The sequence below is a fragment of the Streptomyces sp. NPDC036813 genome (genome assembly GCF_055609245.1).
The window spans coordinates 563,096-678,438 of record NZ_JBVJPV010000002.1; the positions used below are offsets into that span (position 1 = coordinate 563,096).

Annotated in this window: 96 protein-coding genes, 10 pseudogenes and 1 riboswitch (1 of these 107 cut by a window edge); of the genes and pseudogenes, 53 read left to right on the forward strand and 53 right to left on the reverse strand. The window is 69.6% G+C overall.

Going from position 1 to position 115,343, the window contains the following annotated elements; genetic code table 11:
• The 6 genes from ACZ67Q_RS06610 to ACZ67Q_RS06635 all read left to right on the forward strand — a co-directional run.
• Positions 1-3,861, forward strand: the 3' portion of a protein-coding gene (locus ACZ67Q_RS06610; protein WP_471177750.1) for a DNRLRE domain-containing protein. It extends 2,325 nt beyond the left edge of the window; the window shows 3,861 of its 6,186 coding nt (coding positions 2,326-6,186); the start codon falls outside the window, past its left edge; it ends in the stop codon at positions 3,859-3,861.
• A 29-nt stretch (positions 3,862-3,890) separates the two neighbouring features.
• Entirely contained in the window at positions 3,891-4,346 is a 456-nt protein-coding gene (locus tag ACZ67Q_RS06615; RefSeq protein ID WP_471177247.1) for a hypothetical protein, read from the forward strand.
• Between the two features lie 275 nt (positions 4,347-4,621).
• Positions 4,622-6,433 (forward strand): serine/threonine-protein kinase, encoded by a 1,812-nt coding sequence (locus tag ACZ67Q_RS06620; RefSeq protein ID WP_471177250.1) that lies wholly within the window; start codon positions 4,622-4,624, stop codon positions 6,431-6,433.
• 308 nt (positions 6,434-6,741) lie between these two features.
• Positions 6,742-8,133, forward strand: a complete 1,392-nt coding sequence (locus ACZ67Q_RS06625; protein ID WP_471177252.1) for a lectin — start codon at positions 6,742-6,744, stop codon at positions 8,131-8,133.
• Between the two features lie 104 nt (positions 8,134-8,237).
• On the forward strand, positions 8,238-10,394 hold the full coding sequence (locus ACZ67Q_RS06630; protein ID WP_471177254.1) for an RICIN domain-containing protein: 2,157 nt from the start codon (positions 8,238-8,240) through the stop codon (positions 10,392-10,394).
• Between the two features lie 25 nt (positions 10,395-10,419).
• A complete protein-coding gene (locus tag ACZ67Q_RS06635) occupies positions 10,420-11,712 on the forward strand; it encodes a ThuA domain-containing protein (RefSeq protein WP_471177257.1) in 1,293 nt (430 codons plus the stop codon).
• Positions 11,713-11,863: 151 nt separating this feature from the next.
• On the opposite strand, the gene ACZ67Q_RS06640 is transcribed toward ACZ67Q_RS06635, so the two are convergent.
• Positions 11,864-13,291 (reverse strand): asparagine synthase-related protein, encoded by a 1,428-nt coding sequence (locus ACZ67Q_RS06640; protein WP_471177259.1) that lies wholly within the window; start codon positions 13,289-13,291, stop codon positions 11,864-11,866.
• 2 nt (positions 13,292-13,293) lie between these two features.
• Positions 13,294-14,073, reverse strand: a complete 780-nt coding sequence (locus ACZ67Q_RS06645) for an enoyl-CoA hydratase/isomerase family protein (protein WP_471177261.1) — start codon at positions 14,071-14,073, stop codon at positions 13,294-13,296.
• A gap of 261 nt (positions 14,074-14,334) precedes the next feature.
• Between ACZ67Q_RS06645 and argJ the strand changes: the two genes are divergently transcribed.
• The 3 genes from argJ to ACZ67Q_RS06660 all read left to right on the forward strand — a co-directional run bounded on the left by argJ (position 14,335) and on the right by ACZ67Q_RS06660 (position 18,017).
• On the forward strand, positions 14,335-15,498 hold the full coding sequence (argJ, locus tag ACZ67Q_RS06650) for a bifunctional glutamate N-acetyltransferase/amino-acid acetyltransferase ArgJ (protein ID WP_471177264.1): 1,164 nt from the start codon (positions 14,335-14,337) through the stop codon (positions 15,496-15,498).
• Positions 15,499-15,593: 95 nt separating this feature from the next.
• Positions 15,594-16,940 carry a 4-aminobutyrate--2-oxoglutarate transaminase gene (gene gabT / locus ACZ67Q_RS06655; protein WP_471177266.1) on the forward strand — a complete coding sequence of 449 codons (1,347 nt, stop codon included), beginning with the start codon at positions 15,594-15,596 and terminating at the stop codon, positions 16,938-16,940.
• Between the two features lie 78 nt (positions 16,941-17,018).
• Positions 17,019-18,017 (forward strand): aldo/keto reductase, encoded by a 999-nt coding sequence (locus ACZ67Q_RS06660; protein ID WP_471177269.1) that lies wholly within the window; start codon positions 17,019-17,021, stop codon positions 18,015-18,017.
• Positions 18,018-18,079: 62 nt separating this feature from the next.
• Here ACZ67Q_RS06660 and ACZ67Q_RS06665 read toward each other — a convergent pair whose 3' ends face one another.
• The 12 genes from ACZ67Q_RS06665 to ACZ67Q_RS06720 all read right to left on the reverse strand — a co-directional run bounded on the left by ACZ67Q_RS06665 (position 18,080) and on the right by ACZ67Q_RS06720 (position 34,362).
• Positions 18,080-20,209 (reverse strand): xanthine dehydrogenase family protein molybdopterin-binding subunit, encoded by a 2,130-nt coding sequence (locus ACZ67Q_RS06665; RefSeq protein ID WP_471177271.1) that lies wholly within the window; start codon positions 20,207-20,209, stop codon positions 18,080-18,082.
• Positions 20,206-21,201, reverse strand: coding sequence for an FAD binding domain-containing protein (locus tag ACZ67Q_RS06670; protein WP_471177273.1), 996 nt, complete (start codon positions 21,199-21,201; stop codon positions 20,206-20,208). The genes ACZ67Q_RS06665 and ACZ67Q_RS06670 overlap by 4 nt, the downstream gene beginning before the upstream one ends.
• A complete protein-coding gene (locus ACZ67Q_RS06675) occupies positions 21,198-21,803 on the reverse strand; it encodes a (2Fe-2S)-binding protein (protein ID WP_471177276.1) in 606 nt (201 codons plus the stop codon). Before ACZ67Q_RS06675 ends, ACZ67Q_RS06670 begins: the two co-directional genes overlap by 4 nt.
• A 33-nt stretch (positions 21,804-21,836) precedes the next feature.
• Positions 21,837-22,169, reverse strand: coding sequence for a rhodanese-like domain-containing protein (locus ACZ67Q_RS06680; RefSeq protein ID WP_471177279.1), 333 nt, complete (start codon positions 22,167-22,169; stop codon positions 21,837-21,839).
• Positions 22,166-22,678 carry a peroxiredoxin-like family protein gene (locus tag ACZ67Q_RS06685; protein WP_471177282.1) on the reverse strand — a complete coding sequence of 171 codons (513 nt, stop codon included), beginning with the start codon at positions 22,676-22,678 and terminating at the stop codon, positions 22,166-22,168. The genes ACZ67Q_RS06680 and ACZ67Q_RS06685 overlap by 4 nt, the downstream gene beginning before the upstream one ends.
• Before the next feature lie 72 nt (positions 22,679-22,750).
• The gene (locus ACZ67Q_RS06690) at positions 22,751-23,008 is read right to left on the reverse strand and encodes an acyl carrier protein (RefSeq protein ID WP_471177284.1); all 258 of its coding nucleotides are present in this window, start codon (positions 23,006-23,008) and stop codon (positions 22,751-22,753) included.
• Positions 22,995-26,819 carry a non-ribosomal peptide synthetase gene (locus ACZ67Q_RS06695; RefSeq protein WP_471177287.1) on the reverse strand — a complete coding sequence of 1,275 codons (3,825 nt, stop codon included), beginning with the start codon at positions 26,817-26,819 and terminating at the stop codon, positions 22,995-22,997. The genes ACZ67Q_RS06690 and ACZ67Q_RS06695 overlap by 14 nt, the downstream gene beginning before the upstream one ends.
• A 16-nt stretch (positions 26,820-26,835) precedes the next feature.
• Positions 26,836-27,963, reverse strand: a complete 1,128-nt coding sequence (locus ACZ67Q_RS06700) for an alanine racemase (protein WP_471177753.1) — start codon at positions 27,961-27,963, stop codon at positions 26,836-26,838.
• A 37-nt stretch (positions 27,964-28,000) separates the two neighbouring features.
• Positions 28,001-31,066 (reverse strand): AMP-binding protein, encoded by a 3,066-nt coding sequence (locus ACZ67Q_RS06705; RefSeq protein WP_471177290.1) that lies wholly within the window; start codon positions 31,064-31,066, stop codon positions 28,001-28,003.
• Between the two features lie 8 nt (positions 31,067-31,074).
• A complete protein-coding gene (locus tag ACZ67Q_RS06710) occupies positions 31,075-31,704 on the reverse strand; it encodes an FMN-binding negative transcriptional regulator (RefSeq protein WP_471177293.1) in 630 nt (209 codons plus the stop codon).
• A 1-nt stretch (position 31,705) separates the two neighbouring features.
• Positions 31,706-32,851 carry a hypothetical protein gene (locus tag ACZ67Q_RS06715; protein ID WP_471177295.1) on the reverse strand — a complete coding sequence of 382 codons (1,146 nt, stop codon included), beginning with the start codon at positions 32,849-32,851 and terminating at the stop codon, positions 31,706-31,708.
• Complete coding sequence (locus ACZ67Q_RS06720) at positions 32,848-34,362, reverse strand: class I adenylate-forming enzyme family protein (protein ID WP_471177298.1); 1,515 nt, start codon at positions 34,360-34,362, stop codon at positions 32,848-32,850. The genes ACZ67Q_RS06715 and ACZ67Q_RS06720 overlap by 4 nt, the downstream gene beginning before the upstream one ends.
• 990 nt (positions 34,363-35,352) lie before the next feature.
• Between ACZ67Q_RS06720 and ACZ67Q_RS06725 the strand changes: the two genes are divergently transcribed.
• The 6 genes from ACZ67Q_RS06725 to ACZ67Q_RS06750 all read left to right on the forward strand — a co-directional run bounded on the left by ACZ67Q_RS06725 (position 35,353) and on the right by ACZ67Q_RS06750 (position 42,932).
• On the forward strand, positions 35,353-37,074 hold the full coding sequence (locus tag ACZ67Q_RS06725; RefSeq protein ID WP_471177300.1) for a thiamine pyrophosphate-binding protein: 1,722 nt from the start codon (positions 35,353-35,355) through the stop codon (positions 37,072-37,074).
• Complete coding sequence (locus ACZ67Q_RS06730; protein WP_471177302.1) at positions 37,074-38,606, forward strand: asparagine synthase-related protein; 1,533 nt, start codon at positions 37,074-37,076, stop codon at positions 38,604-38,606. The genes ACZ67Q_RS06725 and ACZ67Q_RS06730 overlap by 1 nt, the downstream gene beginning before the upstream one ends.
• Before the next feature lie 57 nt (positions 38,607-38,663).
• On the forward strand, positions 38,664-39,641 hold the full coding sequence (gene speB / locus ACZ67Q_RS06735) for an agmatinase (RefSeq protein ID WP_471177305.1): 978 nt from the start codon (positions 38,664-38,666) through the stop codon (positions 39,639-39,641).
• Positions 39,638-40,618 (forward strand): clavaminate synthase Cs1, encoded by a 981-nt coding sequence (gene cs1, locus ACZ67Q_RS06740; RefSeq protein WP_471177307.1) that lies wholly within the window; start codon positions 39,638-39,640, stop codon positions 40,616-40,618. The genes speB and cs1 overlap by 4 nt, the downstream gene beginning before the upstream one ends.
• A gap of 92 nt (positions 40,619-40,710) precedes the next feature.
• Entirely contained in the window at positions 40,711-41,535 is an 825-nt protein-coding gene (locus ACZ67Q_RS06745) for a TauD/TfdA dioxygenase family protein (protein WP_471177310.1), read from the forward strand.
• Positions 41,536-41,654: 119 nt separating this feature from the next.
• Positions 41,655-42,932, forward strand: coding sequence for an ATP-grasp domain-containing protein (locus ACZ67Q_RS06750; protein ID WP_471177313.1), 1,278 nt, complete (start codon positions 41,655-41,657; stop codon positions 42,930-42,932).
• 36 nt (positions 42,933-42,968) lie between these two features.
• On the opposite strand, the gene ACZ67Q_RS06755 is transcribed toward ACZ67Q_RS06750, so the two are convergent.
• Entirely contained in the window at positions 42,969-43,985 is a 1,017-nt protein-coding gene (locus ACZ67Q_RS06755) for a helix-turn-helix transcriptional regulator (protein ID WP_471177315.1), read from the reverse strand.
• Positions 43,986-44,767: 782 nt separating this feature from the next.
• On the opposite strand from ACZ67Q_RS06755, the gene argH reads away from it, so the two are divergent.
• The 8 genes from argH to ACZ67Q_RS06795 all read left to right on the forward strand — a co-directional run bounded on the left by argH (position 44,768) and on the right by ACZ67Q_RS06795 (position 52,943).
• A complete protein-coding gene (gene argH, locus ACZ67Q_RS06760) occupies positions 44,768-46,309 on the forward strand; it encodes an argininosuccinate lyase (protein WP_471177318.1) in 1,542 nt (513 codons plus the stop codon).
• A gap of 45 nt (positions 46,310-46,354) precedes the next feature.
• Entirely contained in the window at positions 46,355-47,527 is a 1,173-nt protein-coding gene (locus ACZ67Q_RS06765) for an argininosuccinate synthase (RefSeq protein WP_471177321.1), read from the forward strand.
• Positions 47,528-47,550: 23 nt separating this feature from the next.
• Positions 47,551-48,498 carry a methionyl-tRNA formyltransferase gene (locus tag ACZ67Q_RS06770; RefSeq protein ID WP_471177324.1) on the forward strand — a complete coding sequence of 316 codons (948 nt, stop codon included), beginning with the start codon at positions 47,551-47,553 and terminating at the stop codon, positions 48,496-48,498.
• Positions 48,499-48,571: 73 nt separating this feature from the next.
• A complete protein-coding gene (locus ACZ67Q_RS06775) occupies positions 48,572-49,420 on the forward strand; it encodes an EamA family transporter (RefSeq protein WP_471177326.1) in 849 nt (282 codons plus the stop codon).
• A gap of 48 nt (positions 49,421-49,468) precedes the next feature.
• Positions 49,469-49,828 carry a hypothetical protein gene (locus ACZ67Q_RS06780; RefSeq protein ID WP_471177328.1) on the forward strand — a complete coding sequence of 120 codons (360 nt, stop codon included), beginning with the start codon at positions 49,469-49,471 and terminating at the stop codon, positions 49,826-49,828.
• Positions 49,815-50,579 carry an enoyl-CoA hydratase/isomerase family protein gene (locus ACZ67Q_RS06785; RefSeq protein WP_471177331.1) on the forward strand — a complete coding sequence of 255 codons (765 nt, stop codon included), beginning with the start codon at positions 49,815-49,817 and terminating at the stop codon, positions 50,577-50,579. Before ACZ67Q_RS06780 ends, ACZ67Q_RS06785 begins: the two co-directional genes overlap by 14 nt.
• 16 nt (positions 50,580-50,595) lie before the next feature.
• Positions 50,596-51,726 carry a GNAT family N-acetyltransferase gene (locus tag ACZ67Q_RS06790; protein WP_471177334.1) on the forward strand — a complete coding sequence of 377 codons (1,131 nt, stop codon included), beginning with the start codon at positions 50,596-50,598 and terminating at the stop codon, positions 51,724-51,726.
• Entirely contained in the window at positions 51,723-52,943 is a 1,221-nt protein-coding gene (locus tag ACZ67Q_RS06795; protein WP_471177337.1) for an MFS transporter, read from the forward strand. The genes ACZ67Q_RS06790 and ACZ67Q_RS06795 overlap by 4 nt, the downstream gene beginning before the upstream one ends.
• A 114-nt stretch (positions 52,944-53,057) precedes the next feature.
• On the opposite strand, the gene ACZ67Q_RS06800 is transcribed toward ACZ67Q_RS06795, so the two are convergent.
• Complete coding sequence (locus ACZ67Q_RS06800; RefSeq protein ID WP_471177339.1) at positions 53,058-53,234, reverse strand: hypothetical protein; 177 nt, start codon at positions 53,232-53,234, stop codon at positions 53,058-53,060.
• The gene (locus ACZ67Q_RS06805) at positions 53,224-53,697 is read right to left on the reverse strand and encodes a hypothetical protein (protein WP_471177342.1); all 474 of its coding nucleotides are present in this window, start codon (positions 53,695-53,697) and stop codon (positions 53,224-53,226) included. Before ACZ67Q_RS06805 ends, ACZ67Q_RS06800 begins: the two co-directional genes overlap by 11 nt.
• A gap of 98 nt (positions 53,698-53,795) precedes the next feature.
• Here ACZ67Q_RS06805 and ACZ67Q_RS06810 point away from each other — a divergent pair, with 98 nt between their 5' ends.
• The 3 genes from ACZ67Q_RS06810 (at position 53,796) to ACZ67Q_RS06820 (ending at position 55,593) form a co-directional block, all read left to right on the forward strand.
• The gene (locus tag ACZ67Q_RS06810) at positions 53,796-54,311 is read left to right on the forward strand and encodes an SUKH-3 domain-containing protein (RefSeq protein ID WP_471177344.1); all 516 of its coding nucleotides are present in this window, start codon (positions 53,796-53,798) and stop codon (positions 54,309-54,311) included.
• A 349-nt stretch (positions 54,312-54,660) separates the two neighbouring features.
• Complete coding sequence (locus tag ACZ67Q_RS06815) at positions 54,661-54,870, forward strand: hypothetical protein (RefSeq protein ID WP_471177347.1); 210 nt, start codon at positions 54,661-54,663, stop codon at positions 54,868-54,870.
• A gap of 456 nt (positions 54,871-55,326) precedes the next feature.
• Positions 55,327-55,593, forward strand: a complete 267-nt coding sequence (locus tag ACZ67Q_RS06820) for a hypothetical protein (RefSeq protein ID WP_471177349.1) — start codon at positions 55,327-55,329, stop codon at positions 55,591-55,593.
• A 95-nt stretch (positions 55,594-55,688) separates the two neighbouring features.
• Here ACZ67Q_RS06820 and ACZ67Q_RS06825 read toward each other — a convergent pair whose 3' ends face one another.
• The 3 genes from ACZ67Q_RS06825 to ACZ67Q_RS06835 all read right to left on the reverse strand — a co-directional run bounded on the left by ACZ67Q_RS06825 (position 55,689) and on the right by ACZ67Q_RS06835 (position 58,079).
• Positions 55,689-56,894, reverse strand: a complete 1,206-nt coding sequence (locus ACZ67Q_RS06825; protein WP_471177352.1) for an alpha/beta hydrolase family protein — start codon at positions 56,892-56,894, stop codon at positions 55,689-55,691.
• Between the two features lie 103 nt (positions 56,895-56,997).
• Positions 56,998-57,336, reverse strand: a complete 339-nt coding sequence (locus ACZ67Q_RS06830; RefSeq protein WP_471177355.1) for a winged helix-turn-helix domain-containing protein — start codon at positions 57,334-57,336, stop codon at positions 56,998-57,000.
• Positions 57,333-58,079 carry a hypothetical protein gene (locus ACZ67Q_RS06835; protein ID WP_471177356.1) on the reverse strand — a complete coding sequence of 249 codons (747 nt, stop codon included), beginning with the start codon at positions 58,077-58,079 and terminating at the stop codon, positions 57,333-57,335. The genes ACZ67Q_RS06830 and ACZ67Q_RS06835 overlap by 4 nt, the downstream gene beginning before the upstream one ends.
• Before the next feature lie 56 nt (positions 58,080-58,135).
• Between ACZ67Q_RS06835 and ACZ67Q_RS06840 the strand changes: the two are divergent.
• Positions 58,136-58,297: pseudogene (locus ACZ67Q_RS06840) on the forward strand (hypothetical protein); the annotation flags it as partial.
• Between the two features lie 242 nt (positions 58,298-58,539).
• Here ACZ67Q_RS06840 and ACZ67Q_RS06845 read toward each other — a convergent pair.
• The 3 genes from ACZ67Q_RS06845 to ACZ67Q_RS06855 are packed head-to-tail and all read right to left on the reverse strand — an operon-like array spanning position 58,540 to position 62,545.
• Positions 58,540-59,118, reverse strand: coding sequence for a DUF6262 family protein (locus ACZ67Q_RS06845; protein ID WP_471177359.1), 579 nt, complete (start codon positions 59,116-59,118; stop codon positions 58,540-58,542).
• Positions 59,115-61,601 carry a tyrosine-type recombinase/integrase gene (locus ACZ67Q_RS06850; RefSeq protein ID WP_471177362.1) on the reverse strand — a complete coding sequence of 829 codons (2,487 nt, stop codon included), beginning with the start codon at positions 61,599-61,601 and terminating at the stop codon, positions 59,115-59,117. Before ACZ67Q_RS06850 ends, ACZ67Q_RS06845 begins: the two co-directional genes overlap by 4 nt.
• Positions 61,598-62,545, reverse strand: a complete 948-nt coding sequence (locus ACZ67Q_RS06855; RefSeq protein ID WP_471177365.1) for a tyrosine-type recombinase/integrase — start codon at positions 62,543-62,545, stop codon at positions 61,598-61,600. Before ACZ67Q_RS06855 ends, ACZ67Q_RS06850 begins: the two co-directional genes overlap by 4 nt.
• A gap of 947 nt (positions 62,546-63,492) precedes the next feature.
• Between ACZ67Q_RS06855 and ACZ67Q_RS06860 the strand changes: the two genes are divergently transcribed.
• The gene (locus ACZ67Q_RS06860; RefSeq protein WP_471177367.1) at positions 63,493-64,698 is read left to right on the forward strand and encodes a cytochrome P450 family protein; all 1,206 of its coding nucleotides are present in this window, start codon (positions 63,493-63,495) and stop codon (positions 64,696-64,698) included.
• 251 nt (positions 64,699-64,949) lie between these two features.
• Here the strand turns inward: ACZ67Q_RS06860 and ACZ67Q_RS06865 are convergent, their stop codons facing one another.
• A complete protein-coding gene (locus tag ACZ67Q_RS06865; RefSeq protein ID WP_471177369.1) occupies positions 64,950-65,924 on the reverse strand; it encodes a GlxA family transcriptional regulator in 975 nt (324 codons plus the stop codon).
• Between the two features lie 188 nt (positions 65,925-66,112).
• Between ACZ67Q_RS06865 and ACZ67Q_RS06870 the strand changes: the two genes are divergently transcribed.
• The 5 genes from ACZ67Q_RS06870 (at position 66,113) to ACZ67Q_RS06890 (ending at position 69,252) form a co-directional block, all read left to right on the forward strand.
• The gene (locus ACZ67Q_RS06870; protein WP_471177372.1) at positions 66,113-66,796 is read left to right on the forward strand and encodes a DJ-1/PfpI family protein; all 684 of its coding nucleotides are present in this window, start codon (positions 66,113-66,115) and stop codon (positions 66,794-66,796) included.
• Positions 66,793-67,269 (forward strand): DUF2269 family protein, encoded by a 477-nt coding sequence (locus ACZ67Q_RS06875; protein ID WP_471177375.1) that lies wholly within the window; start codon positions 66,793-66,795, stop codon positions 67,267-67,269. The genes ACZ67Q_RS06870 and ACZ67Q_RS06875 overlap by 4 nt, the downstream gene beginning before the upstream one ends.
• A gap of 3 nt (positions 67,270-67,272) precedes the next feature.
• Positions 67,273-67,590: a hypothetical protein gene (locus ACZ67Q_RS06880; protein ID WP_471177378.1), complete on the forward strand. Its 318-nt coding sequence runs from the start codon at positions 67,273-67,275 to the stop codon at positions 67,588-67,590.
• A complete protein-coding gene (locus tag ACZ67Q_RS06885; protein WP_471177381.1) occupies positions 67,587-68,210 on the forward strand; it encodes a DUF3159 domain-containing protein in 624 nt (207 codons plus the stop codon). Before ACZ67Q_RS06880 ends, ACZ67Q_RS06885 begins: the two co-directional genes overlap by 4 nt.
• Positions 68,211-68,544: 334 nt before the next feature.
• Positions 68,545-69,252, forward strand: a complete 708-nt coding sequence (locus tag ACZ67Q_RS06890; RefSeq protein WP_471177755.1) for a DUF1963 domain-containing protein — start codon at positions 68,545-68,547, stop codon at positions 69,250-69,252.
• Positions 69,253-69,772: 520 nt separating this feature from the next.
• Here the strand turns inward: ACZ67Q_RS06890 and ACZ67Q_RS06895 are convergent.
• Positions 69,773-70,711: an alpha/beta fold hydrolase gene (locus ACZ67Q_RS06895; RefSeq protein WP_471177384.1), complete on the reverse strand. Its 939-nt coding sequence runs from the start codon at positions 70,709-70,711 to the stop codon at positions 69,773-69,775.
• Between the two features lie 211 nt (positions 70,712-70,922).
• On the opposite strand from ACZ67Q_RS06895, the gene ACZ67Q_RS06900 reads away from it, so the two are divergent.
• On the forward strand, positions 70,923-71,516 hold the full coding sequence (locus tag ACZ67Q_RS06900) for a TetR/AcrR family transcriptional regulator (protein ID WP_471177387.1): 594 nt from the start codon (positions 70,923-70,925) through the stop codon (positions 71,514-71,516).
• A 495-nt stretch (positions 71,517-72,011) separates the two neighbouring features.
• Here the strand turns inward: ACZ67Q_RS06900 and ACZ67Q_RS06905 are convergent, their stop codons facing one another.
• Together ACZ67Q_RS06905 and ACZ67Q_RS06910 are read right to left on the reverse strand one after the other, a co-directional pair.
• Entirely contained in the window at positions 72,012-73,292 is a 1,281-nt protein-coding gene (locus tag ACZ67Q_RS06905) for a geranylgeranyl reductase family protein (RefSeq protein ID WP_471177389.1), read from the reverse strand.
• A gap of 403 nt (positions 73,293-73,695) precedes the next feature.
• Positions 73,696-74,649 carry an alpha/beta hydrolase gene (locus ACZ67Q_RS06910; protein ID WP_471177391.1) on the reverse strand — a complete coding sequence of 318 codons (954 nt, stop codon included), beginning with the start codon at positions 74,647-74,649 and terminating at the stop codon, positions 73,696-73,698.
• A gap of 39 nt (positions 74,650-74,688) precedes the next feature.
• Between ACZ67Q_RS06910 and ACZ67Q_RS06915 the strand changes: the two genes are divergently transcribed.
• Entirely contained in the window at positions 74,689-75,165 is a 477-nt protein-coding gene (locus ACZ67Q_RS06915) for a MarR family winged helix-turn-helix transcriptional regulator (RefSeq protein ID WP_471177394.1), read from the forward strand.
• Between the two features lie 156 nt (positions 75,166-75,321).
• Here the strand turns inward: ACZ67Q_RS06915 and ACZ67Q_RS06920 are convergent, their stop codons facing one another.
• Entirely contained in the window at positions 75,322-76,128 is an 807-nt protein-coding gene (locus ACZ67Q_RS06920; RefSeq protein WP_471177396.1) for an SDR family NAD(P)-dependent oxidoreductase, read from the reverse strand.
• A gap of 63 nt (positions 76,129-76,191) precedes the next feature.
• On the opposite strand from ACZ67Q_RS06920, the gene ACZ67Q_RS06925 reads away from it, so the two are divergent.
• On the forward strand, positions 76,192-76,977 hold the full coding sequence (locus tag ACZ67Q_RS06925) for a helix-turn-helix domain-containing protein (RefSeq protein ID WP_471177399.1): 786 nt from the start codon (positions 76,192-76,194) through the stop codon (positions 76,975-76,977).
• A gap of 188 nt (positions 76,978-77,165) precedes the next feature.
• Here the strand turns inward: ACZ67Q_RS06925 and ACZ67Q_RS06930 are convergent.
• The 6 genes and pseudogenes from ACZ67Q_RS06930 to ACZ67Q_RS06955 all read right to left on the reverse strand — a co-directional run.
• Positions 77,166-78,115, reverse strand: a pseudogene (locus ACZ67Q_RS06930) (FAD-dependent oxidoreductase); the annotation flags it as partial.
• A 24-nt stretch (positions 78,116-78,139) separates the two neighbouring features.
• The gene (locus ACZ67Q_RS06935; protein WP_471177402.1) at positions 78,140-78,349 is read right to left on the reverse strand and encodes a hypothetical protein; all 210 of its coding nucleotides are present in this window, start codon (positions 78,347-78,349) and stop codon (positions 78,140-78,142) included.
• A 242-nt stretch (positions 78,350-78,591) separates the two neighbouring features.
• Positions 78,592-80,985, reverse strand: a complete 2,394-nt coding sequence (locus ACZ67Q_RS06940) for an RICIN domain-containing protein (protein WP_471177405.1) — start codon at positions 80,983-80,985, stop codon at positions 78,592-78,594.
• A gap of 529 nt (positions 80,986-81,514) precedes the next feature.
• Positions 81,515-82,414: a hypothetical protein gene (locus ACZ67Q_RS06945; protein ID WP_471177408.1), complete on the reverse strand. Its 900-nt coding sequence runs from the start codon at positions 82,412-82,414 to the stop codon at positions 81,515-81,517.
• A complete protein-coding gene (locus tag ACZ67Q_RS06950) occupies positions 82,411-83,424 on the reverse strand; it encodes an SPFH domain-containing protein (RefSeq protein WP_471177411.1) in 1,014 nt (337 codons plus the stop codon). The genes ACZ67Q_RS06945 and ACZ67Q_RS06950 overlap by 4 nt, the downstream gene beginning before the upstream one ends.
• Before the next feature lie 423 nt (positions 83,425-83,847).
• Positions 83,848-84,441, reverse strand: a complete 594-nt coding sequence (locus tag ACZ67Q_RS06955) for an MBL fold metallo-hydrolase (RefSeq protein ID WP_471177414.1) — start codon at positions 84,439-84,441, stop codon at positions 83,848-83,850.
• 91 nt (positions 84,442-84,532) lie between these two features.
• Between ACZ67Q_RS06955 and ACZ67Q_RS06960 the strand changes: the two genes are divergently transcribed.
• From ACZ67Q_RS06960 to ACZ67Q_RS06970, 3 genes are all read left to right on the forward strand, one after another.
• Entirely contained in the window at positions 84,533-85,489 is a 957-nt protein-coding gene (locus ACZ67Q_RS06960; RefSeq protein WP_471177417.1) for a GlxA family transcriptional regulator, read from the forward strand.
• A gap of 311 nt (positions 85,490-85,800) precedes the next feature.
• The gene (locus ACZ67Q_RS06965) at positions 85,801-86,586 is read left to right on the forward strand and encodes a hypothetical protein (protein WP_471177420.1); all 786 of its coding nucleotides are present in this window, start codon (positions 85,801-85,803) and stop codon (positions 86,584-86,586) included.
• Between the two features lie 73 nt (positions 86,587-86,659).
• Positions 86,660-87,109 (forward strand): hypothetical protein, encoded by a 450-nt coding sequence (locus ACZ67Q_RS06970; protein ID WP_471177423.1) that lies wholly within the window; start codon positions 86,660-86,662, stop codon positions 87,107-87,109.
• A 158-nt stretch (positions 87,110-87,267) separates the two neighbouring features.
• On the opposite strand, the gene ACZ67Q_RS06975 is transcribed toward ACZ67Q_RS06970, so the two are convergent.
• The 5 genes and pseudogenes from ACZ67Q_RS06975 to ACZ67Q_RS06995 form a co-directional block, all read right to left on the reverse strand.
• Positions 87,268-87,462: a hypothetical protein gene (locus ACZ67Q_RS06975; protein ID WP_471177426.1), complete on the reverse strand. Its 195-nt coding sequence runs from the start codon at positions 87,460-87,462 to the stop codon at positions 87,268-87,270.
• A gap of 302 nt (positions 87,463-87,764) precedes the next feature.
• A complete protein-coding gene (locus tag ACZ67Q_RS06980) occupies positions 87,765-88,247 on the reverse strand; it encodes a hypothetical protein (protein ID WP_471177769.1) in 483 nt (160 codons plus the stop codon).
• Positions 88,248-88,259: 12 nt separating this feature from the next.
• Positions 88,260-88,436 (reverse strand): annotated as a pseudogene (locus ACZ67Q_RS06985) (TetR family transcriptional regulator); the annotation flags it as partial.
• A gap of 178 nt (positions 88,437-88,614) precedes the next feature.
• Complete coding sequence (locus ACZ67Q_RS06990; RefSeq protein ID WP_471177771.1) at positions 88,615-88,764, reverse strand: hypothetical protein; 150 nt, start codon at positions 88,762-88,764, stop codon at positions 88,615-88,617.
• 21 nt (positions 88,765-88,785) lie between these two features.
• A pseudogene (locus ACZ67Q_RS06995) lies at positions 88,786-88,870 on the reverse strand (IS5/IS1182 family transposase); the annotation flags it as partial.
• Between the two features lie 385 nt (positions 88,871-89,255).
• Between ACZ67Q_RS06995 and ACZ67Q_RS07000 the strand changes: the two are divergent.
• Positions 89,256-89,675, forward strand: coding sequence for a TipAS antibiotic-recognition domain-containing protein (locus tag ACZ67Q_RS07000; protein ID WP_471177428.1), 420 nt, complete (start codon positions 89,256-89,258; stop codon positions 89,673-89,675).
• Between the two features lie 190 nt (positions 89,676-89,865).
• Positions 89,866-90,090 (forward strand): annotated as a pseudogene (locus ACZ67Q_RS07005) (sigma factor-like helix-turn-helix DNA-binding protein); the annotation flags it as partial.
• A 247-nt stretch (positions 90,091-90,337) separates the two neighbouring features.
• Here the strand turns inward: ACZ67Q_RS07005 and metE are convergent.
• The 6 genes from metE to ACZ67Q_RS07035 form a co-directional block, all read right to left on the reverse strand.
• Complete coding sequence (metE, locus tag ACZ67Q_RS07010; protein WP_471177430.1) at positions 90,338-92,656, reverse strand: 5-methyltetrahydropteroyltriglutamate--homocysteine S-methyltransferase; 2,319 nt, start codon at positions 92,654-92,656, stop codon at positions 90,338-90,340.
• Positions 92,657-92,809: 153 nt separating this feature from the next.
• Positions 92,810-93,038, reverse strand: a riboswitch (cobalamin riboswitch).
• Positions 93,037-93,387, reverse strand: coding sequence for a hypothetical protein (locus ACZ67Q_RS07015; RefSeq protein WP_471177433.1), 351 nt, complete (start codon positions 93,385-93,387; stop codon positions 93,037-93,039). Its footprint overlaps the riboswitch before it by 2 nt.
• Positions 93,388-93,405: 18 nt before the next feature.
• Positions 93,406-95,343, reverse strand: coding sequence for a hypothetical protein (locus ACZ67Q_RS07020; RefSeq protein ID WP_471177436.1), 1,938 nt, complete (start codon positions 95,341-95,343; stop codon positions 93,406-93,408).
• A 78-nt stretch (positions 95,344-95,421) separates the two neighbouring features.
• A complete protein-coding gene (locus tag ACZ67Q_RS07025; RefSeq protein WP_471177438.1) occupies positions 95,422-95,673 on the reverse strand; it encodes a hypothetical protein in 252 nt (83 codons plus the stop codon).
• A gap of 36 nt (positions 95,674-95,709) precedes the next feature.
• Entirely contained in the window at positions 95,710-96,045 is a 336-nt protein-coding gene (locus ACZ67Q_RS07030; protein ID WP_471177441.1) for an SCP2 sterol-binding domain-containing protein, read from the reverse strand.
• 406 nt (positions 96,046-96,451) lie between these two features.
• Positions 96,452-96,781 carry a deoxyxylulose-5-phosphate synthase gene (locus tag ACZ67Q_RS07035; protein WP_471177443.1) on the reverse strand — a complete coding sequence of 110 codons (330 nt, stop codon included), beginning with the start codon at positions 96,779-96,781 and terminating at the stop codon, positions 96,452-96,454.
• A 183-nt stretch (positions 96,782-96,964) separates the two neighbouring features.
• On the opposite strand from ACZ67Q_RS07035, the pseudogene ACZ67Q_RS07040 reads away from it, so the two are divergent.
• A pseudogene (locus tag ACZ67Q_RS07040) lies at positions 96,965-97,333 on the forward strand (dienelactone hydrolase family protein); the annotation flags it as partial.
• Here ACZ67Q_RS07040 and ACZ67Q_RS07045 read toward each other — a convergent pair.
• Positions 97,326-97,432 (reverse strand): annotated as a pseudogene (locus ACZ67Q_RS07045) (dienelactone hydrolase family protein); the annotation flags it as partial. The pseudogenes ACZ67Q_RS07040 and ACZ67Q_RS07045 sit on opposite strands and share 8 nt — an antisense overlap.
• 1,123 nt (positions 97,433-98,555) lie before the next feature.
• Here ACZ67Q_RS07045 and ACZ67Q_RS07050 point away from each other — a divergent pair.
• Positions 98,556-100,181 (forward strand): multicopper oxidase family protein, encoded by a 1,626-nt coding sequence (locus tag ACZ67Q_RS07050; RefSeq protein ID WP_471177445.1) that lies wholly within the window; start codon positions 98,556-98,558, stop codon positions 100,179-100,181.
• A gap of 81 nt (positions 100,182-100,262) precedes the next feature.
• Positions 100,263-100,499: pseudogene (locus ACZ67Q_RS07055) on the forward strand (transposase); the annotation flags it as partial.
• A gap of 559 nt (positions 100,500-101,058) precedes the next feature.
• On the opposite strand, the gene ACZ67Q_RS07060 reads toward ACZ67Q_RS07055, so the two are convergent.
• Together ACZ67Q_RS07060 and ACZ67Q_RS07065 are read right to left on the reverse strand one after the other, a co-directional pair.
• A complete protein-coding gene (locus tag ACZ67Q_RS07060) occupies positions 101,059-101,886 on the reverse strand; it encodes an MBL fold metallo-hydrolase (RefSeq protein ID WP_471177448.1) in 828 nt (275 codons plus the stop codon).
• A 497-nt stretch (positions 101,887-102,383) separates the two neighbouring features.
• Positions 102,384-102,716 (reverse strand): annotated as a pseudogene (locus tag ACZ67Q_RS07065) (dihydrolipoyl dehydrogenase); the annotation flags it as partial.
• A 637-nt stretch (positions 102,717-103,353) separates the two neighbouring features.
• On the opposite strand from ACZ67Q_RS07065, the gene ACZ67Q_RS07070 reads away from it, so the two are divergent.
• The 4 genes from ACZ67Q_RS07070 (at position 103,354) to ACZ67Q_RS07085 (ending at position 106,732) form a co-directional block, all read left to right on the forward strand.
• The gene (locus ACZ67Q_RS07070; protein WP_471177451.1) at positions 103,354-103,758 is read left to right on the forward strand and encodes a hypothetical protein; all 405 of its coding nucleotides are present in this window, start codon (positions 103,354-103,356) and stop codon (positions 103,756-103,758) included.
• Positions 103,759-103,765: 7 nt separating this feature from the next.
• Positions 103,766-103,897 carry a hypothetical protein gene (locus ACZ67Q_RS07075; RefSeq protein WP_471177454.1) on the forward strand — a complete coding sequence of 44 codons (132 nt, stop codon included), beginning with the start codon at positions 103,766-103,768 and terminating at the stop codon, positions 103,895-103,897.
• A gap of 111 nt (positions 103,898-104,008) precedes the next feature.
• Positions 104,009-106,456 carry a WD40/YVTN/BNR-like repeat-containing protein gene (locus ACZ67Q_RS07080; protein ID WP_471177456.1) on the forward strand — a complete coding sequence of 816 codons (2,448 nt, stop codon included), beginning with the start codon at positions 104,009-104,011 and terminating at the stop codon, positions 106,454-106,456.
• Between the two features lie 30 nt (positions 106,457-106,486).
• Positions 106,487-106,732: an ABC transporter permease gene (locus ACZ67Q_RS07085; RefSeq protein ID WP_471177459.1), complete on the forward strand. Its 246-nt coding sequence runs from the start codon at positions 106,487-106,489 to the stop codon at positions 106,730-106,732.
• A 279-nt stretch (positions 106,733-107,011) separates the two neighbouring features.
• Here ACZ67Q_RS07085 and ACZ67Q_RS07090 read toward each other — a convergent pair whose 3' ends face one another.
• Both ACZ67Q_RS07090 and ACZ67Q_RS07095 read right to left on the reverse strand, forming a co-directional pair.
• The gene (locus tag ACZ67Q_RS07090; RefSeq protein WP_471177461.1) at positions 107,012-107,443 is read right to left on the reverse strand and encodes a VOC family protein; all 432 of its coding nucleotides are present in this window, start codon (positions 107,441-107,443) and stop codon (positions 107,012-107,014) included.
• Positions 107,444-107,652: 209 nt separating this feature from the next.
• Positions 107,653-107,922: pseudogene (locus tag ACZ67Q_RS07095) on the reverse strand (transposase); the annotation flags it as partial.
• A 161-nt stretch (positions 107,923-108,083) separates the two neighbouring features.
• Here ACZ67Q_RS07095 and ACZ67Q_RS07100 point away from each other — a divergent pair.
• The 5 genes from ACZ67Q_RS07100 to ACZ67Q_RS07120 all read left to right on the forward strand — a co-directional run bounded on the left by ACZ67Q_RS07100 (position 108,084) and on the right by ACZ67Q_RS07120 (position 111,636).
• Positions 108,084-108,938: a hypothetical protein gene (locus ACZ67Q_RS07100; RefSeq protein WP_471177464.1), complete on the forward strand. Its 855-nt coding sequence runs from the start codon at positions 108,084-108,086 to the stop codon at positions 108,936-108,938.
• Between the two features lie 624 nt (positions 108,939-109,562).
• Positions 109,563-110,159: a cadmium resistance transporter gene (locus ACZ67Q_RS07105; protein ID WP_471177466.1), complete on the forward strand. Its 597-nt coding sequence runs from the start codon at positions 109,563-109,565 to the stop codon at positions 110,157-110,159.
• A gap of 287 nt (positions 110,160-110,446) precedes the next feature.
• On the forward strand, positions 110,447-110,569 hold the full coding sequence (locus ACZ67Q_RS07110) for a hypothetical protein (RefSeq protein ID WP_471177468.1): 123 nt from the start codon (positions 110,447-110,449) through the stop codon (positions 110,567-110,569).
• Between the two features lie 99 nt (positions 110,570-110,668).
• Positions 110,669-111,442, forward strand: a complete 774-nt coding sequence (locus ACZ67Q_RS07115) for a DUF427 domain-containing protein (protein WP_471177471.1) — start codon at positions 110,669-110,671, stop codon at positions 111,440-111,442.
• Positions 111,439-111,636 carry a protein kinase domain-containing protein gene (locus ACZ67Q_RS07120; RefSeq protein ID WP_471177474.1) on the forward strand — a complete coding sequence of 66 codons (198 nt, stop codon included), beginning with the start codon at positions 111,439-111,441 and terminating at the stop codon, positions 111,634-111,636. Before ACZ67Q_RS07115 ends, ACZ67Q_RS07120 begins: the two co-directional genes overlap by 4 nt.
• A 150-nt stretch (positions 111,637-111,786) precedes the next feature.
• Here the strand turns inward: ACZ67Q_RS07120 and ACZ67Q_RS07125 are convergent, their stop codons facing one another.
• From ACZ67Q_RS07125 to ACZ67Q_RS07135, 3 genes are all read right to left on the reverse strand, one after another.
• Complete coding sequence (locus ACZ67Q_RS07125; protein WP_471177477.1) at positions 111,787-112,128, reverse strand: hypothetical protein; 342 nt, start codon at positions 112,126-112,128, stop codon at positions 111,787-111,789.
• A gap of 233 nt (positions 112,129-112,361) precedes the next feature.
• Entirely contained in the window at positions 112,362-113,309 is a 948-nt protein-coding gene (locus ACZ67Q_RS07130) for a peptidoglycan-binding protein (RefSeq protein ID WP_471177479.1), read from the reverse strand.
• A gap of 220 nt (positions 113,310-113,529) precedes the next feature.
• Positions 113,530-113,730: a hypothetical protein gene (locus ACZ67Q_RS07135; protein ID WP_471177757.1), complete on the reverse strand. Its 201-nt coding sequence runs from the start codon at positions 113,728-113,730 to the stop codon at positions 113,530-113,532.
• Positions 113,731-115,343: the final 1,613 nt, after the last annotated feature.

Genomic DNA, 115,343 nt, shown 5'->3' on the forward strand with positions numbered 1-115,343 from the left:
TTCACCGGGCCCAGCAGCGCGGCCACCTCCTCCGACCCGATCACCGTCGTGGTCGACCGCACCGCCGACGGCGCGGCGTCCGAGGACGTCGGTCCCGGCTCGGTGAACATGCTCACCGGTGACTACACCCTCTCCGACACCGACGCGTCGTTCTTCGGCATGGCAGTGACCCGCACCGCATCCTCCCGCACCCCGCAGGCCGGGGCCGTACAGGAGGGGCAGGCGGCGATCTTCGGCAAGGAGTGGCTGTCCGGCACCACGGCCGAGGACGTCGACTCCGACTACACGCAGGTCGTGAAGACCTCGGCGACTTCCCTGAACGTGGTCACCGTGGACGGTGACACGATCAAGTTCACCGCCAACGCGGCGAAGACGGGCTGGGTGCCCGAGCCCGGCTCGGAGGACCTCACACTCAAGGGTTCCTTCGCCTCCGGCGATTTCACCCTGTCCGACACCGACGGCACGGTGACCACCTTCTCCAAGGTGAACTCCTCGGCGACCACGTGGACGGTGACCAGTTCCCTGGCCGACGGCCTGGCCAACTCCACCACCAAGGTGGTCAGCGAGGCGGTCACGGTCGGCGGCAAGACCCTGGCCCGTCCCAAGCGGATCATCGCCGCGACCACCGCCACCACGATCGCCGCATGTGAGGCCGACCCGTCGGTCAAGGGCTGCCGGGTGCTGGAGTTCGTCTACCCGACGACCACCACCGCCACCGCGACGGCGTTCGGTGATGTGGCGGGCCAGGTCTCGCAGATCAAGCTGTGGTCGACCGCTCCCGGTGCCTCCGCCGCCACCGCCGTCGCCGTGGCCCAGTACGCCTACGACGACGCCGGCCGGCTGCGCGAACAGTGGGACCCGCGCATCAGCCCCGCGCTGAAGAGCGCCTACGCGTACGACAGTGCCGGACGCGTCACCACGCTGACCCCTGCCGGTCAGCTGCCGTGGACCTTCACCTACGGTCAGGCGGGCTCCAACCCGGCGGCCGGTGCCGGCATGCTGCTCACGGCGTCCCGTCCCACGCTCGCCCCGGGCAGCGCGAGCCAGACCAACGGCACCGCCACCACCACCGTCGTCTACGGTGTTCCGCTGACCGGCGCCGCGGCCCCGGAGAACCTCGGCGCGAGCGCGGTGGCCGGCTGGGGGCAGAAGGACCTGCCCACCGACGCCACCGCCGTCTTCCCCACCGACCAGGTACCCGCCTCCAGCAACGGTACGGACCTCGCCGCCGGCTCCTACAGCCGTGCCGGCATCCACTACCTGAACGCCTCCGGCCAGGAAGTCGACGAGGCGACCCCCGGCCACCACATCTCGGTGACCGAGCACGACCGGTTCGGCAACACGGTCCGCACCCTGACCGCCGGCAACCGTGAACTCGCCCTGGGCGCCACCCCGGCGCAGCAGGACCAGCTCACCGATCTGGGCATCAACGCGCTGTCCTCCGCGGAGCGCGCCCAGTTGCTCTCCAGTACCTCCGTGTACAGCGCGGACGGCACCCGCCAACTGGAGACCTACGCACCCCTGCGTCAGGTCACCCTGGCGTCCGCTCTCACCAACGGCACCACGACCGTGGCCGCGACCGGCAGCCAGCTGATGGCCCGCCAGCGCACGGTCAAGGAGTACGACACCGGCCGGCCGACCGACGGCACCGCCACCGTCAGGAACCAGGTCACCAAGCAGATCACCGACGCCCAGGTGCGCTCCTGGCCGGACCTCTCGGCCGACGCGCGGGTGACCACCACCGTCTACGACTGGGTCAAGGGCCTGCCCACCTCCACCACCCAGGACCCGGGCGGCCTGGCGATCACCACCACCACCGGCTACGACGACCAGGGCCGGGTGATCAAGAGCAGCCAGCCCGCCTCCGGCGGGACGGACGCCGGCACGACGGTCACCACCTACTACACCGGTGACGGAACCGGCGCCTGTGGCGGGCGACCGGAGTGGGCGGACGCGGTCTGCCAGACCGGTCCGGCCGCGGCCATCACCGGCGGCGGCTCCAACCCGGCCACGCTGCCCACCAAGACCACCCAGTACGACCGGTGGGGCAACCCCACCACCGTCACGGAAACGTCGGGCAGCACCACCCGCACCACCACCACGGCCTACGACAACGCGGGCCGGCCGACCACCGTCACCATCACCGGGGGCCTCGGAGCGGCCGTCCCCGCGGTGACCACCAGCTACGACAGCGCGACCGGCCAGGTGGTCAAGCAGACCTCCACCGCCGGCGGCACCATCACCAAGGCGTACGACCAGCTCGGCCGCCTCATCTCCTACGCGGACGCGGACGGCGGGGTCACCAGCACGCAGTACGACGCGCTGGACCGGCCCGTCAAGGTCACCGACAGCGTGCCGTCGACCACCACCTACACCTACGACACCACCGTCGACCCGCGCGGTCTGACCACGTCGATGACCGACTCGGTCGCCGGTACCTTCACCGCCCGCTACGACGCCGACGGCGATCTGAACAAGCAGACGCTGCCCGGTGGTTACACCATGGCCGAGGAGCAGGATCCGGCCGGAACCGCCACCAGCCGCACCTACACCCGTGACAGCGACGGCACCGTCCTGCTGTCCGACAGCATCACCACCACCGCACAGGGGCAGTGGGCGACCCACGCCGGCACCCCCGGTGTCGCCGCGTCCCAGTCCTACGCCTACGACAAGGCCGGACGTCTGACCCAGGTGCAGGACAGCACCCCGGACGCGGTCTGCACCACCCGTACCTACTCCTTCGACAAGAACACCAACCGCACGAACCTTGCCACCGCCGTCGCCGGTGTGGGCCTGGACTGCACCACCAGTGGAGCGACCACCACCAGCTACAGCTACGACAGCGCCGACCGGCTGGTGAACAGCGGCTACACCTACGACGCCTTCGGCCGCACGACCGCCCTGCCCGGCTCGACCATCGGGTACTACACCAACGATCTCGTCCAGCAGCAGACCGCCGGCAACCAGCGCCAGACCTGGACTCTGGACTCGGCCCTGCGCCGCCGCGGGTTCACCACCGAGAGCAACACCTCCGGCACCTGGACCCAGACCGCTTCCAGGCTCAGCCACTACGATTCCGACAGCGACAACCCCCGCTGGATCGTCGAGGACACCGCCACCGGAGCGCTGACCCGCAGCGTCGACGGCCTTGACGGCAACCTCGCCGCCACCACGACAAAAACGGGCGACAGCGTCCTCAGCCTCACCGACCTGCACGGCGACAGCGCCCTGCAACTGCCCGCCGACACCAGCGTCGCGCCGACGGTCCTCGACTACGACGAGTACGGAAACCCGCGCACCGGCCAGCCCGCAACGCGCTACGGCTGGCTCGGCGGCAAGCAGCGCTCCAGCGAGACACTCACCGGCCTCACCCTCATGGGCGTGCGTCTCTACAACCCCACCACCGGACGCTTCCTGTCGACCGACCCGGTTCCCGGAGGCAGCGCCAACGCCTACGAGTACTGCGGCGCTGACCCGGTCAACCAGTTCGACCTCGACGGCAGGTGGTGGCGCCCGTGGCGTTCCCACCGGCTGCGACGCTGGTCGGCCAACGCCCTGGGCTGGGGTCTTTCCCACGTCGGTAGCAGATACCTCGGATACCACTGCTCCTACCGCTATGGTCTGCGTGTGTGCAGCGGCGGCGTGGGCCTTCACGCACGAGGAGGGACAACGATCGGGAACACCTACTTCACGTACAACAAGACTGACTACTGGCGAATCCGCCACGAGAAGATCCACGTGAGGCAGTGGCGTCGCTACGGGCTCGGATTCGTCATTCGCTACATACGCGCCGGCAGCAACCCTTGTCGGAACCGCTTCGAGCGACAAGCCAACCTTGTCTGGGGTGGATACCCTTGCTGATGCGGCGCTCGACACCTCTCACACTCGCTGTGATCGGTCTCATCAGCGCCGGCTGCGGCCTTGCGCCGTCCGACCCCGAAACTCCTGTGTTCGGTGCACGGATCGATGGGGAGACGATCACCGTCAAGATCCCGCTGTGCCCTGCCGAAGAGGTTCGGCGCGTCGAGGTCTATGACCCCGAGAATGATCAGGCGGCGACTCCGCAGATCCTGTGGTGGGCGTCCGAGCCGACAACCATGTCCGCTCGGAAAGGAACCGTTCACCTTTGGTCGGGCGAGGGGTTTCGAAGGCACTCTGCGCAACCGCAAAAGGTACCTCGCAGCCTCGACATCGCCTTCAAGTCACGCTCCGAGTCGTTCAGCGGCGACGTTGTGAATCTGGACGAGCTGAAAAAAACGGACCTCAAGGCTGACCAGTTCTGGACGAGCGCCGGTCCGCAGACGATTGCTCAGATAGACGCACAACGCGACTGCCCCTCGGGCTGACCAGCCTGAGCGCCGGGGCGGAGCACCCATTCCGCCCCGGCCCCTCGATCACTGGTTGCCCCAGCCCCCTCCAGTTCATGAACCGGAGGGGGCTGGAAGGCCGTGAGAGGGAGCTGACGGCCCACCCGCGGCGGTATCGGCGAGCTCCGCTCCCACGGTGGTGGCACCGGGAGGTGATGCCCCTGGCCGAGCACCGCTCCCAGGTCGCAGGGTGCTCTGGTCACCGTGTGGGCCGGACCGGACAGCTGTCAGCGCGTTCTCGTATGCTCCGGGCCATGAGCGAGCCAGAGCCCGGCAGACGGGTGATCGACGGCAGATTCGAGCTGCACGCACGGCTCGGCAGTGGCGGCATGGGCACGGTGTGGCGGGCACGCGACCTCGTGCTCGATCGGGCGGTCGCCCTGAAGGAGGTGCGCCCATCCGATCCACGGCTGGCCGAGCACGACCCGAAGGCCGCGACGCTGCTGCGCGCCCGCGTGCTGCGCGAGGCCCGCGCTCTCGCGCGTGTTCAGCACCCCAACGTCGTGATCATCCATCATGTCGTGGACGGCGGCGAGCACACCTACCCGTGGCTGGTCATGGAGCTGGTCACCGGAGGCTCGCTCGCCGACCGGCTCGCCCACGGACCGATGGAGCCCCGCGAGGCCGCCCGGCTGGGCTGTGAGGTCTTGGCGGCGCTGCGCGCCGCGCACGCTGCGGGCATCGAGCACCGGGACGTGAAGCCCGCGAACGTCCTGCTGCGGCCCGACGGGCGCCCTGTGCTGACCGACTTCGGCATCGCCGCCATCCGGGATTCGACCACGCTGACTGCCACCGGGTCGGTCATCGGCACGCCCGACTACATGGCCCCGGAGCGGGTCTCCGGTGGCGAGGGCGGTGCGGAAGCTGACATCTGGTCGCTCGCGATGATGCTGTACGTCGCCGTCGAAGGCCACCATCCGCTTCGCAGGGCGACCACGCTGGCGACGCTGGCCGCCGTGCTGACCGAGGAGTTGCCCCCGCCCCGACGAGCGGCTGCACTCGGCCCTCTGCTCACCGCGGTACTTGTGAAGGACCCGGCCAGCCGGCCGGACGCGGACGTCATCGCCGCGATGCTCGCCGAGGCGGCGGACGCCGGCACTCAGCACCCGCGACCTCCCAGGGCAGCGCACGTCAGCGCCCCGACCGTGCCCGCCGACTCCACTGCCGATCATGGCGCCACCTCCTGTCACCTCGGGCCGCCGAACACACCGATGACGCCGGCCACCGGGCCGGTGCCGCCGAACGACGCGGTGCCGTATCCCGCTCCGGCCACACCCGTGCCTGCGTATCCGGCACCGCCGAGTCCGTACCCGGCGTACCCGGCGGGGCCGTTCGCGGGAACGACCGCGGTGGCGGCACCCGGCGGCCACGGCGAGCGTGCGCGGCGGCGGGTGCGCCGCCTCGCCCTCGGGTCCTCGATCGCTGTCACGGCGCTGGTCGGAGTGCTGGTGTGGACGTTCCTCCCCGACGCGGGCGGCCAGGCGAACGCCGGAGGTACGACGTCATCGGGCCAGGGCACGAGCGGCACGCCCGCGCCTGCCGCGAACACCTCCGGGGGTTCCGGCCGGGCCGGGGGAGCGAAGGGCGCCGCGCCTGACACGGCCGCGGGCAGCCTGCTCACCCCGAGCGGCATCCGCAGCGCTCTGGCCGCGATGAAGGCCAGGACAGGCACGGACCAGATGTGCAGTCTCGTCGTCTATCCCGGGTACATCTCCGCGAACGTGATGGCCGGCGGCAGCAAGACCCGGTACGACTCCTGGACGTACCGGCCGGGGGAGGGCGCGCAGAAAGGCATCACCAGCGGTTCGGTCACCTCCATGGAGAGCCCGTTCAGCGTCGACGCCTTCAACTGGGACGCCGTCCCCGCCCTCTTCCGGCAGGCGGACAAGGAACTGAACGTCAAGGACGCCACCTCCCGCTACCTCGTGGTGCGAGGAGCCGACCCGACGTTCGGTGACCCGATGGGTATGTCCGCATACCTCTCGAACAAGTACAGCGAGACCGGCTACCTGACGGCCGACAACAGAGGCAAGGTGACGAAGGTCATGCCTCACGACGGGGGGTGATGCCGCGCCGCTGGGCGGTCGAGGCGTCCGGCTGCTGCCGATGAGCTGCGGCAGCACCCTTCGCAACACGCCTTGAATTAAGTACTGTTGAAGCCCCCGGAGGCCCACCGGGGGCTTTGCTGTGTTCAAGTCCTCGCGGGCGCAGAACCGTTGACGGTCATCTTGGTTTCATCTCTTGACGGCTTTGGCGTAGACCTTTAGGTTCCCGTTCGCCACAGCTTCATGAATGCACCCAGTGTTCATATCCATGAACAAATGAACACTCGTAACCCCCCTCGACGGCCTCCCATGAAGGGCTGTGAACCCCCATGTCCCCCCTGCCCAGACCTGTCCTCGCCCGTCAGAACGCTCTGCGGGCCGTGCTCGTCACCGCGCTGCTCACGGGATCGGCGAGCGCGCTCGCCGCGACCCCCGCCGCCGCGGCCACCGGCGCCATCACCGGGCTCGGCGGCAAGTGCCTCGACGTGGCGGGAGCCAAATCCGCCAACGGCACGGCCGTCCAGCTCTACGACTGCAACGGCACCGCCGCCCAGCAGTGGACCCTCGCCACCGACGGCACGATCCGCGCCCTCGGCAAGTGCCTCGACGTCACCGGCAATTCGAGCACCGACGGAGCCAGACTCCAGATATGGGACTGCGCCGGCAGTGCCAACCAGAAGTGGACCGTCACCGCCGCCCGTGACCTCGTCGGCCAGCAGTCCGGCAAGTGCGCCGACGTCACCGGCAACGCCTCCGTGAACGGCACCCCGATCCAGATCTGGAGCTGCGCGGGCGCCGCCAACCAGAAATGGACCGCGCCGGCCGGCGGCGGCACGCCCCCCGCCGCGCCGATGGCCGTAGCCCCCTACCTCTACCACGGCTGGGGCAGCCCGCCCGACCCGGTCACCATCATGAACGCCACCGGCGTCAAGTGGTTCACCCTCGCCTTCGTCCTCAGCAACGGCACCTGCACCCCACAGTGGGACGGCGGCCGTCCGCTCACCGGCGGCGTCGACCAGCAGACCGTCAACATCATCCGGGCGAACGGCGGCGACGTCATCCCCTCGTTCGGCGGCTACAGCGGCAACAAACTGGAGAGCTCCTGCACCAGCGCCGCCGCGCTCGCCGGCGCGTACCAGAAGGTCATCGACGCCTACGGGCTCAAGGCCATCGACATCGACCTGGAGGCCGACGCGTACAGCAACGGGACCGTGCAACAGCGCACGGTCGACGCGCTCAAGACGGTCAAGGCCGACAACCCGGGCCTCAAGGTGTACGTCACCATCGGCACCGGCCAGTCCGGGCCCGACACCAGTCTGATCGACCGGGCCGCGAACTCCGGCCTCACGGTGGACAGCTGGACGATCATGCCGTTCGACTTCGGCGGCGCGGGCCAGAACATGGGGACGCTGACGATCAAGGCGGCCGAGGGCCTCAAGAACGCCCTCAAGAGCGCCTACGGCTACAGCGACGACCAGGCGTACCGGGGCATGGGCATCTCGTCCATGAACGGGATCACCGACGTCAACGAGACCGTCACCACAGCCGACTTCCAGACCATCCTGGGCTACGCGCAGCAGCACCACCTCGCGCGCCTGACGTTCTGGTCGGCCAACCGCGACCGGCCCTGCTCCGGCGCCTACCCGAACGACGACACCTGCTCGGGTGTGTCCCAGGGCGCCTGGCAGTTCACCGGCATCTTCGCCAAGTACACCGGCTGACGGCCCTGACGGCCCACCCCCCACAGGAGACCACCGTGTTCAGATCCCCACCCGGATCCGCGCTCAGACACCGGATACCGAGAGCCCTCACCGCGGTCGCGCTCATGGCGACGACCGCGACAGGCGTCGGGTTCGCCGGGCAGACGCGGGCGAGCGCGCAGCCCGCCACGGCCGCCGCGATCCCGACCGGCTACACGACCGTGATCAACAAGGGCAGCGGCAAGTGCGTCGACGCCCGTGCGGCCGCGAGCGCCAACGGCACCGCCGTCCAGCAGTACGGCTGCAACGGCAGCACCGCCCAGAAGTGGCAGCTGGTGGCCACCAGCGGCGGCTACTACCGCATCAACAGCAACCTCGATGCCACAAAGGCGTGGGACGTCACCGACGTCTCCACCGCCGACTCCGCGCCCGTCCAGCTGTGGTCGTACTCCAGCGGCGCAAACCAGCAGTGGCTCCCCGTCGCCGAGGCCGACGGCTCGTACCACTTCGTCAACCGCAACAGCGGCAAGTGCCTGGACGTGCCCGCCGCCTCCACCGCGGACAGCGTGCAGCTCGCGCAGTACACCTGCAACGGCACCGCCGCACAGTCCTTCACGCTCGGCGGCGGCACGACGAACCCGCCCGGAACCCCGGACTTCGGCCCCAACGTCACGGTCTTCGACCCGTCGATGTCCGCATCCAGCATCCAGTACAAGCTGGATGCGGTCTTCGCACAGCAGCAGACCAACCAGTTCGGCTCGGCCCGCCATGCCCTGCTGTTCAAGCCCGGAACCTACAGCGCCGACGCCAACGTCGGCTTCTACACCCAGGTCGCCGGCCTCGGCCTCTCTCCGGACGACGTCACCATCAACGGCGCGGTGCACGCCGAGGCCGACTGGTTCCAGGGCAACGCCACGCAGAACTTCTGGCGCGCGGCCGAGAACCTGTCGGTCAACCCGACCGGCGGCACCGACCGCTGGGCTGTCTCGCAGGCCGCCCCGTACCGGCGCATGCACGTGCGCGGCAACCTCGCGCTCGACGACGGCGGCTGGTCCAGCGGCGGCTTCATCTCCGACACCAAGGTCGACGGGCAGATCCGCTCCGGCTCACAGCAGCAGTTCCTCACCCGCAACTCCCAGATGGGCAGCTGGTCGGGCGCGAACTGGAACATGGTCTTCGTCGGCGACCAGGGCGCACCCGCCCAGTCCTTCCCCACGTACACCAATGTCGCGAGCACCCCGACGATCCGCGAGAAGCCGTTCCTCTACGTGGACGGCGCGGGTGCCTACAAGGTGTTCGTGCCGGCGCTGCGGACCGAGGCCACCGGCACCACGTGGAGCGGAAGGACGCCGGCGGGCACGTCACTCCCGCTCGACCAGTTCTTCATCGTCAAGCCCGGCGCCACCGCCGCCGACATGAACGCGGCCCTCGCGTCCGGCAAGAACCTCCTGGTCACCCCGGGCGTCTACCACCTCGACCAGACGCTGAACATCACGCGTCCCGACACGGTCGTCCTCGGCATGGGCCTCGCCACCCTCGTACCGGACGGCGGGATCACCGCCATCGGCACCGGCGACGTCGACGGCATCCAGCTGGCCGGCCTGCTCATCGACGCGGGCACCACCAACTCCCGGACGCTGGTGCGGATCGGCCCGAACGGAGCGTCCACGAACCACGCGGCCGACCCGATCCAGCTCTCGGACTTCTTCGTCCGGATCGGCGGCGCCACCATCGGCAAGGCCACCAACTCCCTGGTCGTCAACAGCGCGAACACGATCATCGACCACACCTGGATCTGGCGTGCCGACCACGGCAACGGCGGCACCGTCGGCTGGACCACCAACACCGCCGACACCGGCCTCGTCGTCAACGGTGCCGACGTGACCGCCTACGGCCTCTTCGTCGAGCACTTCCAAAAGACGCAGGTGCTGTGGAACGGCAACGGCGGCCGAACGTACTTCTTCCAGAACGAGATGCCCTACGACCCGCCCGACCAGCTCGCCTGGATGAACGGCAGCAACAAGGGCTACCCCGCCTACAAGGTCGCCGACTCCGTCGCCAGCCACGAGGCGTGGGGACTCGGCAGCTACTGCTACTTCAGCACCAACCCGGCAGTCGTCGCCGATCGTGCCTTCGAGGTGCCGAACACCTCCGCGGTCAGGTTCCACGACATGGTCACCGTCTCACTGGGCGGCACCGGCACCATCAGCCACGTCATCAACAACGCGGCAGGACCCTCCAACTCCAGCAGCAACGTCGCCTACCTCACCGACTACCCGTAGCCCGAGCGAAGGGACCGACCGGCAGATGCATCCGACGCACGCCAACAGATCCGGATCCGCCCGCGCCACCCTGCGGATCCTCCTCCTGCTCGCGGCCTTCATCGGGGTCGCGGCACCGCCCGCCGCACACGCCGGCACCGCGGCGACTCCCTTCACCGTGCTCGGCCTCTACAGCGGCACATGGGACGCGGCACACATCGACTTCGAGAAGGAGGCCAACGACTGGCTGCCCAAGCAAGCGGCCGCGAACGGCTTCACCTACACCGCCAGCAACGACTGGAACCTCCTCGCCAACGGTGGCGTCAACGCCTACCAGGTCGTCCTGTTCCTCGACGACCTGCCGCAGACCGCCGCCCAGCGCGCCGGATTCGAGCAGTACATGCGCGGCGGCGGCGCCTGGCTGGGCTTCCACGTCTCCGCCTTCACCACGGACGCCGCGAGCTGGTCCTGGTACCACAACCAGTTCCTGGGCAGCGGCAACTTCAGGTCCAACACCTGGGGCCCGACGTCCGCGACCCTCAAGGTCGAGGACCGAACGCACCCCTCCACCGTGAACCTGCCCGCCACGTTCACGTCGTCGGTCAGCGAGTGGTACAGCTGGTCCAACGACCTGCGGCAGAACCCTGACATCAAGATCCTCGCCTCGGTCGACCCCAGCAGCTTCCCGCTGGGCACCGACCCCGGCCAGTCCTGGTACAGCGGCTACTACCCGATCCTGTGGACCAACACGAAGTACAAGATGCTGTACGCGAACTTCGGCCACAACGCGATGAACTACGACACGAACACCCGCACGTCGTCGACGTTCGCCAGCGCGACGCAGAACCGTTTCCTGCTGGACGGGCTCAAATGGCTCGGTGGCGCAGGCGCCACCACCCCACCGGACGACACACTCTCCGAGACGTCCTGGTACTCCCTGAAGAACGTCGGCAACGGCACCTGCGTCGACGCCCGCGCCGCCGCCACCGGAACAGCGATCCAGCAGTACACCTGCAACGGCACTCAGGCCCAACAGTTCCGGCTCGCCGCGACCGACAGCGGACACCGACGCATCGGCGTGCGCCCCGATCCGCAACAGGTCATCGACGTGACCGACGCATCGAGCGCCGACAACGCGCGGCTGCAGCTGTGGGCGTACGGAGGCGGCCAGAACCAGCAGTGGCTCCCCGTGAAGGAAGCCGCCGGACGCTACCACTTCACGGCCCGCCACAGCGGCAAGTGCCTGACTGCGGCGACCGCCGCCACGAACAGTGCGCAACTCACCCAGCGCACCTGCGACGGCTCGGCCGCACAGAGCTTCACGGTGACCGCCGCCTGACCCGCGGCCGTCAAGCCTTCATGTGCGGGGTGCCTGATCAGGCGCCCCGCACATGAAGGCTTGACGGCTGTCGGCCAGCCGTCCCGTAACCGATGGAGCACACGCGTCGGGCCTGAGGCCGCCCGGACGGAGCTCTCACCCACGTCCGCAGTCAGCGGGCGGCGCGGGCCCGGCGGACGGCTCGTTCGAAGAGGGACCATGGATCGGTGGGTTCCAGGTGTCCCGCCGCAGCCATGTCCAGGAGCTCGGCGAAGCAGGCCCGGTACAGGGCCTCGCGATCCTCCGTGCCCGTCTCCTTCGCGAGGTAGCGCATGACCCCCTGCTGAAGGCCGCCTCCGTGGTGCACGGCGATCTTCTTGCGCCAGGCGATCCCCTCGGGGACGCGCGTCCCCATCGCGGTGCGCAGATGGTATTTCTCGCGCCCGTCCCGGACCTTGCACTCGGGTGCGGTCTCCAGGGCGACGCGCATCACGGGCCAGGACCAGAAGGGGTGGTGGGTGGCGGTCCCGTACGCCAACGGCATGCGGTTGGAGAGTTCATTGCTGCGCCGCGTGCGGTCGACGGCCGTGAGGACCTGGTCGATGAGGTCGTCACGGTGGTCGAAGGGGCGGTAGAGGCCGGCGTTGATCAGGTCGCTCCCGTAACCGGTCAGCAGTACCCGGTGCCGGGGCACGGCACCGAGACGCTGGACCGCCGTCGCCGTCAGGGCGACCTCCACGACCTCCGGATCGGCGACTCCCAGCCATCTGATGGCCTCCGGGACGGAGGCGATGATCTGCTCCTCCGTCAGGTGCACGGGATTGAGGTCGATCCCCAGTTCCGTGCAGAGCTCGGCCGCGTCGGCGAGCTCGTCACCCCAGGGGGTTCCCACGCTGTAGGGGGTGACGGACACACCGGCGGTGGCCGCCAGGTATGTCACGGTGCCGGAGTCGATGCCGCCGGACAGCAGGGTCGCGTAGCCGGTGCCCTGGGCGGTGGCCGCGTCGATGCGCGCGATCTCCGAGGACAGGGCCTGGAGTTGCGCCTCTCCGGCGCTCAGCGGGTCGTCGCGGTGCGGAGCCCGGAAGGAGGCCAGCGGATCCCGCACGTCGCGTACGTCCGTCAGCCAGTCGCCGGTGCCGCGGCGGGTCCGGCGGACGGTCCCGTAGCCGAGCCTGCTGACGCCGCGAACGAGCGTGCCGTGTTCGGTGGCGGGGGAGCCGCCGGCGGGTTCGACGGGCAGCCCGAGTGCGGGCAGCACGAGCGGGGCGAGCAGGAGATCCGTGAAGTAGGCGAACCGGCCGCGCAGGCGGTTGACCGCGTAGTAGACCGGGTCCTCGTTGAGTGCCGAGACCGTGACGGTGACGGCGTCCGGGTCGATCCGGACCATGGAGGACTTCGCCGGGTCCACAGGCGCGTCCTCCGGGACCGCCGTCAGGGTGCGTACGTCGAGGGTCACGGGGGGATCGGCCGGGAGGGCGACGCCCTCCGGGCCCCGGAAGTATACGTGCAGGTCACCGAGGTCGGCGTGCTGAGCCAACCGGTCCAGTGCCGGCAGGGGCGTGTTGGCGACGACGCACCATTTGCTGACGGGAGCCATGGTCAGCCCTTCCCGATGATGCGGCGCATTCGCTGCTGGGCCTCACCGGCCGAGAAGGCGGTGCGGTGGGAGCGCTTGCCCTCTTCGCGTACCCGGCGCAGCCCCTCGACGTACGGGCCGTTGACGCGGGAGCGGGTCGACTGGACGGCCGCCCGGGTGTACGAAGCGATGCGCCGGGCGTGCTCGAGCGCACAGTCCAACAGGTCCCCGGGGGCCGTCACTTCCTGCAGCAGCCGGTCTGCGAGCGCGCGCTCGGCCGGCCATTCGGCGCAGGTGTAGAGCATTTCCTGCATGACGCTGCGCCCCACCACCGTCTCGAGCATGTAGCCGCCGAAGTTGCAGGCGATGCCCACGCGGAACTCCGGCATCACGAGCTTCGCCGCGGTGCTGCCGATGCGCAGATCGCAGCAGAGAGCGATCTGCAGGCCCACGCCGATGGCGTAGCCGTCGATGGCGGCGACGACGGGCTTCGATATCCCGGCGATGGTGCTGTAGAGGTCCGTGATGTCGTCGATCCAGGCGTCGACCTCGTCGCCGCCGGAGAACTCGGAGACCTCGTTGAAGTCCCCGCCGGCGCCGAACGACCTGCCCGGTCCGCCGTACAGGACGACACAGCCGACCTCGTCGTCGCCGTCGAGGTCGGACATCAGGCGGGTCAACTCGCGCATGCGGGCCCTGCTGAACGGGTTCTGCTCGTGCGCCTGTGAGAACTCCACCAGTGCGACTCCGCCTGGCAGGACCTCACAATCCATGCTCGCTGTCGCAGCGTTGGTCACCGACATGCGCTCTCCCCGTTACGTCACATGGTCGTCCTTGATCATTGGCTTGTCCACCGTACGGCATATCTATGCAGCTGTTGGAGTGACTTGGATCACATGATCGGAACAGGTGGGAGTCCAACATGCGGACAACAACGGGAAATTGAGGAGCCATTCACTTCGTCGTTGCTGCGGCTGAGTGTGGATGTGTACGGTGAACAGCAACTTCATTCAATGTCCGGAGACGTTGTGCCGACGCGGGATCTCTGGGCCGCTCAAGGAGGTGTGCCAACCATGAAGCCTGTGACGCCGCGAGGTTTCCGCAGCGCGACCATGAACATGGGGCTCAAGGACGTCGACGATGACTTCGCGGTCGTCGTCTCCGAGGTGCCGGCCCGCTCGGCCGCGGTGTTCACGCGATCGAGGTTCGCCGGCCCCAGTGTCCTGCTCAGCCGTGAGGCGGCCCCCGCGCAGCGCAGCCGCGGCATGGTCGTGCTCTCCCGCAACGCCAACGTGGCGACCGGCCGGGCCGGTGCGGCACACGCCGAGGAGGTGCGCCGCCGGGTCGCCGAGATCGCGGGTGTCGCCCCGGAGGAGCTGGTCATCGGTTCGACCGGGGTCATCGGCCGCCCGTATCCGATGGAGAGCATCCGGGCCGGCCTGGACTCGCTGGTCTGGCCGTTCCCGGAGGCCGACTACGCCGCCGCGGCCAAGGCGATCATGACGACGGACACCCGGCCCAAGTACCTCAGCGTGCGGTGCGGTGACGCCGTGCTCACCGGGATCGCCAAGGGGGTGGGCATGATCGAACCGAACATGGCCACCCTGCTCACGTTCTTCTTCACCGACGCGGACATTCCCGCCGGCGAACTCGACGCCCTCTTCCGGCGCGTGATGGACAAGACGTTCAACGCGCTGAGCATCGACACCGACACCTCGACGAGCGACACCGCGGCGATCTTCGCCAACGGCCTGGCCGGACCGGTGGACCTGGAGGCCTTCGAGCAGGCGCTGTACGAGGTCGCCCTGCATCTCGTCCGTGACATCGCCTCGGACGGCGAAGGCGCGACCAAGCTCATCGAGGTCCAGGTCACCGGTGCCCGTGACGACGCGCAGGCCAAGCGGGTGGGCAAGGCCGTCGTCAACTCGCCGCTGGTCAAGGCGGCGGTCCACGGCAGCGACCCGAACTGGGGCCGGATCGCGATGGCCATCGGCAAGCTCGACGAGGAGACCGACATTGAGCCGCCCCGCGTCCGTATCCAGTTCAACGACCTGCTGATGCACCCCGAAGAACCCGATGACGCGCTCCTCGAACAGGCCGCCCAGTACCTCAAGGGCGACGAGGTGATCATCAAGATCGACCTGGGGATCGCCGACGGGGCGTTCACCGTCTACGGATGTGACCTCACCGAGGGATACGTGAGGATCAACGCCGACTACACCTCGTGAGCGCCGGTTCCTGACCCGCGCGTCAACGGTCCGCTGAGACAGTCCGCACATGTGGATCGTTTCTTGTTCATTCGCCCTTTGACGAAAGAGGACCTGTGACCGCATCCAGCTCGGTGACGCCTGCCCAGGGACGGGAGCTCGCCACCGAAATCCCCGGTCCGCGCTCCCAGGAGATCCACGCGCGACGGCAGAAGGCCGTCGCGCGAGGGGTCGGCAGCGCACTCCCGGTCTATGTGGAAGCGGCAGGGGCGGGGCTCCTGCGTGACATCGACGGAAACACCTACATCGATCTGTGCTCCGGCCTCGGCGTGACCGGAGTGGGCAATGCCGCGCCCGACGTGGTGGCGGCCGTACAGGAGCAGGTGGCGCGGTTCACCCACACCTGTTTCCTCGCCACGCCCTACGAGGGATACGTCGCGGTGTGCGAGCAGCTCGCCGAACTCACACCGGGCGCGCACGAGAAGCGGTCGGCCCTCTTCAGCACTGGCGCCGAGGCCGTGGAGAACGCCGTCAAGGTCGCCAGGGCGGCGACCGGCCGTGCCGCGATCGTCGTGCTCGACCACGCCTATCACGGCCGTACCAACCTGACGATGGGCCTGAGCGCGCGGAACATGCCGTACAAGCAGGGGTTCGGTCCCTTCACCCCGGAGATCTACCGGATCCCCGCCTCCTACCCGTTCCGGGATCCGGAAGGGCTCAGCGGCGAGCAGGCGGCACGTGACGCGCTGGAGGTGCTGGAGCGGCAGGTCGGCGGCGAGAACGTGGCAGCCGTCGTGGTCGAACCGATCCAGGGCGAGGGCGGGTTCATCGTGCCCGCGGCGGGCTACCTTCCGGAGATCGCCCGATGGTGCGCGCGGCACGGCGCGCTGCTGGTGGCCGACGAGATCCAGAGTGGCTTCTGCCGCACCGGCGCCTGGTTCGCCTCCGAGCACGAGGGAGTCGTCCCCGACATCGTCGTGAGCGCCAAGGGGATAGCCGGCGGGCTGCCCCTGGCGGCGGTGACGGGGCGCGCCGAGGTGATGGACGCGGTTCAGCTCGGCGGCTTCGGCGGCACCTACGGCGGCAACCCCGTGGCATGCGCCGCGGCACTCGCCGCGATCGACGTCATGCGCCGGCAGGACCTCGCCGCGGCGGCGCGCAGGATCGAGAAGATCCTCATGTCGCGACTGAACGAGCTGGCCACCCGGTACGACGCGATAGGGGAGGTACGCGGCCGGGGGGCGATGATCGGCGTCGAACTGGTGCGTCCCGGATCCAAGGAGCCCGCCCCCGAGCTGGCTCAGCGCGTCGTCGAGGCGTGTCACGCGAAGGGCGTGTTCCTGCTGACGGTCGGTACGTACGGCAACGTCCTGCGGTTCCTGCCTTCCCTGGTCATCGCCGAGGAACTGCTCGGCGACGCCCTCGACGTCCTGGAGCAGAGCTTCGCGCAGCTCGGGAACTGACCTCGGCGCCCCACCGCGCAGCGCCGAGTCGGGCGCGCGGTGGGGCGCCCGCGACTTCCGTATGAAGGGGGAGTTCGGATGACTTCCGCACCACTGCCCACGAGGCGGCTCGGCACGCTGCTCGTTCCCGCCCAGGGGCTGGGCTGCCTCGGCGTGACCTCGTTCTACGGCCGCGCCGACCGCGACGAGGCCGTGGCGACCGTCAGGGAAGCCATGGACCGCGGGGTCACCCTGCTGGACACGGCCGCCATCCACGGCATGGGGGAGGGGGAGCGACTGGTCGGCGGTGCCGTCGCCGGCCGTCGGGACGAGGTACTGATCTGCACGAAGGTCGGCCTGGACCGGGCACCCGACGGGACGTTCCTGGGTGTCCGCAGCGACCGCCGGTTCATCCGCGAGAGCTGTGAGGCATCCCTGAAACGCCTGGGCGTCGACCACATCGACATCCTCTTCAAGCACTGGGTACGCCCCGACGAGGACATCGAGGAGGCGATGGGCGCGCTGGCGGAACTCGTCGCCGAGGGCAAGGTGCGCCACATCGGGCTCTCCGAGGTCTCCGCCGGCACCATCCGCCGCGCCCACGCCGTGCACCCGGTCACGGCACTGCAGAGCGAGTGGTCGCTGTGGACCCGGGACATCGAAGGCACGGTCGTGTCGACCTGCCGGGAACTCGGCATCGGCATCATCGCCAACTGCCCCCTCGGGCGGGGCTTCCTGGCCGATCAGGTGAGGTCGGTCGCCGATCTCACCCACGACCAGGACTTCCGTCACCACCTCCCGCGCTTCACCGAGCCCAACCTGCGCAAGAACCTGCAGCTCCTGGACACCGTGCGCGAGGTCGCCCGCCGGCGCGAGATCACGGTCGGGCAGCTCGCGCTCGCATGGCTGCATCACCAGGGCGACGACGTGGTGCCCATTCCGGGCACCAGCCGCCGCGACCACCTGCGCGAGAACATCGAGGCGGCCTTCCTCGACCTGTCGGCCGAGGAGCTGGCGGCGATCACCGAAGCGACGTCCCGTTTCGGTGTGCACGGCGAGCGATACGCGCCCGCGCTCATGGCCCTCGTCGGCAACTGAGCGACATCGCACGAGCCGGGGATCACCCGAACCGCCGTCGGGTGATCCCCCCCCCCCCGTGCTCAGCCGGCCACGCCCGGTCCGAGGCCGCCCGCCAGGACACGGTCGTTGCGCATCGGCAGGGCCCGCTGCCGCACCCCCGTCGCGTGCCAGACGGCGTTGGCGATCGCCGCCGCGGTCCCGACGATGCCGATCTCTCCCAGCCCCTTGATACCGGTCGGGTCGAGCGGGTCCGGGTCGTCCACCCAGTCCGCCTCGATGAGCGGCACGTCCGCGTTCGTGGCGAGGTGATAGCCGGCGAGGTCGGCGTTGACGGGGCCGCCGGAAGCCTGGTCCCGGAACGCCTCCTCGTGCAGTGCCATCGACAGCCCCCAGGTCATGCCGCCGATGAGCTGGCTGCGCGCGGTCAGCGGGTTGACCACCCGGCCGACCGCGAAGATCCCGAGCAGTCGGCGCACCCGCACCTCGCCGGTGGTGACGTCGACGGCCACCTCGGCGAACTGCGCGCCGAACGAGTGGCGTTCGAGCTGGGCCGCGGCACCGAGCGCCTTCTCGGTGTCCGACCGTACGGTGATCCCTTCCGGCGGAATGCCCCCGCCCAGGACGAGCCGGGCCCGCAGGTCGCTCGCCGCGGCGTCGATGGCGATGGCCCAGGAACGCGTCCCCATCGAGCCACCGGCGATCATCGCAGGGCCGAAGTCGCTGTCCGCGATCTCCACGCGGACACGTCCGAACTCCACGCCCAGGGCATCGGCGGTGAGCTGGGTCAGGACGGTCCGTGCCCCCGTCCCGATGTCGGCCGCGGACATCCGCAGGGTGAACGTTCCGTCCGCCTCGGCGGTCAGGGCGGCCGTCGAGGGAGCGGCATCCGCCGGGAACGTGGAGGCGGCCACCCCGGTCCCGAGCCGCCAGCGACCGTCCCGGCGCACACCGGGACGCGGATCCCGGCCGGCCCAGCCGAACCGCCTGGCCCCCTCCTCGAAGCAGGCGATCAGGTTGCGACCGCTGAAGGGCAGCCGGGAGACCGGGCCGGCCTCGGGTTCGTTGCGGACGCGCAGGGCGATGGGATCCAGGCCGCACTTCTCGGCCAGTTCGTCCATCGCGGACTCCAGTGCGAAGGAACCCGGGGCCTCCCCCGGAGCGCGCATCCACCGCGGGGTGGGCACGTCGAGCCGAACGGCGCGGTGGACGGCGCGGTGCGCGTCGGCGTCGTACAGGACACGCGCGATCGCGGCGCTCTGCTCGATGAACTCGTGCACATGCGACGTGAGGCAGGTCGCCTGGTGGTCCAGGGCCCGCAGACGTCCCTCCGCGTGAGCGCCGAGCCGGACCCGCTGGACCGTCGGGCTGCGGTAGCCGACGAGTGAGAACATCTGCCGGCGGGTCAGTACGACCCTGACCGGGCGCCGGACGGCGTTCGCCGCCATCACGGCGAGGACCACCGGCGGGCGGATCGTGCCCTTGGACCCGAAGCCCCCGCCCACGTGTTCCGACCGTACCCGTACGGACGCGGGATCGAGTGAGAACAGCTGAGCCAGGTCCTGTGCGATGTTGTACGCGCCCTGGGTGGAGTCGATGACGTCGAGGCGTCCGCCGGACCAGCGTGCCAGGGCCGCGTGCGGCTCCATCGCGTTGTGGTGCTCCTCCGGAGTGGTGTACACCGAGTCGACCACGACCGAGGACGCGGCGAGTTCGGCTTCGACGTCGCCTCGCTCCGTGCGCGCCACCAGGAACGGGGAGTCCTGCGGCGTGTACGTTCCGGGATGGTCCGCGTGGAACGCGATGTCGTGCGGCTCCTCCTCGTACCGGACGACCAGAGCCTCAGCGGCTTCCCGGGCCTGTTCCGGGGTTTCGGCGACGACCAGGGCCACAGGCCAGCCCACGTGCGGCACACGGTCGTTCTGCAGAATGTGGATGGGCGGCTCGGGTCCGAACGCGCCGACGAGGTGGGGCAGTCGGGGCGCGTTGGAGTGGTGCAGGACGGCGAGCACGCCGGGCATCGCCAGGACGGGAGCCGTCTCGATGTCCACGACCCGGCCACGCGCGATGCCGGCCTGCACGATCCAGCCGTGGGCGAGGTCGTCGGTGGGGAAGTCGGCGGCGTAACGAGCCGTTCCCGTGACCTTGGCGTGGCCCTCCACCCGGGTGTGCGCGAGGCCGACCGTGCCGGCGGGTCCGCTTGCCGTGGTCATCGCGTGGCCTCCTCGCTGAGTTCGCTCAACACGGCGACGACGAGGTTGCGCATCAGCGGCACCTTGTATCCGTTGTCCCGCAGGGGCTGTGCGGCGCCCAGCTCGGCATCGGCGGCGGCGCCGAACGCCTCCGCCGTCGCCGGGCCGCCGGTCAGCACACGCTCCGCCTCGAGGGCCCGCCAGGGGCGGGCGGCGACCGCGCCGAAGGCCAGACGGACATCGCGCACGATGCCGTCCTGGACCGCCAGGGCGGCGGCCAGCGAGCCGATCGCGAAGGCGAACGAGGCCCGCCCGCGCACCTTCCGGTAACGGGAGGCGGCGGCGACCGGGGCGGGCGGCAGGACGACCGTGGTGACGAGGGCGCCCGGCGGAAGCACGGTCTCCCGGTGCGGGGTGTGGCCGACTGGCGGATAGAACTCCGTCAGGGGCACCTCGCCGCTCCCTTCGGGCGTCTCGTATCTCACCACGGCCTCGAACGCGGTGAGAGCCACCGCCATGTCCGAGGGGTGCGTGGCCACGCAGTGCGCGGAGCCGCCGAGGATCGCGTGGTTGAGGTGTTCACCCGCGATCGCGGCGCAACCGCTCCCGGGACTGCGCTTGTTGCACGGCTTGCCGAGGTCGGTGAAGTAGCCGCAACGGGTGCGCTGGAGCAGGTTCCCGCCGACCGTGGCCATGTTGCGCAGCTGCCCCGACGCGCCGGCGAGCACCGCCTGCGCCAATGCCGGGTAGCGGCGCCGCACTTCGGGATGGGCGGCGAGATCGCTGTTGGTGACGGTCGCGCCCACGTGGAGGCCGCCGTCGTCGGTGACCTCGATCCGGTCGAGGGGCAGCCCTCGCACGTCGATCAGCAGTCCGGGCCGCTCGACACCGCTCTTCATCAGGTCGACGAGATTGGTGCCGCCACCGAGAAACCGTGCCTCGGCGGGGTCGGCGCTCAGCAGGGCGAGGGCCTCGGACACCTCGCTCGGGCGTCGGTAGCCGAACTCCTTCACGCGGTCCACCCCGTACCGGCCGTACGGGCGGCGTCCGAAGCGTTGCCACGATGCTCTTCCGGAGGGGTGCGGGCGGTCGCCTCGGCCGCTTGTGCGACCGCCCTCACGATCGACACGTACGCCCCGCAGCGGCACAGATTGCCGCTCATGCGCTCCCGGATCTCGTCATCGCTCAGGGGCGCAGGTCCGGCCTCGGGCCGGACATCCGGTGTCACGGCGCTCGGCCAGCCCGCGGCGTGCTCCTCGATCATCGCGACCGCCGAACAGATCTGTCCCGGAGTGCAGTAGCCGCACTGGTACCCGTCGAGATCGACGAACGCCTGCTGCACCGGATGCAGCCTCCCACCGTCCGGCATTCCTTCGATGGTGGTGACCGCACATCCCTCCGCGGCGACCGCGAGCTGCAGGCACGAGGTGATGCGGCGACCGTCGAGCAGCACGGTGCAGGCACCGCACTGCCCTTGATCGCAGCCCTTCTTGGTGCCGGTCAGGTCGAGGTGCTCGCGCAACGCGTCGAGCAGGGTGGTGCGATGGTCGACGGTCACTTCATGTTTGCGGCCATTGACGTTCAGTACGACGCTGCTGTACGTCGAGGGGGTCATGATCAGGCTTTCTCCGTGGGGGTGTGCGGGCGTTCAGTACACCGGCAGGCTGGGGTCGATCTGGTTCGCCCAGGCGACGACGCCGCCCTCCAGGTGCACGGCGTCCGCGAAACCGGCCGCCTTCACCGCGGCCAGTACGTCGAGCGTGCGGACGCCGGTCCTGCAGTAGAAGACGGGTCTGCGGTCAGGACGCAGGCTGGACAGCGCGGTCCCGTCCAGCCATTCGCCCATGGGGACCAGACGCGCGCCGGAGATCCTGACGATCTCCCACTCGGCGGGTTCGCGGATGTCGATGAGGTCGATCGGTTCCTGCCGCTCGAGCATGTCCCGCAGCTCGGGAGGGGTGATCGCCCAGCCGGCGCTCACACCTCGCCCCGGGCCGGGTAGTCGTTCTCGTTGATCCAGCGCACCGTCTCGACGACCTCGTCCAGGTGCGGCCGCAGAAACGGCATGGTGTTCAGCACCGCGGTGTGCAGGGTGCCGTCCGGGCGGATCAGGAACAGGCCCGGCTCACTGAACTCGTTCGGCTGGCCTTCCTTGATCGCCTTGGAGACGAACAGCCCCCATTCCCGCATCGATTCCAGGCTCAGCCCGTAGCCGATCGGCACGCGGCTGATGCTCCACTCGTCGACGGCCCGGTGGGCCCGCTCCGCGTCGTCGCCGCTGACCGCGACGACGGAGGTCACACCGACTTCGGCGAACTTGTCGACGAGGGAGTCGAGCTGTCCCACATGGGCACGGCACAGGGGGCAGTGAACACCCCGGTAGAAGACCACCAGCGTGAACGTTTCGGGACGCTGCTCGGACAGTACCCAGCGGCCGCCACCGACGAGCGGGACGTCGAGAGCCGGGACCGGCTGGCGAGGCTTGATCATGTCGGGTTCCTTCGCTCAAGAGGCAATGAAAAGGGGTGGTTACGGAAAAGGGGGTGGTTACGGTCCGCGTACCTACGAGGAGGGGGACCGCAGCCCGGTGGCCCGGGTGATCTCGGCCTCCACCCGTGCGACGGTCAGCGGCCCGCGGAACAGCCGCTCCAGGTCGATGTCGGTGTCGAACACGTCCTCCAGCGCGGACAGGATCTGGATCAGGGCCGCCGAATTGACCCCGAGACCGATCAGGTCGGCGTCCTGCCCGGACTCCGGCACGGCGTACCCGCGTTCCTCCAGCTCCCGCAGGATCGCGGCGCGCACCTCAGTGCTGGTCATCGTCCTTCACCTCCTCGATTGCCGTGCCGACCCGGCGTGCGTTGTTCCCCTCGAACACGTCGAAGTGTCCGCCGGTCAGCGTGTGTGTCGACTGCACCTGCGCGACCCGGCTCCAGGCGCCGGGGTCCTGTTCGGCCGGCCGGTCCTCGGCACGGAACTCGACCAGCGGGATGCTCGAACGTCGCGGCGTCCAGTCGCGCAGCAGCGTCAGGTTCTGCCGGTACACATCGAACCGGCGGCCGAACGTCGGGTCCGCGGCCATGTGCTCCGCGTCGAGCACCACGCCACTGGTCTCCTCGACGTCCCTGACGAACCCGTCGAGCGACGGCTCGGCGACCTGGTCGCCGCCGCGCGAGACGGTGGAGACGGGGGTGTCCACGACCACGACACGGGCCACGGGCAGGCCGCAGATCCTGGCGGCCTCGAAGGCCAGAGCGCCACCGAAGGACCATCCTGCGAACACCAGCGGGACATCACCGGACAGGACCTCGCCGGGCAGTCGGTCGAGACATCGGCGGGCGAGCCCGCCGAGGCCCGAACCGCTGCCGCGGCCCTCGGCCACCGGTTCGTCGAACCCGATGACGTGCACGTCCACGTCGCCTTCCAGGTCCCGGACCAGCCCCGAGTAACAGGACACACCGCCGCCGACCGGTGGGAACAGAATCAGCCGCAGCCGTGGTGCGGCCGCGGACCGGGGTCGGAACGTCCAGATCCCACCGCCCTGGGCGGTGCGTGCCCGCCCGCAGAGCGACGCCAGTCCGGACACCGTCGGGTCCGCCATGAACTCCCCGAACGACACGTCATGGCCCAACCGGCTGCGCAGCAGCGACAGCAGCCGGATCGCGTCGTAGGAGCCGCCTCCGGACTCGAAGAAGGTGCGCTCACCCGGAGCCTCGCCCAGAACCTCCTGCCAGCACAGCGCCACCTCGTGAGCGTGCAGCCCCAGCCGCCGCGGGGCCTGGCCCTCCGGTTCCGCCGGGTCGCCGACCGGCAGCGTCTCCAGTCGCCGGCGGTCCACCTTTCCGTTGCTGGTCAGCGGAATCTCGTCCAGCTCGACCAGCGCGTCCGGAACCATGTACTGGGGCAGCGCATCCCTGAGCACGGCATAGGCGTCCTGCCGCCAGGTGCCCGACGCGTCCGCTGCGATCGTGACATGGGCGACGACACGCTTGCGGCGACCCTGTCCGCGCACGGACGCGGCGCAGCGGCGGATGTCGTCCAGGCCCTCCAGGAGGTTCTCGATCTCTCCCAGCTCCACCCGGTGCCCGTTGAGCTTGACCTGGGTGTCCGTGCGGCCCAGGAACTCCACCACACCGTTCGGGTGCCGGCGGCCGCGGTCACCGGTCCGGTAGAGCCGTCCGAAAACCGGGTCGTCGACGAACGCGGCCTCCGTCTTGACCGGGTCGTTCGCGTAACAGTCGGCCAGTCCCGCACCGGCGATGTGGATCTCGCCGATGTGCCAGTCGGGGCACAGCTCGCGCCCGGCGTCGAGGACGAGGATCTCCTGCCCGGGCAGCGCCGTGCCGTACGGGATGGAGCGGCCCGCGCAGTCCGCCTCGCTGACGGGGTGCCGGATGGACCAGATCGAGCACTCGGTGGCCCCGCCCAGGCTGATGACGTTCGCGGAGGGCGCCAGGCGCTTCAGGGCGCCCGGCAGCGTCAGCGGGATCCAGTCACCGCTCAGTAGGAAGCTCCGCACCGACGGGACCGCCGCGCCCTCCTCCGTCAGCAGGGCCGCCAGCGCGGGCGCGGAGTTCCAGATCGTCACACCGTGGTGGTCGATGAGCCGCGCCCACGCCGCGGGGTTCTTCGCGGTCTCCTCCGACAGCATCACGACCGAGCCGCCGCGCAGCAGCGGTCCGAAGATGTCGTAGACGGAGAGGTCGAAGCCGATCGAGGAGACCGACAGCACGCTGTCCGTGTTCCGCAGGCCGAGTTCGTCGTTCACCGCGTCGAGCGTGTTGAGCACGGCCGCGTGCGAGATCACCACACCCTTCGGCTCACCGGTGGAGCCGGACGTGAAGATGATGTACGCGGTGGGGCTCGGGTCGGCGCTCGCACGGCGGGCGGGCGGGCACGGTGCGCAGGGCGTGGCCGGCAGCGCCAGGGCCCGCACCCCCCGTCGCGTCCAGCGGTCCTCACAGCCCTGCCCGCCGTCGGTGAGGGCGAACCGGACCTCGCCGCGTCGCGCGATGCTGTCCAGACGTCCGTCCGGTGTCCCGTGGCCCAGGGGTATGTACACGCAGCCGGCGAGGAGGCTGCCGAGCACGGCGACGACCTGTCCTCGTCCCCGCGGCAGATGGACCGCCACCCGGTCCCCGGACCGTGCGCCGGCCTCCAGCAACAGGTCCGCGACCGCGTACGCGTGGTCGGCCAGCTCCCGGTAGGACAGGGTTCCGTACGCGTCGTGCACCGCCGGGGCGTCGGGGGTGTCGGCCACGCAGCGCAGTACCCGGTCCTGGAGGGTTTCGCCGACCCTCGCGCGCCGCTCGGCCGGCGCAGACGGGCCGGGGGCCGGCCGGGCGGCCGTACGCGTCCAGTTCTCCGCGGAGTCGGCCAGCTCCCTGACGAATGCCGCGTGCTGGTCGACGAAGTCCTCGGCGAACCCGGGATCGAAGGCGTCCGTCCGCCAGTCGAAGCCCAGCCGGACCGTGCCGTCGGCGTCGAGGACGACCTGGTGGTCGATCAGCACCTGCGGCACGCGCAGCTGGACCTCCTCCCACCGTCGCCGGAACCCGAGGTCGGCCTCCGTCAGGCTGTCGACGTCCAGTGCGGTGAAGGCGAAGGGATGGGGAAGCCGGCGCGGATCGCCACCCGGGTCACCGAGCCTCGCGATCTCCGCTCCGCTCAATGACGCGTGCATGGCCTGCGCGAGATACCGGCTCTGCACGGACCGGGCCACCTCGGCGAAGCTCTGCCCGGCGGTACCCGGGACCTCCAGCGGCATCGTGTTGCCGTGATTGCCGAGGCTGTCGTACGCCGAGGGCTGCGCGCGCCGCGAGTACAGCACGGTGAGCGTGTGGGTGGCCCCGCCGCCGATCCTGCCGAGCGTGACACCGTACGCCGCGAGGTACACCATCGCCGGTGTGAGGCCGTGATCGCGGGCCGTCTTGGCGATGCGCTCCCCGGCCGCGGCGTCGACGGTGACCATACGGTGCGTCACATCGGGGCACGCCTGCCTCCAGTCGGGCCGCAGCGGCAGCTCCGCCGGATCCGGCAGCGCCGCGGCCCGCTCACGCCAGAAGCGCCGGTCGCGCGCCGAACGGTCACGGCCACGGGCCGGCTGCCGGACGTCGCCCGGGGTCGCGGTCCCGTCGTGGCCGGCTCCCTCGCCCCGGCCCGCGACCAGGTCGGCGAGGAACAGGTTCAGCGACGCGGCGTCCATGAGCCACAGGGCGTAGACGAGGTGCAGCCGCGCCTGGCGCGGCGAGCGCACGACGACGACTTGGAGCTGCGGCCAGCTGCCGAACTGGAAGGAGCCGGCCGTGAAGGAACGGCGCACGGCGTCGTTGGCGGCTTCGAAGTCGCCGTCGTCGACGTGCCGGACGTCGACGACGACGTTCGTCGCCGCGTCCTCGGGCAGTGTCGTCAGCGACAGGTCGGCAGCGACCCCGACGCGCAGGACGTCGTGGGTGCGGACCAGCCGTCGGAGCCGGTCCCCGATGCCGGGAACACGCCCGGTGTTCAGGTCGCACGCGAGGTAGTAGCGCGCGGGGCCACGCAGTTCCAGGCCGTCCTGGCCGCCGACGAGGTAGGCGCGCTGGATCGGGCTCAGTGAATCGGAAGGCGAACAGCCTGCGGGTTCGTCCAATGCAGTACCTCGCATGTCAGAAGATGATCTCTCTGGCCTTGTCGCGGCTCAGGAAGCCGGCGGGACTGAAGGTCGGGCCATAGGCGCCCACGCCCAGGAACATCAACGTGTCGCCCGTCTCCAACACCGGTAGCGGCACGTTCTCGGCGAGCAGGTCCAGCTGTGAGCAGAGAGGACCCGTCACATGCGCGGGGCTCATGGTGCCGGGGTCCTTCGCGTCCACGGCCCGGACGAGCGGCTCCCCTCGGCCCGCGCCGGCGACGAGACGGCTGGCGATCATCACGTGGTTCAGTCCGGCGTCGACGAGGACGTACCGCCGCCCGTCGACGTTCTTCGTGTCCAGCACGGTGGTGAGCAGGATCCCGGCGGGGCCGACGATGGAGCGGCCGTACTCGCACACGACGGTCGGCGGGCCCTGCTCGACGGCCGGTGTCGTGGCCGGGCCCGCGGCCTGGAGTCCTTCCCAGTCCACCTCGGGGTCCGCCGTGCACCAGGGCATGGCGATGCCTCCGCCGACGGACACGAAGTCGAGCTTCAGGCCGAAGCGTTCCGCGAGCGTACGGGCCCGCTCCAGCGCCGCGTTCCTGGCCGCCAGGATGACCTCGGCTGCGGAGTACTGCGAGCCCCAGAACAGATGGAGCCCGCTGACCGACAGCGACGACGTCCGAAGAGTGCCGAAGACCTCGGTGAGGTCCTCGCCCGCCACACCGAACTGGTTCGGTGCCGCCGCCCCGGATGTCCGCCCGGGATAGGGCGTGTTCACCCGCACGACCGCTCGGCCTTCCACGCCGAGCTCGCGGGCGACATCCGCGAACAGACGAGCCTGTCCCGGGGACTCGACCGTCACGGCGACCCCGGCCGCCAGCGCGGCCGCAGCCTCCGGGCGCGTCTTGGCCGGGCCGGTGAACAGTACCTTCTCCGGTGGCACGCCGGTGTTCAGCGCGGTCTCCAGCTCGCTCAGCGAGCAGACGTCGAAGCCGTCCACCAGCGTCGCCAGGGCGTTGACCACGCCCGGGTGGGGATTGGCCTTCAGCGAGTAGTAGATGTCCGCGCCCGGAACCGAGGCCTGCCGCACGCGCCGAACGGCATCGCGCAGGGCAGCCCGACTGTACGCGTACACCGGTGTCCCCCCGGCACGATGCATGAGGAGACGGGCCTCGCGAGCGGTGACCGTGGCGATTTCAGTCCGCACTCAGTGTCCCTTCCGCCTCGCGCAGCGCGGCGAGGACTTCCCTGTGGACCTTGTCGATCAGGTCGGTGGCGTCCTTGGCGATGCCGGCCCGGTAGTAGTACGACAACACCAGCTCCGCCGCCGACATCTGCAGCTCGCCCTGCAACTGGTAGCGCAGCGTTCGCCCCAGCGGCCTGGCCTGCCATTGGCCCAGGTCGCGGGCGCGCAGGCCGCGCTTCCTCGGGTGCTGGTTGAACAGCACGGTCGACAGGGGGAAACGGTCGGAGCCGGTGAGCCCGAGCTCCTCGACGCGCTGGTCGAACTCCCATGCGCTCGCCGCGGTGCCGGCGTCCAACTGCCGCGCGAATTCCTGGGCGTTGTCGCGCAGTGAGGGCGAGCCGGTGCCGCGGACGACGAGCTGGCTGGTGAACATTCCGGCGGTCGCGGTGGGCACTCCGGAACGCACCTGCACCGGAACCACGATCGAGAGCGGCTTCAGCTCGAACGCTCTGGAGGCGGCCAGGTCGAACGCGGCCAGCACGATCGAGAAGACCGAGACGCCCGTGGCCGCCGCGAGGCGGTGGGCGGCCCGCGAGCCCACCACGCCGAACGGCCGCGACAGCAGCTGCCCGGACCGTGCTTCCTCGCCGGTCGTCTCCGGCAGCTCGATCTGTTCGGCGCCGTTCAGGAGCGCGCGCCAGTATGCGGCGTCGGGTGTGGGCCCGGGCGAACGCCGCGTCGTCCGGCAGTAGGCGCGGAAACCCCCGCCGTCCTCGGTCGATGTCTCCAGCGGCCGCCCCGACAGCGTCGAGCGCAGTTCGTCGGCGAGCAGGTCCATGCTCATACCGTCCAGGAACAGGTGGTGGCCTACCAGCAGGACCGATGTGCCGCTGGTGCCGGGGACCATGACCGCCCGCATCGGGGGAGCGGCTGTGGGGTCGATCAGCCGAGACACAGCCTCGACCCGCGCCTCCTGGACGAGCGCCCGGTGCCGGACGTCGTCGGCCCCCGCCCCTGAGCTCTCGTGCACGGTGACCGGACAGCACACCTCGGCGGCCTCGGCGTAGAGCTGGTGGGACCAGTCCGCGCTCAGCGAGAGCCGCAGCGCGTCGTGCCGCGCGACCAGCACATCGACCGCCGCTCGCAGCTCTTCCGGGGTGACCGTCCGGTCGAGCCGTACCTCACGGGAGAGGTTGCACCAGTCGGCGTTCCCGTCCGTCATGCAGATCGCCATGTAGGCCACCTGACGGGTCGACAGCGGAACGTTGCGGGTGCCGTCGGCGGGTTCCCGCCGGGCTCCGTGGCCCACGGTTGCGGGCGGCGCCGGCGTGGCACCCGTGCGCTCGATCAGCCGCGCCAGCGAGGCCGCGTCGCGGTGGCAGAAGCAGTCCCTGACCGACAGGCTCAGGCCGAAGCGCCGGTTGACCTCCAGGGCGAACCCCATCATGTCCAGGGAGGAGACACCGGCGTCGACGAACGGCGTCGAGGCCGTCACCGTCCCGTCGAGCCCCAGCAGCCCGAGCAGGACGTCGGTGACGGAGGCGTCCTGGGCCGTCGGCACGGGGCCGTCGGCCGGCGTGTCGTCGATGGACGCGCCCAGAGCGAGCCGGTCGACCTTTCCGCTGCGCAGCAGCGGCAGTTCCCGGCGCAGGTGGACCACGGGCACGGGCAGACCGAGGCGCTTGGCCACCTCGCGGACGCGATGGCGCAGCGATTGACGCTCCTGCCGCGCCTGCTCCGCACCGGCGACGAAGGCGTGCGGTCCGTGCCGGTCGATCACCACGCACTGGGTCACGTCGGCCAGATCCTCGACCTGGTCCACGAACCGGTGGTAGGAGACGCGCTTGCCGGACACCTTGAGGTCGTTCCCACTGCGGCCGACGATGACCAACTCACCGTGTTCCGTGCGGAATCCGATGTCGCCGGTCCGCAGCACGGGCGGCATGGGGTCGACGTGGAAAGTCCCCGGAGCGGTGTCGGGTTGCTGGGCGAGGATGCCCCGGGCCGGTGCCGCGGAGGAGATGAGCACCTCACCGCGTCCCTCCGCGTCGGGCCGGTCGATCGTCACCGACACCGTCGGCCGGGGCAGCCCGACGGGCACTCCGGGCGCCTCGTCGGCGTCGGCCGCCCGCACGTCACGCTTGTAGAGCTGTGCCAGCGTGCCCTCGGTCATCCCGTACAGGTTCACGAACTCGGCGCGCGGGGCGATCCTCCGCCACTGCTCGACCAGCCGCGCCGGGAGCACCTCGCCCGCGAAGAACGCCAGCCGCAGATCGTCCAGGCTCGCCTGCCGGGCGTGCAGCACGTCCGCCACACGGCGGGCGAGGGACGGGACCAGAAAGACCGTCGTCGGCCTGCTCCGCAGGAGATGCCCGCCGAGCGCCTCCAGATCGAGCTGGGCGTCGACCTCGGGCAGACACAGCGTGCCGCCGGCGGTCAGCACGCCCAGCAGCTCACGCAGGGACGGGTCGAAGTTGGCGCGTGTCACGGCCGCGCAGACGTCCGTGGCGCCGAACCGGAACTCCTCGGTGAACCAGGACAAGAAGGCGTGCAGTCCGCTGCGGCTGCCCACGATCGCCTTCGGAGCACCCGTTGATCCCGACGTGGGGATGAGATAGCCGGCGTCGGGGTCCGTGTACCGCCAACTGGTTTTCGGGCCCGGCCCGGGCGCGGTGGTCAGGACGGTGCTGCCGGTCGCGGCGTCCAGGACCAGCTCGTGCGGCGTGCCGACGCCCTGCCAGTGCGCCACCGGAGAGACATCGCTGGTGACGATGACCGAGGGCCTCGCGATGCCCTCGACCCACGCGTACTGGTCGGCCGTCAAACCGGCGTCGACGGGCACGGGCACGGCACCGCTGCGCAGGCAGGCCAGCAGCCCCACGACGTAGGCCGGCGACAGCGGGCCGTGGACGAGGACGTTCGTCCGCGCCGCGCCGAGGGCCAGCAGGGTGCGCGCCACCTCGTCGACGGCCGCCGTGAGTTCGGCGTACGACCGCTCGTGGCCGCACCATTCGATGGCTGTGCGCTCGGACGGGGTGAGGTCCGTCAACCGCGCGAGCAGGTCCCCTTCTTCCATGGCGGCGGTCATTCGGCGTGCGCGGTCGGGGGATCCAGCACCAGCCCGGCCAGCTCCCGACGAGCGGTGTCGGCCCCGGCGCCCAGCGCCTCCGCCAGGCTCTCCGTCTCACCCTTGCGCTGGTTCAGCCGGAAGCACGACTTGAACGTGAGGTCGCGCAGCCGGAAGCCGACGATGTTCTTGAGGTAGCCCTCGGTCAGCTTCTCGGGTATCTCACCGAGCGACCAGGTCGAGCCGTCGACGGTCCGCTTCTGCAGCCGGTCGATCAGTTGCTCGACATCCGCGCGGGTCCGTGCCGCGTCGCTGAGTTCGAGCCGCCCCGAGACCTCCACGGCGCAGTACAGCCAGGTGGGGATGCGGCTGCGGGTGCCGAACCACTCGGCGGGCACATAGGTGTCCGGACCGAGCACCGTGATCGTGGCGGGGGGCTGTTCCGCGAACGCCTCCGCCATGTCGTTGGCGCGGGCGACATGTCCCGCGACGAACAGTTCGCCGTCCTGCGCTGTGCGCAGATCGATGGGCAGCGGAGAGGTGTGGACGGTGCCGTCGTGGTACGTCGCGAGGACGCCGAAGGACTTGGCCCGCAGGAAGTCGCACATGATCGGCAGCGAAACGCTGAACTGGTCTTTCGTGTACATCTCAGACGTACTTCCTCGTCTTCGGGTCCAGCAGTTCCAGACCGATGCCCTCACGCGCACCGCGCTGCGGCGGGTGGAACGCGATGGCGTTCAGGGCACCGGCGAGCAGCGTGTAAAAGCCCGTACGGGCGAACGTGGCGCCGCCGGCGGCCCGCAGCAGCCGGCCGCCGATGTCGCCCAGGTCGTCCTCGACCAGGTCGCGCGCCCGGACCGCCAGGTTGAGCTGCTCACCCACAGGTCTGCCGTCGTCGACGGCACGCGCCGCGTCCAGCACCTCGGCCTCCAGCCGGCGGATCCGCTCCACCGCGGCGGTCCACCGTCCGGAGCCGGCCCGTCGGTTCGTGGCGGTCGCTTCGGCCAGGCAGCAGGCGATGCCCAGGTACGAGGCGCTGATCAGCAGCTGGAACCAGAGGTAGCAGTCGGCGGCGAAGCGGCGGCCGACTTCCCCGCGGAGCGGGAAGATCCTGTCGTGCGGCACACGCACGTCGGACAGGCGCACGGCATGGCTCTCGGCGGAGAGGAACACCGGACTCTGCCAGAAGGCCTCGCGCTCCACCCCCGCGGCGTCGGCCGGTACGAAGGCCTGCGCATATCCCTCCGGGGTTCCGTCCGGCGCTCGCAGTTCCACCATCAGCGACAGCGTGTCCATGCTTCTGGACAGGCTGCAGGGCCGCTTCAGCCCGGTGACGAGGTAATCCTCCCCGTCGCGTGTCGCCCAGCTGCCCAGTGTGCGCAGATCACGGCCGGGGGTGGACTCCGCGCCGCCCGACGCGATCAGCTTGGCGCCGGCGGCTATGTCCTCGAGGATCGCCCGGGCGTGCGCGTCCCCGGACTCCGCGACGCGGCCGAGTGCGGCGATCTTGTAGTGATGCATGGTCGTCGCGATGGCGGCCGAGGGTGCCATCGAGCCGAGTGCGAGCTGGAAGCGTACGGCCGCCGATGCCGACGCCCCTGTGCCTCCGCATCGCACAGGGACGAGCATGCTTGTGGCGCCGCTGTCCTTCAGGGCGGCGAACGCGGTGCCCGCATCCTGTTCGTACTCCTCGGGCGAGCTGGCCCCGAGCGCCGCGTGCAGGCCGCCGGCCACGGAGTCGAGCCTGGTCGCGGTGTCGGCGACGGGCACGTCCTCGATCACGCTACCGGTCACTGTGACTTCCCCTTGTCGGTGTGCATGAGCCGCTTGACGGCGGCGTAGTCGATCTTTCCGAGCGGAGTTCGCGGGAGTGCCGACGTGATCTCGTACCGCTGCGGCAGCTGGTACGACAGCAGCCGTTCGGCGAGATGCCGCCGGACGGCGCCCAGCTCGAAGTCCTGGTCGGTGACGATCAGTGCGGCGATCCGCTCGGTGGTCTCGGGGTCGGGAATGCCGACCACCGCGCCCTCCCGCACCCCGGGGCACTCGCGGAGCGCGGCCTCGACCTCGAGGGGACCGACCTTGTTCCCGGCGACGTTGATGAAGTTCGACTGCCGGCCGCGCACGAACCAGCCGTCCGGCTCCACTTGTACGAAGTCGCGTGTTCTCAGCCATCCGTCCTCGAACATCTCGGCGGTGGCCCCGGGATCGCGGTAGTAGCCACGGGCCAGGGCCGGACCCCGGACGTAGAGCTCGTACAGGGTCTCGTTCCCCGGGCCGGTCGGTACGGGTTCCAGTCGGAACTCCACGCCGGCGATGGGCTTTCCGATGGAGCCGTCGCCGGCATAGGCCTTGTCGAAGCAGATGACACCGATCTCCGAGAGGCCGTACACCTGCCGCAGGGGAGTCCCGTACCGCTCCAGGAACTGCCGTTGTGTGCTCACCGCGAGGGGAGCGCTGCCTGATATGACCGTCCGCAGCGTGCTCAGCGACGCCGCCGGCACCCCGCGTGCCCCGGTCAGCATCTGGTACATGACCGGCAGCCCGCTCATCAGCGTGACACCGTGCTGCTCGATGGTCCGTGCCAGCCCTCGGGCCGTGAGGTGCCGGCCCCGGGCGAACACCACCGTCGCTCCGGTCAGCAGCGTCGGCAGAGTCAGGACATCTATGCCGTGGCAGTGCGCCAGCGGCAGCGCGCACAGCACCACGTCGGCGGGGGACAAGTCCAGTTCGGCACTCCAGAACCGCACCCGCGCCATGATGGCCGCCTGACTCATGACGATGCCCTTGGGCTCACCCGTCGAACCGGAGGTGCAGTGCACGACGAAGTCGTCGTCCGCGTAGCCGGTGTCCGCTTCCGGGCGCTGCTGCCGGGCGGCGTCACCGGTCGGACGCAGCTCGAAGGCACCCGGCACGGGTCCGGACTGCCGGTCGACGGCCAGCCAGGCCAGGTCGTACTTCACCGCGCTGCGCTCCAACTCCCCTGCGGAGAGTGCGCTGTCCAGCAGGACCGTGACGATGCCGAGCTTCGCGGCGGCGAGGTAGACCGAGACGAAGGTGAAGGGATCGTCGGCCGCGAGCCCCAGCACCTCACCGTCGCCGAGCCGCGCTGTCAGCTGCTCGGCCGCGGCGTCGACGGCCTCGAGCAGCGTGGCGTACGACGATGCGGCTCCGTCGTAACCGATCACCGCCGGTGCGCTCGGTGCGGCGAGGGCGACGGTGCGGAATCCGGCGTACAGGCCGGCCGGACAGTCCGCATCCTCCGACTCGTTCGGATGTGTGCTCGTGAGAGCCCGCTTCGGCACGGCGAACTTCTTCCATGGTCGGGGCACGCCGATGCGCGCATGCTGAGGTCTGAGGAAGTGGTGAGCTGCCGGAGTCCGGAGAACGCGAAGCGGCAGCAGGGGACGGCCACGGCTGCCGGGCCGGCGTCATCGTGGCGAAAGCGCGCGGGCGCCGTCGGAGCCCGGCCTAGTGGCTGGTCCACCCCCGGTGAGGAACCAGCCGCGCGGTTTCGGACGAAGCGCCACCCCCGTGAAGCATCATGCGATCGAAGGTATAGGTAAGCAGGGTGATCGGCAAGGACAATCTGTCAACGGTCCTTTTCGGCCAGGAAGTCCAGCATGCGGACAGGTTCTTGCGTCGGCTCGACCGCCCCGCTCATGATCCTGAAGTGCATAGTTATGCCTTATCGGGCCGTAACTCGATGCTCACTGCCGCAACGGGGAGACTGCATGTCCAAGAGCGCCGCAGACCACGGCGATCCACCGTCCACCACCCTCCACATCCACCGGCCGGCGGCACGTCCGCACTGCTGAGGCCGCGGGACGTTCGTCCTTCCTCGTATCGACCCCCCGCAGTGCCGTTTCCGGCGGAGCCGCAATCGCCGGATGATGTGCTCTTTGCACAGGGCCCACTTCCTGTCGGCCCTGTCCGACCCACCCTGTATCGACCGCTTGTTGCGGTCCTCCTCGACGGTCTCGGACCGGTGTGAGAAGCCCAGGGTCCACCCTTCACCCGTCGCACCCCCGTGCGCCCCACTGCGCACGCTGACCTGTCCGTTTCCCCGTGACCGATGCCGGCCGGGCACCGTGTCGGCTTGACGGCCACGTCTCACAGATCGTCTCGGCTCCGCAGCAATCCCTGGAGCACGGGCGTTCCGTTCCCCTTGCGGCAACAGCGCGCTTTTCCACGCTGTACCACGTCGGTGCCGGCGGTCTCTCCTTCCTGTCCGGAAGAGAGCAGCTCACCGCCCTTCGACCAGCCCAGACAACGCAGAAGAGAATGGGAGTGCCATGTCCCGCGTATCTACCGGACCGAGCAACGAGCCGACCACCGCGCACGCGCTGCTGAAGCGCCTGCGCGAACACGGAGTTGACAAGGTGTTCGGCGTGGTGGGCCGCGAAGCCGCCTCCATCCTGTTCGACGAGGCGGAGGGGGTGGAATTCATCCTGACGCGGCACGAGTTCACGGCCGGCGTCGCCGCCGACGTGCTCGCCCGCATCACCGGCCGCCCCCAGGCCTGCTGGGCGACTCTCGGACCGGGCATGACGAACCTGTCCACCGGCATAGCCACGTCGATGCTCGACCGCTCTCCGGTCATCGCCCTGGCGGCCCAGTCCGAGTCGCACGACATCTTCCCCAACGACACCCACCAGTGCCTGGACTCCGTGTCCATCATCAAGCCGATGGCGAAGTACGCCGTCGAGCTCCAGCGCCCCCGGGACATCACGGACCTGGTCGACTCGGCGGTCTCCGCCGCCATGACCGAACCGGTCGGTCCGTCCTTCATCTCCCTGCCGGTCGACCTCCTCGGCTCTTCGGACGGTATCGACCTGGAGCAGCCCGTACCGCCCGCGTCGACCCCGTCCAAGCCCGTCGGCGCCGTGGCCGAGGGCTGGCAGCAGCGGGCGGACGAGGCGGCCCAGCTGCTGCGTTCGGCCGAGCACCCGGTGCTGGTCGTGGGCGCCGCCGCGATCAGGTCCGGTGCCGTTCATGCCATCCGCATGCTCGCGGAGCGGCTCAACATCCCCGTCATCACGACGTACATCGCCAAGGGTGTGCTGCCGCAGGACCACGAACTCAACTACGGTGCCGTCACCGGGTACATGGACGGCATCCTGGACTTCCCGGCCCTGCAGACCCTGTTCGCCCCGGCGGACGTCATCCTCACCCTCGGCTACGACTACGCCGAGGACCTGCGGCCCTCCATGTGGCAGCACGGCATCGAGAAGAAGACCGTCCGTGTGTCCCCGACGGCCAACCCGGTCCCGCGGGTCTACCGTCCCACCGTCGACGTCGTCACCGACGTGCTGGCCTTCGTCGAGTACCTCGACGCGGCGACCTCCGACGCCCCGGCGAAGGACCGCCACGACGTCACCCAGCTGCGGCAGCGCGTCGCCGAGTTCCTCTCGGACCCGAAGAGCTACGACGACGGCATGCGAGTCCACCAGGTCATCGACTCCATGAACACCGTCATGGCCGAAACGGCCCGCCCCGGCGAGGGCACGATCGTCTCCGACATCGGCTTCTTCCGCCACTACGGCGTGCTGTTCGCCCGTGCCGACCAGCCCTTCGGCTTCCTGACCTCGGCCGGCTGCTCCAGTTTCGGCTACGGCATCCCCGCGGCGATCGGGGCGCAGATGGCCCGTCCGGACCAGCCGACCTTCCTCATCGCCGGCGACGGCGGGTTCCACTCCAACAGCTCCGACCTGGAGACCATCGCCCGCCTCGGCCTGCCGATCGTCACCGTGGTCGTCAACAACGACACCAACGGCCTGATCGAGCTTTACCAGAACATGGGGCACCACCGCAGCCACGACCCGGCGGTGAAGTTCACCGGTGTGGACTTCGTCGCTCTCGCCGAGGCCAACGGGGTCGAGGCCGTCAAGGCGAGCTCGCGCGAGGAACTGCTCTCCGCCCTCCGCAAGGGCGTCGAGCTGGGACGCCCGTACCTCATCGAGGTCCCGATCAACTACGACTTCCAGCCCGGCGGCTTCGGAGCTCTCAGCATCTGATGACGACCTTCGGCATTCTCCCGCCGGCCTTCGGTTTCCTGGCCGCCGCCCGTCGCGGCGGCGGCCGGGAGCCCAGGGGCGCAGTCGCGACCCGTGGCCTCGGCGCGGACTTCAGTCAGAACCTGTCGGCCCAGGAGTTCTCGGCGAGCGTGATCCACGGCGCGGACGTGGACCCGGCACGTGCCTGGGCGTGCGACGGCGACGTCGCCATCGTGGTGGCGGGGGAGTTCTACAACCGGGAGGACCTGTACTCGGTACTCCCCGCTGACGCCGTACACGAGGACGACGCCCGGCTGCTCCTGGCCCTCTTCGAACGCTACGGCCTGCATGCGTTCCGCCTCGTCAACGGACGGTTCGCAGCGGTGGTAGCGGCCGGCCCCCGCCTCTATGCGGCCACGGACCACGCCGGTTCCGTGCCCCTGTACATCCGTCCCGCACCCGGCGACATCCGCGTCGCCACCGAGGCCAAGGCCCTGGTCTCCGTGCAGGCCCCGCAGGGCACGCCCCTGTCCGGTGCACGCCGTGTGCCGGGTCTGCGCGGTGTCCACCAGGTGCCGGCCGGAGCGGTGCTGGAGCTGACCGTGGCCACGGGCGGGGGTGAGGTCCACCGGACCTGGGCACCCCCTCTTGCCCGGAGGATCCTGCCCGAGGACGAAGCCGTCCAGGCGGTGCGGGCGGCGCTGGAGCGGGCCGTCCGGCGCCGGCTCCCGGTGTCCGGCGAGCCCCTCGTCGTCCTCTCCGGCGGAATCGACTCCTCCTCGGTGGCCGCCCTCGCCTCCCTCGCCGGACCGATCGACTCGGTGTCCATGGGCACCGATCTCTCGGACGAGTTCCCGGAGGCCAGGCTGGTGGCCGAACACCTGGCCGCCCGCCACGCGGAACAGAGCATTCCGATGGACGAGCTACTGGGGCAGCTCCCGCACGCCGTCTGGGCCGCGGAGACGACCGACGCGGAGGTCATCGAATATCTCCTGCCCCTCACCTCCCTGTACCGCAGGCTGGACGGCCCGGCGAGACGGATCCTCACCGGATACGGCGCCGACATCCCCCTGGCCGGCATGCACCGCGAGGACCGGCTGCCCAACCTGGACAGCGCCGTGGCGTACGACATGGCCACCTTCGACGGGCTCAACGAAATGTCACCCGTGCTCGCCGCGATCAGCGGGCACTGGACCAGCCACCCCTACTGGGACCGGGACGTCCTCGACCTCCTCGTCGCGCTCGAAGCCGGGCTGAAACGCCGGTACGGACGGGACAAATGGATCCTCAGAGCGGCCATGACGGACCTGCTGCCGGAAGAGACCCTGTTCCGGCCCAAGCTCGGCGTGCACGAGGGCTCCGGCGTGTCCACCGCCTTCTCCCGCCTGCTCGCGGACCACGGCGTGCCCGAGAACGGCATCCCGGCGGTCAAGACCCTCGTCGTCCGTGAGCTGTTCGACCGGACCGTGGCGGCGGGCGAGCACCCGGACGGCGTCCCGGTCGAGGACGTCGTGGCCACCGTCCTGCACCGGCAGCGACAAGGCGCGGCATGAGGAGCTCAGGCAGCCCTGACCCACGTCACCACCGAGCCCAGGAAGGGGCCTGAACCAGTGGAACGCATCGACTCGCACATATCACCGCGCTACGCGCAGGTTCCCACGTTCATGCGGCTCCCCCTCGACACCCGCCCGGAGAACAAGGACGTCGTCGTCATCGGCGCACCGTACGACGGGGGCGCGAGCTACCGTCCCGGGGCCCGCTTCGGGCCGCGCGCCATCCGCAACGAATCGGGACTGATCCACGGCGTCGGCATCGACCGGGGACCGGGGACCTTCGACCTCATCTCCTGCGTCGACGGCGGCGACATCGACCTGACCCCGTTCAACATGCAGATCGCGATGGAGACCGCGCAGAACCACCTCGCGTACCTCCTCGAGAAGAACGGCGCGTTCCTCATGCTCGGCGGGGACCACTCGCTCACCCTGGCCGGCCTGCGCGCCGTCGCCGGGCGGCACGGGCCGGTGGCGGTGGTCCACCTGGACGCGCACTCCGACACCAACCCCGCCTTCTACGGGGGCGAATACCACCACGGCACGCCCTTCCGGCACGGCATCGAGGAAAAGCTCATCGATGCCGAGGCGATGGTGCAGATCGGCATCCGGGGCCACAACCCGCGGCCGGACTCGCTGGACTACCCGCGCAGCCACGGCGTGCGCATCGTCACCGCCGACGAGTTCGCCGAACTGGGCGTGCGGGGCACCGCCGGCCTCATCAGGGACCGGATCGGGCGGCGTCCGGTCTACGTCTCGGTGGACATCGACGTCGTCGACCCCGCCTTCGCGCCCGGCACCGGGACACCCGCACCGGGCGGCCTGAGCTCCCGTGAGGTCCTCGCGCTCCTGAGGTGCGTCGGGGATCTCATGCCCGTGGGCTTCGACGTCATGGAGGTCTCACCGCTCTACGACCACTCCGGTATCACCTCCGTGCTCGCCACGGAGATCGGTGCGGAACTCCTCTACCAGTACGCGCGCGCCCACCACACTGCCAACAGCCCGACGAACCAGGAGAATCAGGAGACCACTCCATGACGTCACCCGTGCTCGACTGCAGCCCGTACCGGGACCGGCTCCTCGAACTTGCGGCCGAACTCCCGCGCGTTCCGAGACAGGATCTGTACGCGTTCCTCGACGCCGCGAAGCAGCTCACATCCCGGCTGCCGGAGGAACTCGTCACGGCCTTGGACGAGTTCGACGCCGACGGCAACCAGCACGGCTACCTCCTGCTGCGGGGCCTGCCGGTGGAGCCCGACGACGCGCTGCCCCCGACGCCGACGTCCACCCCCGCACCGGTCGACCGTCCCCTGCTCACCATGGAGGCGATGCTCGCCCTGGTCGGTCGTGAGCTGGGGCTGCACACCGGGTACGCGGAGCTGCGCGCCGGCAGTGTCTACCACGACATCTATCCGTCGCCGGGTGCGCACCACCTGTCGTCGGAAACCTCGGAGACACTGCTCGAGTTCCACACCGAGATGGCCTACCACGTACTGCAGCCGAACTACGTGCTGCTCGCCTGCTCCCGCGCGGACCACGAGCGCAAGGCGGCCACCCTGGTGGCCTCCGTGCGCAACGCGCTCCCGCTGCTCGACGACGCGTCGAGGGAGAGCCTGTACGGGGTCAAGCTGCCGTGCTGCGTCGACGTCGCCTTCCGTGGGGGCGTCGCGGATCCGGGCGCGATAGCCAACGTCGCGGCGCTGTACGGCGACCGTGACGATCCCCTGCTCGGCTACGACCGTGAGCTGCACGCACCGGACCGGCCGGAGGACCAGAAGGCGTTCGCCGCTCTGTCCAAGGCACTGGACGAGGTGACGGAAGCGGTCTACCTCACCCCCGGTGACCTGCTGATCGTGGACAACTTCCGCACCACGCACGCGCGTACTCCGTTCAGCCCGCGCTGGGACGGCAAGGACCGCTGGCTGCACCGGGTCTACATCCGCACCGACCGCAACGGACAGCTGTCGGGTGGCGAACGCGCCGGTGACGTCGTCGAGTTCAGCCCGCGCCGCTAGGGTGGCCCGGCCGGGTGGCCCCATCGGAGCAACCGGTGGGGCCCTCGGGGCGGGCCGTGACCGGAACCAGAGCAGAGAGAAACGGGAAACACATGTCTGCAGATGTCGTATATCCACAGCTCACCCCCTCCGGCATGGGCGCCGTCCTCCCGACCGAGCTCGGTACGTCCGTCGAGGACCTGGCGCGGCTGACCAAGCAGGCCGCACTGCACAGCGGTTGTGCGCTGGTTCGCGGCCTGACCCTGGACGAGGACGCGTTCAAATTGCTGGTGCGTTCGCTCGGCGACACCGTCGACCACAAATTCGGCGAGGGACAGTCCGATCTGCTCAAGCTCAACGCCTCCCGCGAGGAAGGAAAGGTCGTCACCGGACGCGGCCCGCTGCCCATCCACACGGACGGACTTCTGGTGGGCGAAAGGGTCGACCTGATCATTCTCTATGCGGCCGAGTTCTCCGACGTTCCCGGCTCCGGTGAGACCTATGTGAGCGACCAGCTGACCGCCTGGGCGGAAATGCCCGAGCATCTGCGGCGGGTGCTGGACGAATACGAGATCGAGTACCTGGTCAAGGAGCGCGGATACTTTCCCACGGTCCCGGAGGACTGGTACACGATTCCGGCGACGAGGGACTACGGCCGCGTCAAGTCCCTGAACATCGCGACCGCCTTTCCCGAGAATGTCACCAACCGTTCATGGGAAGTCCGCGTAAAGGGCATGGACCGTGAGAAGTCCGACCGGTTCTTCGACGAACTGGACGCGTTCTTGCGCTCGGAGCGGTACGCATATACGCACCGTTGGGAAGTGGGCGACCTCCTGATCATCGACAACCAGCGGACGCTGCACGGCCGTACCGCCATCAGCGCCGGCGGCACCCGGGTGCTGTTCCGGGGCCAGCTGACGCTGTCCGACGCCGCCTGACGCACCGCTGGCCGGGTGCGGACCTGGTACCGAGTGGCCAGCCGAGAAGCGTGCGTAAGGCCGGGGCCGGCGGCGAGACTGCGTAGGGACTACGGACGCGTGAGAAGAGGTGTGGGCGCATGGGACGTCAAGGTGATGTCACGGCAGGGGTACTCGCGATCGTGGAGAGCGGACTCCATCACTTCGGCGCCGTGCCCTTCGAAGCCGCCCGTGCGCTCGGCCTGGAGGTCGTGTTCCTGACCAGGACCATGAGCCTGTACGAGCAGGCTCCCGCGGTCGTCGCCGCCGTGCGGAACTGCCGTGCGACGGTGGTGACGGACACCTCCGACGCGGACCGGGTCGTGACCGAGCTGCGCCGTCTGCGGGAGACGCTGGACCTGCGCGGTGTGTACTCGTCGACGGACTACAGCGTGCCGGCGGCCGCCCAGGCGGCCCGCGCGCTGGGGCTGCCCGGGCTCGACCCCGAGGCGGCCCTGAACGCCCGCAACAAGCGGCGCACCCGGGAGCTGTGTGCCAAGGCGGGCGTTCCCGTCCCCCGGTGGACCGCAGCCCTGACCGAGGAGCAGGCTCTCGACGCCGCGGAGGAGTTCGGCTGGCCCTGTGTGGTGAAGCCGATGACCGAGGCCGGCAGTCTCGGCGTGCGGCTGTGCCGTGACGAGGCCGACCTGCTGGCGGCCTATCGCGCCATCGCGACGGTGCCGACGGACTACCGTGGCCAGCCGCGTGAGCCCGGCGCCCTGGTGGAGGAGTATCTCGTCGGACCGGAGGTGAGCGTGGAATCGCTCACCTGGGGCGGTGAGACGGTTCTGCTCGGCGTGACGGACAAGATGCTGGGGCCGCACCCGTACTTCGTCGAGCTGGGCGAGACCTTCCCCTCGCAGCTGCCGCCGACGCTGACCCAGGAGTGCGCCGAGGTGGCACTGGCCGCACTAGCGGCGGTGGGTCACGACTTCGGCGCGGCCCATGTCGAGGTCAAGATCACCGAGGACGGCCCCCGGCTCATCGAGGTCAACGCCCGTATGGGCGGCGCCCAGATCACGCGGCTGATACGGGAGAGCACCGGGCTGGACATGCCGCGCGAGGTGATCCGGATGCACACCGGTGCCGTGCCCGACCTGTCGTTCCGCACCACCGGGGCGGCGGTCTCGCGTTATGTGACGACGACCATGGCCGGACGGGTCAGGGCGGTCCACGGGCTCGACCTGGTCCGGCGGATCCCCGGAGTCGTCGACGCCGCCGTCGACGTGGGTGCCGGTGACACCGTGCGGGTGCCCACGGACAACGTCGACGTCGTGGGACACGTCGTCGTACGTGCCCGGACGTCCGGCGAGGCCGTTCGCATGGCCGATGCGGCGCTGGGTCAGATCACTCTGGACGTCGACGCGACGGCCGGCTGAGGACGAGGCCGGCCACGGGGGCCGGACCGGCCTCCGTCACATGTCCAGCCAGCCGCGGGCTGCGGCCTGGGCACCTGCCTGAAAGCGGGAGTCGGCGTTCAACTTGCGCATGACATCGGTCATCATGCGCCGCAGCGTCCGCGAGGAGATGCCGAGCGACCGGGCGATCGCGTCGTCCTTGAGTCCCTGGCCGAGCATGCGGAGCAGGGACAGTTCACGGCTGTCCAGGTCCTCGTCCGCGTCCTCCACGTCCTGACCGCTGGTCAGCGGAGCGGACGCGCCATGGATCCAGCAGAACTCGAAGACCGACCGGAAGAGCTCGATCAGGCTGCGGTCACGGATCTCCAGCGCCGTCATGTCGCCGGAGCCGGCCCCCGCGTCCGTGTCGGCGGCGCCCGCCGGAGCGTAAGCGACGACACGATCGACCACGATCAACCGGAAGGGCAGCACCGACGCCAGCCTCACCTCGGCACCCGCCTCCTGGAGCTCCTCCAGATGAGCGCGGCCGTGCGGGACCTTGAGCATCGCGCTGAGGTGGATCGACCGCATCGTGACACCGCGATCGAGAACCTCACGGTTGCGTTTCATGCTGTCCTTGAGCATGGCCGGCGGCAGCGGCGAACCCGGATGCATGCTCAGCACCTCTCGCCGGGCCCGGGTGGCGATCCCCTCGAGCGCGGCCGAGATCTCCCGGCCACCGACCAGCTTGGACGTGTGGGGAAGCCCTCCCCCCGTGGCCTGGAGCCGCATCAACGACTCACTGAGCACCGAGAGGGTCGCGCCCGTCCTCTCCAGTTCCCCGAGGCGCGCCTGGGCCGCCTCCTCCTGCAGGGAGACCATCCGGGCGAGGATCGCGTCGGGCGCGAGCGTCAGTACCTCGGCCTGCCCCTCCAGCTCCCGCACCAGCCCGACGTCCCGGAGCTGTTCGAGGGCGCTCGCCAGTTCGCCCGGGGACATGCCGAGCATCTCTCTCGCCTCGGTCAGGGCGACGGACGGATCAGTGATGAGCAGCCGCAGCAGACGGTGGGACTGGTCGGTCAGCGGGCGGTACACGATTCGACTCCCCAGTGTCGATGATCATGCAAGCTATCGCATATTCAATCAGCGGTTCGCACTGGGGGGTAGGTGAGCGGGCACAGCGGAGCGGGCCGTCGCTCGCGGCGACGGCCCGCTCCGTGGGGCGACGAGGTGGTCGGCTCAGCCCCAGGCGAGGTCGTCCTGAGTGACGACTCCGAGCGCACCGGCCCGCGTCTCGCCGGCCGGCTGTCCGGTGGTGCCGATCAGCACCGCGAGCGCGGCGGCGACTCCGGCCACCATCACCGCGAGACAAGTCCTCCTGGCTCCAGTGCTCCATGCGTGCATGGTGTTCCCCTCGTTTATTCACTACCTATGTGTGCGGCTCCCGGTCGGATCCGATACTGACGTCACGCCGGCGTTCAGAAAAGGCGAATCGGCGTCCAGGAGGGGACATGGCACATGGCGGCCATGTGAAGCACGATGCCGAATTGCCGAGCAGCGGCCTTGTCCGGCGAAGGAATTGGATAAGCCTCGCGCATTCAGGGTCACTTGTACATGCCCAGCCGGTGTTCGCGAGAAATCTCAAATGCTGGACGCGGTGTCATGGTGCGTCAGGCAAAAGCCACTTCACAGTCTTCCCTGTCCGGCGCCGGACACGTCATGTCGCGGCCATCGAGGGCGGTGGACACCCCTGGGCCGAGCCCTTGATGATCGGAACAGCCGTCGGCAGAGAGGCCGCGCCTCCGAAGGCCTCCGCATCACACCCCCAAAACGCGGCCTGCAACGGCCGGAACATCCCGTACACAAAGGAACCAACAGTGACTGACAAGTTGTGGGGCGGTCGGTTCGACGAGGACATCACCACCGATGTGCTCGACTACACGCTCACCACGGACGTCGACGTGCGCCTCGTCTTCGCGGACCTGTGGCAGGACATCGCGCACGTGCTGATGCTCGGCCACCGGGGCATCATCCCGGCCGACAACGCCCGGGCGATCCTCGGTTCGCTGCTCAAGCTGTGGGAACGGCACGAGCGCGGCGAGCTGACCCTGCGCCCCGAGCTCGAGGACGTCCACTTCAACATCGAGCAGATGGTCATCGAGGACCTCGGCCGCGAGGTCGGCGGTCACATGCACACCGCCCGGTCCCGCAACGACCAGGTCTCCACGGACGCCCGCATGTATCTGCGCCGCGTCCAGCTGGACGCCGTCGCCGCGAACCTCGCGCTCGTCGACGAGCTGCTCTCCTTCCCGGAGGACGACCTGCTGGCGATCCTGCCGGGCTACACCCACAGCCAGGCCGCCCAGCCGGTGTCCGTAGGCTTCTGGAAGAGCGCGCACGCCAGCATGCTGCTGCGCGACGTGCGCCGGCTCCGCGGCGCCTTCGACCGCACGGACGAGTCGGCGCTGGGCGCCTGCGCACTGGCCGGCACCTCCTTCCCGCTCGACCGCGAACTCACCGCCCGGCTGCTCGGGTTCAGCGGCGTGCTGAGCCACGCACTGGACGCCACCAGCGCCCGCGACTACCTCATCGAGAGCGCGGCCGCCTTCGCGATCGGCGGCAACAACCTGTCCCGCATGGCTGAGGAGGTCGTGCTGTGGAGCGGGCACGAGTACAGCCTCGTCGAGGTCTCGGACGCGTACGCCACGGGCAGCTCGATCATGCCGCAGAAGAAGAACCCGGTCGTCGCGGAGCTGACCCGCGGCCGGGCCGGCCGCACCACGGGCACCCTGGTCCAGCTCCTCACCATGGCCAAGGGCGTGACCCTCGGCTACAGCTGTGATCTCCAGGACGACAAGCCCTACCTGTGGAACGCCATCGACACCTATCTGTCCACGCTGCGCATCGTCGCCGGCCAGACCAAGGGGCTGCGGTTCAACACCCAGCGCGGCGAGGACCTGTGCTGGGACAACTTCTCCACGGCGACCGAGCTGGCCAACTACCTGGTCTCCGACCACGGCCTGCCGTTCCGGGAGGCACACCACGTCACGGGCTCGCTCGTCGGCGCGCTGCTCAAGCGCGGTGCGACGCTGCGCGACACCGCGGCGAGCGCCCAGATCCTCACCGAACTCGGCCACCCCGTCGAGGAGTCGGTGCTCGCCCGCATCTTCGCCCCGCGCACCGCGGTCGCCAGCTACACCAGCCCCGGTGGCACCTCTCCGCAGAGCGTCGAGGCCGTCCGCGCCGAGCTGCGGCAGGCGGTCGAACGCCACGCGGCGTGGCTCGAGTCCACCCGGCAGAAGCTCGACACCGCGCACGCGGCCACCCTCCGCGCGGCTCGCGAAATCGCCGACGGGGCCGACTTCGGCAAGGTGCTCGACACCGTCTCAGCCGACCTGCCCGCCCTGGAGCAGCGCTGACCCCGGCGGGGTCGCCCGTTCCCGACACCACATCCCGGAGAACTCATGAAGATCGTGCTTGCCTATTCCGGGGGTCTCGACACCTCCGTGGCACTGCACTGGCTCAAGGAACGCTACAACGCCGAGGTCATCGCGTTCTGCGCGGACATCGGGCAGCTCGAGTCCCTGGACGCCGTCAAGGAGCGCGCGCTGCGTACCGGCGCGTCGAAGGTCTACATGGAGCCGCTCGCCGACCGGTTCCTGAAGGACTTCGCGCTGCCCGCCCTGCAGGCCCACGCCCGCTATGAGAACAAGTACCTGGTGGCCGCCCCGTTGTCGCGGCCGCTGATCGCGCAGCGCATGGTCGAGATCGCGCACGCCGAAGGCGCGGACGCCGTGGCGCACGGTGCCACCGGCAAGGGAAACGACCAGGTGCGGTTCTTCACCAGCGTCACCGCGCTGGACCCGAAGCTGCAGGTGCTCGCGCCGGTCATCGACTGGGAGCTGACGACCCGTGAGTCCGAACTCGCCTACGCGCGTGAGCACGGCATCGAGGTGTCGGTCAGCAAGGAGAACCCGTACAGCATCGACACCAACATCTGGGGCACCAGCATCGAGTGCGGTGAGCTGGACGACATCAACCAGCCCCCGCCGGCACACGCCTGGCAGCTCACCGCCGACCCCAAGTCCGCCCCGGAGCGGGCGGAACAGGTGACCATCGGCTTCGACAGCGGTGTACCGGTCTCGCTCGACGGCGAGAAGCTCGAACTGACCGATCTGGTGAGCCGGCTCACCGCCACCGCCGCACGGCACGGCGTGGGACGCGTCGACATCGTCGAGAGCCGCATCGTGGGCTTCAAGACCCGCGGCATCTACGAGGCTCCCGCCGCGACCGTGCTGATGCTGGCCCACGAGGAACTCGAGGCGATCGTCCTCGACCGTGAGACGCTCCACCACAAGCAGGCCCTGGCCCTGCGCTACGCAGAACTCGCCTACTACGGCTACTGGTTCTCCGACCTGCGCCGTGGCCTCGACGGCTTCGTCTCGAGCGTGCAGCAGCAGGTCACCGGCGAGATCACCGTGGAGCTGTACAAGGGGTCGTGCACCGTCGTCAGCCGCCGCTCCCCGAACTCCCGATACAGCGGTGCCCTGGCCACCTACGAGGCCGGAGACACCTTCAACCACAAGGCGGGCGCGGGCTTCGCCTACGTATGGTCCCTGCCGCTCACGCGGCCGTGACCCGGAAGGAAGAGGCGGAACACATGCGCATCGTCTTCATGGGCTACCAGACCTGGGGACACCGGGTCCTGGAGGCACTGCTGCAGTCGGAACACGACGTGCCGCTCGTCATCACCCACCCGACGAGCAATCACGCCTACGAGACCATCTGGAACGACTCGGTCGTTCAGCTCGCGGAGCAGCACGGCATACCCGTACTCGAACGCAAGTACGCCAATGACGACGAGGTGGCCGAGCGGCTGCGGGAAGCCGCACCCGACCTCCTCGTCTCCTCGGACTGGCGTACCTGGGTCGCCCCGCACATCTACGCCCTGGCCACCCACGGCGCGATCAACGTCCACGACGCGCTGCTGCCTCGCTACGGCGGCTTCGCACCCCTCAACTGGGCGCTGGTCAACGGCGAGTCCGAGGTCGGTGTCACGGTCCACTTCATGAACGAGGACTTCGACCTCGGTGACATCGTGGTGCAAAAGCGCGTCCCGGTCGAGGACAAGGACACCGTCACCGACCTGTTCCACAAGACCGTGGAGCTGTTCGCCCCCGCGACCCTGGAAGCCATCGAGCTGATCGGCTCCGGGCGCACCGACTGGACGAAGCAGGACCCCGCGCAGGCGACCTTCTTCCACAAGCGCTCGGTGGAGGACAGTAGGATCGACTGGACCTGGCCCGCCCAGGACATCGTGAACCTGGTCCGGGCGCAGGTCGACCCGTATCCCAACGCGTTCGCCCACTTCAAGGGGCAGCGCATCCGCATCCTGTCCGCCTCGGTCTCCCAGTCCCGGCTCGGGGGCACCGTCGGCCGGGTGTTCCGCCCGGAGGGAGAGGGTGTGGCGGTGGTCTGCGGCCCCGATGCACGCAGGGGTACGGAGCGGGGGCTGGTCATCGAGCGGGTCCGCACCGACGACGGTGAGGAACACCGGGGGATCGACTTCTTCCGCACCATGGGTGGTTACGTGACGAGTCACCCGTAGCGGCGCCGTCGGCCCGCACAGGGGCGGTTTCGGTGGCGGACCGTCCGTGCCATTTTTCGACAAGGAGTTCCCGGTGAATCTGTTCCTGGCCCTCGCTTCGGCGATGGTCCTCGGCTCCGCCGACTTCGTCGGTGGCCTGGCGACCAAGCACGCCCGTGCCGTCGTGGTCGTCTGCTGGTCGAATACCGCCGGTCTGCTGACCGCGCTCGTGTTCGCCGGCGTCCTGTCCCACGGTGGCACAGGATGGTCGGAGGTCGTCTGGGGCGGAATCGCCGGGCTCTGCGGAAGCCTCGGCGCCATCCTGCTGTATCACGCTCTGGCCAACGGCGTGATGAGCCTGGTGGCGCCGACCACCGCGGCCGCCGCGGCCGCGTTGCCCGTGGTCGCCGGGGTGATGATGGGGGACCGGCTCACCGCGCTCGCCGTGGTCGGTGTCCTGTGCGCCCTCGCCTCTGTGCTCCTGGTGTCGCTGACCGGCGGCGACGACGCCGGCTCCGAACGCCGGGGCAAGATGCTCCGCAGCGTGGGGCTCGCGCTGCTGGCCGGTGCCGGCTTCGGCCTGTTCTTCGTGTTCCTGGCCCGCACGCCGAGCGACACCAGTCTGTGGCCGCTGGTGTGGGCTCGCTGCGCCTCCCTGACGCTGCTCCTCGGAGTGGGTCTGGTGCGCCGCACGCCCCTTCGGCTGCCGGTCCGCACGGCGCGCCTCGCGCTGCTCTCCGGGGTGCTCGACATGGGGTCGAGCGTTCTGTTTCTCATCGCCGTCAAGAACGGCAGTCTCGCCATCGTCGGACTACTGGCCTCTCTGTATCCCATCAGCACCGTCCTGCTGGCGCGGTTCGTCCTCAAGGAACGCATCCGCTCGGTGCAGCACATCGGCGTCGCGCTGGCCGTGGCCAGCGTGCTGCTGCTCGCCTGGAACTGACCGGTTCAGCAGAGCACAGCCCCACCTCACGACTTCCGTGGAGTTCGCATGCCCGCCACTGATCCCATAGCACCGCCGACCACCGCGTCGTACGCGGCGGCCGTCGTAAGCCCGCCGGTGGCCGACGGCGGCACCGTTCCGCTGGACGCAGTCGCCCGGCAGTGCGCACAGGCCCTCTCCGGACCGGTCAAGTACGAGCTCAAGGGTGTGACGTTCGCCCTGCCGTCCCTGCGGTCCCTGCCCATCGATCTGTGGGACCGGGTCCGCGCGGGCACCGACCCGATGGCCTCCCTGCGGGCCGTCGTGGGCGAGCAGAAGATGCGCGAGATGGCCGCTGCCGGGTTCACCCTCAGCGACCTCGACGTGATCCTCGAGGACTGGAAGCGACGCGACGGTGTCCGGCACTGAAACCTTCAGATGCGAACGGCACGGCGCAGTCGCGGTCGTGGTCTTCGCCGGCCTCCACCACGCGAACGCGCTGAGCCGGGAGCGCATGCGTGCGCTGACGATCCTGCTGAGGGAGCTCGACGCCGACGCCTCCGTCCTGGCGGTGGTGCTGCGCGCCGAGGAGGGGATGTCCTTCACGGTGGGCTGTGACTTCAACGAGACACGTCACTTCACCGACGGGACCGAAGTCGACGACTGGACCGACGACATCGCGGAGGTGTGCGCCGCGGGTCTCGCCGTGACCAAGCCGACCGTGGCGGCTCTCGACGGTCATGCCATCGGTGTCGGACTGCTGATCGCACTGACCTGCGACTACCGCATCGGCTCCGAGAGCTGCTCGCTGCGCATGCCGCACTTCCGGGTCGGGATCGCCGGCATCCTCGGCGGATACGTCCTGGAGCGCACCGCCGGCCGGCACGTGATGCAGCAGATGCTGATGACGGGTGAGTCGTGGTCGCCCGAGGCCGCGCTGGCCGACGGACTGCTGCACGAGGTGGTGCCGGACAAGGACCTCGCCGCCACGGCCCTGAAGCGGGCCGAGGACTTCGCCACCTACAGCGGTCCCGCCTTCCGCAGCACCAAGCACTTTCTGAACGAGGACCACATCCAGGGTCTCCGCAAGGCGCAGCGCGAGGCCAGGATGTCGAACCGGGCCGGTTTCGCCACGGGCCTGCCGCAGCGGCGGATGCGCACGATCCTCGGGCGGGACTGAACCGGGAGAACTCACGATGCTCACGCACAGCACGACCCACCGGCTGCCGGACTCGGTCCAGGCGGTGGAGCGGGCCGCCGACCTGCCCCGCGCGGGGTGGGACGCGCTCGCGGGCCCCGCCGACATCTTCCTCACCTGCCGCTGGCTCGACGTGGTGGAGGCGACGGCGGGCGTCCCCATGGCCTATCTGTGGATCGAACGGGACGGCGAGCCGGTCGCCTGCCTGGCCACGGCCCTGGCCACGTCCGCGGTGCCGTGGGCCCTGGGCCGGCCCGATGCCGTCCTGCGCAACAGCGTCGAGTCGGGCCTGCCGGGTGCGGCCGGGTTCCTGGCAGACCTCTCGGGCGATCCCACGACGGAGCTCATGCCCACCCTGCTCGCCGGCGGCCGGCATGTCGGACACACACGGATCCTCCAGGGCCCTCGGACCACCAGAGACGACCTGGTCCGGCTTGTCGTCGCCGCCGAAACCCTGGCACGGCGATCCGGTGCGGCCAGCGTGTGCTTCCTCTACCTGGACGCGGTGCAGGAGGACGACCGCCGACTGGCGGACGTCCTGGCCGAGCGCGGCTACCACAACTACACCTCGGGGCGCCACAGCCGCCTGCGGGTGCCGCAGGACGGATACGACGGCTATCTGGCCGCCCTGCCGCGCAAGCGCCGTGTCTCCGTGGCGGCGGAACGACGCCGGATACGGCAGTCCGGCATCGACGTGTCCGTGGAGTCCCTCGACGACGTGGACCTCGCGCGCTGCGCCGAGCTGGAGGCGGAGCTCCTCGGCAAGTACGGCATCACCTGGACGCCGGACCAGTCACTGCCCCAACTGCGGCAAGTCCGCGACTGCTTCGGGGACGACGCCTTCGCGGTCGTGGCCCGCGCCGAGGGGACCCTGCGCGGCTTCGGACTCCTCCTGCGCCGGGACGACCACTGGTACGCGCGCCAGACCGGATACGACTACGCGTACCAGCGCCGCACCGGGCTCCCGCTCTATTTCGAGCTCCTGTACTACCGGCTCGTCGAAGAGGCCGCGGCGGCGGGCGTCTCGACCATCCACTACGGCCTCGGCAGCACGGAGACCAAAAGATCCCGCGGGTGCACGGCGACCGACCAGCACTGCCACCTGTTGCGACTGGACCGGACCGCATGACCTCGGCCCACGCGAAGAACGCGGACACGCCCGACCGGGTCCTGCCACGAGGGCCCGGTGCGGTCAGATTCGGCACGGCCGGATTCGTCAACGCCGTGGGCACGGGCTTCTTCTACCCCTTCTCCCTTCTCTTCTTCACCGAGCTGTCCGGCCAGTCCCTCCCCACGGTCGGCCTGGTGCTGACGGTGACGACACTCGTGGCGCTGCCGGGGCTCTTCGCCGTCGGCCGGCTCGTGGATCGTCTCGGACCACGGCCGGTGCTGATCGGCGCAGCCGTCGTACGCGCCGTGTGCTTCATCGGATTCGTCTGTGTGCCGGGCCTGTTTCCGCTGGCTGCGTTCAGCGTGCTCCTGGCTCTGGGAAACCGCGCGGAACAGGCCGCCGGCCCCCTGCTCGCGGTGCGGCTCGCACCGGAGGGGCAGCGCAGCCGATGGCTTGCCCTGTCCAGGGTGACGTTCAACGCCGGGATGGGGACGGGTGCCCTCCTCGCGGGGCTGTTCGTCGCGGACACCGGCTCGGGCTTCGTCCTGCTCGGCGCACTGAACGCCGCCAGTTTCATGGTGACCGCCGTGCTGTACCTCGGCATACCCGCCGGGGCACCCGCAGCCCCGGCACCGGCCCGGCGTCAGACAGAGGACCGTCGCGCCCGCCCGTGGCAGGACGTCACCTATCTGCGCGTCGCGGGCGCCAACGCCCTGCTGTGGACCGCCGCGCTGGCGGTGGAGAGCGCACTGCCGGTGTTCGCCCTGGAGGAGCTCGCGCTGCCGTCCTGGACGGTGGGTGTGCTGTTCGCCGTCAACACGGCGCTGCTCACCGCCCTGCAGCTGCCCATGAGCCGGATCCTCGACAGGTTCCGCCCCGGACCGGTCCTGGCCCTCGGGGGCCTGGCCTACGTCGCGCTCTACGCGTCGGCGCTGCTCGCCGCCTCGGCACCCTCCTGGATCCGACTCGGCGTCCTGATCGCGGGGATGGTGGTGTACACGCTCGGGGAAATGGCGGTCTCGCAGGCGGCCCTGGTCATGCTGACGGGTCTCCCGCCGGAGCGGAACCAGGGTTCCTACCTGGCGTTCAACCAACTGCTCGTCGGAGTCGCCACGGCTTTCGCCCCTCTGCTGGCGACGGGCCTGCTGAGCACGGTGCCCACGGCCCTGTGGTGGGCGCTGACCGGGCTGAGCGTGCTCGCGGCCGTCCTGCCGCTGAGAACGCCCCGTCCGTGACGGCAGACGCTCAGCCGGCAGTTCACTCGCCGACGACCGGGCATCGATCACTTCCCCACCCAGGAACAGAGCAACGACCACCTGCCGAACCGTCACGAGAAGACCGCTGCCGCACTAGTCCATGAAGGCGATTTGTCGGCCGGCGCGGCGCCGTACGAAACCGCGTCGGCCGGCCAGCAAGGTGATGCCCGTCCAGCCGGCAACGCCCAGCACGAGGGTGACCAGTTCGTTGCTCGCGTCAATGTCGGAAGCCGCCTCGAGGGGAACGACGCCCTCTGGGTCACTGACCACCGTGACACGGTCGCCGACCTTCCAGTCCGGGGTCGTTGCCGTCGTAGTTCAGCGTCTCCTTCAGCTTGCCCGACCGGCCGATGAGGGTGAAGCGGTGGGCCGTACCGCCCCCATCGGCGGCGCTGTCGGCAGCGATGAGAACGCTTTGGCGGACGCCTCGGTGGTCGAGCGCGGCTTCGGGAGCGTATTGCACGGAACCGACCAGGACGAAGAGAGCCGGCAGGAAGGAGAGCAAGCCCAGCCACCATGCCTGGTGCAGGAAGCACAGCAGGATCGCGAACGTGAAGCACCCCACCAAGCCCGTGATGATCGGAATCACATCCGTGCCCAACGCCAGGTAGGAGATCCCGGCGTTGGCTGCTGCGATGAGCCAGCCGACCACCATCACCGCCAGGGTGAACAGCAGATACGCGCTGCGTTCCACTGCCGTGCCCTGCGGCTTCCGCAACGTCACTTCAGTCATATGGGCAGCATGGAGATCAGGGTTGAGCGCCACGGCATCGGACTTCGGGCGCTCCTGTCCTAGGCTGAGACCAGCGTAGTCGAGGAGCCGGGTCCAGGATGAGCAGCTGGTCGCCAGAGGTGGATGAGGTGTTGGCGGCGTCGGGATGGGTGCCTGGACGGAAGGTGGCTACCGGTCGCTGGCGATCCATGTTCGAAGCAGTCGGCCTTGCCATGCACGGCCCTGCGGAAGCCTTCCTGCAAGAGTTCGGCGGTCTGACCGTGAGCATCAGCGGGCCGGGGATCACCTGCGCCCGCACGCCGTTTGAGCTGGACCCGGAGCTGGCCCGGGGCGAGGGCGACCGGTTCTTGGAGTGGGGCAAGTCCATCGGACGTCGTCTCTTCCCTCTCGGCGAGCTTGATCACGGCCGGTTCTTCCTGGCCATCGACGAGGTTGGCGAGATCTATCTCGTCGAAACCTGGGTTGCCGGCTTCGGACCGATGCCCCAGGCCCTCGAAAGCTTGGTGCTCGGCATGGCTCCGCGCCGGGTTGATGAGGCACCGACCACCCGCGGGGCCGGCCCTTCCGGCCCGGGTGAGGTGTCAGAGCAGCCGCAGCAAGCGCGCTGTGACTGAGGGTCACCCCGAAGACCCGTGCCATCCGGCACCAGCCCGGCCTGCGAGAGCGAGAGCGATCGCGGCGAGAGTCGAACGCAACCGCTCGGTCCACCTGCTGTGCCTACGGGGCAGCCCCGGCATCTTGCTCGGCAGACGTCCGCCGTGCGAACGAAGCCGCGTGACAGAAGAATCGGCGGACCCGTAGTGCTGGAAACACCGCGTGTGATTCGGCCAGCTCCGATGGCTTTGTGCCATTCGTACGCAACCCGTCTCCAACATCGCGGGGGCGCCGCTACACAAGAAGAATGGAGCGGCGCGCTGCCGTTCCGGCGTAGTGGTGGCCGGTCGGTGGGGGAGGTCTGGACGGTTGCTGACCATCAACGTGGCAGTGCTGCTCGCGGTCATCGTCATCTGGCGACTGCGGCGGCGTACGGAGGCTCGCAGCCGCTTCGACGAGAAGCTGACCGTCGCCATCGTCCTGGCGCTCGGGGTCCTGATCGCACCTACCCCGGCGGGCCAGGGAATCCTGAACATCCTCGGGCAGCTCGCCGACGGCGTCACGCAGGCCAGCCGGTGACCCCCCGTGCGCGCAAGAGGCGGCCGACGACCAGGCGCCCGCCGGTGCGACGGCGCACCCGCCGGCCGGGCAGGCGGCGGCAGCGCGCCGACGACCGGCTGATCGGCCTCCTGGTGGCTGCTGTCTTGGGTGTCGCTCTGGTGGTGACCGTCGTCAACTGGCTGCTGGCGCACTGGTGGATCCTGGCTGTTGTCGGCGTGCTCGCGGTGTTGGCCGGCGGCGGCCGGCTGTACGCTTCTGGGGTTCTGGGCTGTGCGTTAGTGATTGGTTCACGTTGGTGCAGCTCAGCGCCGTTGATCGGGAGTCTAGCCACTTCGACAGGTGTGGTGCTGTGGCCTGAAGGGGCTGTTGGGCGGCCATCTCGTTGACGAGGCTGTAGTGGAGCCCGGGGGCACTGCGCGACCATGCGCCGGGTACTGTCGCCCGGCATTCACATTCGAGACGGAGCCGGTGCGGGTGTCGGGCACGGCAATGCGCGAAACCCTGGACCGCGCCCGGGAAGTGCGGGCACTCGGGGCCGGCCGGGTGGAGACGGGCGGGGTGCCGTCGGCGCGGATGGCGGCGCTGGCCCGGTACGGGCTGGGCTCGAAGGCTCCCACCTTGCGGGACCTGGAGGAGACCCGGAAGACCGCGACGATGCTGGCCACGGTCCGGCACCAGGAGGTCGGCCGCAGGCCGCTACGCGAACCCTCGACTGGCGGGGAGGACGACGACGAGCGGTAGGAGCGCCGATCGCGCGATGGAAGGGCTGCGCGGATAGCCGGTCTTGCGAAGGCCGTGCCCGGATGGTGACGGCATTCCTGGCGGTCCGACGCATCTCACGGGATGAACTTCACCTCTGGGAAGGCCGCGCTTGGGCCGTCGAGCAGATGTCCCCGGCGGTGTCGCAGGTGTAGGTCGAAGAACGCGAGCGGGTAGGCCTGCTGGATCCGGACCGCCCGAGCCGGATCGAGGGTGCCGATCATGTCCTGGATCTGCTGGTGGGTCATGCCGAGTACCTTGCCCGCTTGCGGGATCAGTGTCGCGTCGTCGCCGTACGTATTGTGGATGGCCCCGTCAGCCTGGATGTTCAGCCGCCAACCACGAAGGTGTGTCCAGAACTCGGCGACGTCCGGCATGGCGGCCCGGGTAAACGAGGCGGTCATCATCATGAACGGCCGGTCCAGGTCGGTCGTGATGGTCGGCTGCATCGGACCGTCGATACTGAGCCCGGCACCAACGCGCTGGTCGGCGAGCATGGTGAGCACGGTGGCGGTGCCACCCTTCGACCAGCCAAACGCGCCGATGCACCTCGGGTCGAGGGCGCCGAGCAGGCCCTGGGGCAGTGGCCTGCCGTCGACGTCGGGGTTGTGCCCGCCGGCGAGGTCCTCGACGACGTCGAGCACGAACCGGAGGTCCGTGGCGAAGTCCCGGGGCCCCAGGAACGGCGGGACTTCTGCCGGGACGGTGAGTCGGTCGTCGGGGAACTCGCTGAACGCGTCGTACGTGTGGTCGACGGTGACCACGGCGTAGCCGTGGCTGGCGAGTTCCTGGACCATGATGGTGTGGTCGCCGTGATGGCTGCCCGCGCCGTGCGAGTACACGAGGACGGGCAGGCGATGGCCCGTTTGGTGCACGGGTGCGCCGAGGTGTGCGGCGGTGAGTGGGCCGAGGGCGGGATCGAGGGGGAAGCCGACGTCCGCCAGAAACGCCCGCAGCGCACCCTGGGTCAACCAGGGAGCACGCGGCAGGTCCTTCGTCTTGCAAGCGGGGTACCAGACGCTGGCCATCAACTCGCGGTGATTCCCCGGGCCGGTCACAGGGTCCGGACGCGAGGTGTCGACGAGGTGGAGCGGCACCGTGCCCACCGGGTGCGGCCCGGTGGGCCTGGGTAGCGTGAGCTGCGACAGAACGGGGGCGGTCGAAGCCGCCCACGCCTGGCGCGCTGCGCTGATCGGCACGGCGGCCCCGACCCCCGTCACCAGTGCGGCTGCGAGCAAGCGACGGCGCGTCACGTACGCCGTGGTGACAGGTGTGATGGTCACGTGTCCTCCCTGGAATTCTTGGACGGTGTTCGGTGTGTTGTCCGGGTCCGCCGGACGTCGGCGGGAGCCGCTCACGGCTCACCACGGTTCGCCAGGGTCCGGATCAGGACTCCGGGGTTGAGATGCCGTGCTCGATCTGGTGAATGAGGCGCTTGAGCTGGGCGACCTCGTCTCGCAGGGCGCGGTCGCCCGCGGGGGTGAGGGAGAGCCAGGTGCGGGCGCGTTTGCCCTCGTAGCCCTTCTCGATATCGACCAGTCCGGCCTTCTCCAGGACGGTGAGGTGCTGGCTGAGGTTTCCGGCGGTGAGGCCGAGTGCCGTGCGCAGAAAGCCGAATTCGACTCGGCGCGCCTGGTGGGCGACGGTGAGGATGCCGAGGCGGACGCGCTGGTGGACCACGTCGTCCAGACCGGTGACGGGGTGCTGTTCGGGCTGATCGGTCATGACGCGTTGCGCCTGCGGGGCAGCTCGGCCAGGCCAAAGCCGAGGGCGCCGAGCAGGAGGAGCACGCCGGGGACGGCGTAGCGGGGCAGGAAGAACCAAGGCGAGGTGAAGGGGATCCCCGACCAACCGGTGGACAGCGGCACCAATTCGATGGCCAGATACACCACGGTGAGCAGCAGCAGGACGCGGCTGCGTTCCACCCAGGACAGCACCAGCAGCGGCAGCCCAACGGCCGTGGCGTTCCCCACGAGTCGCTCGAGGAACCTCGTCATCTCGGAGCTTGGGTCGAGGTGCAGGCCCCAGAAGTCGAGTGGTTCACCGGGCCGCGGGATCCCGTGGCGGGTGCTCCAGAAGGAGGTGGCGGCCACCACACCGAGCAGGGCGATGCCAATGAGGATGTAGGGCCGGACCGGGGTGCCGACGCCGCGGTTGCGGGAGCGGCGGATGTAGAAGAACGCCGTCGCCGCATAGGCGAGGGCAATCCCGATGGGCCAGTAGAGCGGCGACCCCTGCTTGACGACGGTGCAGCCCAAGCCTGCGGCGGGGGCGGTCGCAGGGCAGGGAACGGTCAGGACCCGGAACGTGAAGCGGCTGACCAGGATTCCCCCCACCATGAGCACGCCGAGCAGCAGGAGAGGAAACCAGGTGCCGCGCTGAGCGGCTCGGACCTTGCGGGTCAATTGACCGAGACCGGCGAGGACTTCGTGAGGCGTGCCTTGCGAGGGCATCGAAGCGTCTGTCACCCAGTCAGCTTTGCATCACAAACTAGTTATGGCAAGAAACCCGTGTGCAAGATCGGATGCGGGAAGCTGGTGGTCCAAGGTCGACCCCGCTGGCTTGCGTTGATGCCCAGGAGGTATCAAGTCCTCGTCCCAACACCTCGCTGCACGAGCGCCTGGACACCACCACCCCCGGCGGCCGGCTCATCTTCCACGTCTTCGCCGCGCTCGCCGAGTTCATCCGCGAGCTGATCGTTTCCGGCACACGCGAGGGCTTGGACACCGCACGCGCCCGCGGCCGGGTCAGCGGTCGGCCCACCGTGGCCACCCCCAAGATCATCCACGCCGTCCGCGACATGCTGCCCAACCCCGAGAACTCGATCACCTCCGATCGCCAAGCTCCTCGGGGTCAGCCCCGGCGCCCTCTACAACCACATCCCGGACCTGCAGGAGCTCCGCGCCTCCGGCCGCGTTCCGAACCAGCTCACTGGCAGCTGACCGCTCCTGCTACTGGCCGTTCTGATCCTCCCCGAAGGCCTGTTCCCTCCGGAGTGTGGTTCAGAGCCCGGGTCAGTTCACGGTTGGCGGCGCGCGCTGCGTCCAGCTCTTCGGTTCGTTCGTCTAACTGTCCTTGAAGGTCGGCGAGTTGCTGTTCCAGTTCGGTGATACGGCGCTGGAGCTGGTCGAGGTCGGCCGGGGCACCGAGGCCGGATTCGGTCCAGACGGTTGTGCCCAGCTCCTCGGACAGACGCTTCTCCAACTGCCGGACGCGCGCCGTCAGCCGGGTGTTGCGTTCAAGGGCGTTGGCGAGGTCGGCCTGGAGCGAGGCTCTGCTCACGGCCGCTGTTTTGCCTGCCTCGGCAGGGGTGGTTGCCGCTGCGTGGACGCGTTCGAGCAGGTCGCGGTGGCGATAGAGGAAGGTGCGGTCGACACGGGCGGTGCGGGCGAGCCCGGACACGGTGATGTCCTGACCGCTGCGCAGGGCCGCATCCAGGGCCTGGAGGACGCGTTCGCGGCGGCGGGCGGAGTCGGCTCGTTTCCCCTCGATCATCGGGCTGGTCACGCGGTGGGCCTTTCAGGACGCAGGTCGGGCAGGGGTTGTCGGACTCTGGGCAGGCCGAGAGAGACGACCTGGCGGGTGCGGCGGACGACCTGGACGGCTTGCTGGATCTGTGCGCGGTCCTCGGCGGTGAGCTCATCCAGGTCGGCGCGGACGCGGCTGATGAGGCGACGGACGCGGGTGATCTCCTCGTCGGACGGCATGGCCTCGCCCTTGGCCCAGTCATCCGCGCTGAAGGCGGCCAGGCGTTCGCGGCTGCGCAGCAGGTCGGCGAGGTAGGACTCCAGGTCGGGCAGGTAGGAGACGTCGGTGCGGAAGTGGCCGCAGCCCACGCAGCGGAAACGGACGGGGCAGTCGTGGCCGCCGGCGGCGACGTTGGACGGCTCGGTGCACAATCCGTAGGGAACGGCGACCTCGCCGACCGCGCGGCGCGCGTGCTCGGAGTCCAGGACGAGCTGGGCCTGGCGCCAGATCCGGCGGCCGTGCCGGTCGAACTGCATGGCCGTGACCCGCTCGACGGCCTCCCGCCGTCGTTGGTGGCTCACCCGGTAATAGCCCTGTGTCGTGCTGAGCTGACGGAGGTCCATCAGCTCTTTGAGCACGTAGGGTGCGACGCCCGCGTCGGCGTGCCGCTGGGCGTAGCTGTGCCGGTAGGCGTAGAGGAAGACGCGCGCCTTGTCGAAAGGGATCTGTTGGTTTGTGCGCCGCCCGTCGGTTTCCACGACGACGTTGAAGTAGAGGTCGGGCAGTCCGTTAACCCAGGTGCGGTGCCTTTGGGCGAGCAGGTCCTCGCAGATCGTCTTGATGCCGTGGGGATTGCTGATCTGCGTGGGCAGCAGCGCCAAGTCCTTATCACCCGGCAGCAGGAGAGCGCGCGTCGGCGCTTTCCGAACACTCCCACGAAATGCGGCGGTCGCCGCGCCGATGGGCAGGCGCCGGCGAAGGCGGTGGGACTTGTAGTTGTCGTAGATGAGGACCGGTTGGCCGTCATCATCGGCATCGAGGCAGTCCCATCGCAGATAGCTGATCTCCTGCGGTCGGCGTCCCGTGTCGATGATCAGTTCCACTGCGATCCTGATGTGCGGGGGCGCGATGGCACCCAGCGCGTCAAGCTGGGAGCAGAGTTGCCGCATGACCTCCTGCGGGAGGTTGTTGCCGGCCTCGGAATCCTCTGCCTCATCGGGGATATCCTCCTCTCTGAGGATCACGTCACCGGGCAGCCCGTCCAGGGGTTGGCCGGGGCCGGTGAGCCCCAGGGAACGCATGCGGCGCAGGACCTGGCGGAATCTGGTGATCAGCTTGTAGCGGCCGTCCGGGGACAGGGCGCCCTCCTGCTGCAGGAACGCCTGCCGGTGGAGGAAGGCGACGATGTCCGACCGGCCCAGGCGCCGGTAGTTCATCCCGTGATCGTCGCGCTGCAGCCGCAGGCTCTCCGAGAACTTCGCCAGGCTCTTGATACCGCGCTGGACCGTGATGTGTGCGCGCTTGCCGCGGCGCTGTGGCAGTTCTTCAACCGCCCATGCCTTCGCCGCTTCACGCAGCCAGGGCTGGCTGATATCAGCGAACCGGAGGTGCCCCACCATCCCGAAGACCATCAAGTCCCATACGTCCTTTAGGTGTTCGGTCTCCGGCGTCGCGCCGAGCCGGTCGACACTGGTCGTGAAGGCGGCCACCAGCTGGCACTGCAGCCGGGTCAAGCTCACGAGGTCGATCTCGGTGATCGATCGCACCTGTTGGCGACGGCCCGTGTCACACAGGGGCCTGAGCGAGTGGTCCTTGGTCTTGGCTCCGGATCGCGTCCTCTCCTGCAGACCGAAGATGATCTCTGCGACCAGCAGCTCGGGCAGGCCGCGAAGGTTGATCTCGCCGGTGATCGTGATGGGGCTCGTAGTCCTGCGCCAGGTCTCCTCATCGGCCACGCGTCCGCTGCGCGTCTCGACGCTGAGCCGGTTGCGGTGGGCCATGCAGTACAGGGTGCGTTCGTAATCCTTCTCCCGGTCGCACGCCAGCACCTGACAGATCCCGAACGACGGCAGAGCGACCACGTCCGGCCGTCGTACGAAGTCCTCGATGGGCAGCCCACTGACTCGCTGCTGATGCAGATGCGCGTAGCAAAACGGTTCCTTGGCGCTCTTGGAGGGCCGCGGACAATCACGCACGCAGCAGGCATCCTTGCCGACGTAGCGCCAAGTCCGTCTCGCCGTGGCCAAGAACTCCTCGACCGGCACCCCGGCGGCTTGCCAGCGGAAGTCACAGGTGTCGCACAGACCGTGAGACACCGCGAACTTGAACGACGTCTTGCGGCAGCCCTCCACCCGGCAGGCCACACCACCGAGCTGGACATGATCCTTCGGGAAGATCAGCCGGCCCACGGCCGGATCCCACTGCATCAGCTGCAGGAACGACGGCTCGATGGCCTCCCGCACCCGCCGCAACCGCAGGCTGCGGCCCTCCTCGACCTGAAGCGGCACCACCCGGAGGCTCATCGCGCGCTGTCGTCGCCGAAGGCCAGCCGAGGTGAGGGGACACGCTCGACGGCGTTACGTAGACGCTCCCGTTCCGGGTGAAGGTAGGGCCGCGACGACTCCGGATGCTTCTGCCCCAGCAGGGCCTGCACCTCATCCAGCGTGCCGCCCGAGTCCACGACGTTGCTGGCCATCGCATGCCGACACATCCGCGGCGTCACCCGGCGCACGAGACCGGCCCGCATGGACAGCGACTCGCACAGCTCCCCGATCGCCTCCGCACTCACCGGCGCACCCAACGGCGGACGGAACAGGTTGACCAGCAGGAAGTCGCCGCCACCCGCTCCCAGCAGGCGATGGCGTTCAACCGCATAGAGGTCGAAGGCGCGCACCACGAGGAAGTCCACCGGCATCGCCCACGACTTCTTCGACTTCGACCAGGCGTTGTTCTCGTTCTGCCTCCGCACCACATGGACGTGAGCGCCCTCGATGTCGCACCCCAGCGACCGCGAGTCCGCCATCAGGTGCAGGTCACTGCGGTGCAGTCCCGCCGTCTGCCCCGGCCGCAGTCCCACCCGGGCGAGCAGCAGCAGCGTCAACCGGTCCCGTGCTGAACGGCATGACCGGAACATCGCGACGACCTCCTCGTCGCTGGCCCGGTCCACTTCGCTCTCCGGCTCCTGCAGCCGATGACGGGCACGCAGCTGGTAACGCAGCCCGTCGCTCTCACCCCTGGCCTCCACCGGCAGGTCACGGTCGTCGCCGAGCTCATACACCTGCTCCAGCACCCAAGCCGGCGCCTCCTTGTTGACCACGGCATGGACCAGGAACATCCGAATCGCCGTAAGCACCTTGTTGATCCGGCCGTCGCCCCGCTCCGGCCGGCCCCCTGGGCCCGGAACGACCGTACGCCGCTGGCCGCCGTTCCCCGGCGTCCAGCGCAGCCACAGCACGAACAGCCCCATGTCGCGGGCGGCAGTCCGCCAGTCGCGACCGGTCCTGTCACACCAGCGCAAGAACAACGACAGGCCCTCCGCGTATGCCTTCGTCGTCGTCTCCGCCCGCCCCCGCGCCAGCCGAGTCTCTCTCAGGAAGCGATCGGGAGCCTCAACCACCCGTACCGCGCCATCCACCACAGTCCAGTACCGAACACCTGAGGGCATCCGGATAGGAAAAGCACGCACTTGTACCTCTGCTCAACGAGTCGACCGCAACGATCCATCGCAGAGCCACACCCCCTGAGAACCGCCGCCGCACCCCCAACGAGGGCACGGCGTACGACGTCACGACACGATCAGAGAACCCCCAGAGAACGCGGACCTGCCCGAGGGCCTGGTCCTCGACGGCGAGCTGGTCGTGTGGGCGGGCGACCGGATGTCCTTCGAGGCGTTGCAGCGGCGCGCGGCCGCCGACCACCACAGCACACCCCGCCTCGCGGAGGAACTGCCCGCCCACCTGATCGTCTTCGCCGCCCTCCCGCCACCGGGCCTGAGCGCCGTACGCGGCGCTGGCCGCCGTGGCATTTCCCGAGAGCCGGGGCCACTGCCACAACGCGGCAGCGGTTCTTGTCCACCGCATCGACAGGGGGAAGCAGGTGATCCGGCGTGCCGACGGGGTGCACGTTCACAGCCGGATCAGTGCTCCTGCCGCCGTCGCCGCGCACCTCCCGGCCCCAGACTCTGACCGCGTCCGCCAACTACTCGTTCGGCATCCACCCCAAGACAACCGAGCCCTGGGCCGTGCTCGTCGGTGGGAACTGGTCCCCATACGTGTCATCGCTGGCGCGACCGGGCCGGAGGCCAGCTCGGGCATTGCCCTAGAAGACCGAAACGAGGACCAGTCCCCGTTTCATGGTACGGTCGCACCTGGCCTATAAACGGGGAATAGTCCCCACTTCTGTCGGGAGCCGTCAATGCGCACGCATCACCCCACCGTCCGACTCGCCGACCTGACCGACGACTTCACCGCCGACCCCTACCCCGCCTTCACCGCGCTGCGCTCCCGCGGGTCTGTCCACCACGTGCGTTTCCCCACCGGGGACGAGTCATGGCTGGTGATCGGGCACGAGGAAGTACGCGCCGCGTTCGCGGACCCCAGGCTGCGCAACGACGTGCGGCACTCTGCCGACTTCGAGGACGACGGGCTGTACGCCGTGGGCCGTAACATGCTCCAGGTCGATCCGCCCGATCACACCCGCCTGCGGACACTGGTGGCCCGCGAGTTCACCGCCCGCCGCGTTCAGGCGCTGCGGCCCCGCATCGAGGAGGCGGCCGGTGCGCTGCTGGACGCCGTGGCCGCCGACGGCCGTACCGACCTTGTGGCCGCATACGCCTATCCGTTGCCGCTCACCATCATCTGCGAGCTGCTCGGCGTGCCGGACGGGGACCGGGATGCCTTCCGGGCGTGGTCCACGAGGGTCGTCGCCCTCGACGATGCGGAGCAGTCCGCCCGCGCCAGCCAGGAGATGGCCGCGTACCTCGCGGAGCTGGCGGAGGAGAAACGGCGGCTTCGGGACGGGGCGGAGAGCGACCTGCTGCACGCACTGGTGCGCACCCACGACGGGGACAGCACCGACCGGCTCACCCCGGAAGAGCTGCTCGGCATGGCCTTCTTGCTGCTCGTCGCAGGGCACGAGACCACCGTCAACCTCATCGCCAACGCCGTCCACCTGCTGCTCGGCCATCCCGGGCAGCTCGACGCGCTCCGCGCCAACCCTGAGTTGCTGCAGGGAGCCGTGGAGGAGACGCTCCGCTTCGAGTCGCCGGCACCGGCGGGCACCTACCGCTACACCGCCGAACCGATCACCCTCGGCGGCGCCCGGATACCGGCGGGCGCGCGTGTCGTGCTCTCCATCGCCGCCGCGAACCGCGACCCCTCGCGCTTCCCCGCCCCCGAACGTTTCGACATCCGCCGCGATCCGGCCCCGACCCGCGCCCACCTCGCCTTCGGGCACGGCCTGCACCACTGCCTGGGCGCCCCGCTGGCCCGCCTGGAGGCGACCGTGGCCCTGCGTATTCTGCTGGACCGCTTTCCCCGCCTGGCCTTCGACGGTGACGGCACACCGCAGTGGCGCACCAGTCTCATGCGCAGCCTGCGAGAGCTGCCGGTGCGCTGGTAGACGTGGGCTCCGCCGCCGAGCCCGAACGCCGAGCTCTACATCGGGTGCCTCTTTCGACGCCGGTGGGAAGGCGTGAAGTTGGCGCGGGGCAAGGCGACGGAAGCCGGGCCATGGACTACTCGTAGACTTTGGCTGCTTGCAGTGCCCGGGCGATGAAGGTCCAGTCGCCGTGTGCTGGAAGCTCTTTGCCGACGAGCTGGAACAGGCGCGGGAGCACGGCGCACAGTGTGGGCATCTCGACGCTGCGCACGTCAGTCGGGAGCGGTAGGGGTTCGATCCGAGTCGGCGGCTTTCCACGTTGCCCGGTAGGTCTGCGGGGTCGTGCCGGTGACGCGCTTGAACCGTTCACGGAAGGCGGTGGCGGATCCGAAACCGGCCTGGACGGCGATGCGTTCGACGGAATGATCGCTGTTCTCGAGTAGGTACTGGGCGTGCCGGACGCGTGCGCGCAGCAGCCATTGCAGCGGGGTCGTGCCGGTCTGTTCACGGAAGCGGCGGCTGAAGGTGCGGGTACTCATGGCGCAGCGGGCAGCCATGGCCTCCAGGGTGAGGTCCTCGCCGAGGTGGTCCTGGATCCAGGCCAGAGTCGGTTCCAGAAGTGAGCCGCGAGGCAGCGCCGGGGGTTGCTGGACGATGTACTGGGCCTGGCCGCCCTCGCGTTCCAAGGGGGTGACGGCCAGTCGGGCCGCGTCCGCCGCGACGGCCGAGCCCAGATCGCTGCGCACCAGATGCAGGCACAGGTCCATGCCGGCGGAGGCCCCGGCAGAGGTGAGCAGTTGACCGTTGTCCACGTAGAGGACGTCCGGGCGCACTTCGATTGCCGGGTACTGCCGGGCGAGTTGATCAGCGGCGATCCAGTGGGTGGTGGCGGCCAGGCCGTCCAGCAGGCCGGTGGCGGCCAAGGTGAAGGCGCCGCCACAGATCGAGGCGATGCGTGCGCCGTGGGCGGCGGCGTCGCGCAGAGCCTGAAGAGCCTCCACCGGGGGCGGGCCCGCACCTTCCTCCCGGCCGGGCACGATGATCGTGTCCGCGTCGGCGAGGCCGTCCAGCCCCCAGGGCGCACGGATGGTGAACGTCTCGGTAGGCACCTCCGGTCGGGTACCGCAGACGCGCACCCGGTAGGGGCGACGCCCGTCCGGCAGGCGCACGCGTCCGAACACCTCCACCGGGATGGCCATGTCGAAGGCCACCGTCCGATCCAGCGCAAGAATCGCAACCGTGTGCATCCGCGCAGACTACGCCCACTTCCAGCCGCACCACATCGCCCTGGCCAGACGGTTGTGTGTCGTGAAAGCACTGGTCAGCGAAGTGGCGAGAACTCGTTGATTTGTGTCATTCAAGCCCATGGGCGGGGCCTGTTGTGCCGCCTAGCGTGAGCGCGGCAGTCAAGGATCCAGGGAAATGAGAGTCGCCGATGCTGGCCCAGTTCGTCCTCTTCGATGGTTTCGACCCGTTGGATGTCATCGCCCCGTTCGAAGTCTTCAGCGCCGCCCGAACCTTCACCGATCGGGTGACCGTCGAACTGGTCTCCGCTGAAGGAAGCAGGCAGGTGCCGAGCGGAATCCCCGGCGTCGCGCTGCCGGCCGCCGCTTCTCTGGCCCCGGACCGCGCGGACCTGGTCGTCGTTCCGGGCGCGGCCGGCAGGCTCCCCGGGCCGGGCGCGGACGGCTCCGCAGAGGAACAGATTCCCGCGATCCTCGGCCGTGCGCTGACCACCGAACTCCCGAAGTTGCTGGCCGCCGCACTGGCCACAGAGGGCACCACGGTGGCCACGGTCTGCGGCGGGTCACTGGTGCTGTCGATGGCCGGACTCGTGCACGGCCGCCACGCCACCACCCATCATCAGGGTCTGGACCTGCTCGGCGCGGGCGGCGTGCACGTCGCCCCGGGCCGGGTCGTCGACGACGGCGACCTGGTCACCGCCGGCGGCGTCACCTCCGGCCTCGACCTGGGCCTGTATCTGCTGGACCGGGAGATCGGGCCGAAGGTCGCGCTCGCGGTGGAGCAGCTGTTCGCCTATGAGCGCCGCGGCGTCGTCTGGCGCGACCAGGGGCCCGCGCCGGTGTCCGCCGCCGGCGGCGCGGGGCACCCGCGATGACCAAGCTCCTGCTCATCCTGCACGTGCTCGCGGCGATCGTCGCCGTCGGCCCGGTGACCGTGGCGGGCAGCATGTTTCCCGCCGCGGCCCGCCGTGCCGCCGGCTCGCCCGACCGGAACGAGGCGGTCGCCACGGTACGGGTGCTGCACCGCATCTGCCGCGTCTACGCCGCAGTCGGTCTGGCCGTTCCCGCCCTCGGCTTCGCCACCGCGAGCCAGATGCATGTGCTGGACAGTCCCTGGCTGGTCACGTCGATCGCGCTGACCGGTGCAGCCGCACTGGTGCTGGCGCTGCTGGTTCTTCCGGCCCAGGAACGCCTCCTCGCCGGCCTGGCCGAATCCGCGCCTGGGACGGGGGTCGTCGAGCGTGCCCAGACCGCACGCCTGGCCATGCTGACCGGCGCCTTCAACCTGCTCTGGGCGACGGTGACCGTCCTGATGATCCTCCGCCCAGGCTCCACCACGGGAGTGTGACCCATGACCGCCGACTCCGCAGCCGCGCCACGGCTCGCACGCAAGCCGCTGCGCGCTACAGCAACCATCGAACTGGTCAGCCTCACCGTGTTGTTGCTCAACATCGCCACCGGGGACGCCCAGCAGATCGCGGCGCTGTTCGGTCCTGTACACGGAATCGCATGGCTCTTCGGCGTACTGGCCGCCTGGCGCGACTCGCAGCGCAGCACCGGCGCCGCGCTGCGCGCCGTCATTCCCGGCATCGGAGGTCTGCTCGCACTCCGCGCCCTGGAGCGCACCGGTGCACAGCCCGCTCCGGACGCGGTCGCGGGGGCACGATGAGAGCCCGCCTGCCCACGCTCGCGGCCACGGCCGCGCCCACTCTGGCGTTCGTGACCGCCTACGGTGCCGACGGGCTGCGCACCGCTCTTGTGGCGGCCACAGCGGCCGGGGCGCTCGTTTTCGGCTGTGGTCTGTGGATCCGTCGGTATCTCCGGCCCGCGGCGGTAGGCGCGCTGCTGGCGGTGACCTGCGCGGCCGTGGCGGTCGGTACCGGGCAGGCGCGCGGCTTCTTCCCGCTGCCCATGCTGCTGCCCGCAGCGTCAGCGGCGGCCTGCCTGCTGTCGGTGCTGGCAGGCCGTCCGCTGGCCGGCCTGGTGGCCAACCGGGTCGCGGGCGGCCCACGACACTGGCGTTCGCACCAGCCCCTGCACCGCTTCTATCGTTGGATGACGGTGCTCATCGGCCTGGTGTGCGTGGCGAGCCTGGCGGCGCAGGCCGCACTCTACAGTCGTGCGCAGATCGCCTGGCTCGGCGGCCTTCACGTCGTCATGGGAGTGCTGTGGCCCGGGATCACCGCCCTCACGCTGGCTCTGTCGCGGGTGGCCGTCGCCCGCCACCGCGAGTCGGCCCCGAGTGCAGACCCGGCTTCCAGGCAATCGAACGCGGTCCGGGCGCAGTAGGCAACGTGGACCCTTCTGCACGAAGAGGTGCTCTCGGAAGCCACCAGATACCACTTCACTGGAACGGGAGGCGGGCGAGCAGGCGTTTTCTCCACAGCCCTGCACTGAGACCGGGAGAACATCCCGGCGTGGCAACGATGGTCCAGTAACGCAAATGTCCGTGCACTCAGGCGAGTTCGGCTCTGCCGCTGCCCGCTCACGAGCCGGTTAGGGTGGTCCGGTGATCGACGAGACCGTGGACAGACTGAGCCGCTTTCGAGTCGAGGCGGCATCCCGGGGCCTGCCGCCGGTGGAGGTGGAGGAATGGATACGTGTCACCTTGCCGGCGGTGTACATGACGGAAGGCGGTGACGGGCCCCTCGTAGCTCGGGTCGGCGGTGACCCCATGCTGCCGCACGGCGTGCCGAAACCGTCCGATCCCTTCGTGGCCTCCGTCGACCTCGCGGCCCTCCCGCCAGGCGCGACCAACCTCCCGCTGCCCGCCGACGGCCACCTGCTCTTCTTCTCCGGCACCGATGTGCACGGCGTCGAGGGGCAGGCGCCCGACGCGGTGCTGTACGTACCAGCCGGGACCCCGACGACCCCGAGCCCCCTCGAACACAGCTGGCGCGAACCGTACCGGCCGCGCGAACTCCGGACGGCCTGGTACCAGTTGAGTGCGCAGATGCCGGAGAGCTTCGCCGTCGACAGATGGGGCGACTTCCCCGAGGAAGAGCAGTTCGACCTCGCCGATGAACTCGGCGACGCCTGGGCGGACGTGGGTGGCTACCGCCCTTCCTGGACCTTGCAGATCGGCGGCCATCCGGTCTCGCCCCAGAACGACCCCGTCCACTACGCCCGTGATCCCGGGGAGGCCGGCTCCTTCGGGCAAGGCGGTGCGGGTCACGGAGAGGGCGCCGACGATTGGGTTCTCCTGGCCACCTGGAGGTGCGGCGACGACGTAACGGAACTGGACTCCGGCACGGCCCACTGGGTGATCCGCCACCGGGACCTGGCGACCCGGCGCTTCGACCGGGTCCACCGCTACGTCGAAATGGCCTGACCGTGTGGGGCGGGGACGACGGTTACCCCAGGGCTCATCAGCCGCCCGCCCGCCATCTGGTCCGTGCCGCCAACGTGACGATCGGTCGCCCGGAACGCGTGCCGCTCCTGCCCCGGCGTTCACCTGGCCCGCGGAAGGGGCACGGCGGTAAAACCCGTGAAGCGGTGCAGTTGGTCGCGGGCGGTCTCGGTCTCCTTCGCAGGGCCCGGCGACTACCGGCTGCGCATCCGTTCCCGCGGCCGTGACACCGCAGTCGAGCTCGCCTCCGACGAGACCCACGGAGTGGTATCTGATGCGGGCCTGGCCGGCAGCCGCACAGGACGCAAAATCCTGCGAGCCACCGACGACTACGGCGCCACCGTGCGTACCGTCAACTGCCCGGCTTCGTCGGGGCCGTCTCACGAACTCGTCACTGATGACCTGCTGCTCCACTCAACCAGATTCTTCAACCGCAATTCGCCTCGTGAGGCAGTCAGATTTCGTGGGCCTTGGGCACCACGGTCGGTAGGTTCGACGGGTGTCAGTCGTCGTCGGCGATGAAGTCTGTTATCGCGGCAGTGATGGCTTCGGGCTGCTCGTCGGGGATGAAGTGTCCAGCTTCGGGCACGACGATCCCGGTGGTGTTGTCGGCCCACGGGCTGATGGAGGCGGCCATGTCCGGAACGGAGCCGTGGCTGCTGGAGATTCCGAGGATGGGCACGGTCAGGTGCCGCCACATGAGCGCCTCGCGGTTCTTGCGCGCTGACTCCGCGGCGTCTCGGTAGTACGCGAGGGAAGCGCGCAGGCCGCCGTCGACGGCGACGGCCGCCGCGTAGTGGTCGAGCTCGGCGTCGTCGAACGTGTCGGGAGACAGGGCCTTCATCTTCAGGAACCAGCCGACGTACTCACGTTCGCGGCCGGCAAGCAGCGTCTCGGGCAGGTCGGGCACGATGTGGAACGCGAAATGCCAGGTTTTCCACGCTCGATCCGGGTCGGTGGGAATCGCCTCCGGGAGAGTGATACCGGGAATCCCGGCGTCGAGCAGAGCGACCCCGCGCAGGTGGCTCTCGAAGTTCAGGGCGAGGGAGAAAGCGACCCAGGCGCCGATGTCGTGGGCGACCAGAAAGTAAGTCGACACTCCGAGAGCCTTCACGGCGGTGTGGACGTGCCCGGCGACCGCGTGCGTGTCGTAGCTGCGCTCCGGACGCTCGGAGTGGCCCTGACCCGGCAGGTCGATCGCGATGACGTGGAACCGGTGGGCGAGGCCCGGCATCACCTTTCGCCAGGCCCACCAGGTTTGCGGGAATCCGGCGAGCAGGACGACGGCCGGGCCGCTCGGCCGTCCGCCTTCGACGGCATGGAGGCGGACGCCGTCCGCGTCGACCCAGCGGTGAGTGAATCCGGCCAGATGCTGCAGGGGCAGGTCGCGGATGGGGTTGCTTTCGGAGACATGCGGAGAGCCGGTTGCCTGGTCGGTCACGGGGATCCTCCGTCGGTGTCAGGTGTGCGGTTGGGCCGGTGTAGCTGACGGCGGTGGCTGGGACCACGCGGTGTGCTCGCCCGGTCGCGAAGTGCGCGGTATGCCTGGCCATCACCACGCTCGAAGGTTACACATCTTGAACTGATCGGTTCAAGATAGACTGGTGCGCAACACAGTCCGCACCATCGACGCATCGGCAAGGAAGTGCCGCGTGGCAGGCAAGAAGCAGTTCGACATGGACACGGCGCTCGACGCCGCGATGATCCAGTTCTGGCGCGACGGCTACGCCGACACCTCATTGGACGATTTGTCTCGGGCAACCGGCCTGAACCGCAGTTCCATCTACGCCTCCCTCGGCGACAAGGACACGCTCTTCCTGCGCTGCCTGGATCGCTACGCCGCGCGCTATGGCGAGAAGTACGACACCGCCCTGTCGTGTGCAGCTTCGGAACCCGTTGGCGCTCTTCGCGCGTTCTTCGACGTCACCCTCGAGCGCATCGCCGACCCCGAACTGCCTGATGGATGCCTGATTGCCCAGTCAGCCATGGCTGTCCCAGTGCTGAGTCCGAGCGTCGCAGCGCACGCCAAGCAGGCGCTCGGCTTCCAACGTCTGCGCCTGCGCACCGCGCTGAAGGCCGGCCGACTGACCGACCAGGACGCCGAAGCCTTCGCTCTGCACGCGGCGGCTGTGAACCAGTCGCTCGCCGTCATGAGCAGGGCCGGGGCGAGCCGGGCGCAGTTGCTGACCATCGTGGGCGTGACCGTGGACGCCCTGTCGCAGGCGTTGCGCGCGAAACAGATCTGATACGGCCAGTCGGGCCGGCAGCCTGGTACGCACCGTTCTTTCATGAGGTCGAGGGAGCGGCCCGCGCCTTTCCGGACTCGCTCCGGCGGAGCATCTTCTGGAGGTCTTTGACTGCCGTGCGGCACTCGCAGAGTTCTCCGTCGTCCTCGCTGAGCATGACCGCGGCGTGCCTGTCGTTGCTGACCAGTGGACGGTCGGTCAACCGGCCGGGCTGTGCTCGGTCGCTCGGTCTCCGGTACCGGGGGCAGCCAGTGCAGCGTTGCGCGACGGCCGCGAAGCGGCTGACCAAGGCGACGGCTCGCAAGCTCATCACGGCCCGGATCACACCACGATCAGTCCTGTCCGCTCCCGTCGTCGTCCCCGTCCGGTGCGCCCGCATGGTGCAGCGGACGCAGGGCGTCGACGGCCAAGACGCCGGCGGTGAAGCCGTAGCGGCCGAGGAGGTTCAGGTTGCGGTAGGAATGCCGATGACCGCCGTGTGTCCTGACGGCATGCTCACGCCGGTGGTGTCAGGCGTTGCACCGCGGTGATCACACGGTCGAGTGCGTCCTTGCTGTGCGGGTCGGAGAGGTTGGTCCATAGCTTGAACATGAGGTTGCGCACAGCCGGGAGACGCATGCTGTTGGTGGCGACGGCCTTCATGATCGCGGGGCGGTTGAGAGCCTGCACGATGAGGCGTCCGAGTGTGAAGTAGCTGCCGTAGCAACTGCGGACGAGGTGAGGGTAGGACTGGAGAATCTGCTCGCGCTGGACGGCGGTGGGCTGGGTGAGGGCGAGGGTGATGGTTTCAGCGCTGAGACGACCGGATTCCATGGCGTAGTCGATGCCCTCACCGCTGAGCGGGTTGATCATCCCACCGGCATCGCCGGTCAACAGCACGCCCCGCGTGTACTGCGGGTGCCGGTTGAAACCGGCCGGCAGGGGAGCTCCCCGGACCGGACTGGTGGCGTGGGCCTCGTCGAAGTTCCACGCCGGAGGCAGACGCTGCGTCCACTCCTCGAGCATGCGACGGTGGTCCACGTCCGGTTTGTGCCCCACGTGAAAGGTGCCGAGACCGACGTTGAAGGTGCTGCCGCCGACGGGGAAGATCCACGCGTAACCGAACGGCATGTACGTGCGCCCGTTCCGGTTGCGAGTCTTCAGGTCGAGCCAGATCTCGAGGTGATCGTCGTTGCGGCGGGCAGCGGTGTAGTAGCGGCGCACGGCCACTCCCATGGGCCGGTCGATGCGTTGGTGCAGGCCGAGTGCGACGGCCAGGCGGCTGGAAGCCCCGTCTGCGGCGACGACCACCGGTGCCCGGTAAGTACGCCTGCTGCCGCCATGCTGGGCGATCACGCCGCCGACGCGACCGGTCGCAGCGTCGAAGACAGGTTCCGTGACCCTGGTCGCCTCCAGGAGGCGGGCCCCGGCCGCCACGGCGTGGCGGGCCAGGAGCTGGTCAAAGTCCTCACGGGTCCTGACGAGTCCAAAGGCGGGGAAGGAGGACACCGTGGGCCAGGACATCTCCACCGTGGCTCCGACTCCATGCACGCGCAGGCCCGCGGTGCGCACCCAGCCGTCACCGTCGATGCCGACCCCCATCGCGGTCAGCTCTTTCACAGCGCGGGGTGTCAGTCCGTCTCCGCAGATCTTGTCCCGGGGGAACGTTGCCTTCTCCAGCAGCAGGACGCTGTGTCCCGCCGCGGCCAGGTAGTAGGCGGCGGTCGATCCGGCGGGGCCGGCACCGACGACGATCACGTCGGCGTACTCATGAGCGGCAGCGGACGGCACGGGCATCTCCTTCTGTCCCGGCAGAACTGCCGGAGTGGCGGGGCCGCCGTGTGCAACCCGGCCACGAGGTTTTGGTCACGCCGTCCTCATCGTGGCCGCGCTGGAGACAGGCTGCACGTCCTGGACGGCAGTGTGGGACGCGGTCCACCTTGAGCCGGGCGCGGACGTCGCCTCGGTGACCGGAGTTCCTCATCCGCGTGGCCGCTTCCTCCAGTCCTGGGGCCGCCGGCACCACCGCCCCGGACACCACTGACCGCGCACCCGCGTGAACGAGGCCGTGGCCACCCGCTACGACAAACGCGCCCACCACTACGAAGCCATGGTCACCCTGGCCTGCTTACTGCTCCGGCTGCCCTGACTTTGCCGACACGACCTGGAGGTCGCGGCCCGGGTGAGGCCGGGGCTGGCCCTAGTCTGCTGACGTGTGCGCTGCGCTCGCGGCGCGGATGCGCTGGCCGAGGAAGAGTGCTGCGCGGTCCAGTGCCTCGTCCGCCTCGTCCAGGACGCCGGCGAACGACTGGAACACGTGCGGCACGTCGGCGGTGACATCCAGGATGATGTCCACTCCGGCTGCCCTCGCACGCGCGGCCAGGCGCGTGGAGTCGTCCAGCAGGATCTCGTTGGTGCCTACCTGGATCAGCATCGGAGGGAAGCCGGTCAGGTCGGCGAGGACGGCCGGGCTGAGCAGGGGCTGACGCGGGTCGGCTCCGGCGAGGTACATGGCTCCGGTGTGTTCAACGGCCTCGCGGGTGAAGATCGGGTCGATGCCCGTTTTGGTGTCCATGCTCTCGCCGGTTCGGGTGGCGTCCAGGCCCGGGGAGAACGCGACGATGGCGGCGGGCAGTGGGAGGCCCGCGTCGCGGGCGGCGAGGCAGGTGGTGACGGTGAGGCCGCCGCCGGCGGAGTCGCCGGCGAACACGATGGTCCAAGGGTCTTTGCCGCTGTCGAGGAGGGCGCGGTAGGCGCTCAGCGTGTCTTCGATTGCGGCCGGGAACGGGTGCTCGGGGGCAAGCCGGTAGTCCAGCGAGTACGCCTCGAAGCCGGTCTTGGCCACCAGGTGTCCCGTCAGCGACAGGGCTGTCTCGGGAGAACCGAACACCCAGCCGCCGCCATGGAAGTACAGGATCGTCCCGGCGCGCGGCCCGTTGTCGGGCTCGACATACAGTGCGGGTCGGTCGCCGAGCGTCGTCCGCGTGGTGCGGATGCCGTCGGGCACGATCATCCGGGCCATCAGCTCCCGGAATCCGGCTCGGATCGCCTCGACCGACCGCGGACCCTCAGGTCGGGGCTGCCGCAGCATCGCGTCGATCTTCGCGCGCTGTTCCTTGCTCATACTTACGCTCCCGCCATAGGTTACTTCCATGGAATTATATGCTGCGGAATGTAGCGTACACTATATGCCATGGCATCCACATCGAGCGGCGAGACAGCCGACCTCCCGGGCCTCTTCGCCGACCTGGTCCGATGCGAGACGCGTCTGTACAACGCCCTCAACGACCGTCTCCGCGAGCAGCACGGGATCGTCACCTCGCAGTACGAGGCCCTGCGCTACCTGCGCGACCACCCCGGGTCCCGCGTGGCGGACCTCGCTGCCGAATTCGCCATCGGTATCGGGGCGACCAGCAAGACCATCGACCGCCTGGAGAAGCAGGGCTGGGCCGCCCGACAGCCGAACCCAGCCGACCGCCGCTCCTCGCTGGTGGCCCTGACCGACAGCGGCACTCAGCTCGTCGACGCAGCAGAGAAAACCTTCACCGCCGAAGTGGCCGAGCTGATCGGAGGCACTCTCGACAACTCCTCCGCGACGGCCGCCGCACAGGCCCTCTCCAAGCTGCGCTCCGTGCTCGAACGCAACCAGATCGGCACACCCGCGGGCTGACGAGCATCACCTCGGGTCGTGGACGGCGGCATCCGGCCTGCACGAGGTACAGCAAGCGGCCCCCCTCGGTTCTGGCCCGGCCGAATTCCAGACCTGCCAGAAAATGCCGCAGGTGATGCGCGCAGAGCCTGGGCGCCGCGGAGTGCTCCGTGCCGGTCACGCCCTGGCCGCGAGGTGCCGCCATTCGTTCCACGTGTCGAGCCGCTTCCGATAGGCCGCCTCGACCACCGGATAGGGGTAGGTGCCGAGGAAGAGCCGCAGGGGCGGTGCGTCGGTGTCGACGAGTTCGAGGACAACGGCGGCGGTGCCTCGCGCGTCCTGGGGCGTGCGGGCGGATGCACCGGCCCGGCGCGCGGCGCGGACGGGTTCGTAGGCGGGGAGTGGCTCGGTGTGCACTGCGGAGGCCCCCGACCAGTCGGTGCCGTAGGGGCCGGGTTCGAGCAGAGTCACGTGGATCCCGAAGGGGGCGACCTCCTGGGCCAGGGCCTCGCTCATCCCCTCCAGGGCCCACTTGGAGGCGTTGTACAGCCCGAGTGTGGGAAAGGCGGCGAGGCCTCCGAGGCTGGATACCTGCAGGATGTGACCGCTGCCCTGGGCCCGCAGGTACGGCAGGGCCGCCTGCGTCACCCACAACGGGCCGAACAGGTTGGTGTCGAGCTGCGCGCGAGCCTGTTCCTCGGTGGTCTCCTCGACCATGCCGAACAGGCCGTAGCCCGCGTTGTTGACGACCACGTCCAGGCGCCCGGAGAACTCGGCGGCCCGCTGCACCGCGGCGATCGCGGCGGTGCGGTCCGTCACGTCGAGGCGGAGGGGGAGGACGTTGTCCCCGTGGGCGTCCACGAGGGGCCGCAGGGTCTCGGGATCGCGGGCGGTGGCGGCGACGCGATCGCCGCGGTCGAGTGCGGCCTCGGCCCAGATACGGCCGAAGCCGCGGGACGCGCCGGTGATGAACCAGGTCTTCATGGCATCGAGCCTGCGCCGTTCACACCACGGCAGCCAGCACCCCCACAGGGTTACCCTCGCACCATGGCGGCCGACAACTTTCTGGGAGATTTCGTCAAGGCCCGGCGCGGACGGGTCGCTCCGGCGGACGTGGCGGTGCCCGCCAGTGGACGTCGCCGGGTGGCAGGACTGCGCCGGGAGGAACTGGCCCGGCTCGCCGGAATCAGCGAGCCGTACCTGGTCCGGCTCGAACAGGGCGTAGACCGACACCCATCGCCCCAGGTACTGCGCTCCCTCGCGAGGGCGCTGAAGCTGGACGCCGACGCCTCCGCTCACCTGCACGCCCTCGCCGGCCCCGCCCCCGTGCCGCCGTCGCGGACCGAGGTCTCCGCGGACGTGCACCGGCTGCTCGACGCGTGGGCGGACCGCCCTGCGTACGTGCGCGACCGGTGCTTCGACGTGCTGGCGGCGAACAAGCCGGCCCGTGCGCTCGCCCCGATGTACGAGCCCGGGAGCAACCTGGTCCGGGCGGTGTTTCTCGACCCGGCGTCCCGCCGGCTCTTCCCCGACTGGGCGGAGGTGGCCGCGCAGACCGCAGCGGCCCTGCGCGCCGAAGCGGACCCGCACGACCCCAGGACCGCCCGCCTGATCGCCGAGTTGGAGACGGACGAGGAGTTCCGCCGTATGTGGGCGCGGCACGAGACGCGGCCCGCCCGTGACGAACTGAAGCACTTCGCACACCCGGTCGTCGGCAGCCTCGCCCTGCGAAGGCAGGCACTCACCGTCGGCGGCGCCGAGCAACAAGTGATCATCGTGTACCAGGCGAAGGCCGGGAGCCCGTCCGAGCTGGCGCTGGCGCGTCTCCTGTGATGCGCCAGACGGTTGCCGTGGGCGCGGCAGCCTCGATCTCCGTTCTGGTGACGGAAAGTGGGAAGGGCCCCCCACCTGCGGCCGGGCCCCGCCCTACTGCTGGTTCCTGAGGTGCTCGCTACGGCTGGTTCCTGAGGTGCTCGGCGATCAGGTCGTAGGCCGGGTCATCGGGGTCGGGTGCGTCGAAGTCATGGGGCTGCGCTGCGGCGGAACAGGTCTTGTTCGTAGGCGGTGAGGGCGGTTCCGGGGGCGTCCGGGTGGGCGGCGAGGGCCAGGGCGAGTTCGGCGGCGTCGAGCATGGCGAGGTTGGCGCCTTCGCCGTTCGATGGTGAGAGGTGGGCGCGTCGCCGGGCAGGGTGACGCCCGGGATGCGGGGCCACCGGTGGGCGGCCGGCAGAGCGTAGAGGGGGCGGAGGGTAGGGGGGAGGTCGGCTTCGGTGAGCAGGGCGGTCAGTTCCGGGGCCCATTGGGCGAACTCCCGCATCCCGTGTGCAGTCGCGGCGGCGTCGGAGAAGTCGACGTTGTCGAACCACTCGCGGGGCTTGTGCAGGCCCACGTAGGCACACAGGGTGTCGCCGTTCTCGCGGTGGGCGAAGATCTCCCGGCCCGGCTCAACCGCCATCATCGACCCGCCGCCGACCGTCTTCGCGACAGGCGGGTGCCGGGTGCCGGCGTCGTAGAGGTACGTCTCGACGACCGACCTTCCGGTGTACTCGGGTACGTCGGTGGAGAGCAGCGGCCGGACCTTCGACCAGGCCCCGTCCGCGCCGACCAGAAGACCGGTGGTGATGCTGCTGCCGTTGGTGAAAGTGACTTCGTGGCGTCGGGAGCCGAGGCTTCATACGGCGTTGACCTCGTGTCCCCACCGGACGGTCCCGTCCGGGAGTGAGTCGAGCAGTAGCTGACGCAGGTCGCCGCGTTGCACCTCGGGCCGGCCGCCCGTGCCGTCGTCGGCCTGGTCGACCAGCAGCTCGCCGTTCGGGGCGAAGATACGCATGGCCTGTCGACCCTCAAGGATCAGGCCGCAGAACTCGTCCATCAAGTCGGCAGCCTGTAGGGCGACTTGCCCGTTGTAATCGTGGATGTCGAGCATTCCGCCCTGGGACCGCGCGGTCGGGGAGGGTTCTGCTTCGTAGACCGGCTGGGACGAACTCAGGGCCGGTCACACCTCACTCGACTCCGAGGGTCCGATGCCCAGGTCCTCACGCATGCGGCGACGCATCTGCGCCATGGCCTTGCGTCGCCGCTCTATCAGGGGCGCGTCGTCGGTCGAGCCGACAGCCACGCCACGGGCATAGGCGTCGCGGATCGCGGCCTTCCGGCACATCGCCGCGGTGCGCTCCTGCACGGCCCGTCGCATCAGCTCGTCCATCGCGGCGACGCACTCCGGGCTGCGGGTGTGGGCGGCGCAACCGTGGAAGGACTCGTCGCGTCGGACCGTGTCCGGCGAGTCGGGTGGCGGCTTGCGAAAGCCTCCGAGCCCCGATGCAGAACCCGAGACGGTGATGTTCCGCGTCCGTCCCCGGGCTGCTGAGTCGGGGCGGCCCGGTGCCCGCTGCATGCGGCGCCCCCGCCCGTCGGGAAGGCGGACGGGGGCCGTTCACGCCGGGTGCGTCAGTTGACCTTGATCAGTTGCCACTGCTGGTTGGTGCCGCCGTTGCGGGGCCATTGAACGACCTTGCCGCCGTCAGCGGTGGACGCCCCGCTGACGTCCACGAGGTCGCCGCTGAGCCGGGACTCCAGGGTGTACATGCCGTTGTCGGACGCGGCGACGAGCCACTGCTGGTTCGCCCCGCCGTTGACGGTCCACAGGTTCAGCTGGGTCCCGGGGAACCGGGTCAGGTTGGGCACGTCCAGGGCTTTGCCGCTGCCCACGCCGGTGATCGTGTAGTAGCCGTCCCCGGTCGTGGCCAGGCGCCACTGCTGGTTGGTGCCGCCGTTGGCCGTCCACTGGACGACCGGCGTGCCGTCGGCGGTCCCGCCGCCGGAGGCGTCCAGGACCTTGCCGCTGTTCTTGTCGATCAGTCGGTAGGTGCCGGACAGGTCGGCGGTGGTGCCGGGCGTGACGGAGAAGTTGGCGAACTGGGCCGGGTAGTAGCCGCCCGTGGCGAGGCCGGTCAGGCCGCCGCCGTAGCTGGTGTCGGTGACCCGGCCGACCTGCCTGCCGTCGATGCTCGCGGTGATGGTGCCGCCGGCGAAGGTGAGGGAAAGCCGGTGCCAGGTTCCGGTGCCGGGCGCGGCGACCGTGCCGTTTGCCAATGTCGTGAACTTCCAGGCGGTGTCGCTCTTGAGCAGGGACCAGGCGCCGGTGTCGCTCAGCCGCAGCCGGTAGGCGTTCAGTCCGTTGTTGTTGCGGCCCTGCATGCCGACGCGGCCCAGCAGATCCACCGAACCGGCCTTCTCCAGCAGGACGTCCGAGGCGACCGTGTAGTTGGACCAGCTCAGGTCTCCCATCACCGTGTACGGCTGGGGCGCGCTCTCGTTCGTCCAGCGGATCGGCGTGACAGGAGCCATCTGCCGCAGGCACTGGCCGCTGCGTCCGCCGCCGCACGCAGCCGTCTCGAAGGCGCCGTTCATCGACGCGAAGTACTTCGCCTCCCGGCCGCTGCCGTAGGAGCTGAAGGTGTCCGAGTACGGCAGGGGGAGAACCTGGCGCTGTGGGCCGGTGGCGGTACCGGCTCCCTGTCCGGTCGTCGTGGTGACCGTGTAGACGCGGTTGGGCTGCAGGGTGAGCGTGTAGGTGCCGGATGTGGCCGTCAGGTCGGTGCCGGCCGTCATCCGAGGGGAGGCCGCGCCGAGGTCCGTGGACCACACATGGAGCGTGCCGCCGGGCAGGCCGCCCGCCGTCGCCAGGGTCACGGTCTGCGCGGTGGTGGTGCCCGCCGTCTCGAAGACCGTGCTCCACGCCGACTTGTCGGGGGAGGCGTAGCTGACGTAGCTGCCGTTCGCGCGGTTGCCCCCGAGGTAGCCGCTCGCGGTGTCGAGGTACTTCCAGCCCGGCTCGGTGAACTGCGTGGTCTGCGCGGTCACCCAGGTGCTCGTGCCCACCGAGTAGGCGCCGGACCAGGGCTGGTCGGCCCGGACCAGGCCGTCGGTGTTGAACCACTGGTTCTGGTAGAGGGCCGCGACGACCGGCCAGTTGATGAACGCGGTCATCTTGCCGTCGAGGTAGCCGCGGTTGATGGCCCGCGCCATCGGTGCCGCGCCGGTCTCCAGGTCCTGGGATCCGTTTTCGCTCGCCCACAGCTGCTTGCCGGTGGCCTGGGCGTCACTGCTGCTGGAACAGGTGGTCATGGCCGACAGGTAACCGCAGGGGTAGTGGGTGCCGATGATGTCCACCGCGGAGTTCAGCGCCGGGTCGTTGCGCATCGCGGTGGCGATGCCCCAGTCGCTGTCCGCGCCGACGATCTTGATCGAGCCGTACCCCTTGGCCGCGAGGTCCGCGTCGAGCTTCTCGTACCAGGCGGCGTTGTAGCCCCGCTCGTTCCAGCCGCCGATGTAGTCGATCGTGAGCCCGTGCTGCTTGGCGCAGCCCAGCCAGGACACCAGATAGTCGATCATGTCCTGGGACCAGAAGGTGCCGTTGCCGATCCAGCCGGGCGCGCCCCAGGACAGGGCGGCGAGCTTGATCTTCGGGTTGCGGGCCTTGGCCTGCTCCATCAGCCACCACTCGTAGCCGTTGTCGCAGTTGATCGTGCCCCGCTCGTGCTCGATGGAAGACTCCGCGCCGTCGGTGGAGTTGGTGTCGCCGCCGACTTCCACCTTGAGTATCTGCAGCGCGGCGCCGTATCCGGGCTTGAACAGGTAGTCCAGGATCTGGTCCCGCTGGGTCTGCGGATAGTCCACCAGCAGCCGGGTGTTGCCGCCTCCGCCGCTGATCGCGCCGACGCCGTCGAAGGTGCGGCCGGGGCTCGCCCCGTCCACGGTGATGGCGGTGGTGGCCTGGGCCGCGGCCCGGGCGGTGGACATGCCGACGCCGCTCAGCAGGGCCAGGCACAGGAACAACACTGAGCAGAAGGTGACTCCGGGGTGGTGCAGGGAAGGGTGCCGGCGTGGTGGGGAACCGAGTCTTGGCATGAACGTCGCCTCCATTGCGCCCTGAAGGCATCACCTGATGCCCGTTCAGAGCTGTGGGGATGTGTTGGAGCTCGTGCGAACATGTTGAATCCGTCGCGGATCGTTGCAGTCCGCGATGCACCCGTCAAGGAGGCTTCGGCATTTTGAGCAACCCTTGGCGGGGAGGTGGGGGCCGCTCGACGGGACGCGTCGAAGACGGTGGGCCCCGGGGCTCCGTGGACCGTGGCGTGTCCGCCCCGGGGGATCGTGTGTCCCCGCCCCCTCGCGCGTGGGGCTCTCATCGACGCCGGCCACCCCTGAGAGGACCGCGCGCGCCTTCCCAGCGGCGCTGGTTCCGGCCAGGGCGGGGCGCCCGTGGCAGGGCGTGCGCTTCAGCTCCTCGGGGGCCAGGACGCCCTGGCTGAGCCGCTTCCCCCGACTGGCCGGCGCCCGGCCCGTCCATTTACTGGCGGCGGGGTGTTCACGTCACCAGGCGCAGCGATGACGCGGCGACACCCACCCGTACGCTCTGCCCCCACGTCACTTCCAGGGCGTCGGCCTCCATTCCGTCCCCGAAGACCACCATCCGGTCCGACTCCACCGTCAGCCGCAGTTCCTGGCCCTGTCCGACCTCACCCGCGACCCGTGACGTCCCGGTGGCGGGTGACGGCCAGGCCTCGCGCACGAACCACAGCAGCCGGGGATCGCGCGGCGCGGGCATCGCGACGGTGCTGCCGCGCTCCAGCCACAGGGAGCGGAGCCACCCGGTGGCGCCCGTGCCGGTGCCGACCAGTACTCCAGAGGAGGCCTGGGCCTCGCCCGGGTCCGCCGCGCCGCCGGTGCACAGGCGGTAGCGGGCCGTCTGATGACTGGGCGGCCCCAGGTAGATCTCGTTCAGCGCGAGAAGGCGCTGGGTGTCGTCGGCGACCGCCTCCACCATGGTCAGTTCCTCCACCCGGTCCCCGGCGGCGGTCGCGGCACGTAGCAGTCCGGCCGCGTCGGCGCAGCGGTGACGGACCAGGATGCCCGGGTTGCGCCCCGGATCGGTGTCGATGCCGATCACGGGCTGCCCGGAAAGGTACTTCGCGGTGTTGGCGACCAGGCCGTCCTGTCCGACCACGACCACCACATCCTCCGGGGCGAACAGGAAGCGATCCAGGTCCGCCCGCTCCACCCTGGAACTGCGCCAGGTGAGCGGCACCGCCGACGCCACATCGCGCAGCGCCCGCAGAGTGTCCTCGTGGCGGCGGGCCACCTCGTCGATCGAACGGCCGCGGCTGGAGAGGAAGAACGCTGCCTGCCCGTGCGTACCGTGCCGGGCGAGGAGTTCCTCGTACTCGGTCCTGCGGTGCACGAGCACCACCCGCGGTGCAAGACTCACGCGTCCGCCCCTCCATCAGGACGCCCGATCCTGGCGAGAAGCCCGGTGAGGACGTCGGGGGAGAGCGTGATGCTCTCGATCCGCGGCAGGTTCTCCGCCAGCCGGGTCGCCGCCAGCGCGTGCAGCGTGGCCGGGTCGACCTCGCCGTGCACCCGGAGCCAAGCGGCCTGGGCCTCGGCGCGCGCCGCGCCCGTCGCCCGCGCGGCCTCGGCGTCCGCGTGGGCCAGGCGCACCTTGCGAGCCGCCTCGGCCTCGGTCCGGACGCCGTCGGCCGCGGCCTTCTCCTCGGCCTCGCGCCGCGCGTTGGTGCCACGCTGGTCGACCAACTGCTCCTCGCGCCGGGCCAGTTCGATCTGGCTGGCCAGCTCGTTCTCGGCGATGGCACGCTCGCGTTCGACTGCGACGGCCCGCCGCTCGTAAGTGGCCCGGTCCGCCTCCTGCTGGATCTGCTCGCGGGCCGGGGTGCGCAGGGCGCGCTCCACCTCGGCCTCGGGACGGATCGCGACGACGCGTACAGCTACCACGTCGATGCCGGTGGCCGGCAGGCGGGGCTCGGCGGCGAGACCGGCGGCGACCCGTTCCCGGACGGAAGCGACGCCGTCCACCAGCGCGACGGCCAGCGCGGTCCGGGCCAGTACGTCCAGAGTGTGCTGCTGCGCGGTCTCGGTGAGGAGAGTGGCGATCTGCTCAAGAGGCGTGCCGCGCCAGTTCCCGCTGTCCGGGTCCACGGAGAAGTCGAGCCGGTTCGCCGCCTCGGCCGGGTCGCTGATCCGGTAGGTCACGGTGGCCTGCACGGTGACGTCCTGGAAGTCGGCCGTACGGGCGTGGAAGGCCATGGCGAGTTCCCGGTCGTCGACCGGCACTTCGGAGAGCGCCGCCGACAGCGACCGGTACCAGAAGCTGAGTCCCCGGCCGTCGTGGACGAGCCGACCGCGCTTGTGGTGGCGGATGTGGGCGGTGGGCGCGGAACGCAGATGGCGCCAGCCGAAGCGCCGGGTGATGTCGGCCATGGTGAACCCCCTCCATTTCGTCAGTGCGACGATAACGAGGATTCATGTATATCGTCAAGTAGACGAAAACAGTGCCGTGCTGCTGCTCGTCCCGCCGAGGGCCACCAGGTCGACGTCCAGTTCAACGAACGCCCTGCCGCGAACGGTTGAAAAAGGGCCCAACCCAAGCCGCGACTGGAGTGCTGAAGGCCGGGGCCCCATGAGGTCGCAGACGCGCCGAAGCCCCGGCAGCACAGCGTCATGCCCGCCGCGTGTCCACGGCCATTCGCGCGCAGCCGACCACGACCATCAGCGTGGCGATGTGCTCGACGGGCAGCCGGATGCCGTGCCAGTGGTCCCTGCCGTCGACGCCGGTGTACCCGCTCAGCCCGACACCGACGTACGGGACGAGCCGGGCAGGACGATCCTTGAGCGACGGAGCGGTCAGCGCGGTGTGGTGTCGTCGGCCTCGAACGGGCCGCCGTGGCCGGGGACGATCAGGTCCGCTGTGGCCAGCACCCGTAGCCGTGAGGCGCGCAGGAGGTTGCGGTCCGGGGCGACGGGGTCGTCCGCTGGGCCGTTGGCATGCCACCACAGGTCGCCGGCGAAGGCCACCACGCCGGCGGCCGTCCCCGCCAGCAGGGTGATGTCCTCCGGGCTGTGGCCCGGGGTGCGGATCAGCTTCAACGAATCGGTGAGTTCGTAGCCCTCCGCCTCCCGGTTCGTCCAGTGGTCGCCGAGATACTCCACCTTGTGGTCGTGCACCCGGGCGCACGGGAAAAGGCCCGCATTCAAGGTGTTGTCGGGGTGGTGGTGGCTGAGTACCACGTCGGTGATGTCGTCTGGGCTCAGGCCCAGTTCCGCGAGCGGGTCGAGGATGTGGCCGCGGCTGGGCACCATGCCCGGGTCGAAGATCACATGTCGCCCCGCGTCGGAGATGTAGGAGACGGTGGCGGCGACTCCGGGGCCGGTGGAGCCCACGTAGCCGGTGGTCAGGACCTTGAAGGTGGCGCTGCGGCCGAGCGGTGCGTCTGTCATGGCCTCAATCCTGAAGCGCAGCACGGACGTTCACGAGTGGCACCGCTGCCTCTGATCGCAGGTTTCGTGCCAGCGTGTGCCACACTGCGGCATGCCCCCCTTCAGGACCGTCGCCGCGTACGTCCCTCCCGGTGTCGGCATGCTCGCCGTCGGCATCGTCGCCGAGGCGTTCGGCCCGCACGGGGCGGAGCTGCCCGGCTTCGACTTCGCCCTGTGCGCAGACCGGACCGGGCCGGTCCCCACGGACTGCGGCGTACCGCTATTCGTCGCGCATGGACTGGACCGGCTGGCCGCCGCCGACCTGGTCGTCGCCCTGCCAGGCGCCGGCTTCCGCACGCCGCCCGCCCCCGCCGCCCTCGACGCGCTGAGGGCCGCGCATCGGCGCGGCGCGGTGGTCGCGGCCCACTGCGTCGGTACGTTCACGCTCGCCGCCGCCGGGCTGCTCGACGGCCGCCGGGCGACCACTCACTGGCGGTTCGCCGACCTGCTCGCCGACCGCCATCCGGAGGTCGGCGTGGAGCCGGACGCGCTCTACATCGACGAGGGGAGCATCGTCACCGGCGCGGGCGCCGCCGCGGGCTTCGATCTCTGCCTCCACCTGCTCCGGCGGGAGCACGGTACCGCGACGGCCAATTCCGTCGCCCGGGACATGGTGCTGCCCGCGCACCGCGAAGGCGGACAGGCCCAGTACCTGGCCGCGCCCGTCCCCGAGAACGGCCGGGACGAGCGGCTCGCCGACGTACTCGCCTGGGCCCGGGAGCACCTCCACGAGCCGCTGCCCGTCGGCGAACTGGCCCGCCGCGCCCTGATGAGCAAGCGCTCCTTCGCGCGCCGCTTCACCGCCGCGACCGGAACCACCCCGCACGCCTGGCTGCGCAGCCTGCGGCTGAGCCGGGCCGAGGAACTCCTGGAGGCCACGGACCTGCCCGTCGAAGAGATCGCCCGCAGGGTCGGATACGGCAGCGCGGCCGTGCTGCGCGAGCAGTTCGTACGGCGTCGAGGTGTCCCGCCCCGCTCCTACCGCCGCGCCTTCACCAGCACGCGGTAGCGACCGGACGAGCCCGGCCGACCCACTTCCCTGCCGAAGGCACCGGCCGGTCTCCAATGGCACGAACACCTCGCCGCCAAGTTCTTGCGCGCCGCCAGGCCCCTCTCCCGCCGATCCGGACCACAGAGCCGCGAGTTCCGGCATGTCACCCGGCCCGGTTCGCCGTTACCCCCACATGAACGACCTCGAAGCCGCCCGCGCCGACCGGATCGCACCTCCGCACGAGGGAGAACAAGGTCCCCGCTGCGCGGTTCCGCGACAGCGTGAAGCTGCCGCCAGATTTGGCCGGGAGACGGCCGATGGGGTTGGGTATGCAGGTCGATCATTTCGATCATGGTCCGGTCATCTCCGGGCGTGATCAGGGCATCCGAGGAGTACGGGTGAAGGCCGTAATACGGGGGGCCGCTGTGGCGGCGGCAATGGCGCTCGCCCTGACCGGGTGCAAGGACGGGAGCACCCCCGCGGAAGGCGCGGCGAAGGGCAGCGCGACCACGGGAGGGGCGACGGCACCGTCGCCCGCCGAGGGAGGCGGAGGGTCATCGGCACCCACCGACGGCCAGGGCGTGACACCGAACTTCCCCCCGGTCTCGGTGGATCCCACGGGCCTGTATCAGGCGCTCCCCTCCGACGGCAGTATCGGCGACGTCATGGTCGGCGGCGAGGTCGTCGTGGTCCAAGGGACTGATGCGGCCAAGGGCTGCCCCGAGATGACGAAGACGCCGTGCGCCGGCGTCCAGGCGGTCGGAAACAGGGACATGGAGGCCCGGGGCTCCGCGGACGAGATACGGGTGGAGTTCACGCTCTTCGCCTTCGACACGGCGAAGGACGCGTCCACGATGATGAAGGATTTGGCGGATCACGAGCGCAAGGAGAGCGCGGAGTACGGCGCCCCGGCGAAGCCGGTGACGGTGGACGCCGACGCAGACGAGACCGAGGCGATGCAGGACGGCGACTCCTTCGAGGTCGTCATGCGCATCGGCACTGTCGTGGCGCACCTCCACGCGAGCGGCACCGAACTCGTCGACGTGGAGCACGCGGCGAAGATCCAGGTCGCCCGCGTAAAGTCCGTCTCGAACGGCGTCGACCCGGACCGCTGACCCGCCGTACGGTTCGCGGAATACGATCTTCTACCGCACCAGCACCGATTTTCAGCTACGGGGAAATATGTACATGCGCAAGACAGCAACCCTCACCATCAGCCTGCTCGCGGCGGCGGCCCTGGTGGCCGGATGCGGCAGTGAGAAGAAGGACGCCGACCCGGCCAAGGGGAGCGAGGCATCGGCGAGCGGCAAGGCGAAGGGCTCGGCCTCGAGGACGAGAGGTGTTCCGCATCAGGTGGTCTTCGAGGTGGGCGGCACGGGCGCGGCCCAGGTCATGTGGAACGGGAACAGCAACCACTTCGAGCAGGTGACGCTGCCCTGGACGAAGACCGAGTCCATGCAGTTGGAGGGTGCCGAACTGAAGGTCGGAGTCACGGTGTCGGTGGTGCCGGGCTCGGTCAAGGGCTCGGACGGGATGCTCAAGCCGGCCCCGTGCACGATCAAGGTCGACGGCAAACGGGTCGCTGACAACCAGGACGGCAAGTCGCCCAAGCCTTGCGAGTACAAGCTCAAGGACTGACAGCCGTTCAAAAGCCGCGCGGCCCGTCGAACGTCCGGAACGGCCAAGTCGGCGTCTCGAGCGCACGGCCCAGCAGCACAGCCGTAGCGCCTGCTTCGGGGATCTGCGTGGGCGGACCGGGTTCACTGCCACGCACGGCCTGCGGCCGTTGCCCCGGCTCAGGGACGGCGCCGCAGCCGCAGGAGCAGCAGGGCGACCCCGACCGCGATGAGTGCTGCGGCGGTCATCCAGGGCCAGGGGGACCACTGGTCGGTGCAGGTCTGCTCCGTCGCGGTGGTCGTGCAGACGGTGCCCGGTCCCTGGCGGTTGAGGTAGGCGACGTACAGGAGAGGCAGGATCGGCCCGGCCGTCACACCCGGGAGCCCACGGCGGGACGCCGGCCGGAGGCTGAGTGCCACCGCACTTGCGGTCGCCACGGCAAGGACGAGTGGGCCTGTCGAGAGCAGGCTGATGAGGGCGAGGCAGAAGGCTGCGCCTGTGAGCAGCCAGCACAAGAACCACCATCCTCCCGGCAAGCGCGCAACACCTGATGTGTGGAGGGGCTGTTGAGGTGCGCTGGTGCTGTCCATGAGAGTGTGACCTCCACGCTGAAGGGGCTGCGGACGCGGAACAGGCGTGTGCGGGGACGCCTGCCGATCCAGGGGGCAAGGCAAGCTCAGCCGCGGCGTTGCGCCGTCCTGCTGCGGCGGCGGTAGGACGGCAGCGGGAGTCTGTCGAGCAGGGACGCGATGGAGGCGGCCCTGTCGAACAGGCGAAGTGCCGGGGTGTGGTCGCCGTCGAGGCTCGCCAGCATCTCGAGTCCCAGGTACAGGGCCACGACGGCGTGTCCGATCTCCTCGGCCGGGGTCGACCGGGCGAGAGGGATGCGGCCGACCGTGTCGCGGACGGCGTCCGTCGCGAGTTCCCGCCAGGGCGCAATCCTGGCGGCGATCTCGGGACCGAGTTCGGGCATGGTGTGTGCAGCGGCGACCATGGTGGACAAGACGGCGACGTAGCCGCAGCGCAGATCCTCGGCGAAAACCTCCTGAGACGCGCGGACCAGACCCTGGGCGTCGGTGACGCCGTCAAGTGCCGCCCGGTACCGCTCCCGCCGCTCCTCCGCCACTTGGTCGAGTGCCGCCAGGTGGAGGCTGGTCACCGTTCCGAAGTGATAGAAGACCAGCGCTGAATTGCACCCGGCTCGCCGGGCGATCTCACGAGCGCTGGCACCCGCGAAGCCCGTATCGCGCAGAGCTTCGACAGCGGCCGTGACCAGCGCCCGCCGGGTCTTGTGCGCTGCTGGCTCCCGCCGACCGGCGAGAACGCGCTCCGGACCGGAAGTCGCCACCGTGCACCCCTCACTGACGCTGACCGTACGATTTAATCGAGTGGTCAAAACCTAAATCCTGCGGCCGCCGAAGGCAAGGCGATTGCCGTACCTCGCACGGGAGTTGTCGTCCAGCCGCAGTGGTCGTACTCGCGTGGGGGTGTGGGCCGGCCGGCGGCCTTCCGGGCCGGGGCGGTACTCAGTCGAGGGTGCGGACGAAGCCCGCGTGGAAGGGGGTGAGTTCCTCGGATCGCCCGCTGAGTACCTTTGTCAGCCAGTCGGGATCACCCAGGAGAGCCCGGCCGACCGCCACGAGGTCGAACTCGTCGCGTTCCAGACGGGCGAGCAAGCCGTCGATGTCTGTGACACCTCGACGGTGCCCTCCACCCTGCGGGCGAACCGGCGCCGACGGCACCACCCGCTGGGAACAACGCCCACAGGTCGTCCGGCGCCATCCGCTCGTCAAGCGCAGCAGTCGAGGAACCGAAGTGACTTCCCGTGCCGGGGGTCCAGTGGGCGGCGTGGGGCTGCGGGGCAATGTTGCGCCGTCGTGGAACCGACCCGGTGCCAGCTGAGCTCGTCCTGCTTCGCGAGGGCGCTGCGTTGATCCCCGCCGCGCGGTCGAGCGGCTGGACGTCCCCTCTCCGACGCTCGCCGTTCAAGCTGCGCTTTTCCACCGTCGGACGACCGGGGCGGAGCGCCGGAGGGTCCAGGAAATGGTTTGCCGACCCAGTGGGCTGTGTGTCACCGTCGGCCTGAACCGGAAGTTGATCATCGGCGGCCGGTCGACGTCGACATGTCGGCGGCCTCTCGGGGATCCACCGCAGAGGTGACGAAACGATGGGAACCGGTGCCGTGGGGAACAGTTACGAGGACGAGTGTCGCCGATCGTTGGCCGAGGAACAGGCGAAGAGCCTTGCCGAGACCAACGACTGGGAACATGTGGACAGGGAGCGGGTCCACCAGGACTGGGACGTCCTGTACCGCGAGATCACGACTTTCCTGGACGGCGGCTTTCTGCCCGGGGACCAGCAGATCCAGGAGCTCATCCGCAGGCACTTCGACATCGTCTCCCGGTTCTACACCCCCTCCAGGGAGGCTTACGTCGGCATGTCGCTCTTCTACGCCGAGGACGAGGCCATGAGGGCGTTCCACGATTCCTACCACCCCGAGTTGGTGAAGTTCCTGGGCGCTGCCATCAAGGTGTTCGCCGAACAGGGGAGCGGGTTCGCCCCCAGCGGAGCCGAGGCTTCGGCGTAATCGGGCGACACGGGCCAGGACAGGCATGGGCGGGTGCGTCCGGACAGGGGTCCGGGCGCACCCGCCGAGGGGTGGGACGTGGTTCATGCCCAAAACTGTGACAGCCCTTGGGCGTTCCTTTCGCCTCGCTGCCGCGGCGGGATCAGCGTCGGTGGGGCGAGTGTTATCTGCGGGGTCTGATGCTGGACGCTTCGACGACGGCATCGCCCTCGCCGACCTGCTGGACGCCCTTCCTGCAGACCGCCGTGAGGCGTTCGACCTCTCCCAGCTGGTGGGGCTGCCCTACGCGGAGGCGGCAGGGGTCAGTGACCGCCCCGTCGGCACAGTGCGCTCACGGGTCGCCCGGGCGCGCACCTCGGTGATCGAGTGGCTCGACGAGGCCGAGCGCTGCACACCGGCGGCCGCCGCGGCCTGACCGGGCCCGTCGCTGCCGCCCGGACCGGCGCCCCGGCGGCAGCGGCCCGGCTCGCTCCACCGCCTCATGGACGGGCTGAATCCGTACGAGAAGCTCGGTCCCGTCGCGGTCGCGGCCGGCGCGCCGAAGTGGAGCCGGGTGCCGACGACCGAGGAGGGATACGCGGCCGTCGGCTTTCTACCCGGCGGGCTCATCCGGGCCGGGGTGCTCGCTCGTGGCGCCCCGGCCCAAGCATCGTCCGGTCAGTTCACGAGGCGGACAGCTCCCCTCGCACGGTGCGGGCTGCGGCGACCAGGTTTTCCAGGGAGGCGCGGGTCTCGGGCCAGCCGCGGGTCTTCAGGCCGCAGTCGGGGTTGACCCAGAGCCGTTCGGCGGGAATGGCCTTCAGGCCCGTGCGGAGCAGGTCGGCGGCCTCCTCGGCGCTCGGGACGCGGGGGGAGTGGATGTCGTGGACTCCGGGTCCGGCCTCGCGCGGGTAGCCGTGGGCGGCGAGCTCGCGGGCGGCCTGCATGTGGGAGCGGGCGGCCTCCAGACTGATGACGTCGGCGTCGAGGTCGTCGATCGCCTGGACGATGTCGCCGAACTCGGCGTAGCACATGTGGGTGTGGATCTGTGTGTCCTGGCGCACCCCGCCGGTGGTCAGCCGGAAGGCTTCCGTCGCCCAGTCCAGGTAGCCCGGACGGTCGGCCGCGCGCAACGGCAGGGTCTCGCGCAGCGCGGGTTCGTCCACCTGGATCACCGAAGTGCCCGCCGCCTCCAAGTCGTTGACCTCGTCGCGCAGGGCGAGGGCGACCTGACGGGCGGTGTCGGCCAGGGGCTGGTCGTCGCGGACGAAGGACCAGGCGAGCATGGTGACCGGACCGGTGAGCATGCCTTTGACCGGGCGGTCGGTGAGGGACTGGGCATACGTCGTCCAGCGCACGGTCATGGGCTCGGGGCGGGAGATGTCGCCGACGAGGACGGGCGGGCGGACGTAGCGGGTGCCGTAGGACTGGACCCAGCCGTGTCGGGTGGCGAGGTAGCCGGTGAGCTGCTCGGCGAAGTACTGGACCATGTCGTTGCGTTCGGGCTCGCCGTGCACGAGGACGTCCAGGCCGGTCTTCTCCTGGAAGGCGATCACCTCCTGGATCTCCGCCTTGATCCGTTCCTCGTAGCCTGCTGCGTCGATGCGGCCGGCGCCCAGGTCGGCGCGTGCCGTGCGCAGTTCGCCGGTCTGCGGGAAGGACCCGATGGTCGTGGTCGGAAGGAGGGGAAGGCGCAGGTGGGCCCGCTGGGCCGCGGCGCGTTCGGCGTAGGGCCGGCAACGGCGGGTGTCGGCGTCGGTGACCGCGGCGGCGCGGGCCCGCACGGCCGGGTCGTGGGTGATGGGCGAGCCCGCTCGTGAGGCGAGGTCGGCCCGGTTGGCGGCCAGTTCGGCGGTGATCGTGCCGGTGCCCTGGGCGAGGCCCCTGCCGAGCGTGACGACCTCGCGTGTCTTCTGCTGGGCGAAGGCGAGCCAGCGCAGGATCTGTGGCTCGATGTCCCGTTCAGCGGTCGCGTCGAGCGGGACGTGCAGCAGGGAGCAGGAGGCGGAGACGTCGACCCGGTCGGCCAGTCCGAGCAGAGTGCCCAGGATGGACAGGGACTTGGCCAGGTCGTCGACCCAGATGTTGCGGCCGTTGACGACTCCGGCCACCAGCCGCTTGCCGGGCAGACCCCCGACGGCGGCGAGGTCGTCCAGGTTGGCGGCGGCGGCCTCGGTGAAATCCAGGGCCAGGCCCTCCACCGGGGCCTTGGCGAGTACCGGCAGGGCCTCGCCGAGCCGGTCGAAGTAGGACGCGACGAGCAGCCTGGACCGGTCGGTGAGGGCGCCGAGGTCTCGATAGGCGCGGGTGGCGGCGTCGAGTTCGGCCGGTGTGCGGTCCTGGACGAGGGCGGGTTCGTCCAGCTGGACCCACTCGGCTCCTGCGGCGCGCAGGTCGGCCAGGACTTCGGCGTACACCGGCAGCAGCCGGTCCAGCAGGGTGAGCGGCTCGAAGTCGGGCGATGTGCCGGGTGCAGGCTTGGCCAGCAGAAGGTAGGTGACCGGGCCGACCAGCACGGGCCGGGCGGTGAGCCCCAGTGCCAGCGCCTCCTTCAGCTCGTCGACCTGCTTGCTCGCGTCGGCGGCGAAGACCGTGTCCGGACCCAGCTCGGGCACCAGGTAGTGGTAGTTGGTGTCGAACCACTTGGTCATCTCCAGCGGCGCGACGTCCTGCGTGCCGCGGGCCATCGAGAAGTACCCGTCGAGCGGATCGGCGGCCACGGCGTCCCGGTGGCGGGCGGGGACGGCGCCGACCATGACGGTGGTGTCCAGGACGTGGTCGTAGTACGAGAAGTCGCCGGTGGGCACCTCGTCGATGCCGGCCTCGGCGAGCCGCTGCCAGTTCGTACGGCGCAGGTCGGCGGCCGTGGCGTGGAGGGCGTCGGCGGTGATGCGGCCCTTCCAGTAACCCTCGATCGCCTTCTTCAGTTCCCGGCTCTGTCCCTGGCGGGGGTAGCCGTACACGGTGGCCCGTGCTGCCGCGGCTGCGGGCTTGGTGGTCACGGAGATCTCCTTCGCGAGATGAATCCCTGAGATCCCGGAAACGGGGTGAGGACGCGAAGGAACAACATGCCGGACGGTGCCGGCCGACGGCCGTCCGTTCGGTGTGTTCGCCGACCCGCCCTCGAGGTCACCGGGATGTCCGCGCACGAGTGGTTCGCACACGGGCAGTTGGCAGGTCTTCGGACTCGCGGGCACGTCTCGTCGTACGAAGTCGTACGAGACACCTACTGGCCGTCGCTTCCCAGGCCCTCCCCGGGCCCAGTGCGTATGACGGCGGTCGTTCCCGCTCACCGCTGCGGGGCAGTCCCGGATTCCCACCGGGTTCCCTCTTGCGACGCATCCCGCCTGGCGGACGGGGCGAACCAGCTGCACGGGCCAGCCTAGGGGGTGACCGTGGGAGAAGAGAGCGGGACGCTCAATATCTGCACGGTGAGGCGGATCACGTTCGTACCGCGCAGGCCACGGGGCAGGAGGCCCGCCGCACAGGCGCTTTCCCGCCGGCGCTGTGCTCGCCGCAGCTCGTAGAGAGTCTCCTCCATCTCGACCGCGGCGGTGATCGTCTCGATGACGCCGATGTCCGTGCGGATGCGGTGCGGGCGGGGGTGCCGGAACGGTCCCGCATTGTCCCGGCAGCGTTGTCTCGGCAGCGTCGGACTTGTGCGGAACGAGACCCGTCTCCCGGCCACCGTGACGCTCGCCGGGGCATGACGTCGCCCATCGGCCGACGTCATGCCCCGGAGTGTCGTGGATCAGATCACGAACGACTCGCTGGGTCCCACCACGGCGGTGAAGCCGTTGGTCGCGATGACGCGTACCAACAGCTCTTGACCGGAGTCGAGCTGGCTCGGATCCAGGGTGACGGACGGCGTCTTGAGCCCCACACCGACCGTCTGCCAGGTCCGGCCCTCGTCATCGCTGAGCTGGACGGTGAAGGTGTGGCCCTCCTCGGCGGGCCGCACCAGGTCGGCTGCGACCCTCAACCTCCGGCCGTCGACCAGCTCGGTACGCACGGCACGCGTGATCGGTGGTGCCGCCCCGGCACGGAAGGTGTCCACCACGGCCCCGCCGACGACCAGTTCGACCGCGGACACCTCCGGGCCGGCGGTGACCGTGGCGTCGACGATGCCGACTCGGTCCTCGTCGGGGGCGAGCTCGGAGTCGAGCTTGACCGGTGCGCCGTGCTCTTCGACCACGACGCCGTCCGCGGTGGTGAACCGCAGCGTTACGGGGCTGTCCGGTACCGGGGCGGTGGGTGACACGTTCGGAGCCGGATTGACGAAGGCGATTCTTCCCCGGCCCTGCGTCAGGTTCACGGTGCCGACGACGTTGACCACGGTCTGTCCGGGAGCAGGGCCGCCGCCACCGTTGGCGAACGACGGCAGGGCGTTCTCGGCCACCAGGCGGCTCCGGATCCCCTCGTAGGTGTAGACGGACGGCCACTCCCGAACGCAGTAGGTCATGATGTCGTGCCACTGGATGCCCGGCATGGCGGTCATGGGTCGGGTGTTGGCCGGATCGCCGACGTCGAAGCCCGCGAACCCCGCATCGGTCTTGGACAGCTGTCCGGCGGGGAAGGGGTAGTTGTTGAGGTCGTCCGCGGTCTCCCCGCAGAATCCCGGATGGCGCCTGCCCAACGTGTGGCCCAGTTCGTGACCCCCGTACCAGTCTCCGTACGACCCGTCCACGTCCCAGCTGAAGCTTCCGCTGGGTATTCCCGTGGGACCGCAGGCCACGACCGCCGGGTCAGGGCTGGTGTCGGGGACGCTCGCCGCAGCGCCTCGCATGAAGAAGCCCGTGTCGCTGACCATGCCGTAGTAGTGGGTGCGCGCGTCGGTTCCGGCGCTGACATCCTGGGTGCGGATCGCGGCCAGCTGCGCGTTGATGTCGCTGGAGACGAACGGGACCGGCGCCGTGGCGGCCACCACGGCCTGCGAGTGCAGCACCTGGGGCACCGGATAGGCCCGGCGGAGCCAGGAAACCAGCAGGTCGAAGTCGATGTTGCGTGGAGCATGGGTGACCGGCGGTGTGCCCTGCTGGTAGGTGAACCTGACGATCCGCACTCGCAGCGGAGGGCTGGGCTGGAAGGTCACCGTGGGACGGCGTTCGCCGCCGAGCGCGATCGGGTTTCCGGTCACGCTGTCGGTCACGCCCGACAGCCATACCGTGAGCTGGCCGGCAGCGGTGGCGGCGGCCGGCAGCACGAAGTTGAGACTGCGGTTGGCGTCGTCACGGGCGCGGGTGAGGTCACCCGCGTCAGCGTGATTGAGGGTCACCGTGTTGGCGGAGGTGACGACCACCGGCGCGGTCGACGGCCTTCGCACCGACAACTGGCCCGTGACCGTGACGGGCGCGCCGCCGTAGTAGCTCAGATACGCTCGCACCACGGTCCGCTTGTCGGCCACCAGCGGTACGGAATGGCCGAGGTCCTGCACGCCCTGGGTGACCTCCAGGGCGTCCATCTGCAAGGGGTGGGTGTTGATGTTCCCGGCGGTCAGAACGACCCCGAGCACCTCGGCCGAGCCGTCGGCGTGGTTGGCCTGGACCGCGCGTCCGGTGACGAGCGCGTTCGCCATGACCTGGACCATCAGGCGCTTTGCGGTGCGGGCGGCCTCGGACTCTGCCGCGCTCGACTGGACGGTCAGCAGTTCGCTCGCCGCCGGGTCGGGCCCCACCCACAGGCACGCCATCGGGGCTCCCCCCTGCACGGACCACAACCGCTGAACGTAACCTTCTGTGACAGCCATGACAACACGCGCCCTTCACCGTCACACCGGGTCGATCTGGACCGTGGTGATTATTGCGTCGCTGTCGCCGTGCCCGGCGGCGACAGTGCGATAGTTGGTCGCCGCGGCGGCGAGCGACTGGACGAGGTTGGCCGCATACGCGGTGTCGGCCGCCGACCCGTTGTTACTGACAGCCAGCACTTCGACGTTGTCCGGTGTGGGACCTATCCAGACGCATGCCGTGGTCGGCGAAAGGATGGACAGTTGTTGTACCTGCCCCGTCGTCGTAGCCATGGCAGAAAACCCCTTCGGTGGATGGCGGAATGGCTGTCAGAGCGGCTGGTCCAGCAGCCCCAGTTCGAGGGCGCTGTCGCTGACGTAACGCAGGTCGCCGCGGACCCGGATGCCGCCGGAAAGGAACTGCTTCCGTGCGTCGACCTGTCCGTCGAGAACGGCACGGACGGCTGCCGCGTCGCCGATCACCTCGACCAGGGTGGGCCTGCCCACGCCGGCCGCCACGTTCTCCGAAACGTTCACCTCGTTCGACCCGCATTCGAGAACGTATGTGCCGCCGCCGTCTCCGGACAGATGGAACACGATGTTTCCCGGCCGCAACGAGCGGTTCTTCGAGAGCTTGTCGGCGAGGTTGTGCAGTGACTCTTTCATGGTTCCTCCGGCCGCCTCGGCACGCCGGGATTTCTCATTGACGAGCCACTCCGGATCGATGCCCCAGCGCGTTGCTGTATCTCGACAGGGAGCGGGGAAATCCGACTGGCACGGGATCAACGGCTGCAGAGCCGGGGCCTGCCCTGGGGTGGCCCGGCGTGCTCAGCACCGACCCGGCACGTGCCGAATGCGGTGATGACGAGATCGGATTGAGTGGTGCAGGCGGTGGCGTGGTGGCGCCGCCGGCTTGTCCCGCCGTTCCATCCTAGGCACGGTGGGGGAGACCTCGCAGCCTGTGCCGGAACCGGCCGTCCGGGCCGCCGAGCCGGAACGGAGGAGCGCGGTGTCCGATCCTGCCGTCGGGTTGTCGCCGAAGATCCCCATGGTCCCTCTGTTGCGCCAAGGGCTACGGCAGCTCGTGGCGCACCAATGCACGCGCGAGCGGTTCACCGGTCTTTCGCGCGTATGCCATTCGCTCGCGCACCTCGCTGAGTGTGCGCGGACGATAGCCAGGGCCGCCACAGCAACTCTTGTGGAAGCGGACACCGGCATTCAAGAGCACCGACAGGGTCCGCCATGCAGCGGTGTCGCGCCGCCGCGGCGGGGCGAAGGCGGAACCCACATGGATCAGCGGCTCGGCACATCGCGGGCAGAGCCGGTCGTGGTCACCGAGGTACGGCTGCTTGTAGGAGGCCCGACAGGGCAGGCAGACATAGGAGGTCTTCGCGTGGGCCATACCGGCCAGAGTACGGCCCGTCCGGAACGAACTCGACCAGGTTTCCGTGACATTCAGCAAGACCGAAGGGACAGACCCTGGGCAGGCGCTTGCGGATCAACGTGCTGACGACGCGCGTGTCCCTGGATGCGGCGATGATTCACAGCATCCGTCACAGAGCCGGTTGCGCGACGGCGTTCATCGGTGGGGCCGGAGGGCCCTGGGCTCAGCGACGTCGAGCGCGGCCGGGCCGATGCGCTCGCCGAGCTGGGGTACGTGGCACTGGCCTTCGACATTTGCGGCGGGCGCTGTTTGCGCGACCCCGACGAGATGCCGGCCCGTTGCATGCCGCTGCTCGCCGACCCCGACCGGATGCGGGCCATCGGCCACGTGGCGCTCGACGTGGTGCGCGCCGAACCGCGGACCGACCCCGACCGGATCGCCGCCGTCGGCTACGGCACCGGGGGCGCCATCGGGCTGGAACTCGGGCGCGCCGGCGTCAACCTGCGGGCGATCGGGACGGTCAACGCACTGGCCAGGCGTTCACGATCTCGCGGAAGTCCGCAGGAAGCACGGTCCGGTCGACCGGCGGATGGTGGAAGGCATGCAAGGCGCCGCCGTAGACCACGAGGCGCCATTCGACGCCCGCGGCTGCATCTCGGCGGTGAACGCTCGGGCCGGCCGGGCGAACCCAGGTGAGTTGATGCCGGTGGCGTCGGCCACGAAGGGAGAATGGGTTTTCCTTCGTGTCCAGAGCGACCCGCTTCGCCCTGGCGCGTCCTGGTTCAGGAGCTTGACAGTCCGGCCTGGACTCTTCATGAGATGACGTTCGCGAATGGTTGCTGGCCTGTCTCAGAGGTGAGGACGTGACGGTGTGTTCTCGTAACTTCGCGCCTGACCGCCCGTTCTGCGAACCCCTTTCCTGAATCAGCAATGGTCGCTTGGCGAGTCGGCGGCTCATGACCGTGATCATCGACGAGCAGATCATCGTCTTCGAGCCACCCCGCTCTCGGCGTCCATCACTGCGACCGCATCGCCGCCGCCTGGGCCACCGCCAAGGACCAAGTTCTCGACGAGGCATGGGTTCCGACGCCGTGATCGACCAGGCTCCGAGAGGAACAGCGCCGCGGTGGCCCGGTCCGTGGCGGGGCCGTTACCTCGGGGCGCATCGTTCACGCTGATGACGCCACGGCGCCGCCGTCCTCGCCCGAGGACACCGGCCGGACAGTGGGCCGCGGCCGCCTGCCTGGCGGACGGGGCAGCAGCCCGCCGCCTTGTTGCGCGTCGCGAGAGGGAGCAAGTGCGCTGCGGTGCGCGATCCGGCTTGAACGCTGACCACGGCACCGGCCGCCCCGTTTCACAGGCCCGATCACGGCAAGTCACGAGTCTCGAGTCTTTGCGGCGTAGCGTCGGCGAGTTCCGCCACGCGAGGGTAGAAGTCGCCAGGGGGGTGCTCGACTTGATCCGCCGTCGTGTCGAAGACAATCGTCTTCACGCAGGCCCACGCCTCTCCGCTCTGGGCAGGCGTCGGGACACGCCGACAACCAGCGATCCAGCGCAGCACGGCACGGCGGCGTCGGCGGCCGGAGCAGTGCAAGACGCCGACGAGACGGCAGTGATACCAGCCACTGCCACAGTGATGCCGGACAGCTGATGACGTCCAGACTCGTCCGACGACAACCACCCAACGCGACCGCTCTGCGGGCGCTGTGCCCCAACAGCCAACGTTCATGTCTGGGTGCGTCGTTCGGCGACAAACCAACCGCACCGCAGGACCAAACCAACAGGGGAACCGATGGCCAACTCAGCCGGCAACGTGCCGGATGCCAACCGCCGCCAGCCAAGACGGCACCTCATAACCGTCCAGGCGCTGGCAGCCGCACTCCTGGTCATTGCCGCGGCGGTCGTGTACACCCGAGGGGCTTCGGCCGCCCCGACCTTGGCGTCTACGACGGAGCAGCCGTTGTCGACGGCCCAGCAGCAGGCGGGCATGACCTCCGGACAGCCCTTCGCCGACCCGCCGGTCCTCGACACCGCCACCAGCCCGAACACGACGATCACCCTCAACGCGCACGACACGCGGTTCGAGGTGGGGGGAAAGCAGGTCTGGGGCCAGTCCTACAACGGCTCGTTCACTGCCCCCACCCTGCACCTCGTGCCGGGCGAACACGCCACGATCACCCTGGTCAACAACCTTTCGGTAGCGACCAACCTGCACTTCCACGGCTTGCACGTCTCTCCGTCGAACGACTCGGACGATTCGTTCCTTTGCATCGCCCCGGGCACCACGTTCCACTACCGCCTGGACCTGCCCACCGACCACCCGGTCGGCACGTACTGGTACCACAGTCACGCCATGGGCACGTCCTGCCCCTCGGACAGCTCCAGCATGGCAGGCATGGCGATGACGCCGTCACCCAGCACCGGCTTCTCCCCTGGCGACGTGGAGAACCAGATCTTCGCCGGCCTTTCTGGCGCCATGGTCGTCGGGGATGATCGGGCCCTGCTCCCGCCCGCCCTGCGGAACATCACCACGCACACCGTGAACCTGAAGGACGTTCAGCTCGACAAGACGGGTCACATCGTCCAGAACACCACCACCACGTCGATCGACTCCGACGCCCCGACGGTACGTCTGGTCAATGGGCAGCTGCTGCCCACGCTCACCATCAAGCCCGGTGAGACTCAGCTATGGCGCCTGGGCAACGTCGGAGCTGACATCTGGTACCACCTCCAGCTCGACGGATACCGGTTCACGGTCATCGGCCAGGACGGCGTTCCGGCCGCCAAGGTGACCACGGCCGACACCCTGTTGCTGCCCCCCGGCAAGCGCTACGACGTGCTGGTCACCGCCGGCAGGCAGCCCGGCGAAACCACCCTGCGCAGCCTTGCTTTCAGCAATGGGCCGGACGGTGACAATTACCCCGACACCCCGCTGTTCAAGGTCAATGTCGCCGGTCGCTCACAGGCCCAGCTCCCCACCGTCTCCGGCGCGCTGCCCTCCTCGCTCACCGACTTGTCCAACGCCTCCATCGCGCAGAGCCGCAGCGTGACACTCAGCGGAAACGACTCCGAGGGATTCCTCATCAACGGCCGGCAGTTCCGCATGGACTCCTCGGTGTTCAATACCCCCGCGAAGCTGAACACCGTGGAGGAGTGGACCATCACCAACGAGGCTGGCGAGGACCACCCCTTCCACATTCACACCAACTCCTTCCAGGTCGTCTCGATCAACGGTGTAGCCCAGTCCTTCGTCGGCCGTCAGGACACCATCCCGGTGCCCCACGCGGTCAACGGCGTGCCCGGCAAGGTGGTCATCCGCGTCCCCTTCTCCGACTTCACCGGGAAGGTCATGTTCCACTGCCACATCGCGGCCCACGAAGACAACGGCATGATGAGCTACATCGACGTCGTCGACTAGGAGTTTCCGGCCGATCATGTGACTACTCGATGTTCGGGTCGTTGATGTCGACATGGGCCGGGTGATCCGACAGATGCCGAGTGGGAACGGCTGCGGCCGTTCCCGCCGGTCAGCAACAGGCGTTGTGGCAGGTGGCGGGACCACCGGCAGGTGATCGACGAAATTCTGCACCGGGTGCGAACCGGCGCTCGGTGGCATGACCTGCCCGATAGGTCGGCCCATGGAAGACCGTTCACCCAGCTCGTCGGCGAGCAAGGGCGGCCGGGCGCCCGTGTCGCCCGCACCGACGAACAGGCCAGCACCCGGTTGACGAGCTGACCGGAGGATGCCGAGACTGTGATCACGGCTCGCCGGGGGCGTCGACCCGTTGACGACAACACGATTCCGTGGCCGCAAACCGTTGCTGAGTCTCACTGACATACGGCGGTTCAGAAGCCACCAGCTGCTCCCAGCTCCCACCGACAAGTGCTCCTCGTTCTGACCTACGCAGCCAACCGGCGCAAGGGCGTGGCGTTACGTCGGGATGCCGGTAGCGCTCGGGGCCACGATGCTGCCGAACGGCCTGGTCCTCGATGGCGAGCTGGTTGTGTGGGCGGGGGAGGGGATGTCGTTCTACAAGGTCCGCCGTCGGGACACCATCAATGCGTTCGTCGGAGCCGTCACCGGCCATCTGGAACGCCCCCAGACGCTCATCCTGGGCCGCCACGACGACACCGGCAGACTCCATCCGGTCGGGCCCAGCACACCGCTGCGCCCTGACGCGACGCGCCAGTTCTCCGAGCAGCTGGTGCCGGCCGCTCCGGGGCACGCCGCGAAGAGCATGCCCTGTACAACCCCGCTTTCACAGCGCTCCTCTGCACCCGGGCCGTGGCCGAGTTCACACAAGACCGGCGAGCGGGGCGCTGGGTTGCCAGGAGACGGGCAGGACGACGTCGACGCCGTCGCGGCGGGCCAGAGGCAGCAGTCGGCTCATGGTGGTGTCGAGGTCGTCGAGCAGGTAGGGCATGGGCCGCAGCGGCCGGTGCAGGCCCAGGAAGAAGTCGTCCCAGTGCACCAGGACGACCCGCCTGGCCCCGGTCGTTGCCACGACCTCCTCCCAGTAGGCGTGCAGGAATTCGGCGGGCTGTTTACCCAGCATGCCGACGCCTAGGTAGATGACGTCGGTGTGGTGACCGCGCAGCGCACCGGGCCGGTAGTTGGCGCTGGCGTGCAGGAGAATCCGGCCGTTGGGGTGGGTGACGAGCACGGAGTAGGCGGTGCCGGTCTTCCAGGCGCCGGCACGGGCCGGCGGGACCAGGGGCTCGTCGACGGTACCGGGGTAGTGGTCGCCCGGGCTGTGCACGGAGTCCAGGAAGGTCAGCGTGAAGCTGCCGTAGGTCGCGGTGTCGCCGTTACCGACCACTCGCAAGGACGACTCGGGGACCCCCGAACCGCGCCCGATGTTGGCGGTGGACTCCGACCCGATCAGGTCGGCGCCGGTCTCCAACGCCCACACCGGTGCGTCGAGGGCGTGGTCGTAGTGGGAATGCGCGCACACCACAGCGGCGAGGCTGTCCAGCCGCAGCCGTTCGATGGCGGCACGTACCGACGCGCAGTTCGGAGCGATCTTGCCCATACCCACACGCAGCATCCCCGGACGGGTGACGAACCCGTCGCTGAGCACCGAGGTCTGCCCATCCGACAGCAGCACCGAACTGGTGCCCAAAAAGTGAGCGCTCAGCCCGTCAGGGTGCATTGCACTGCTCTGCCGGTAAGGAAGGTAGGGTCGCAGACTCGGACGAGCGATAGGCAGCTTCATGCGAGCATCCTCGGACCCCGGACACAGCAGTACCACCCACCAACCTCGTGTCCCCTCTCACAAACATGGCCGAGGCCGCACGGCAACCTCCATCACCGCGTGATACCGCAGCTCGACCACAGAGACGGCCGGGGTTCTGCCCAGGCTCCGGATTCGGGCTGCCGACGAGTTGCCTCTGGCCTGAGGGGCCCGGCGGTATCGGTCTGGAGCGCCGGCCTGTGCGGAGCATCCTGCGCCGACTCGAAGGGCGTCAGGTGCTCACCTTGGACGACGCGCTGCCCGTGAGGCAGCAGCAGGAGAAAGTCCAGTGGTCCCGGTGCAGCCACACTTCGGGCAGCAGAGCCGAGTCCACAAGGGAGGGCCCGAGGAGCTGCTGGCAGGCGATGAAGAGGTTCTTCCGGCCTTCAGTCGTGCACGTGCAGCGGCTTGCCGGCCATCGCCAGCAGGGCCTCGCCGAGCGCCTCGTTCTGCGTCGGGTGCGCGTGCACCAGCCCCGCCAGATCGTCGACGTCCGCCCGCGTGCCGCAGATGACCGGGGCCTCGCCGACGAGCTCACCGACGCGCTCGCCCACCATCGTCACGCCGACGACCGGCCCGCCCGGAGCCCTGACCAGTTTGACGCCGCCCGCGGTTCCCAGGATCTGCGACCTGCCGTTGCCGGCCAGGTCGTACGTCACGGTCTCCACACCGCCGTACGCCTGCGCCGCCGCCTCCTCGGTGAGGCCGACCGACGCGATTGCGCCTCACCGCGACCAGCAGGACGTCGGCCTCCAGGCGCTCCCCGGAGTCCAGGACGACCGCCACCTCGCCCGCCTTCCCGTCCCGCGCCGCCGCCCTTTCGGCCTCCGCCGCGCGGCGGAGGCGGCACACCGCCGGGGCGGTGGAGTGGGGGAGGAGCCCGCTGGAGTCGTCCGGGCGTACGACCTCGATCCGCGCCCCGTCGGCGAACCGGTAGGGCCGGTGCCGGAGCAGCCCGGCGAGCTGCCGCCGGAGCCGGGACACCTCGGCCCGCACCGTGACCGTGCGGCCGGGGCCGCCGAAGAGGTCGTCCGCCAGTCGCGCCGCCGTGCGGCCCGCGGGGTGCTCGGCGAGGACGAGCAGCACTTCGGGGTGGCGCGGGCTGAGTTCGTGCGTCCAGGTGCCGCTCGGGCCCTCCACGGTCAGAGACGCCTGCCGCGGCTGCCGTACGTCGAGGACGATCCGCGTCGGTGTTGCCGTGCTCTCCTCCTCCATCACGCGCAACAGCCAGCCGCCGGGCAGCGATTCGACGGCGCACCGCCCCAGCGTGGGCAGCCAGACCTGGCCGTCCTGCACGGTGACCGGGAGGGTCACCCGGTCGACGGGGGCCAGCCCGGTCACGGCGGCCACCCAGCCGTGCCGGTCGGCGACCACCGTCCGGTCCGGGATACGGGCGAGCACCGGAGCGGCGACGGCCCGCAGGCGCTCCAGATCGCCGAGGTGCGCGAACTGGCCTTACAGGCCGACCGGGACGACCTGGTTGCCGCGAGGGGCGCGCCCGTCGGCGTGGCGCACGCCCTCGTCCAGGCCCGCCTGGGGCGGCTGGACGAGTCGAGAGCCGTGGCCTGCCCGCCGCGACCGGTAACGGACCACCTCTACGGCCTGGAGCTGGACGACCGCTGCCAACTCGCGATCCTGCACGGCGACACCGAGACCGCGGCCGTGCTGATCGAGCACATGCTGCCCATTCGGGAACAACTCGCCGGTTCGGCGGGCGCGGCCTGCGCGGGCCGCCCCCGCGCCCTTGACGACCTGTATTAACTCGTCGGTGAGGACCCGGGCCGCGGCCGACCACTACGCACTGGCCGAGCGAGTCACCATCGCCTGGGACTCACCTCATCTCGCGGCCGCCGCACGGCTCTCGGCAGCGCGGCCGGGGCAGCAGAGCTTCGCGACGTAGAGCTGTGGCGTGTCGATGACGGCGTCCTGGTGTTGCCGCTCACCCGGCACCGGGAGACGATGGTCAGTGGGCCCTCTCCACACAGTCTCATCGCACACGCAGAGGCGCATCATGGGCATCTCCGACGAAGAAGTCGCCCGGGCCAAGAACATCAGCGTCGAGCAGGTGAAATTGCTCCGCGAGACGCGGGGAACCACCAACGAGACCCTCGAGGGCCTGTCCACCGGGGCGATACGCAAAGCGCTGCGCCGGCTGGACTTCCCCGACATGCCCAACGCGCGCGGGCTGTTCAGACTTCAACAGGAACGAGGTGACGACGGGCGGGTCCCCGCTCACCCCTGGGGCACGGCCCGCGAGCAGGCCCGGGCCCGTCTCCACGCCGCCGCGCAGCCGGAGACGGCCGGTGTGCCGACCGGCCCCCATCCCGCTTCCGGCGAGCACGGCGTGACGCCCACGGCGGGGCTGGCGCTCGACCGCTGGAAGTGGCTCGGCCCCGGGAACATCGGAGGCCGCACCCTCGGCATCGTGATCCACCCGGACCACCCGGAGCGGATGTGGGCCGCGAGCGCGGGCGGTGGGGTCTGGCACACCGGGGACGGAGGCAAGGCCTGGGGGCCCGTGGACGACTTCCTCGCCAACCTAGCCTGCGGGGCCCTCGCGATGGACCCCTCCGACCCGGACACCCTGTACGCCGGCACCGGGGAGCTCCTCAACATCGACGCCCTGCGCGGCAACGGAATCTTCCGCACCACCGACGGCGCCACCTGGAAACCCCTGCTGGCCACGCAGACGAACGACTTCCGCGCCGTGTCCGGGATCGCGGTGTCCGCGTCCGGCGAGGTCGTCCTCGCGGCCACCTCCACCGGCCTCTTCCGCAGCTCGGACCCGGCGCACGCCGACTGGACACGGGTCCTTGGCCTCCCCGTCGGCACGGTCGTCTTCGACCCCGCGGACAGCGGCCGGGCGGTCGCCGGAGCGCTGCGCGGCGCCAAGGCCTGGTTCAGCGAAGACGGCGGCAAAACCTGGCAGGAGGCGGCCCACAGCGCCTGGCGGGGCCGGGTGTCGGTGGCGTACGCGGCGAAGGACCCGGCGGTCGTGTACGCCTCGGTGGAACTGGACGGCCTCGGCGGCATCTGGCGCTCAGACGACGGCGGGCGAACCTACCAGCCCCGGCGCGGCCGCGGCCCGGACGGCAAGCGGGCCGACTACCTGGGCGGCCAGGGCTGGTACGGCAACGCCGTCTGGGCCGGGGACCCCACGGACGAGGACCTGCTCGTGGTGGGCGGCATCAACCTGTGGCGCAGCACGGACGGCGGCGACCACCTGGCCGAGATCAGCACCTGGGAGGTCGCGCCGGAGTCGGCGCACGCGGACCAGCACGTCATCGTGTCGCATCCCGCCTACGACGGGGTGCAGCACAGAACCGTGTTCTTCGGCACCGACGGCGGGGTGTTCATGGCGGACCTGGCCAAGGTGGGGACCGAGCCGAAGGCGCCGTTCGTGCGGGGCTGGACCGAACTGGTCAACAACTACGGTGTCACCCAGTTCTTCGGCGGCGCCGGGAACCCCGTCACCGGAAGGATCATCGGGGGCGCCCAGGACAACGGCTCCCTCGTCCTCGACCCGGAGGCCGGCACCGAGGGGTGGCAGGAGTTCTCCGGCGGGGACGGCGGCTGGTGCGCCTGCGAACCCGCCGACCCAGGCGTCTTCTACGGCGAGTACGTCAACCTGAACATCCACCGCAACACCGACGGCGGCGCCACCGAGGACGACCCGCACCGCTACATCAGCGGAATGTTCTTCAACGAGCAGAAGCACCAGTGGGACTGGAAGCCGGAGCCGTTCCGTATCCCCGACGCCAAGGACGGCACGGCGCTCTTCATCGCGCCGTTCGTGCTGGACCCGGGCGAGCCCGAGCGGCTGCTCGCGGGCGGCCTGGACCTGTGGCGGACCGACAACGCCAAGGCGCCCAACACCCCTACCTCGGGGCCCGCCTGGCACTCGATCAAACCCAGTACCGGCCCCGACGCCGAGGGCAGCGCCCCGATCAGCGCCCTGGCGATCTCGCCTGCCGACTCCGATGTGGTCTGGGTGGGCCACGACGACGGCCAGGTCTTCCGCTCCACCGACGGCACCACGGCCGCTCCGGCCTGGCGGCGCGTCGGGGTGGGTGGCCCGAACCCGCTGCGGCCTAAGCGCTATTGCGCCTGCATCACCGCCCACCCGACCGACGTGGACACCGCCTACGTCTCCTTCGGCGGCTTCGAACCGGACAACCTGTGGGTGACCCACGACGGCGGCGCGCGGTGGGCCGACCTCTCCGGCACGCTGCCCGACGCCCCCATCCGCGCGGTGACCGTGCATCCACGGCGCGACGTTCTCCTCTACTGCGGCACCGAGGTCGGTCTCTTCGCCAGCGAGGATAAGGGGGCGGCCTGGTCGCCGACCAACGAGGGCCCGACCAACTGCTCGGTCGATGACCTGTTCTGGATGGACGAGACCCTGGTCTGTGTCACCCACGGCCGCGGAATGTTCCAGATCGACCTGTCCGCGGTGTGACGCGGCCGACCGAAGGCGAAGGTGACGACGATGATGCGGAACGTGCGCATGCGCGGCCGGATCGAGGCCGTCCTGGCCGTCGTGAGCGGCCTGCTGTGCCTCCTCACCCTGTTCTGGCCCGACTGGATCGAGGAGGTCTTCGGGGTCGATCCCGACCAGCACAGCGGCGCCCTCGAATGGGCCATCGCCGTCGTCGCCCTGTGCGCCACGGCCGTCTTCTCCCTGCTGGCCCGCGCCGAGTTCCGCAGGGCACGTACGCCGGTCGGAAACCAGTAGCGCCGCGCACGGCGAAGGCCGCCTCGCGGTCACGGGAGTTGGCAGTGACCCACACCAGTACGTCCAGCTCGCCTTTGTTCCAGGCGGTGCGGGCGTGGGCGGCCGCGCGCCGCGTCTTGCCCACTCCACCCATTCCCGCCAGCACCCCGCGTGATCGGAGATCCCCGCCGCATGCGGGACCTGAGAGGTCCACGGGAGTCCGGCCTTCGGGAACATAGGCTGCACCGATGTTCCCGAAGGCCTGAGACGGCTCCCCCATTGAGCAGTCTCAGGCGAGAATCAGGCGAGGCAGAACTCGTTGCCCTCGATGTCCTGCATCGTGATGCACGACTCGTTGACGCCATCGGCGCGCTGCGTCAGCACGTGTTTCGCGCCGAGCGCCATCAGCCGTGCGCATTCGGCCTCGAGTGTGGCCAGGCGTTCCTCACCCACGAGCCCGGCGCCGGCCCGCACGTCGAGATGCACCCGGTTCTTGACGACCTTGCCTTCGGGAACTCGCTGGAAGAGCAAGCGCGGGGCTACACCCGAGGGATCAGTGCACGCGAAGTAGATCTCATCCTCGGGCGGCAGCGAGCGGTGGTACTCCTGCCACGTGGCAAAGCCCTCCGGGACCGTCGGCAGGACGTACCCCAGCACCTCGCACCAGAAGGCGGCGAGGCGCGCAGGCTCCGCGCAGTCGAAGGTCACTTGGAACTGTTTGATCGTTGACATCGGCGCACGATAGCAGGGCCCTGCGCATCTCCCCAGGTCAGGAGGTCCGCACGTTGTCGGGACGAGGCGCCTGCCGCCCGCTGCAGTGTCGTGCGGTCGCAGGGGTGAACCGAGGCCAGTGCCTGGCCGAAGGGAACCTGGGATGCGATCCCGGCCAGCCACTCTCCTGCTGCAAAGATCAGTTACGGGACAGCCCTCAGGGAGGCGCGGGCCGGCATGCTCACGGAGTCGATCGCGCAGCGGTACCAGCCCAGCTGGCCGCGGGCACCGAGTTCGCCCAGGACGAGACGGTGGAACTTGGCCCGAACTCGGGCCTTCGACCACTCCCAACTGCCGGTGGGCTGTGGCTCCCGACTGCCCGAACGAAGCGGACGGCAACTGCTGCCACGTACAACAGACGTCGCGACGAACACGATCGCTGCCAGCACTTCCCGGTCACCGCGCCGACGCCGGCCGCCACCCTGCGGACGGGTCGGCGCCTCCGCACCACCCGGCAACAGGACACGACCGGCCTGTGCACCGTGCACCGTCCTCAGGGGAAGCAGGTGCTCAGTTTCGTTCTCGCCGCGGCCGTGGCTGGCGACAGTGAGGTACGAGGCAACCGCCACAGGCGAATTTTCGTTTCGCTGAACACCGTGTCGTGGTCGTGCCGACCGGGGCGCCCAGGGGAGTGATGTTGAGTAATCAGGCTGTCATGGTGGGTCTCGGTGCCACTGGCCGGGCCATCGCTTTGTCCTTGCTGCAACGCGCGGACGTGGAGATCGTCGGAGCAGTGGACCAGGACCCCCGCGTGGTGGTTCGAGACCTCGGAGTGCTACGTGGTGGCGCCGCGAACGGTGTAGTCATCGTGAGCGACCCGGCCGACCTGCCCGCCGCCGACCTCGCGATCGTGGCGAGTGTCTCGGATCTGCAGAGGGTGGCCGGTGTCCTGCTGCCGCTGCTGGAGCGTTCGTACAACGTCCTGAGCATCTGTGAAGAGCTGGCCTATCCATGGCAGAGCCATCCCGACCTGGCCCGACGGCTCGACGACACGGCGAAGGCGCATGGCGTGACTGTCCTGGGCAGCGGGGCGAACCCGGGCATCCTGATGGACACCCTTCCTCTCCTGCTGACCGCACTGACCCAGCGAGTGGAGAGCGTGCCGATCCGCCGACGGACGAACATGTCACGCTACGGCGCGATCCTGTCGAAGTTCGGCCTCGGTCTGACCACAGAGGAGTTCGAGAAGGCTCACCGCCGGGGCGAGGTTGTCGGCCACTACGGCTTTGAGCAGGCTATCGGAGCGCTCGCGGCGGGGCTCGGATGGGATCTCGACTCGGTGGACGTGGGAGAGGTCGAACCCGCCGTCGTGACGACCTCGCCGCGCGTCGGGGACCACCTGCGTATCGGAACCAGGACAGATCTCGGCCGTCACTCATGCCGCCCGCGGCATGCTCAAGGGCGAAGCGGTGATCGACCTGGAGATCACGTTCGGGTTCTTCGAGCCGGCCGATAAGGTGGCCGCGGGCGACGACTACCGGATCGTCGGAGAGGAGCAGGTCATCGACCTTCGTTCCTCCGTGGGCTCGATTCCTTCCTCAGCACGATCGCAGCGGCGGTCAACTCCGCCGCTGCGATCGTCGAGGCGCATCCCGGTCTCCTGTCGATGGGAGACCTCCCGGCCCGTGCGATCGCGGCCAAGGGAGAGCGCCGAGCAGCCCGGGCCCCGCTCGGGGCCACCACTCCTCAGACATTTGACGACAGAACCTAGCTGGGCGGCTGTCAAGCAGGTCGCGCCGCCACTGTGAACGCGAAGGCGCGCTGGCACGGCTGGGGTGCTCGCTTGCTCCGTCATGGTTTGCGTTGGGCGAGGTGGCGTTGGAGGTCGAGGTGGCGGAATTGGTAGACCGCCCCGACCTGTCGAAGTACGCCTCGTCGTTCGTGGGCGTCGGCCAGGAAAGACATGAAGCGCCAAGGCACGCGCCGCGTGGCCGCCAGTGCAGTCCGTGCCGCGGCGGGCGTCCTGACGTCGTGTCCGATGCCCATAGCCAAGCCGTGGCACTGAGCCCTGGGCCTGGGCACGATGAGGCTCGCGGTAGCGTCACCGGGGCACTCACGCCGAAGGAGAGGGCATTCACTCGTGAACCTGGGCATCGTCGGGCAGGCTGCCGGGTTGTTCGCCGTCACCAACATCGACGACATCCTGATCCTGTCCCTGTTTTTCGCCCAGGGCGCCGGACACCCCGGCTCCGCCCGGCGGATCGTGATCGGCCAGTACCTCGGCTTCGCCGCCATCCTCGCCGTGGCGGTCGCCGCCGCGTTCGGTGCCACTTTCCTGCCCGAGGCGGCCATCGCCTACCTCGGCCTGCTGCCCCTCGCCCTCGGGTTGAAGGCGGCCTGGCAGGCGTTCAAACACCGCGGCGACGTGGACGACGAGCAGCAGACGAGACAGGGCGGCCCGAAGGCCCTGGAAGTCGCCGCCGTTACCTTCGCCAATGGCGGCGACAACATCGGCGTCTACGTCCCCGTCTTCGCCACCGCCGGCATCGGCGGCATGAGCGTCTACGTGATCGTCTTCCTGCTCCTGGTGGCCGTGTGGTGCTCCGCGGGCCGCTTCTTCGCCACCCGCCCCCTTATCGCCAAGGCCCTCAGTCGCTGGGGCCACATCCTGCTCCCCGTCGTTCTGATCGGCATCGGCCTGCTCATCCTCATCGAGGGCGGCGCCTTCGGCCTGTAGCCGACTACGGGTGGCCTTCGGTGCGCGCAGGCGGGGAACTGAGAACCGTGAGTCGGTCAACGTCGGTTCTTCTGCCCGGCCTCACAGGAGAGGCTCCAGGAAACGGTACGAGTGGGCCGATGCGTCCTAGCGGTGCGCAGAAGGCTGCAGCGACGGCAAAGCGCCGGGGTCGGCGGGGAAGGACCTCGTGCTGCTCCTGGCGGAGGCCTATCCCCCCGGCTGGGACGTCCGGGGATCGGACGTCGTGGTGCTGCTCACCACTGTGGCCAGGGGTACATCCACGCGGAATGGCTGCTGCCCCTGACATGGTCGTGCACGTCTCGCTCGACGACCTGCTGCCGGCGGTCGTGCCCGGGATCAGCGGTCTGCATCCTCGGCGCTGCGTCCGGGCGAAGGAGGTGTGGGACTGATGACGACGGCAGAGGAGGGACCGTGATCGACACGGTTGCATGCGGGGAGCGGTGGCGGCGGACTTACGTGCTGCCGCCTGGACCGGCCGGTGATCAGCGATGACGAGATGGACGCCCCGGCCCGACGGCGGACGGCCGTCATCGAAGTCTTGTTCCCACACCTATACGGCCGACCCGACGCCGCTGAGCGCGACGTGCCTGGCCTGCGCGGCGCGCGGACGGGCGTCGGCCGGCCTGCTGCTCTGCCTGACCTGCGGCCAGGTGGGCTGCAACGACAGCTCTCCTGGAGCCCATGCCTGGGCCCACTTCGAGGCCGACGCGCACCCGGTGGCCCTCAGCATGGCACCCGACGGCGGCTGGGCCTGGTGCTACGAGGACGAGGTGTACCTGGACCCGCGGGACGAGCCCGCGCCGCGATCCGCTTCGCGCGCGCCCGAGTCCGTCTGGGACTACCCCCGACCGCCCGCCATGAGCCAGGACGACCGCGTCGTGGTCGTCGAGTGTGCCGGCCAGGTGGTGGCCGAGAGCCGCAGGACGATCCGGGTGCTGGAGACCAGCCATCCCCCCGTGTTCTACGTCCCCCCGCAGGATGTCCGTACGGAGCTCTTGTTCCCGGCGGCCACAGCGCGGACCTGGTGCGAATGGAAGGGAGCGGCCCGGTACTGGGACGTCGTCGTGGGCGACGACGTGCGCACCAGCGCCGCCTGGACGTATCCCCGTCCCGAGCCCGCCTACGCGGCCCTCGCCGACTTCTTCGCCTTCTACCCAAGCCGCGTGGACCGCTGCACGGTCGCCGGGGAAGCGGTCACGGCGCAGGAGGGCGACTTCTACGGCGGCTGGATCACCTCGGAGGTGCGCGGGGCGGCAACGTGATCTTGCCAGCCGGGCATCGTGCTGTCATCACCGACTTCGGCATTGCTCGTGTTCTGGATGAGTCATCCCAGACCACCAGCACGGACAAGGTCGTCGGTACCCCGCAATTCATGCCGCCGGAGCAGTTGAAGGGGAAACCGGTCCAGCCGACGGGCGATCTGTGGCCCTGGGGGCAACGTTGTACGCCGCCGTAGAGGACCGCCCACCGTTCAGCAACGGCCTCCACCGCGAAGACGGACTCGTACTCATCCGCACGCGACCAGTCGAACAACCGGACAGAGGTCGCCAGCGCCCCGGCCCCCGCACGACGAACTCAGCTTGCCCTGGCCCTACCTCGATCAGACTCACCTGCCGAAGGATACGGACATCGACACGTTGACGACATCGCGATTCCGTGGCCCAGGACCGTTGCTGATTCTCATCAACATTCGACGGCCCAGCAGCAGCCATCTGTTCCCAGCTCCCACCGACAAGTGCTCTTCGTTCTGACCTACGTAGCCAACGGACGCCGAGTACTTGCCCATAGCGGCTGGATCGCCGACAGCTTGCGTTCGGCCCACCCCGGGGGCGTCGAGGCCGACCGCGAGCTGTCGGGCGATGATCTGCAACAAGCGCTGTTCGGCCTGCTTGTACACATCGCGGGCGCGGGCGGCGAGGTCCTCCACCATGCCCGGGTGAACAGCCATCACTCACCCCCTCACGGTGCTGATCGTGGGCGTATGGGGAGCGGGGAGAACCACAGACGCCGACACACGGCGCTGTGCGGTCGGTGCAAGAACGTAGTCACTCGACAGGGGGAGAAAGTCATGCCAACTGCAGAGGTCAGGCGCCCCGTTGCCGGGTCACCAAGAAGGTAATGGGGGGCGTCGCCGCCGGAGGAGCGGAAGAGTCCGCGACCTCTGATCAGCTCCTCGCCGACTCAAACGTTGGGGACATGCAGCTTGTCCCAACTGGTCTTGCCGGGAATGCCGTTGGCATCGTCACCTTGGAACGCGAGTTTTTGCTGCCAGGCGGCGTAGGACTGCACATCGCCCGGGCCCCAGACGTCTGCGTCGGCGTTCGACTGGTACCGGTTGCAGCCTTCGGCGACGAGCCGGTGGTGCATTGCGGCGATGATCGGCGATTTCTGTCCGGTGTGGAAGAACGACGCACCGGGGAACGGCTCGGTGTCCACCACGGCATCGGGGGGTGAATTCGTGAAGTGGTCGTACGCCTCCTGCACCGCCGCGAGGACCTTGTCGTAGATGCTTTCCATGTATGGGCCGGCGCACTCGGTCGCGGACCAGTGGTGGTGGTAGAAGAGGTTGTTCTTGCTGGGGCGTTCACCGATCGCTTTGGCGAAGAGCCAGCCCGCGAGACGTGCGGCGCTCTTCCAGGTGGTGTCGGCGACCATCCAGCCGGGCCCGAGCGTGGCGTTCGCCATTTCAATGCTGATGGAGCGCTGGTTGCCGGTCACGTTGCCGACGGCCCAGGCGTACTCGTTCAACTTGACGTACTGAGCGACGGCACCGGCGGCGTCCACGTCGAAGTGCGCCGAAGCCGGACGCGTCTTCCAGTTCTCGAGCAAACCCTGGTGCGAAAACCGGCCGGCGTTGTGGTGCAGCGTGACCGACGTCTTCTTGTAGGCGTTGTGGTAGACGTGGCCAGTCGCGCTGAGCTTGTCTATGAGGTTCGTGACGGGACGGTCGTACGCAATGGTGGCGGTCACTTGGGGTCCCTCCGCGTCGTTCTCGACGCCGTCCGCTGCGAAAGCGACGAAGTCGCTTTCCGGAAGGTCCTCGAGGTTGTAGATGCCGGGTCCGTCGCCGGTGTGTGTACTCGCGAGAGCCGCCTTGAGGTCCTGGTCGTCGAAGTTCTTCTCGGGCATGACGTCGTCCTTGGTCTCATGTGGCGGATGCAGATGGCTTTGAAGGTGACGCCACTGAGTCGAGGCGTGCAATGGCCGGCTCCTCCACTCGCCTGCGACGCTGTGGCCTCAGTCTTCAGTCGTTGGAGACGTACAGCTTGTCCCCAACCGGTCTGTCTGGGGGTGCCGTTGGCATCGTCACCTTGGAACGCGAGTTCTTGCTGCCAGGCGGCGTAGGGCTTCACATCGCCGGGCCCCGGACGTCGGCGTTGAACGTTCGACTGGTACCGGTCGCAGCCTTCGGCGACGAGCCGGTGGTGCATTGCGGCATGATCGGCGTTTTCCGTCTGGTGTGGAACTTGTTGTCGACCAAGCTTCGGTCCCCGTCGATGTCCGGGTCTCCTTTGGACTCCGCCATGGCGACGGCCGCCGCGATTTTGATGTCACTGCCGGTGAACCCCGCCTGTGGTGAGGGCGCACAGCTCGGTCAGGCTGAATCTCATTTCTGGTGCCCGTCTGACTTATTTATCAAAAGCCATGCCCACATGGCGCCTCACGGTGTCGGATCGACGGCCGGAATTGGCCGGAATTCTCGACCCAGGAGGTGATGCTCCTGAAGGTGATGACTGTGTCTCTAGGAGCTTCCTCTAATGGACACGTTTTGACACATAGGGGATCGCAGATCCTCTTGGCCGCGCCTCCGTGATGCGAGGAGTCAGGGCGAGGCATATAAAGATCACTAAGTGTTACTATATGACGATGTCAGGGAACGGGCAAACAGAGCGCTAACGAGCCTGTGCACAACAGGCGATGCGCGCAGGCGGTGGTTCGTCGGCCGGCCGCCCTGGCGCGGACAATGCCGCGCACCGCTGACCGGCGCCGGCGGACATAAGGACTTCGTCATTTGTCAGGCAGCCCGGTCACGGCCGCTCTTTCCCTTGAACGGGAGCATGATCGAGTGACTCCCGGGACGTAGGCGGTATGGGGCGTGGACGACGAGTGCGGGTCAGTTCGTGGCTGGTAGGCGGGCTGGTCGTGGCGGTCACCGGGGTCGGCTTCAGGCTGTACTGGTTCCAGCCGTGGAAAACCGTGGCAGGACAAGGCGATCCAAGAGGCGCCGCGCGTCACCGTGGACGCCTCGAAGCCGGCCGAGGCGCCGCCGTCAGAGGCAACGTCCGCACCGGCCCCGGCCAGGCCGGTAACCCTGGCCACCGGAACGCTGATCAGCCACGAGCACAAGACGTCCGGCACGGTGAAACTCGTAGGGCTGGCCGAAGGCTCCCACATCCAGTGCGACGCCGCCCGAGACGGGGCTGGGAAAGAGACCCCTGGCCGCCCAGAGTGCCCGGGGGTCCTGCCCGCCAGCCTCACGACGCCACCAAATTCAGTCCGAGGACGGCGGCACGACCTGGTGCACTCGCCAGCCGTCGGGCGCGCTGCCCACCCACGCCCTTCGCTGCCCCTCGCCGTTGTGGCCCCAATGCGGCTCCTCCATCGAGGTCTCGCGACCGTCGTCCAAGACGCAGATCCGTTCCCAGCGGCCATGCTTACCCGAACAGACCTGGTGAGCCGGCCCGCGTCACCCTCGCGCACACCCCGGTCGTAGAGGTCCTGGACGAGCTGGAGTCGGGCGCGCAACTCCATGCCGAACTCCGTCTCCGCAGCCTCAACCTGATCCCTCGCATGCCACGCCTGGCTGCGAGCGGCCCTGGTGCTGTCGGTGTCGGAGGCGGCACCTACCTTTCTCTGCATGAACTGAACAGCAGTGGACGGGCTTGCGCCAGCGGGTTGACTGGCTGTTCTCTTTGCGCTCGGGGGGTCGGTCGGGTTCGGACAGGGGCCTGGTCCGGGTGAGTCTGCCGGTGGGGGCGCATGGAAGAAGGGCCTCTCGGTAGCTCGCGGATGTCGAGTCCAGCGCGGAGCAAGAGGCCCTGTTGTCGAAGTGTCGCGTGGTCACGGTTGCCGGGTCCAGTCCGTCCACTCCTGGGTGTGACTGTCTCGCCCACAGGCTCGGGAACGCGGCCGACCGGCCCGGAGCGCCGGCCCCGGTACGAC

Coding starts and splice junctions, on each gene's coding strand:
- ACZ67Q_RS06685 (WP_471177282.1), bottom strand. CDS start 22,678: ATGATCAAGCCTCGCCAGCCGGTCCCGGCTCTCGACGTCCCGCTCGTC.
- ACZ67Q_RS06710 (WP_471177293.1), bottom strand. CDS start 31,704: ATGTACACGAAAGACCAGTTCAGCGTTTCGCTGCCGATCATGTGCGAC.
- ACZ67Q_RS07115 (WP_471177471.1), top strand. CDS start 110,669: ATGACGAGATGGACGCCCCGGCCCGACGGCGGACGGCCGTCATCGAAG.
- ACZ67Q_RS06780 (WP_471177328.1), top strand. CDS start 49,469: ATGCCCGCCACTGATCCCATAGCACCGCCGACCACCGCGTCGTACGCG.
- ACZ67Q_RS06730 (WP_471177302.1), top strand. CDS start 37,074: ATGACGACCTTCGGCATTCTCCCGCCGGCCTTCGGTTTCCTGGCCGCC.
- ACZ67Q_RS07125 (WP_471177477.1), bottom strand. CDS start 112,128: ATGGCTGTTCACCCGGGCATGGTGGAGGACCTCGCCGCCCGCGCCCGC.
- ACZ67Q_RS06725 (WP_471177300.1), top strand. CDS start 35,353: ATGTCCCGCGTATCTACCGGACCGAGCAACGAGCCGACCACCGCGCAC.
- ACZ67Q_RS06885 (WP_471177381.1), top strand. CDS start 67,587: ATGAGAGCCCGCCTGCCCACGCTCGCGGCCACGGCCGCGCCCACTCTG.
- ACZ67Q_RS06660 (WP_471177269.1), top strand. CDS start 17,019: ATGACTTCCGCACCACTGCCCACGAGGCGGCTCGGCACGCTGCTCGTT.
- ACZ67Q_RS07020 (WP_471177436.1), bottom strand. CDS start 95,343: ATGGCGTGCCTGTGGGTGGGGCCCGACCCGGCGGCGAGCGAACTGCTG.
- ACZ67Q_RS06645 (WP_471177261.1), bottom strand. CDS start 14,073: ATGTCGGTGACCAACGCTGCGACAGCGAGCATGGATTGTGAGGTCCTG.
- ACZ67Q_RS06770 (WP_471177324.1), top strand. CDS start 47,551: ATGCGCATCGTCTTCATGGGCTACCAGACCTGGGGACACCGGGTCCTG.
- ACZ67Q_RS06920 (WP_471177396.1), bottom strand. CDS start 76,128: ATGAAGACCTGGTTCATCACCGGCGCGTCCCGCGGCTTCGGCCGTATC.
- ACZ67Q_RS06620 (WP_471177250.1), top strand. CDS start 4,622: ATGAGCGAGCCAGAGCCCGGCAGACGGGTGATCGACGGCAGATTCGAG.
- ACZ67Q_RS06675 (WP_471177276.1), bottom strand. CDS start 21,803: ATGACCCCCTCGACGTACAGCAGCGTCGTACTGAACGTCAATGGCCGC.
- ACZ67Q_RS06630 (WP_471177254.1), top strand. CDS start 8,238: ATGGCGACGACCGCGACAGGCGTCGGGTTCGCCGGGCAGACGCGGGCG.
- ACZ67Q_RS06635 (WP_471177257.1), top strand. CDS start 10,420: ATGCATCCGACGCACGCCAACAGATCCGGATCCGCCCGCGCCACCCTG.
- ACZ67Q_RS06640 (WP_471177259.1), bottom strand. CDS start 13,291: ATGGCTCCCGTCAGCAAATGGTGCGTCGTCGCCAACACGCCCCTGCCG.
- ACZ67Q_RS06910 (WP_471177391.1), bottom strand. CDS start 74,649: ATGGAAGTAACCTATGGCGGGAGCGTAAGTATGAGCAAGGAACAGCGC.
- ACZ67Q_RS06950 (WP_471177411.1), bottom strand. CDS start 83,424: ATGGCCGACATCACCCGGCGCTTCGGCTGGCGCCATCTGCGTTCCGCG.
- ACZ67Q_RS07025 (WP_471177438.1), bottom strand. CDS start 95,673: ATGGCTACGACGACGGGGCAGGTACAACAACTGTCCATCCTTTCGCCG.
- ACZ67Q_RS06960 (WP_471177417.1), top strand. CDS start 84,533: ATGCCCCCCTTCAGGACCGTCGCCGCGTACGTCCCTCCCGGTGTCGGC.
- ACZ67Q_RS07030 (WP_471177441.1), bottom strand. CDS start 96,045: ATGAAAGAGTCACTGCACAACCTCGCCGACAAGCTCTCGAAGAACCGC.
- ACZ67Q_RS06890 (WP_471177755.1), top strand. CDS start 68,545: ATGACGGAAGGCGGTGACGGGCCCCTCGTAGCTCGGGTCGGCGGTGAC.
- ACZ67Q_RS06955 (WP_471177414.1), bottom strand. CDS start 84,441: ATGACAGACGCACCGCTCGGCCGCAGCGCCACCTTCAAGGTCCTGACC.
- ACZ67Q_RS06970 (WP_471177423.1), top strand. CDS start 86,660: ATGCGCAAGACAGCAACCCTCACCATCAGCCTGCTCGCGGCGGCGGCC.
- ACZ67Q_RS06810 (WP_471177344.1), top strand. CDS start 53,796: ATGAGCAGCTGGTCGCCAGAGGTGGATGAGGTGTTGGCGGCGTCGGGA.
- ACZ67Q_RS06850 (WP_471177362.1), bottom strand. CDS start 61,601: ATGAGCCTCCGGGTGGTGCCGCTTCAGGTCGAGGAGGGCCGCAGCCTG.
- ACZ67Q_RS06905 (WP_471177389.1), bottom strand. CDS start 73,292: ATGCCCGTGCCGTCCGCTGCCGCTCATGAGTACGCCGACGTGATCGTC.
- ACZ67Q_RS06805 (WP_471177342.1), bottom strand. CDS start 53,697: ATGACTGAAGTGACGTTGCGGAAGCCGCAGGGCACGGCAGTGGAACGC.
- ACZ67Q_RS07110 (WP_471177468.1), top strand. CDS start 110,447: ATGGCTGCTGCCCCTGACATGGTCGTGCACGTCTCGCTCGACGACCTG.
- ACZ67Q_RS06750 (WP_471177313.1), top strand. CDS start 41,655: ATGGGACGTCAAGGTGATGTCACGGCAGGGGTACTCGCGATCGTGGAG.
- ACZ67Q_RS07085 (WP_471177459.1), top strand. CDS start 106,487: ATGATGCGGAACGTGCGCATGCGCGGCCGGATCGAGGCCGTCCTGGCC.
- ACZ67Q_RS06935 (WP_471177402.1), bottom strand. CDS start 78,349: ATGGACGAGCTGATGCGACGGGCCGTGCAGGAGCGCACCGCGGCGATG.
- ACZ67Q_RS06915 (WP_471177394.1), top strand. CDS start 74,689: ATGGCATCCACATCGAGCGGCGAGACAGCCGACCTCCCGGGCCTCTTC.
- ACZ67Q_RS06625 (WP_471177252.1), top strand. CDS start 6,742: ATGTCCCCCCTGCCCAGACCTGTCCTCGCCCGTCAGAACGCTCTGCGG.
- ACZ67Q_RS06870 (WP_471177372.1), top strand. CDS start 66,113: ATGCTGGCCCAGTTCGTCCTCTTCGATGGTTTCGACCCGTTGGATGTC.
- ACZ67Q_RS07130 (WP_471177479.1), bottom strand. CDS start 113,309: ATGCCCGAGAAGAACTTCGACGACCAGGACCTCAAGGCGGCTCTCGCG.
- ACZ67Q_RS07080 (WP_471177456.1), top strand. CDS start 104,009: ATGGGCATCTCCGACGAAGAAGTCGCCCGGGCCAAGAACATCAGCGTC.
- ACZ67Q_RS06865 (WP_471177369.1), bottom strand. CDS start 65,924: ATGCACACGGTTGCGATTCTTGCGCTGGATCGGACGGTGGCCTTCGAC.
- cs1 (WP_471177307.1), top strand. CDS start 39,638: ATGACGTCACCCGTGCTCGACTGCAGCCCGTACCGGGACCGGCTCCTC.
- ACZ67Q_RS07050 (WP_471177445.1), top strand. CDS start 98,556: ATGGCCAACTCAGCCGGCAACGTGCCGGATGCCAACCGCCGCCAGCCA.
- ACZ67Q_RS06665 (WP_471177271.1), bottom strand. CDS start 20,209: ATGACCACGGCAAGCGGACCCGCCGGCACGGTCGGCCTCGCGCACACC.
- ACZ67Q_RS06795 (WP_471177337.1), top strand. CDS start 51,723: ATGACCTCGGCCCACGCGAAGAACGCGGACACGCCCGACCGGGTCCTG.
- ACZ67Q_RS06690 (WP_471177284.1), bottom strand. CDS start 23,008: ATGACCAGCACTGAGGTGCGCGCCGCGATCCTGCGGGAGCTGGAGGAA.
- ACZ67Q_RS06705 (WP_471177290.1), bottom strand. CDS start 31,066: ATGGAAGAAGGGGACCTGCTCGCGCGGTTGACGGACCTCACCCCGTCC.
- ACZ67Q_RS06875 (WP_471177375.1), top strand. CDS start 66,793: ATGACCAAGCTCCTGCTCATCCTGCACGTGCTCGCGGCGATCGTCGCC.
- ACZ67Q_RS07090 (WP_471177461.1), bottom strand. CDS start 107,443: ATGTCAACGATCAAACAGTTCCAAGTGACCTTCGACTGCGCGGAGCCT.
- ACZ67Q_RS06700 (WP_471177753.1), bottom strand. CDS start 27,963: ATGCATCGTGCCGGGGGGACACCGGTGTACGCGTACAGTCGGGCTGCC.
- ACZ67Q_RS06830 (WP_471177355.1), bottom strand. CDS start 57,336: ATGACCGATCAGCCCGAACAGCACCCCGTCACCGGTCTGGACGACGTG.
- ACZ67Q_RS06765 (WP_471177321.1), top strand. CDS start 46,355: ATGAAGATCGTGCTTGCCTATTCCGGGGGTCTCGACACCTCCGTGGCA.
- ACZ67Q_RS07015 (WP_471177433.1), bottom strand. CDS start 93,387: ATGACGTCGGCCGATGGGCGACGTCATGCCCCGGCGAGCGTCACGGTG.
- ACZ67Q_RS06855 (WP_471177365.1), bottom strand. CDS start 62,545: ATGGGGCTGTTCGTGCTGTGGCTGCGCTGGACGCCGGGGAACGGCGGC.
- ACZ67Q_RS06965 (WP_471177420.1), top strand. CDS start 85,801: ATGCAGGTCGATCATTTCGATCATGGTCCGGTCATCTCCGGGCGTGAT.
- ACZ67Q_RS06860 (WP_471177367.1), top strand. CDS start 63,493: ATGCGCACGCATCACCCCACCGTCCGACTCGCCGACCTGACCGACGAC.
- ACZ67Q_RS06790 (WP_471177334.1), top strand. CDS start 50,596: ATGCTCACGCACAGCACGACCCACCGGCTGCCGGACTCGGTCCAGGCG.
- ACZ67Q_RS06925 (WP_471177399.1), top strand. CDS start 76,192: ATGGCGGCCGACAACTTTCTGGGAGATTTCGTCAAGGCCCGGCGCGGA.
- ACZ67Q_RS07000 (WP_471177428.1), top strand. CDS start 89,256: ATGGGAACCGGTGCCGTGGGGAACAGTTACGAGGACGAGTGTCGCCGA.
- ACZ67Q_RS06745 (WP_471177310.1), top strand. CDS start 40,711: ATGTCTGCAGATGTCGTATATCCACAGCTCACCCCCTCCGGCATGGGC.
- ACZ67Q_RS07035 (WP_471177443.1), bottom strand. CDS start 96,781: ATGGCCCACGCGAAGACCTCCTATGTCTGCCTGCCCTGTCGGGCCTCC.
- ACZ67Q_RS06880 (WP_471177378.1), top strand. CDS start 67,273: ATGACCGCCGACTCCGCAGCCGCGCCACGGCTCGCACGCAAGCCGCTG.